The sequence below is a fragment of the Nocardiopsis sp. NPDC006938 genome (assembly GCF_042869555.1).
GTDB lineage: Bacteria > Actinomycetota > Actinomycetes > Streptosporangiales > Streptosporangiaceae > Nocardiopsis.
In genome coordinates this window covers 1-115,343 of the sequence record NZ_JBIAGA010000006.1, presented here as the reverse complement: position 1 = coordinate 115,343, position 115,343 = coordinate 1, and the positions used below count along the sequence as shown (strand labels likewise).

The following is a 115,343-nucleotide window of genomic DNA, read 5'->3' as shown; positions in this document are numbered from 1 at the left end:
CCGCAGGGTGCCGCTGAGCGTGATCGGCATGCTCCAGTTCATCGCGCCGACCATGATGTTCGTGATCGGGTGGTTGGTGCAGGGCGAGGAGATGCCGCCGAGCCGCTGGATCGGCTTCGTGTTCGTCTGGCTGGCGGTGTGCGTGTTCGCGTTCGACCAGGTCCGCAGTTCGCTCGCGCGGTCGGCCCGGGCCCGCGAGGCGGCGGCCCCGGCCGACCCCAGACCCTGACCGGAACCGGGCGTTCCCGGTTTCGGCCATGCGAAACTACCCTCGGTGACATTGTGCTAACGTCGAGTCGTGGGTGTCGGGCTCCGTCCCGCCCCGACCTGGCCACACGTCCCGGAGGGTCCCCTTGATTCCTCGCACCAGCCGTACCGGCACGCTTCGTGCCGCGCCGGCCGCGTGCGCGGCGGTGCCCTCCGCGATCGGCCTCCCGCTCCTGTTGTGCGCCTTCCTGGCCGTGCTGTGGCTGCTGTGCGCCGCACCGGCCCAGGCCGACACCTCCGCGCCGGGCTCCGGCCCCCTGGGCACACCCGTCTCCGAGGCCGCCTCCGCCACCGGCGAGGCGCTCGGGCTGGACCGGGCGCCCTCGCTCGACACGGTCGTGCCCGGGGAGGTCACCGAGCCGGTGACCGCCACCCTCGGCACCGTGCACCAGCGACTGGAGCGGCGCACCACCGAGGCCGCGGAGGCGGCCGTGGCCCTGCCCGAGCCCGCCGTGGCCGAGGTGCGCGGGTTCGTGGCGGAGATCGACCGCACCCGCGAGGAGACGGTGGACGGCGGACTGGTCCGCGCGCTGCCCGTCTCCGAGGACCGGGCGCCCCGCACCGCCGTCACCGACGCCGACGCCCCCGAGGAGACCGGTGAGGACCGGGGCTCCGAGGAGGACCGGGCCGCCGCCGACCCCGAGCGTCCCGCGCAGCCGGACGCCCTCCTGTTCGCCCCGGCCGCCGTCCAGCAGGCCACCCCGGGCGCGGGCGAGGGGCACGGCGGAGCCGAGCCGGACGACGCCGACCGTTTCCCGGAACACCAGCGCGTGCAGCCCGCGACCGGTTCGCCCGCGCCCACCTCCAACGGACCGGCCCCCGTGCCCTCCGTCGCCGGGTACCTCTCGGCCGCGCCGCTGCCCGCGCCCGCCGCCGACGCCGTGCTCCTGGCCGCGCACCGGCTGCACACCGTGCCCGCCGACCCGGCCGACGACCCCACGGTCTCGCCGGACTAGCGAACGGTCCCGCCCCGGGCGCGCCGAGTGCGCGCCCCCCGGACCGTTCCCAGCACGTTCTCCCTGGGAGCTGACCTGAGTCCCGTGCCCTCGTTCACGTGATTCACGTCAGCCGGTGGTCCGCCCCGGCTCCGCACGACCGCCGTCCACGGCGTCGCGGTCGTCCCGTTCATCCAGAGCTTCACCAGGGAAGGAAAACCATGACGCAGACCAAGCGCTTCTCCGCCCGAGCCGTCCTCCTCGCCACGGGCACCGCGGGCTTCGTGGCCCTCGGTGCCGGTGTCGCCGGGGCCGAGACGCTGGCCACCCCGATGCACGAGATCGCGCCCACCGTCGAGCGCGCGCTCGTGGAGGGCGTGGCCCCCACGATGCACAAGCTGGCCCCCGAGGGCGTCACCCCGATCGCCGACCGCGCCCTGAGCGAGCTCCAGGAGACCGCGAACGCCGAGAAGCCCGCCCCGGACCTGGGCGCCGTGCTGCCCCAGTCCCCCCTGTCGGAGGCCGTGACGCAGGCCCAGGACGCCACGGGTCTGGACGGGAACCCGCACGACACGGTCGGCCACACGGTGGGGCGCGGCCTGGAGAGCGCCGCCCAGGACGCCGGGGCCGCTGTGGAGGGCACCGCCCGCGAGGCGGGGACCTCCGCCGAGTCGACCGCCTCCGAGGTGCTGCCGCACACGGTCCAGGCCGCCGCCGACCTGCGCGACGAGATGCTGGTGCTGCCCGAGCTGGACACCACCCGGCTGCCCGACCTCCAGGACCGCCGGCTGCCCGAGCTGAGCGAGGCCCCCACCCTGGAGCAGGTCACCGGGCTCGGCGGCGTCACCGACCTCACCGGCGACAACTCGCTGGTGCTGGACGACCTCAACCCGGTCGGCGCGCTGTCCGAGCCCCGCCCCACGCCGGTGCACACCAGCGCCGCCGTCCCGGCGGAGGGCACCGACCTCACCGCTCCCAACATGTGGGACCTGGCGGCCGCCTTCGGCCTGGAGACCCCCAAGGCGCTCCAGGACGTGGTCGAGTCCACCGAGCTGACCGCCGACAACTACGTGAGCCTGGGCGAGGAGGAGGTCCTGGGCATGGTGGGCAACCGCGCCTGGGAGGGCCGTGACCTCACCACGGTTCCGCAGAGCTCCCCCGGCACCCTGGCGGCCCAGACCCCGGGCGTGGCGGCCCCCGAGTTCGAGACCCCGCGCGTCACGGACCTGACCGACGCCCTGCTGACCGGGGTGTCCGACCTCGGCTCCGCCGACCTGGGTTCGGCCGAGCCGGTCTCCCTCCAGGGCCCGCTGGCCGACGCGCAGATGCCGCGGGTCGCCGAGGGCATCGACACCACCACCGCCGAGGACCTGGTCAACGGCCTGAGCCGGGGCACCGACCTGCTCGGCGACCTGGACACGAGCGACCTCGTCTCGATCGACGGCGGTACCGCCGAGGCCGAGACCCCCGAGGGCATGGTGCAGCACCCCACCTTCACGGACCTGCCGGGTTCCGAGGCGCTCCCGCTCGTGCGCTGACCCCGTACCCTTCTCGCGGCGCCGTCCCACGCACCGGGGCGGCGCCGCCGTCGTGTCCGGCCCCCTCGAACCGTTGCCGTTTCGATCCCATAAGTCGGGTTCCTCCCCCTCTCCACGCACAAGAATCAGGTCATGGTTCTCAGCAAGCTCTTCGGCCGGGGCGACGACCGGCTCATCCGCCGACACGGCCTGACCCTCGGCGACGCCTGGCACGACCCCGAACTCACCGATGCGCTCCCCGGCGTCCTCGACGGCGACCTGGCCGCGGGTCTGGCGCTCCTGGACGTCGACGACCCCCAGCTGCGCTCCTCGCGCCTGGAGGTGCTCGCCAAGGAGGGCACCGGGCTGTTGGACGCCCTGGAGGCGGGGATGGACCAGCCCGACCCCGAACCCGACCTGCTCATGTGGGCCGGCGCCACACGCGTCAGGGCCGCCTGGAAGGCGCGTTCGGGCCGTTGGGCCAAGGACGTCGGCCGTGAGCGCTTCGCGACCTTCCACGAGACCCTGGCTCCCGCCTTCGAGCCGCTCATGTACGCGGCCCAGACGAGCCTCACCCCGACCGCCCTGGACCAGCTCCAGTGGTTCGGGCTGGGGATCGGCATGCCGAGGGAGGAGCTGGACCAGATGTGGGAGCGGATCGTCGAACTGGACCCGCACCACCACGCCTCCCTGGAGTCGCGGCTCCAGGTGCTGTGCCGTAAGTGGTCGGGGTCCGAGGAGCAGATGTTCGCCTTCGCCCGCGAGCGGGTGCGCCGGGCCCCCTCCGGCGACCGTTCGCTGGTTCTGATCGTCCAGGCGCACTACGAGAAGGTCATGTACTGGATCAGGGAGCAGGAGGCCGAGACGATCGGCCAGACGCGCGACCTGCTCACGATCCACTACACGGAGACCGCCGTGACCGAGGAGATCGTCGCGGCGGCCGACCGCTGGTTGGAGGGCGACCCCGACTACCCGCTGGTGGCCAGGGACGCCCACGCGTTCGGTTCCGCGCTGTCGGTGTGTTTCGAGGACGAGCGGGCCGCCGCCGCGCTCGAACGGGCCGGGAGCGCGGTCCCGGTGGGCCAGGGCAACCTGTGGGGGTACCTGGACCCCCACCCCGCCGTCGCGTACGCGCGCGCCAGGAAGCGGCTGGGCGTCCCGCTGCCCGTGGTCTGAGGGCCGCGCCGGGGGCCGCCGGGCGCGCCGCGTCCACCGCCCCCGCCGCCTGGGCCCAACCTCATGGCCCGGGCCCTCCCCCTCCGGACACACACGAGGGCCCCGACGGGAACGGATGCGCGTCGGGGCCCTCGTGGTGTCGGAGCGGCGGGTCAGCCGGAGCGTTCCACCACGTAGTCGCACAGGGCCAGGAAGGCGTCCCTGGCGGGGATGTCGGGCAGCGTGGCCAGCTCGGCGCGGGCCCTGTCGGCCCAGCCGCGCAGGGTGGCGTCGGCCTCGGCCATCGCCGGGTGCGGGCGCAGCAGGCCCAGGGCCTCCTCCGCCTCGGTGTCGTCCAGCGGACGGCCCAGCAGCGACCTCAGCCGTTCGTCGGCCGGGTCCTGCGAGCGCATCGCGTAGAACATCGGCAGCGTCAGCACGCCCTCGCGCAGGTCCGTCCCGGGGACCTTGCCCGAGTCGGCGCTCTCGCTGGCCACGTCCAGGATGTCGTCGGCCAGCTGGAACGCCATGCCCAGCGCGTCGCAGGCACGGGTCAGCGTTCCCACCGTCTCCGGGTCGACCTTGCCGAACATGCCGCCGAACTCCGCCGAGGAGGCGATCAGCGACGCCGTCTTGTCGTCGATGACGTTGAGGTAGTGGTCGAGCGGGTCGATCCCGTCACGCGGGCCGGAGGTCTCCAGGATCTGGCCCTGGACCAGGCGCGCGAAGGTCTCGGCCTGGAGCCGGACCGCCTCGGTGCCGAGGTCGGCGAGCATCGTCGAGGCCTTGGCGAACACGTAGTCGCCGGTGAGGATGGCGATGGTGTTGCCCCAGCGCTGGTTGGCGCTGGGCTCGCCCCGGCGCAGCTCCGCCTCGTCCATGACGTCGTCGTGGTAGAGCGTCGCCACGTGGGTCAGCTCGACCACGGCCGCCGCCGGGATGAGGTCGGGGACCCGGGGGTCGCCGAAGTGGGACGAGAGCAGCACCAGCATGGCGCGGAAGCGCTTGCCTCCGGCGGCCAGCAGGTGGGAGGCGGCCTCGGTCAGCATGGGGTCGCTGGACCGCACCGACTCCCTCAGCAGCTCCTCGACCTTCTCCAGGTCGTCCTGGATCTCCCGGGCGAGGGTCGGGTCGACTCTCGGCAGAGCGAGAAAACCGCTCGGGACAGCACCGCTCACCGTAAGGCTCCACCTGTTGAACGGGCGTGCTGGCGGCCCCCTCGGAAGGGGACCGCCACACGCTCAGCACACGAACATGATCCGACTTGCCACGGTATCCGACCCGGAATGAAGGTCCAAAGCCACACCCGGGTCGGTACTCACTCGTCGGCGGGGACCTCCGTCACCTGGTCGACCATCACCGCGGCGGGTTCCTGACCGGGCTCCCCGGACGGCAGAAGGGTGTCCAGGACGGGTCCCGGGAAGATCCCGAGCACCAGGGTCGCGGCCACGCCCACCGTGATCACGCCGCCGGTGAGCACCCCGGCACGGGCCACGGTGGGGCCCTCGCCCTCCGAATCCCGGAAGAACATCACAACGATGATCCGCACGTAGAAGAAGGCGGTGACGGCACTGCTCAGCACACCGATGACGACCAGCGGGGCCGCCCCGGCCGCCACGGCGGCCTCGAACACGGCGAACTTGCCGATGAACCCGCTGGTGAGCGGGATGCCCGCGAAGGCGAGCAGGAACAGTGTCAGGGCCAGGGCCAGGCCCGGGGCGCGCCGCCCCAGCCCCGCCCAGCGGTCGAGGTCGCCGAGCTCCTGCCCGCCGTCCCTGGTGCGCACCAGGGTGACGACGGCGAACGCGCCCAGCGTGGTGAACCCGTAGGCGGCCAGGTAGAACATGGCGCCCGCGAGGCCCTCGACGCTGCCCGCGACGACCGCGGTGAGGATGAACCCGGCGTGCACCACCGAGGAGTAGGCCAGCAGCCGCTTGACGTCGCGCTGGGTGACCGCCACGATCGCGGCGACGACCATCGTCAGGATGGCCACCGTCCACAGCATGGGCTCCCAGACCGCCGCCGAGGTGCCGAACGGCACGAAGAACACCCGCAGCAGGGCGCCGAAGGCGGCGACCAGCGTGCAGGAGGCCATCAGCGCGGTGATCGGGGTCGGGGCGCCCTGGTAGACGTCCGGCTTCCAGTTGTGGAACGGCACGGCGCCGACCTTGAACAGCAGGCCGATCGCGACCAGGCCCACGCCCATGAGCAGCAGCGGCTCGCCGTTGCCGTCCTGGAAGATCTCGGCTCCGCCGGACTCCACGGCCTGGCGGATCACGCCGAAGTTCACCGAGCCCGCGTAGCCGTAGACCATGGCGATGCCGAACAGGAAGAACGCGGAGGAGAACGCGCCGAGCAGGAAGTACTTGACCGCGGCCTCCTGCGAGAACAGGCGGCGCCTGCGCGCCAGCCCGCACAGCAGGTACAGCGGGAGGCTCATGACCTCCAGAGCGATGAACATGACCAGGAAGTCGTTCGAGGCCGGGAACATCAGCATGCCCAGCACCGCGAACAGCACCAGCGGGTAGACCTCGGTGTGCTGGGAGCCCGCGAGGATGTGCGCGCGCTCCTCCTCGCTGCCCGGAACCGTCGCGGCCTGGGCCGAGAACGCGTCCCGGCCGTCCCGCCGCTCGGCGATCAGCATGAGGCTGACCAGGGCCAGCACGGTGATGGTGCCCTGGAAGAAGAGCACCGTCCGGTCGACCGCCAGCACTCCGCTGCCGATGGTGGTGCCGCCCCCGACCGCCTCCACCTGGAGGAGGATGAGGACGAACGCGACCAGCAGCGCGCCCGCCGCCAGCACGATCTGCACGGTGCGGCGCGAGCCCTTGGGCCAGAAGGCCTCCAGAAGCACGCCCAGCACACCGGCGCCGAAGAGCACCAGGTACGGCGCGAGCAGCCACCAGTCCAGGACCGGTGGAGCCTCGGTGACTCCGTGGAGCGCCGGGGGCGCCCCGTCCGCGAGATTGAGGGGGATCACTCCTCGTCTCCTTCCGCGTCGCCGTCCGCGACCGTCACCTCGGTGTCGGCCGGGGCCTCCACGGTGCGTTCGACGGCGGGGTTGATCACGTTGAGCAGGGGTTGCGGGTAGACGCCGAACGCGATGATCAGGGCGATCAGCGGGGCGACCGCCCAGGTCTCACGGCCGGACAGGTCCGGGAGCGCGGACAGCTTCTCCGGGGTGGGGCCGGTCATCGTGCGCTGGTACATCCACAGGATGTAGAGCGCCGCGAGGACCACGCCGACCGCGGCGATGATCGCCGCGACCGGGCTGAAGGCGTAGACGCCGACCAACACCAGGAACTCGCTGACGAAGGGGGCCAGCCCGGGCAGCGCCAGACCGGCCAGGCCCGCGATCAGGAAGACCGCCGCCAGCCGGGGCGCGACCTTCTGGACGCCTCCGAAGTCTTCGATGCGCGCGCTGCCTCGGCGGGCGATGAGGAAGCCCACGATGAGGAAGAGCGCGCCCGTGGCGAACCCGTGGTTGACCATGTACAGGGCGGCCCCGGCCTGGGCCTGCTGGGTCAGGGCGAAGATGCCCAGGGTGATGAAGCCGAAGTGGGACACCGAGGTGTAGGCCACCAGGCGCATCATGTCGCTCTGGCCGATGGCGAGGATCGCACCGTAGACGATGCTCACCAGGCTCAGCGCCACCACGGGCCACACGAACCACGACACGGCGGCGGGGAACATCTCCAGGCAGTACCGGAGCATCCCGTAGGTGCCCACCTTGTCCAGCACGCCGACCAGCAGGACGGCCGTGCCGGGGCTGGACGACCCGGCCGCGCTGGGCAGCCAGGTGTGCACGGGCCACATCGGGGCCTTGATCGCGAAGGCGATGAAGAACCCGAGGAAGAGCCAGCGCGCGGTGGCCGGGTCGACGGCCGCGAGGGCGCCGCCCGGGTCGGTGAGGTCGGTCCACAGGAAGGTCCCGCCGACGACGTACACACCGATCACCGCGACCAGCATGACGAGGCCGCCCGCGAGGCTGTACAGCAGGAACTTCATGGCGGCCCTGGCGCGTTCGGCGCCCCGCCCGTAGCGCCCGATCATGAAGTAGACCGGGATGAGCATGGCCTCGAAGAACACGTAGAAGAGGAAGACGTCGGTGGCCGCGAAGACACCGATCATCATCGCTTCGAGGGCGAGGACGAGGGCGAAGTAGCCGCGCCCGCCGTCCTCCCGGTCGTCGTGTTCGTTCCAGGCGGCCAGCACCACGAGCGGCACGAGGACCACGGACATCAGGATGAGCAGGAGCGCGATGCCGTCGACGCCGACCGCGAAGTGCACCCCGAAGTAGGGAATCCACGGGTGGACCTGCTCGAACTGGAGTCCGCCCGCCTTCGAGACGTCGAAGTTCAGGGCCATCGCCACGACGAGCAGCAGGGTCGCGACGGAGAAGCCCAGGGCCACGCGCTTGGCGGTTTCGGCCGGGGCCGCGCCGCCGGTGGCCGGACGGGTCCGGGTGGCCGTGGCCGTGGCGGAGCCGGAGCCGGCCCCCGCGTGTGCCGAGGCCTGGGCGCCGTCCGGTGCCGCGGGGGCCTTGACGCGCGGTAGCGCCCAGATGACGACCGCGCCGATCGCGGGGAGCGCGATCGCGAGAGTGAGCCAGGGGATCATTTAGAACCTCACAACCAGCGTCGCGGCGACGATCACGGCGCCGAGGAGCATGGTGAGCGCGTAGGTGCGGGCGAACCCGGTCTGCGTCCTGCCGAGTCCGGTGGAGGAGTCGCCGACCCCGGCACCGATCCCGTTGACCGCGCCGTCGATGACCTTGTCCTCGATGACGACCAGCGCCTTGGTGAGCACCTGGCCGGGTCGCATGAACAGGCCCTCGTTGATCTCGTTGCCGTACAGCTCGTTGGCGGCCGCGACGGTGACGAGGTTGCCCTTGGGAGCGGTGCGCTCCACGGGCTTGCGCAGGTACAGGGCCCAGGCCAGGGCGACGCCCAGGACGAGCACGACCAGGGCGGCGATGCCGTAGGGCGCGGTGAAGGCGTGGCCCACGGTGAAGTGGTGCGGCTCGGCGCCGATGGCCGGGGCGAGGAAGCCCGCGAACCGGTCGCCGAAGACCAGGAAGGCGCCGAGGGCGACCGACCCGACCGACAGCACCACCATGGGGGCGGTCATGCTCACCGGCGACTCGTGCGGGTGCACGCCGTCGTCCCAGCGCTTCTTGCCGAGGAAGGTCATGAAGACCATCCGCGACATGTAGAAGGCGGTGAGCGCGGCGCCGACGATGATCGCGGTGCCGAAGACCGCCCCGGCGGTTCCGCCGATCCCGAAGGCGGCGGAGATGATGCTCTCCTTGGTCCACCAGCCGGACAGGAACGGGACGCCGATGATGGCGAGGTAGCCCAGGCCGAAGGTGGCGAAGGTGATCGGCATCTTCGACGCCAGACCGCCGTACCGGCGCATGTCGACGCCGTCGTTCATGCCGTGCATGACCGATCCGGCGCCCAGGAACAGCCCGGCCTTGAAGAAGCCGTGCGTGATCAGGTGGGCGATGGCGGCGACGTAGCCGACCGGGCCGAGCCCGGCGGCCAGCACCATCATGCCGATCTGGCTCATGGTGGAGCCCGCCAGGGACTTCTTGATGTCGTCCTTGGCGGAGGCGATGACGCCGCCCGCGAGCATGGTGGCGGCACCGACCGTCATGACGACCGTCTGCGCGACCGGCGCGCCCTCGAAGATCGGTCCGGCGCGGACGATCAGGTACACGCCCGCGGTGACCATGGTGGCGGCGTGGATGAGCGCCGACACCGGGGTCGGACCCTCCATGGCGTCCAGCAACCACGCCTGGAGCGGGAGCTGCGCGGACTTGCCGCAGGCGCCCAGGAGCAGCAGGAGGCCGATGGCGAGCAGGACGCCGTCGCTCGCTCCCGGAACGGCCGCGAAGACGTCGCTGAAGCTCACCGCGCCGAGCACGGTGAACATGATCATGATCGCCACGAGCAGGCCCAGGTCGCCGACCCGGTTGATCAGGAAGGCCTTCTTGGCGGCGGTGGCCGCCGTGGGCTTGTACTGCCAGAACCCGATGAGCAGGTAGGACGCGAGGCCCACACCCTCCCAGCCGAGGAAGAGCAGGACGAAGTTGTCCGCGAGGACCAGCACGAGCATGGCCGCGACGAACAGGTTGAGGTAGGCGAAGAACCGCCGTTTGCCCGGGTCCTCGGCCATGTAGCCGAGGGAGTACACGTGGATGAGCGAGCCCACGAAGGTGATCAGCAGGACGAAGCTGATCGAGAGCGGGTCCACCAGGAGGTTGATCCGGGCGGAGAGGTCACCGGCCGCGAACCACTCGTAGACGGGGACGGAGACGGTCCGCTCGGCCGCGCCCCGGCCGAGGAGGTCGAACAGGGCCAGGACCGCCCAGACGAAGGAACCGATCGGCAGGGCGGTGGCCAGCAGCGGCCCCCAGCCGTTGGTGCGCCGCCCGCCCAGCAGCAGGACCGCCGCGCCCACGAGCGGCAGGGCGATCATCAGCCAGGCGTTGGACAGCACCGCGCTGTCGGCCGCGGTCGCCACGGGGTCGGCGGCGAGGTACGCGTGATGTTGTGTCACTGCCACGTCGCCTTCTAGTGCTTGAGCAGGTTCGCGTCATCGAGCGACGCGGACCTGCGGGTTCGGAAGATCTGCATGATGATCGCGAGGCCCACGACCACCTCGGCGGCGGCCACGACCATCACGAAGAAGGCGACGACCTGCCCCTCGATGTCCCCGTGCATCCGGGCGAACGCGACGAACGCCAGGTTGCAGGCGTTGAGCATGAGCTCCACGCACATGAAGACGATGATCGCGTTGCGTCGGACGAGGACGCCGACCGCGCCGATGGTGAACAGAAGCGCCGCGAGGACGATGTAGTTCATCGGGTCCACGAGGACTCGACCTCCTGTCCATTGCCGTTGCCGTTGCCGTTGCCGTTCTCTCCGCCGTCGGCGGCCGGGGCGTCCGCACCGTCGTCGGCGGGGCGCTCCCGCGGGTCGTCGGCGGGCCCGGCCTCCTTGACGGCGGCCGGGTCCGACGCGCCACCGGGCAGCGCGGACCGCCCGGCCCGGACGTCCACCGGGACACCCGACTGGTACTCGGGGTCGCGGGCGACCAGCACCGGGTTGAGCGAGAGCTTCGAGACGGTGCCGTCGGGCAGCAGCGCGGGCATGTCGATCGCGTTGTGCCGGGCGTAGGTACCGGGCCCGGGCAGCGGGGTGGGGTGGTCGCCGCGGATGCGGTCCTCGGAGATCTCCCGCTGGGTGCGGCGCCGACCCGTGCGGGCGGTGTGCGCGAGCACCATGGCGCCGAGCACCGAGGTGACGAGGAGCGCGGCGGTGGCCTCGAAGGCCACCACGTAGCGCAGCAGGAGTTCGCTGGCGATCCACGGGATCGTGCCGCCGACCGGGGTGGCGGCGGCCGCGATCCCGGCCGGGTCGCCCACGACGATCCGGGTGATCCCGGTGGTGAGGGCGCCGACGAAGCAGATCGCGACGATCGCGGTCATGAGCCGCTGGCCGCGCAGGGTCTCCACGAGGGAGTCGGCGGAGCTGACGCCCACGAGCATCAGGACGAACAGGAACAGCATCAGGACGGCGCCGGTGTAGACCACGATCTGGACGACCATGAGGAACGGCGCCTCGTTGATGCCGTAGAAGATCGCCAGGCCGACCATGGCGAGCGCCATGGACATGGCCGAGTGCACGGCCTTGCGGGAGAAGACCACTCCCAGGGCGCCGAGCACGACGATCGTGCCGAGGACCCAGAAGACCGTGGCCTCCCCGGAGCCGATCGGCGCCGCGGCGAGGTGCTGTGCGGGGGAGGCGGGGGTGAGCGGGTTCAACGGACCGCCCCCGTGTTCTCCGGCCGGTCCTGGGTCCCGTGCTCACCGCGCCCGGTGGCGTAGTAGTCGAGGTCGCTGTCGCCGAGACGCATCGGGTGGGGCGGCTGCTCCATGCCCTCGCGCAGCGGGGCCAGCAACTGCTCCTTCGTCCAGATCAGGCTCTGCCTGCTGTCGTCGGCCAGCTCGTACTCGTTGGTCATGGTGAGGGCCCGGGTCGGGCACGCCTCCACGCACAGACCGCACAGGATGCACCGCAGGTAGTTGATCTGGTAGACGCGCCCGTACCGCTCACCGGGCGAGTACCGGTCGTCCTCGGTGTTGTCTCCGGCCTCCACGTAGATGGCGTCGGCCGGGCAGGCCCAGGCGCACAGTTCGCACCCGATGCACTTCTCCAGGCCGTCGGCCCACCGGTTCAGCTGGTGCCGACCGTGGAAGCGCGGCGCCGTGGGGCGCTTGACCTCCGGGTACTCGACGGTGGGCACCTTCTTGAACATCGTGTGGAAGGTGACACCGAAACCCTTGACGGGGTTGAGCCACTCAAGCACCGGTAACCTCCCCCTTCTTCTGGTTGCGTTCGGCGGTGGCGGCCGGGGCCGTCCGCGACGGTTCGGCGAGCACGCTGCTGCCGTAGTGGGCGGCGGTGCTCGGAGGCACCGGGAACCCGCCGAAGGAGGGTTCCTTGTGTGCGCGGCGCGCGTTCTCGGCGCGCTGGCGGGCCTCCTCCGCGCGCTCGCGGCGCACGAAGCGGACCCAGGCGGCGATGGCCGCGATCGTGGCGGCGGAGAAGCCCGCGACCACACCGGCGATCACCAGCGGGTGGGCCTCGTCGAGGACGAGCATGCGGACGACGGCCACGCCGGTGATCCACACGAGCTGGATCGGGATGAGGACCTTCCAGCCGAGCTTCATGAGCTGGTCGTACCGGACGCGCGGGAGGCTGCCCCGGGCCCAGATGAACAGGAACATGACGGCGACGAACTTGAGCAGCCACCACAGGGCGGGCCACCAGCCCTCGTTGGCGCCGGGCAGGACCGCGGTGACCCCGGGCGGGGCGTACCAGCCGCCGAGGAAGAGCGTCACGGACACGGCCGCGACGGTGCACATGTTCACGTACTCCGCGAGGAAGAACATCGTGAACTTCATCGACCCGTACTCGGTCATGAAGCCGCCGACGATCTCGCCCTCACCCTCCGCCAGGTCGAACGGGAGACGGTTGGTCTCGCCGATCATCGTGACGATGTAGATGAGGAAGGAGGGCAGGAGCAGCACCGCGAACCACAGGTTCTCCTGGGCCGCGACAATGCCGGAGGTGGTGAGCGTGCCCGCCATGATGAAGACCGCGACGAAGGACAGGCCCATCGCGATCTCGTAGCTGATCACCTGTGCGGAGGCGCGCAGGCCGCCGAGCAGGGCGTACGGCGACTGGGAGGCCCAGCCGCCGAGCACGAACCCGTAGACGCCGAGCGCGGCTGTGGCCAGGACCAGCAGGGCGGCGATCGGCAGGTCGGTGAGCTGGAGCGGGGTGAGCACCCCGAACATGTTCACCTCGGGCCCGATCGGGATGACCGAGAACGCGAGGAACGCGGGCACCGCCGCGATCATCGGCGCCGCGATGTAGACGAACCGGTCCACCCCGCGCGGGATCAGGTCCTCCTTGAGGGAGAGCTTGATGCCGTCGAACAGGGACTGGAGGAGGCCGAAGGGCCCCATCCGGTTGGGTCCGTGGCGCTGCTGCATCCGGCCCATGACCTTGCGGTCGGCCATGATCATCATGAGCACGCAGATCATCAGGAAGACGAAGATCGCGAGCGCCTTGATGGTGGTGATCCACCACGGGTCGTTCCCGAAGGCGTTCAGGGTGCTCTCCGAGGCCAGGACGGCCGCGCGCGGATCGAGAGCGGCGGGGGTCACTGCTGCCTCCCGTTGGTGGTGGGCGCGGCCAGGATGACCGTCTGCCCGGCGGTGCCGCCCAGGTCACGGCGGATGTCGCAGCCGTGGGCGTTGGCCGGGAGCCAGACGACCCGGTCGGCGATGTCGGTGACGACCACGGGGACGGTGACCGAGCCCCGCTCCCCCGTGACGCGGAGGGCGCCGCCGTCGGGGACGCCGACCTCGTCGGCCGTGGCCTTGGACAGGTAGGCGCGCGGCGGGCGGGCGGTACCGGCGAGGTAGGGCTCGCCGTCCTCCATCCGGCCGGTGCCCAGGAGCTGGCGCCACGTGGAGAGCAGGGCCTGGCCCGCGGCGGGCTCGGGGAGCGCGGCCGGACGGACCGAGGGTCCGGCTGGCCGGTCCCCCACCCACACGCCCAGTTCCAGGAGCTCGTCGTAGGCGCTGGTGGCGTCGGGCAGCCCCAGGTGGACGTCCATCTCGTTGGCGATCGCGGACAGCACCCGCAGGTCGGAGAGGGCGCCGGGCACCTTGAGCGCGTCGCCGAAGGGCCGGTGGCGGCCCTCCCAGTTGACGAAGGTGCCGGACTTCTCCGCCACGGCGGCCACCGGCAGCACCACGTCGGCGCGGTCGGTGACGTCGCTGGCGCGCAGTTCGAGGCTGACGACGAACGGCACCCGGGCCAGGGCCGCGCGGGCGGCGTCCGGGTCGGGCAGGTCGTCCAGCTCGACCCCGGCGATGACCAGGGCGTCCAACTCGCCGGAGGCGGCGGCCGCGATGATCGCGTCCGTGTCGCGTCCGGGGGCGTCCGGCAGCGAACCGACGTTCCAGACGCGGGCCACCTCGGCGCGGGCCGAGGCGTCGGCGACCGGACGGCCCCCGGGCAGCAGGCCCGGCAGCGCCCCGGCGTCGACCGCTCCGCGCTCACCGGCGCGGCGCGGCACCCAGGCCAGCCGGGCCCCGGTGCGTTCGGCCAGGGCGGCGGCCGCGGTGAGGGCTCCCGGGACGGCGGCGAGCCGCTCGCCGACCAGGATCACGGAGCCCTCGTGGCCGATCGCCTCGACCACGTCGGGGTGGTCGGCGTCCAGGGCGTTGAGGACGCGCGCCTCGTCGCCCGGAACGGTCCGGACCAGGGTTCCCGACGTCTTGGTGAGGCCGAGGCTGGCGTGCGAGGCGATCGAGTAGACCTTCAGTCCCCGCTTGCGGGCGCCCTTGCGCAGGCGCAGGAACACGGACGGCGACTCGTCCTCGGGCTCGAACCCGGCCAGCAGGACGGCGGGCGCCTTCTCCAGGGCGGTGAAGTCCACGCCCACCGGGGTCCCCGCCACGTGGGCGGCGAGGAACGCGGCCTCCTCCTCGGAGTGCTCGCGGGCGCGGGCGTCCACGTCGTTGGTGGCCAGGGCCACGCGGGCGAACTTGGCGTAGGCGTAGGCGTCCTCGTAGGTGAGGCGGCCGCCGACCAGGACGCCCACGTTGCCGCGCGCCGCGCCCAGCCCCTGGGCGGCGAGGCTGATCGCCTCCGGCCAGGACGCGAACTCCAGCGCGCCGGAGTCCTCGTCGCGGACCAGGGGGCGGGACAGGCGGTCGGACCGGGTGGCGTAGGTGAACGCCCACCGCCCCTTGTCGCAGTTCCACTCCTCGTTGACCTGCGGGTCGTCCCCGGCCAGTCGGCGGGTGACCTTGCCCCGCCGGTGGTCGGTGCGCTGCGCGCAGCCGCCCGCGCAGTGCTCGCACACGCTGGGGGTGGAGACCAGGTCGAAGGGGCGGGACCGGAACCGGTAGGCCGACCCGGTGAGCGCGCCCACGGGGCAGATCTGCACGGTGTTGCCGGAGAAGTAGGAGTCGAACGCCTCCCCCTCGGCGATGCCGACCTGCTCCTGTGCGCCGCGCTCCATCAGCTCGATCAGCGGGTCTCCCGCGATCTGCGCCGCGAAGCGGGTGCAGCGGGCGCACTGGATGCAGCGCTCACGGTCCAGCAGCACTCCGGTGGAGAGCGCGATCGGCTTGGGGAAGGTCCGCTTGACGTCGACGAACTCGGTCTCCCCCTGCCCCGTGGACATGGCCTGGTTCTGCAGGGGGCACTCGCCGCCCTTGTCACAGACCGGGCAGTCCAGCGGGTGGTTGATCAGGAGGAACTCCATGATCCCGCGCTGGGCCCGCTCCGCCACCTCGGAGGTGAGGTGGGTGTTGACCACCATCCCCTCCATGACGGTGATGGTGCACGACGCCTGCGGCTTGGGCATCCCGCGCCCGTTGCCCATGTCGGGGATCTCCACCAGGCACTGGCGGCAGGCCCCCACCGGGTCGAGCAGCGGGTGGTCGCAGAACCGGGGGATCTGGATGCCGAGCAGCTCGGCGGCCCGGATCAGCAGGGTGCCCTTGGGGACGCTGATCTGGAAGCCGTCGATGGTGACGGTGATCAGGTCCTCCGGGGGCGGGGCGGGCGAGGATCCGCCCGAGGTGTTGGAGGTGACGGTCACCGGTTCCCTCCCTCTTCCGTGGTCGGCCGGTCCGCCCAGAGGGTGGACCTGGAGTGGTCGAAGGGGCAGCCGCCCTTCTCGAAGTGGTCGACGTACTCCTGGCGGAAGTGCTTGATCGACGACATGACGGGGCTGGTGGCACCGTCGCCCAGCGCGCAGAAGGAGCGGCCGAGCAGGTTGTCGCAGATCTGGAGGAGCTTGTCGATGTCGGCCTCGGTGCCCTCGCCCCGCTCCAGGCGGTCCAGGACCTGGACCATCCAGAAGTTGCCCTCGCGGCAGGGCGTGCACTTGCCGCAGGACTCGTGGGCGTAGAAGGCGATCCAGCGGCCGACGGCGCGGACCACGCAGGTGGTCTCGTCGAAGATCTGGAGGGCGCGGGTGCCGAGCATGGACCCGGCGGCGCCCACCGACTCGAAGTCGAGCGGGGTGTCCAGGTGTTCGTCGGTGAAGATCGGTGTGGAGGAGCCGCCCGGGGTCCAGAACTTGAGCCGGTGCCCCTCGCGGATGCCGCCCGCCATGTCCAGGAGCTCGCGCAGGGTGATCCCGAGCGGCGCCTCGTACTGGCCGGGGTTGGTGACGTGCCCGGACAGGGAGAAGAAGCCGAACCCGGCGGACTTCTCGGTACCCATGGACGTGAACCACTCGGCGCCGTTGGCGACGATCCCGGGGACGCTGGCGATGGACTCGACGTTGTTCACCACGGTGGGCGAGGCGTAGAGCCCGGCCACGGCGGGGAAGGGCGGCTTGAGGCGGGGCTGGCCCCGGTAGCCCTCCAGGGAGTCCAGGAGGGCGGTCTCCTCACCGCAGATGTAGGCGCCCGCCCCGGCGTGCACGACGACGTCGAGGTCGAAGCCGCTGCCGAGGATGTTCTTGCCGAGCAGCCCCGCCGCGTAGGCGTCGGCCACCGCCTGGCGCAGGCGGCGGATGACGTGGAGGACCTCACCGCGCACGTAGATGAAGGCCTGGTGGGACCTGATCGCGTACGAGGCGATCGCCACCCCCTCCACCAGCACGTGGGGGTTGGCGAGCATGAGCGGGATGTCCTTGCAGGTCCCCGGCTCGGACTCGTCGGCGTTGACGACGAGGTAGCGCGGGTTGGGGTTGTCCTTGGGCAGGAACCCCCACTTCATCCCCGTGGGGAAGCCCGCCCCGCCGCGACCGCGCAGGCCGGACTGCTTGACCAGGTCCACGATGGAGTCGGGCTCCATGGTGAGCGACCTGCGCAGGGCCTCGTAGCCGCCGGTGGCCCGGTAGCCGTCGATGGTGAAGGAGTCGGGGCGGTCCCAGTCGCGGGACAGGATCGGGGTCAGGGTGGTCACTTGGCGCCCTCCTCACTCTGTTCGGGGCGGGAGGGCAGGTTGTTCGGGTCCGGCGCCGTCCAGCCGTGGCGGTCGGCGACGCGGAGACCGGCCAGCGAGGGTCCGGACGCCTGGACGCCCTCGCCCGCGCGGCCGTCGTCGAACCCGGCCAGCACGCGCGAGGCCTGCTTCCAGGTGCACAGGCTGGCGGGACCGCGCGTGGGGGCGACGTCCTTGCCGAGGCGCAGGTCGTCGACCAGCTGCTTGGCGGTGGCCGGGGTCTGGTTGTCGAAGAACTCCCAGTTGACCATCACGACCGGCGCGAAGTCGCAGGCCGCGTTGCACTCGACGTGCTCCAGGGTGACCCTGCCGTCTCCGGTGGTCTCCCCGTTGGCCAGGTCCAGGTGCTCCTTGAGGGCGGAGAAGATCTCGTCCCCGCCCATCACCGCGCACAGGGTGTTGGTGCACACGCCCACCTGGTAGTCGCCGCCGGGCTGGCGGCGGTACATGGTGTAGAACGTGGCGACCGCCCTGACCTCGGCCAGGGTGATGTCGAGCTGGTCGGCGCAGAACCGCATGCCCTCCGCGCTGACGTGCCCCTCCTCGGCCTGCACCAGGTGCAGCAGGGGGAGCAGCGCCGAACGCGGCTTCGGGTAGCGGCTGATGATCTCCTTGGCGTCCTGTTCCAGGCGCGCCACGACCTCGTCGGTGAAGACCCCGGGGGTCTCCACGGGGGTGTTCTCGTTGGTCTCGCTCACCGGTCCACGCCTCCCATCACCGGGTCGATACTGGCCACGGCCGCGATGACGTCCGCCACCGTCCCGCCCTCGCACATGGCGGCGACGGCCTGGAGGTGGGTGAACGACGGGTCGCGGAAGTGCACGCGGTGGGGGCGGGTGCCCCCGTCGCTGACGGCGTAGCAGCCGAGCTCGCCCTTGGCGCTCTCCACAGCCGCGTAGGCCTGGCCGGAGGGGACCCGGAAGCCCTCGGTGACCAGCTTGAAGTGGTGGATGAGCGCCTCCATCGAGCCGCTCATGATGTGCGCGATGTGGTCCGGGGAGTTGCCCATGCCGTCGGGGCCCAGCGCCAGCTTGGCGGGCCAGCCGATCTTGGCGTCCTCGATCATCACCGGGCCGGGCTGGAGCTTGTCCAGGCACTGCTCGACGATCTTGAGGCTCTCCTCCATCTCGGCGATGCGCACCCGGTAGCGGGCGTACACGTCGCCGCCGTCGGAGACCGGGACGTCGAACTCGTAGTCCTCGTAGCCGCAGTACGGCTTGGCCTTGCGCAGGTCCCAGGCCAGGCCCGAGGCGCGCACGAGCGGACCGGTGACGCCGAGCGCCATGCAGCCGGGCAGGTTCAGGTACGCGACGTCCCTGGTGCGGGCCAGGTAGACGGGGTTCTCGTCGAGGAGCTTGCGCATGGTCTGGATGCGCTTGGGCATCTCCTTGAGCAGCTCGCGCACCTTGCCCACGGCACCGGGCGGCAGGTCCTGCGCCACCCCGCCGGGCCGGACGTAGGCGTGGTTCATCCTCAGGCCCGTGACGAGCTCGAAGATGTCCAGGATCATCTCGCGCTCACGGAAGCCGTTGGTCATGACCGTGGTGGCGCCCAGCTCCATGCCGAACGTCGCCATGGCCACGAAGTGCGAGGCCATCCGGTTGAGCTCCATGAGCATCACGCGGATGACGCTGGCGCGCTCGGGGACCCGGTCGGTGATGTCGAGCAGCTTCTCGACCGCCAGGCAGTACGCCGTCTCGTTGAAGAGCGGCGTGAGGTAGTCCATGCGGGTCACGAACGTGGTGCCCTGCGTCCACGTCCGGTACTCCATGTTCTTCTCGATACCGGTGTGCAGGTAGCCGATGCCCACGCGGGCCTCGGTACAGGTCTCGCCGTCGAGGGTGAGGATCAGACGGAGCACGCCGTGCGTGGACGGGTGCTGCGGACCCATGTTGACGACCAGGCGCTCGGCGCTGGTGCCCTGGGCCTTCTCGATGACGTCGTCCCAGTCCCCACCGGAGGCGTCGATGTAGTCCTCGGTGACGGTCATGCCGTGCCTCCCTTCCGGAGGGGCCTTCGTGTGGCTGGTGTGGTGGCCGCGCGGATCACGTGTAGGACCGCCGCTCGTCCGGCGGGGGCACCGTGGCACCCCGGTACTCGACCGGGACCCCGCCCAGCGGGTAGTCCTTGCGCTGGGGGTGGCCGTGCCAGTCGTCGGGCATCTGGATGCGGGTCAGCGCCGGGTGGCCGTCGAAGACGATCCCGAAGAAGTCCCAGGCCTCGCGCTCGTGCCAGTCGTTGGTCGGGTAGGCCGACACGATCGACGGGATGTGCGGGTCGGCGTCGGGGCAGGTGGTCTCGACCCGGATCTCGCTGTTGTGCGTGATCGACCTGAAGTGGTAGACCGCGTGCAGCTCGCGCCCGATGTCCTCCGGGTAGTGGACCCCGACCACACCCGTGCACAGCTCGTAGCGCAGCGCGGGGTCGTCGCGCAGGAGCCGGACCAGATCCAGCAGCGCCTCACGGCGCACGTGGAAGGTGATCTCGCCCCGGTCGACCTCGACCCGCTCGACGTCGGACTCCCGGCCGACCGCCGTGAGCGCCGCCTCCAGGTCGTCGGCGACCCGGTCGAAGTCGGCGGTGCGGGGGTCGTCGGGGTCGGTGAAGGGGCGCTGGCTCCGGACGGGAGCGCTCCCCCGCACCTGGAGGCCGCCGAACCCGGAGGTGTCACCCGTGGTGGTGGCGCCGAACATGCCGGTGCGCCTGACCGGTGCGGCCAAGCGCTCGCGTCCGAGCTGGTCGGGAAGGTTCTCCGCCGCCTCGTCGCGCTCGTTCTCGTTGCTCATGTCAGTCCTTGGTCACCAGGGGGAGCGATCGGCGGAGCATGCGCTCCTCGGTCTCGGTGATCTCCTGCTCCCGGTGGGCGCCGAGCTTGGTGTTCTGCACCTTGTCGTGGAGCTTGAGCACGGCGTCCAGGAACATCTCCGGCCTGGGCGGGCAGCCCGGCAGGTAGATGTCGACCGGGACGATGTGGTCCACGCCCTGGACGATCGCGTAGTTGTTGAACATGCCGCCGCTGGAGGCGCAGACGCCCATGGCGATGACCCACTTGGGTTCGGGCATCTGGTCGTAGATCTGGCGCAGGACCGGTGCCATCTTCTGGCTGACCCGCCCGGCCACGACCATGAGGTCGGCCTGGCGCGGGGTGGCGCCGAACTTCTCCATGCCGAACCGGGCGAGGTCGTAGTGGGGGCCGCCGACGGCCATCATCTCGATGGCGCAGCAGGCCAGACCGAACGTGGCGGGCCACATCGACGACTTGCGGGCCAGGCCGACGACCTGTTCGACGGTGGTGAGCGCGACTCCGGCCGGCAGTTTCTCTTCGATACCCATCAGCTGAGGACCTCCTCCGGGGTGGGCGGCTGGGTCTGGTCGGGGGTGCGGGGGGTCGGGATCAGTCCCATTCGAGGCCTCCGCGGCGCCATTCGTAGGCGTAGGCGATGGAGACGTTCACCAGGAAGAGGATGATCGCGATGACGCCGAACCAGCCGAGGGCGTCGAAGTGCACAGCCCACGGGATGAGGAAGATGATCTCGATGTCGAAGACGATGAACATCATCGCCGTCATGTAGTACTTGACGGTGAAGCGGCCACCGCCCGCGGGCTGCGGAGTGGGCTCGATTCCGCACTCGTACGCCTGCATCTTGGCCCGGTTGTACCGCTTGGGTCCCATGACCGCACCGGCGACCATCGACAGGACGACGAAAGCGGCGCCGATCCCACCGAGCACGAATATCGGTGTGTACAGCTCCACGGCTCACCCTCCTCCGCTGAATGGCTGGTCGGAGCGCGCGACCGGCTGACTTGTGAACGTTTTCACGTGCTTCTCTCGGCTCTTCCCGACATGTCGTGTGGTGGGGCCGGACCACGGACCACCGCGGTCCGGCCGTACGTGCGTGCGCGCCGTCGACCGCTAGGCGGCGGGCGCCATCTTGGACAGGCCGTTGATGACCCGGTCCATGGCGTCGCCCTTGCTGGGCTCGGTGAGGTTGGCGAGCATCTTCAGTACGAACTTCATGAGCGTGCGCTGACGCAGCCCGTACTTGGTCGCGTACTTCATGAACTCGGGCTGGCCGATGACCTTCACGAAGTAACGGCCCAGCGTGTAGTAGCCGCCGTAGGTGTCGGCGAGGACCTCCGGGTACCGCAGCAACGCGCGCTCGCGCGTCTGCTGGGTGGGGCGTCCGTGCGCCTGCACGATCACGTCGGCGGCGATCTGCCCGGCCTCCATCGCGTAGGCGATGCCCTCCCCGTTGAAGGGGTTGACCATGCCGCCCGCGTCGCCGACGAGCATCAGCCCGCGCGCGTAGTGGGGGACCCGGTTGAAGCCCATGGGCAGCGCCGCGCCGAGGATCTTGCCCTTCTGGTTCTCCTCGGTGAAGCCCCACTCCTCGGGCATCGACTCGGTCCACCGGCGCAGGAGCTTGCGGTAGTCCACGTCCTGGAAGGCGGAGGTGGAGTTGAGGATGCCGAGGCCGACGTTGCTGGTGCCGTCGCCGACGCCGAAGACCCAGCCGTAGCCGGGCAGGAGGACGTCCTTGTCGCCGCTGCGGTCCCACAGCTCCAGCCAGGACTCCAGGTAGTCGTCCTCGTGGCGGGGGCTCTCGAAGTAGGTGCGCACGGCCACACCCAGCGGGCGGTCGTCGCGCTTGCGGACGCCCATGGCGACGGAGAGGCGGGAGGAGTTGCCGTCGGCGGCCACGACCAGCGGCGCCCGGAAGGTCACGGGTTCGCGGTCGGCGTTCTTCGCGTGCACTCCGATGATGCGGTTGCTGCGCTCGTCCATGAGCGGGCCGGTGACGTTGGTGCGCTCCAGGAGCTTGGCTCCGGCCGCCACGGCCCGGTTGACCAGGATCTGGTCGAAGTCGAAGCGGGTGCGCACGAGACCGAAACCGGGGTAGGCGGCCAGGTCGGGCCAGGGCAGTTCGAGGCGCACGCCGGCGCCGACGATGCGGAGCCCGTGGTTCCTGATCCACCCCTCGTCCTCGAAGGTGATCCCCATGGCGGTGAGCTGTTTCACCGCCCTCGGGGTCAGGCCGTCGCCGCAGACCTTCTCCCGGGGGAAGGCGGTCTTCTCCAGGAGGAGGACGTCGAGCCCGGCCTGGGCCAGGTAGTAGGCGGTGGTGGAGCCAGAAGGGCCAGCGCCGACGACGATGACGTCGGCGTCGTACTCGATCCGCTCCCGGCCTCTCGGAGTGGAGGTGGCTGTCTCGCTCACGGATGTGTCCTCGACTACTCGCGCGGTACACCGTGGCGGGTCAGTGCGGGTCCGACCCGCTCACGGGGGGTGCTGTGGGGATGCTTGGGACTTCCGACATGTCTGACATGGGACTTGTGTCTTTAGCCTCGTGGCCTTGTGAAGCACTTCACAAGCCACTTTTCCGCAGTCTAGACCCTCCGGAGCCAGGAGGCGACCCCCGGGGGGCATTCTTCGGGAAATCGGATATTGGGCCCACAAGACTCCACACACCCACCAAAGCAGTCACAAGCCGTCAAAAGTGCAGCTAGCAATACTCGCTTCCCAACAAGGGCCCCTCGAGACACGACACAACCCCAAGGAACAGATCATTCCTTGGGGTTGTGCGGACTTTTTGTGTTATACGAGAAGACTTCGACCCTATGGGCGCTATGTCTGTTTTTACTTCTCTCGGAAACCGCGGTGCAGGGCCACGGTGCCCAGCGTGAGGTTGCGCCACGCGACCCTCGACCACCCCGCGCCCTGGAGGTAGGCGGACAGCTCCGCCTGGTCGGGCCAGGCCATGATCGACTCGGACAGGTAGTCGTAGGCCTCGCTGCGGCCCGAGAACGCCCCGGCGATCTTCGGCAGCGCCGCCATCAGGTACGTCGAGTACAGCCGGTCCACGAACTCCACCGGGATGTGGCTGAACTCGCAGATGACCAGCCGCCCGCCGACCCTGGTCACCCGGTGCAGCTCCCGCAGCGCCTGGTCGACGTCGGCGACGTTGCGCAGCCCGAAGGAGATCGTCACCGCGTCGAAGGTCTCGTCGGCGAAGGGCAGCGAGAGCGCGTCCCCGGCCACGAAGGTGACCCCGCCGCGCGAGGCGCCGCCACGGCGCCGGGCCCCGTTCTGGAGCATGCCCAGCGAGAAGTCGCAGGCGACCACGCGGGCGCCCTTCTTGATGAAGGACTCCGAGGAGGTTCCGGTACCCGCGGCCAGGTCCAGCACCAGCTCGCCGCTGTGGGCGTCCACCGCGTCGACCACCGCGCGTCGCCAGACGCGGTCCTGGCCGAGCGAGATGACGTCGTTGACGAGGTCGTAGTTCTCAGCGATGCCGTCGAACATCGCGGCGACGTCCTGGGGCTTCTTGTCGAGCTTCGCGCGGGTCATGGCACCAGACTAAGGGGGTCCGGCGAGCGGAGCGGACCGGGTGCGGCGGGAGCCGGGGACGACGCGGGACAAGCGGACATTCAGTCACTCCGAGTAATTAAACCTCTACTACGTGCAATGATGAGGGTGCCGAAACCGCCTAACGCGCGCCCGAGGAGTCCCGTGAAACCGGCCCGTTCCTTCGTCGCCCTGACGATGAGCACCCTGCTCTTGTTCCCCCTGGGGGTCGCGACCGCCGCGCCCGCCCTCGCCGCGCCCCACCAGGGCGTGGTCAGCGAACAGCCCGTCCAGTGGACCCCGCACGTGCTGGACGGCGCGATCAAGGACATCCTCCGGATCGGCGACACCGTCGTGGTGGCCGGGGAGTTCGGCCGCGTCTCGGACGCCGACGGCGGCCGCACCCACGACCGGAGCAACCTGTTCGCCTTCCGGCACGGCACCGGCGAGGTCCTGTCCGGCTTCGCCCCGCAGGTGGACGACACCGTCACCTCCCTCGCGGAGGGCCCGGGCGGGTCAGTCATCATCGGAGGCCAGTTCACGAGGGTCAACGGAACCGACCGCCGAGGCGTCGCGCGCGTCGACCTGGCCACCGGCCGGAGCGTCTCCGGGTTCGGCGCCGCGGTCGACGACGGCAGCGTCTACCGGATCGCCAGCGACGGGGACCGCGTCTACCTCGGCGGGAACTTCACCGCCGTGAACGGGGAGGAGCGCACCGGGCTGGCCCGGATCGACGCGTCGACCGGGAAGGCGGACGCGGGCTTCACCCCCACCATCTCCGACCAGCGCCGGGGCAGGCTCCGCGTGCAGGAGCTGGCCCTGAGCCCGGACGGGCGCAGGCTCGCCATCAACGGGACCTTCACCAAGGTGGACGGGCTGGACCGCTACCAGATCGCCATGATCGACACCGGCTCGGGCACGCCCACCGCGTGGTCGACGGCGGCCTACGAGGCGGAGTGCGACTACGCCTCCATCCACACCTACATGCGGCAGATGGACTTCGCCCCGGACGGCTCCTACTTCGCGGTGGTGACGGCGGGCGGCCCGAAGATGAAGCCGGGGCTGTGCAAGTCCACCGCGCGGTTCGAGAACACCGACACCGCGAACGCCGAGCCGACCTGGTCCAACCTGACGGGCGGCGACTCCCTGTACTCGGTCGAGGTCACCTCGTCCGCCGTCTACGTGGGCGGCCACCAGAGGTGGATGGACAACGAGCAGGGGGCCCTGAACCCGGGGCCGGGCTCGGTCGCGCGCGAGGGCATCGCAGCGGTCGACCCCGCCACGGGCCGGGCACTGCCCTGGAACCCGGGCCGCTCCCGGGGCCACGGCGTGGAGGCGCTGCACGCGACCACCGACGGTCTGTACGTCGGCAGCGACACCGAGCGCCTGGCCGACGAGTACCACGCCAGGCTGGGCATGTTCCCGGTCGCCTGAGGAACGGCCGGGACGAACGCGCGGGGTGGTCTCCGAGAACTCGGAGGTCCGCCCCGTCCGTCACTTCTGGGTCTTCTCCGCTTCCTGGGCGCGCAGGATCTCGTCCTGGATCTCGTCCTCACGGGCGGCTCCGCCCTCCAGGCGGTCCCCCACGGCCTTGTCCTGCTCCCGGCGCCTGCGCGACCACGCGTCGACCGAGGCCGACATCTGGTCGCGCCACTTGGACAGGAGGACGTAGGACGCGAAGCCGCTGATCACCCACGCGAGAACCAGGGCGATCCAGGAACGGGCGCCGAAGAGGTAGACGACACCGAAGGCGCCCGCGAACAGCGCCACGCGGGCGGCGGTATAGGTCAGCCAGCTACGCATCAAAAAGCCTCACAACAGACGTTTGCCTTCGCTACATTGGGCATCGCACCCATCCGCGCAGATCACACACGCGGACGGCCGAGTCATGCGACCGAGGCCGAAGGGGTGGTGTCCCGGATCAGGCAGCCCTGCCTCCAGGTTAAGGGCGGGTCTTCACCGGCGTGCACCAGGGCGGGGTGTGTCCCGTCGCAGGCCGCACGCGGTCGGCGCTGGATTCAGATAGTCATGGGATGTTTCCAATCCCGACAGCCGGGTCGGAACATCACGTTCCGATCACATATCCCCTGCTTCTCCCCCGAACGCCGCAATTTCTCCGAAAACTAGGGAGGAAACGGACCAACTCGTGCACACTAGGGGATCAAACGCCCGCCGCCCCCTCAGTCCAGGCGGGCACGATTGGGGGAATGTGAAGGTGGAACGAGCAAGCGAACGCCTGTTGACCCCCGGGGAAGTGGCCTCACTCTTCCGGGTTGATCCCAAGACCGTGACTCGCTGGGCCGCCTCCGGGCGCATCAGCAGCATCCGGACCCCCGGCGGCCACCGCCGCTTCCGGGAGTCCGAGGTACGCGCCCTCCTGCTCGGCGAACCGAGCGAGAGCACCACCTGAGCGACGTTCGAGGCACTCCCCCGACGACCCACGCGGTTCTCCCCGCACCCGGACGGTGTCCCCGACCGGGAGGGGTCGACAGCGCGAGTAGGCTGGAACCATGGTGTGGCTCGGTGGCCTGATCACGCTCGTGTCGATCGTTCTATGGGTGTACGCGTTCTTCGACGCGCTGACCACCCCTGCCCAGGAGGTCCGCAACCTCCCGAAGGTCCTGTGGCTGGTCGTCATCGCGCTGTTCCTACCGGTGGGATCGATCCTGTGGCTCTTCCTCGGCCGACCGCCCAAACCCGTCTCCGTCCTGGGCAACGCGGCCTCCCCGGCGCAGGCCGTCAAGTCCGTGGACGACCTTGACCCGTCAGACTTCGCCCGGCCCTCGGACAGCCCGCACCCCCTCGGACCCGACGACGACCCGGAGTTCCTCAGGAACCTGAACCGTCGGATCGACCCGGAGGACTGAGGCTCCGCGGGACCGGCACCCAGCACCACCGCGCACCGCGCGTCCTCGTCACGAAGGCGGGGCCGTACCCGTCCGGGTACGGCCCCGCCTTCGTCTCGCTCCGGCCCGAATCAGGCGTAGGAGTGGAGCCCGCTGAACATGTAGTTCACGGCGAAGAAGTTGAACATGACGGTGAGGAACCCGATCACGTTGATCCAGGTCGCCTTGGGGCCGCGCCAGCCGCCGGTGGCGCGGGCGTGCAGGTAGGCGGCGTAGATCACCCAGGAGATGAACGACCACACCTCCTTGGGGTCCCACCCCCAGAACCGGCCCCAGGCCTCGTCCGCCCACACCGAACCGGCGATGACGCCGAACGTCCACAGCGGGAACGCGAAGAGGATGAACCGGTGCGAGATCCGGTCCAGCAGCTCGGGGCTGGGCAGGCGACCGGCGATCCCGACCACCTTCTCCCCCAGGGCCCGCTTGGCCTCGGCCCGGTGCGCCACCAGGTAGGTGATGCCCGCCGCGCCGGAGACCATGAACGCGCCGCCCGCGATGATGACCGCGGAGACGTGGATCGGCACCCAGTAGGACTGGAGGGCGGGAATGAGCGGGCCCGGGTCCACGTACAGCCACCGCACCCCGATACCGAGCAGGAGCAGGACGGGGACCAGCACGAACGCGCCGAGGAAGCGGGCCTGGTACCGCCAGGCGGCGTAGAGCAGCGCGCCGACGGCCACCAGGCACATCGCCACGACGAACTCGAACATGTTGCCCCACGGCCAGCGTCCCGCCGCCAGTCCCCGGGTGATGATCTGGGCGAGGCCGAACACGAATCCCAGCGCCGTCACGCCCAGGGCGATCCGGCCGAGCACGCTCTGGGAGGCCGCGGCCTCGCCCTCGTGCGTGCGGACGCTGACCTCGATGTCGTCGTCGGCGCCCTCGACGGAGCCCGCTCCCACGGGCATGAGGCGTCCCGCCCTGAGCTTGGTGCGTCGTCCGTAGGCGGCCTCGATGGCGAAGAGGAACAGCGCGGCAGCGTACGTCACGATCATCGCGATGATCAACGTGTCACTGGCCGACGCCATCGTCTCGTCCACCGGTCCGGCGAGTGTGTACGTCACCGGTCACTCCCTCTTGTCGTCGACTCTGACGGGTCGGATGTCGTGTGGGGGTTGTCGTCGGACTCGCTCCTGAGTCGTCCGGCAAGTCGTTTGGTGATCTCGTGGAACTCGGCGTTGTCCCCGGCGACCTCGGTCTTGCCGAGCCCGGCCAGCTCCACCCGGGTGGTGCCGTCCGCGCCCTTGGTGGCGCGCACCCACACCCGGCGGGGGCGCACGAACAGGGTGAGCAGCAGCCCCGCCACGGCGGCCGTGGCCGCCCCCAGTGCCGGGAGGCGGGCGCCGTCCCGGTTGCTCTGGAGCGTGGCGTACTCCTGGTAACCGGTGAAGGTGATCGACCCCGCCTCGTCCGGCAGTTCCCAGGTGTCGCCGACCCCGAGGACGGGCGACTCGCCCAGGGACTCCATCCCGGCGGTCTGGAGCTGGTAGACCGACTGCGGATCGACCATGCCGAGATCGCCCCGGTACCCCTCCAGGGTCACCATCGGGTTCTCCGCTCCGGGGAACGTGGAGACCAGTTCGCCCTCGGAGTCCTCGGCCGCGGTGGGCAGGAAGACCCCGACGAAACCGAGCTCCTCACCACCGGTGTCGGGCACCTTCACCACACCGTCGGAGGTGTAGGTCATGGTCTCGCGGTGCAGGAAGGGCACCGCCTGGTCGAAGACCAGGTCGCCCTCGGAGTTGCGCACCTCGAACCGCGGCGCGTACCCGTGCCCCAACAGGTACACCTGCACTCCGTCCACACTCAGCGGGTGGTTGACCTCCAGGGTGTGCTGCCGGTCCTCCGACTCCGGGGACTCCCTGTAGGTCAGCTCCGCCACGTAGGACTCGGCCTGTCCCCGCAGGTCGCCCTCGTCGATGAAGGTGGCGTCGAAGCTGTCGAGGTAGATGGTGAAGGGCTCGAAGGCGTCGGTGTCGGTCCAGTGACCCGGGTAGATCGCGTCGTAGGAGGGCAGCGTGTTGGCGAACCCGTCACCCTCGACCAGCAGCATGTTGCCCCGGTAACCGAAGAACGAGCCCGCCGCCAACGCCAACAGCAGGGCCAGCAGCGCGAAGTGGAACAGCACGTTGCCCGCCTCGCGCAGGTAACCGGTCTCGGCCGAGACCGAGTCCCCGTACCGCTCGACCCGGTACCCCTTCAACACCGACCGGGCCTGCTCCAGGGCGGTCTCCGGGGAGGCGCCGGTGTCGAACCGGGCCACGTACGGCATCCGTCCCAGGTGACGCGGGGTGGCCACCGGCCGCGCCCGCACCGCACGGGCGTGCACCAGCGCCCTGGGGATCACACACCCGGCCAAGGACACGAACAGCAACAGGTAGATCGCCGCGTACCAGGGCGAGGAGAACACGTCGAACAGGTAGAGACGGTCGAGCCACACCGACAGCTCGGGGTTCTCCCGCATGTAGGTGGCGACCTCGTCGACGCTCACCACGTTCTGCGGCAGGATCGACCCCGGGATCGCGCCCACCGCCAGCAGGAACAGCAGGATCAGCGCGGTGCGCATCGAGGTGAGCGTGCGCCACACCCAACGGCCCCACCCGGACAGACCCAACCCCTTCGGGGCGGGCTGGTCCGTCCCGCCCTCCGGGGGCCCGGCCCCGTCGGGCCGTTCGGACGCCTCGGAAGTACGTGTACTCACGTCAGATCACCGTCTGGAAGTTGGCGGCCCAGCCCTGCATGGCGATGGTCATCTGGGTCCACAGACCCGTCACCATCGCCAGGCCGACCAGGACGAGCATGACACCGCCCACCACGGTGACGGTTCGGGTGTGGCGCTTGAGCCAGCCGAACGCGTTGAGCGCCCGGCGGTAGAGCAGCGACGCCACGATGAACGGCAGGCCGAGGCCGACGCAGTAGATCAGGGACAGGAGCATGCCGCGGCCGGCCCCGCCCTCGACGAAGGCCAGGGTCTGCACGGCGGCCAGGGTCGGGCCGATGCAGGGGGTCCAGCCGAGGCCGAACAGGACGCCCAGCAGCGGAGCGCCCGCGAGCCCGGCACGGGGCAGGTGGTGGAAGCGGAACTCGCGCCCCATCCCGGGGAGAACGCCCATGAAGGCCAGGCCGAGCACGATCGTGAGCGCGCCGAGCACACGGGTGATCGGGTCGGTGTAGTCCATGAGGATGTCGCCGAGCCACCCGATGAACCCGCCCACGGCGACGAACACCAGGCTGAACCCGGCGATGAACAGGACGCTGCCGGTGACCATCGTCCAACGGCGCCGCGCGAGTTCGGCGTCGACGTCGACGATGGTGGCGGTGGCCCCCTCACCTCCGGACGCGGCGGCCCCGGCCCGACGTTCGCGCACGTGCGAACCGCTCATGCCGGACACGTACGACAGGTAGCCGGGGACCAGCGGGAGCACGCAGGGGGAGAGGAAGGAGACCAGTCCGGCGGCGAGGGCCAGTGGGGCGGCCAGGAGGAGGGAGCCGCTCAGGACGGTGGGGACGATCGCGTCCATCAGGTGCCGTCCCCGTCCGCGTCGGCCTCTTCGGCGCCCTGGTCGGTGTCGGCCGCGGAGTCGTCGTCGGAGGGTTCGGGCTCCCCGGGCTCCTCGGAGGAGTCGGCGCCCTCGCCGTACCCCTCCAGCTCCGAGATCCGCACCCGCTCCTCGGGATCACCCAGGCCGAACTCCACCACCAACGGATTCAACAGCCCCGTCAACTGCCCGTACGTCGTGGGACCGATCACCCGAGCCGCGATGTTCCCGTCCGGATCGATCACCAGCGTGCTCGGGATCGCCCGCGGCGGCACCGTCTCCCGAAAGGCCTGCGGCACCTCACCCGGCTGGTCGAACAGGCTCGGATACTCCACACCCTTGTTCTCGGTGTAGGCCGCGGCCGCCGTCTCGTTGTCCTTGATGTTCACACCCAGGAAGTCCACGCCCAGATCCCCGTACTCGGCGTGCACCTCGTCCAACACCGGCTGCTCCGCCCGACACGGGCCACACCAGCTCGCCCAGACGTTCACCACCAGGATGCGGCCCTCGAACTCCGACAACGACAGCTCGTCGCCCTCGAACGTGGTCCCCGACACCTCCGGCGCCGCCGCGCGGTCACCGGCCTCGAACACCGTCGCGCTACCGTCACCCGAGATGAACCGGTCCTCCTCACCCCCCGCCTCGATCTCCGTTCCCCCGGCACAACCGGACAGGACGAGAACAGCCGACAGCGCTACGGCCGACAGGGACGGCACGGCACGACGGCGTCGCGTACCTGTGCTGGTACTGGGCATCGAGGGGACCTCGCGAACCGGGTGTGAACAGGGCGGACTACAACAACGACAAAGTGTAGTAGATGCCCTGGGGCCCGCTCAGCCGCCCCGACCGGAGTGAGGACACACGTCAGGGGCGATGCTGGGGAAACATCGCCCCTGAGCGGTCTGCGGATCGGGCGCCGGGCCACAGGGCCCCGCACCCGGGTCCGGTCCGGCCTGTCAACCAGCCTCCACGAAAGCCTCGCGGAGGTAGTCGTGCACGGCCCGTTCGGGGACCCGGTAGGAACGCCCCACGCGAATCGCGGGGAGAACTCCCGAATGCACCATTCGGTAAACGGTCATCTTGGACACACGCATGATCGTGGCGACCTCCGCCACGGTCAGGAACCTGACCTCTTCGAGAGGTGGTTTGCTCCCGTTCATCTTCCGCCGCCCTCATTCCCGGACGTGAGCACTTGTCTACCGTTCAGCCCTGGCGTGTCCGACGGTGGTCGGGAGATCCGGCACGTTCGTGCCCGTCCCACCGACACGCCAGCGTGTCATGCTGTCACTACTGACACGTCCGTTTTCAGAGTAGAGCCGAGTTCCCCTCTGCGGAAGGTCGTTCGTGCCCTCTTCGGAGCCACGCGTTGACCGGGGGGCAGTTGAGGTTTAACGGTGGGTATAAATGGCCGACCCCGCTCAAAGCAGACCCGCTCTCGCCAACACGTAGTCGCGCAACGGCGCGTAGTCCTCAGGCAGATATCCGTCGTCGAGGGGCACGGTGACCAGGAGTTTCCCCTCGTGTTCGGCCAGGAACAGCGCGGGGTCGTTGCAGTCGGCGAAGCCCACCGTCGGCACCCCCGCCTCCCCCGCGGCACCCGCGAACCCGTGGTCGGCGATGACCAACTGCGGCCAAGGCTCACCCCGGTCCGCGAGCTCCGTCAGGATCGCCCGCATCGCGAAGGGGTGGTGGCTGTGCCGGGGCAGGTGCCCGTCCGTCACCAGCGCCACGTCGTCCCGCCAGACCACGATCCGGCGGTGGGGCGGACGTTCGGTGGTGACCTCGTAGGAGTAGCCGCCCGCCGCCGAGAGGACCTTGCAGCCGCGTCCGACCAGCGCGTCCTTCCACGCCTGGTAGGTCTCCCGGAGGTTGCGCGGATGCCCGGTCGCGAACAGCACGTTCTCCTGGCGTTCGGCCGCCAGGGCCAGGCGGTCGGCGAGGGCCTCCAGGGCGTCGATCGTCAGGTCTGGGTCGATCGTGTCGATCCCCCACACGTACTCCTCGTCGCCCACCACACCGCAGCGCTTGTTCATCAGGGCCAGGACCTCGGAGTAGGTCCAGTCGTGCGAGAAGGTCAACCCGAACTGGTGGTACGGGTCCTTCTGCACGAGTCTCCGGTAGTGGCGCAGGTTGTTCTGCCGTGGGGTGTCGACGTGCCCCGCGATCCCCGTGCGAACCAGATAGGTGATGAGTTCGGCGCGTGTCGGCGGCGTCACCTGCGTTCCCCTTCCTCGTCTGCGCGGCGAGACGGTGAAACGCCGCGCGACCACCACGGCGTCGGCTCCTGTTCGCCCGGTATTCATCCCCTTCCTACCCGCTGAACGCCAGCCACGCGGCGATCGAGCAGATTTCACCGTGGTGTGACCCGAGGACGCGACGGGGTCGGCGGGGGCCGGGGTTCAGAGGGTGGGATCGATCCCGTGGCTGGGGAAGACGGCGGTACGGGTGGCGTGGATGGCCCGGTCGACCGGGTCACCCGGGTCGTACCCCTGCTCGAAGGGGGCGAAGGAGACCCCCCGGCCGTCCGTCATGTAGAGCGGGGCCAGCTCGCCGGTGCGCTGGCGCACGAAGTCGCGCCACCCCTGCGGTGTCTCGAGGTCCGGGTCGATGGGCGATCCCGCCGCCTCGGCGAGCAGGTGGGTCCAGGCCCTGGGTACGACGTGGACCAGGCCGTAGCCGCCGCCGCCGAAGAGCAGCCAGCGGCCGCCCGCGGTCTTGCGGGCCAGCTTGTGCAGCTCCTCGTAGGCCCGGCGCTGGCCGTCCACACTGAGGGTGAGGTTGGCCAGGGGGTCGAGGGCGTGGGTGTCGCACCCCTGCTGGGTCACCAGGATCTCGGGCTGGAACTCGTGCAGCAGCGGCGGGACCACGGCGTCGAAGGCGCGGTGCCAGCCGGTGTCGCCGGTGCCCGCGGGCAGGGCGACGTTGACCGCGTACCCCTCCGCGTGGGGTCCGCCGACCTCAAAGGCGTGCCCCGTGCCGGGGAACAGGGTCGCGGGGGACTCGTGCAGGCTGATCGTGAGAACCCGGGGGTCGTCGTAGAACGCGTTCTGGACGCCGTCGCCGTGGTGCACGTCCACATCGACGTAGGCCACGCGCTTGGCGCCCTGCTCAAGGAGCCAGGCGATGGCCAGGGCGGGGTCGTTGTAGACGCAGAACCCCCACGCGTTGCCGTGCATGGCGTGGTGGAGGCCGCCCGCGATGTTGGCGGCGTGCGCGCTCTGCCCGGTCCACACGGCCTTGGCGGCGGCCACCGAGGCCCCGGCGATCAGCGCGGAGGCCTCGTGCATGTGCGGGAACACGGGGTTGTCGGTGGTGCCGAGCATGTGGGTGTCGTCGGGTTCCAGGGTCCGGCCCGCCCGTTTGACCGCCTCGACGTAGGCGGGATCGTGCACCAGGGAGAGAAGCTCGTCCGAGGCGGGCTCCACGTCCAGGAGGTCCACCCCGGCTCCGTCGAAGACCCCGAACGCCCGGCTGAGCGCCATGGTCAGCTCGACCCGGATCGGCGCCATCGGGTGCTGCGGCCCGAAGTCGTAGGTGGTGAGTCCCTCGTCCCATGCCACCCGAAGCGAGCAGGACGTGCGCCCTCCCATGTGGTGACCCCCGTTTCAGGTGTGCGTGCTCCGAAGCACACAGTACGCAAGGACCGGCTCGGGCTGAACCCCGGGGCGGCCTCGGCTTCCGGGCCGTGGCAGCGCGAGCGGACGCCGGGAACGTGAACGGCCCCGGAAGGGGTGAGTCCCCTCCGGGGCCGCGGGGCCCATGACGGCGGTTCCGCCGCCGCGCGCTCCTAGTCGTTCTCCATCTTGTAGTAGCAGGACTGGTACGTCTCCCCGGCCTTCAGGTTCTTGGTGCCGTGGAGTGGCTTGCTCAGTCCGCCCTCGGTGGAGGTGATCATGAGCCGGTACTCGCCCGGGTCGAGCTCGATCTTCATGACGTCGCCGTCGTCGAAGCACGAGTTGCCGGTGGGCGGCGACGTGTAGATCTTGCAGTCGTCACAGGCGTCGGTGAACTCCTCGCCGTGGACCCCGTCCGGGCCCACGTACAGGAAGTGCATCTCCTCCGGCGAGTTGTTGGTGAACTCGATGACGACCTTGTCGCCGTTCCCGGTGCTGGTGGGGCTCATGTCCGAGATCGGGGAGTCGCCGAAGAGGGTCTTGACGTCCATCTTCTGTTCGACGCGGCCTGCGCCGATGTGCCTGGTGAGCTTCTCGACGTCGTCGGTCTCGTAGTCGGGGTAGCTGGCCTCCAGGTACTCGACGGTCTCGTCGGCGTCGTCGAGGTCACCGGAGTCGACCTGTGCCCAGCCGCAGTTGAGGGCGGCGTCGGGGCGCTCCTCCTCGATACGTTCGGCGACCGCCGGGGCGGAGTCCCACGAGAGGTCGTCGAACATCCCGATCTGGTCGAAGGCCGAGCACCAGTTCTCCGCCTCGTAGTCGCCGGTGGCCAGGTCGTACAACTCGACGAGGGCGTCGGGCACCTGGGAGGCGGACGGAGTGTCCGCGAAGTCCTCGGCGACGAAGGCGTAGGTCTCCTGCGCCTGCCGGAAGGCCTCGCTGACCTCCTCGGTGACGGTCCCGCCGTACATCTCGTCCGCTTCGGCGGCGAGCTGGGTGGCGTAGTCGAAGTGGATCTCCGCGATGCTGCCGTCCGTGTCCTCCCACTGGGAGCCCGCGTGCGCGAAGTAGTCGGTGTAGGACTCCAGAGCCTGGTCGTAGGCCTCGTTGTTCACGTCGGACTGCGCACGGCGCAGGATCTGGCAGGCCTCACTGCCCTCGCGCGCCCTGTTCATGAGGGACGGCGACATGGACAGCTGGAACCCGCCCTCGACCTGGCCGTAGACGTCGATCGCGGTGTCGCAGTCGCCCTTGGCGTGGGCGGCGTCGGCGACCCGGAGCCGCCACTCACCGGTCTGCCAGACACCCACCAGGGACAGTGCCATGACCACCACGAGGCAGGCTGCCAGGACGACCGGCTTGGACCCGGCCGTGGGCTCTTCGCCCCGGGCCATGAGCCTCCGGTCGTGCTTGCGCCCGGCGAAGAGACCGTGCACGACGGTGACCAGAATCCAGACCAGCAGGCTGGGCGCCCAGGTCAGCAGGTTGTCGGCGGCGCCCATGAGGGCGGCCGTGACCAGCAGGCCGATGGTGACGGCCAGGTTGATCCCGAAGAACACCCAGCTGCGCAGGTAGAAGTAGCCCGCGCCGACACCGGACAGGTTCAGCAGCGCGGCGCGCAGGCCCGCCTTGGACTTGAAGAGGCCCAGCGGGGGCAGGGGCGGCGGGGGCGGTGGAGGTCCGCCGAACTGTCCGCCGGGCGGCATCGCGCCGGGGGGCATCCCGCCGGGCGGCGGTCCTCCCGGGGGCGGACCGAGGGGCGGGTTGCCGCCGGAGGGCGCTCCGGCGGGCGGGGGCCCGCCGAACTGACCGGGCGGGGGCCCGACCGGTCCGCCGGGGCCGCCCGGGCCCGCGGGGGGCTGGGGGCCGCTGGGGGCTCCGGGGCCCGCCGGGCCGCCGGGGGGAGGTCCTCCCGGGCCGGAGCCCAGGGGGCGCTGGCCCCCGGAGGGCGGCCCGGAGGGTGGTCCGCCGGGCGGTTGGCCGCCGGGTGGCGGCTGACCGCCGGACGGGTTCCGGGCCGCGGGGTTACCGCCCCCGGGACCGCCGCCGGGGACCGGGGGCGGGGGGACGGACCCGGGCTGACCCGGGAAGTTGGACGAATCCGAAGGGGGTGGAGGAGTGGTCATGGGGCCCCGAAATCAGTGAGGGGAAGACGTACGCGATCGGAATCGCAGAGGGGCGCGCCCTCTTATCCCGACTTTATTCGTCCGGTAGGACGCAATGTCCGACACCTCATGACCAGAAGAGCCAGCATTTCACGTAGTGATTCGCGTCACGTTCCCTCCCGCTCAGCTCTCCGAGAGGTCCCTGCTGCGGTCCCGTGCCGCCTCGATCGCGTCCGTGAACGCCGTCCGCACCCCGTGTCGTTCCAGCTCGCGCAGGGCGGCGGCGGTGGTGCCACCCGGAGACGTGACGGCCTCGCGCAGGACCACGGGGTGTTCGCCCGACCCGTCGAGCATCGCCGCCGCCCCGGTGATCGTCTGCCCCACGAGGCGCTGGGCCGTGGCCCTGGGCATCCCCATGGCCACTCCGGCCTCGATCATGGTCTCGGCGATGAAGTAGAAGTAGGCCGGTCCGCTGCCGGAGATGGCGGTCACCGTGTCCATGTGCCGCTCCCCCACCCGGAGCACCTCGCCGACCGCGCCGAGCAGCTCCTCGGCCCGGTCCAGGTGCCCGGCCCCGGCGTAGGAACCACCGGAGACGGCCGTCATGCCCCGCCCCATGAGCGCGGGGGTGTTGGGCATCGCGCGCACGACGGGGACCCCCGGGGCCAGGTGGTTCTCCATCACGGCGGTGGTCAGCCCCGCCGCCACCGAGATGACCAGGTGCCCGTCCGACACGTGCGGGGACAGCTCCTCCAGCAGGGCCGACATGTCCTGCGGTTTGAGGGCGAGCAGCAGGGTGTCCGCGCGCTTGGCCGCGTCCACCGCCGGGACCGTCTCGACCCCGTGACGGGCGCGCAGCTCGGCCGCGTGCTCCTCGCGCGGCTCCGTGACGAGCACGTCCGCCGGTGCGTGACCGCGGGCCAGCAGACCCGCGAGCAGCGCCTCGCCCATCTTCCCTGCACCGATGATCGCGATCATTAGGGGTCCTCTCTGCGCGTTCACTCCACGCTAGCCCCTGGGAGGGCTCCGCGAGGACCCGTCGTCCCACAGGGTGGACGGTCACACTCCGAGGGGCGGCCGACCGGCCGGTCTCAGCCCCCTGCCGTGCCCTCGTCGTCGGCCGTGCCGCCCTGGTCCACCGAGAAGCGCCGGGGCGGGGTCTGCGGGCGTCGGCGCAACAGTGCGATGCGCTCACGGCGGCCCAGCGCGGGTTCGGGCTCGGGCGGCCCCTGGGCGAAGTGCAGCCGGGTGAAGGCCAGCGCCTCGGCCAGCTCGCGCAGGCGCGCCTGCCGGTCCACGGCCTTGCGGGTGCTGACCTCCAGCACCAGCTGCCCCTCGTAGCCGCTGCCCGCGAGGTGTTCGAGCAGTTCGGCGACGGGCTGGCTCCCGCGCCCGGGGATCAGGTGCTCGTCCAGGTTCTGGCCGCCGAAACCGTCCGCGACGTGTACGTGGGAGAGCCGGTCGCCCAGCCGTCTGGCCATGTCCATGGCGTCGGAGCCGGACATGGCGGTGTGCGACAGGTCGAGGGTGACGTCCGGGTAGTTCCGGTCCAGCGGGTTCCAGCTCGGCGCGTACGGAACGACCTCGCGGTCGCGCACCCGCACCGGGTACATGTTCTCGACGGCGAAGACCACGTCGGTCTCCTGCTGCATGCGGGCCACGCCATTCTCGAAGTCGCGGGCGTACTCGCGCTGCCAGCGGAAGGCCGGGTGCACCACGATCGCCTTGGCCCCGAGTGCCTCCGCCATCTCCTTGGACCGGACGAGCTTGCCCCAGGGTTCGCGGCCCCACACGCGCTGTGTCAGCACGAGACAGGGCGAGTGGATCGCGGTCACGGGCATCTGGTGGTAGTCCGAGAGGCGCCGGAGGAGTTCGGTGTCCTGGCTGGCCGGGTCGGAGGACACGAGGACCTCCACGCCGTCGTACCCCAGCTTCGCGGCGATCTCGAACGCGGCCGGGGTCTTCTCCGGGTAGACCGACGCCGACGAGAGGACCACGGGCGCGTCTGGGACCTGGATAGGGCTCACGCGTTCCAGGGTATGCGCTTCGCGGCGATCTGGCGCGTGCGGCCTCCCGAATCCGGCGTGGCGAGGACGCCCGCGGGCGGCGGAAGGGGAGGTCGTGCGCGGCGGACGGCCGCCCCCGGGATACCGGGAGCGGCCGTGGCGGATTCAGTGGCGCGCGCGGTGGCGCGGTGGCGCGGCGGTCGGGCTCACAGCCGCACGGCGCCCGCCAGGTTGTAGCGGGTCACGTCCCGCTCGGCGATCTTCCCGCCGGAGCTCGGGGCGTCGATCATGCGATCGCCGCCGAGGTAGATGGCGACGTGGTAGGCGTATCCGCCCCCGTCGGTCCAGTACAGGACGTCGCCGCGCCGGGCCTTGGAGTAGCTCACCCGGGTCCCGGACCGGACCTGGTCGTGGGCCACGCGGGGCAGGCTCACCCCGGCCTGCTTGAAGGAGTGCTGCACGAGCCCGGAGCAGTCGAAGGAGTTCGGGCCGGTCCCGCCCCAGGCGTAGGGCTTGCCCTTCTGCTCCTCCGCCGCGGCGATGGCCTTGTCCACGGCGCTGGCAGACAGGGACTGGTGGACGCGTTCGGGTTCCGGGGCGCTCTCGGCGCTCTGCCGGGGGACCGCGGCCGCGGCTCCGGACGCGGGATGGTCGGCGGGCTGGGCCAGCGCGGGGGCTCCCCCCGCGGCGAGGGCGGCCGCGAGGACGGTGACGACGAGTGCGCGCGGCGTGCGCCGCGCCTGGACGGCTGCGGCCTGGCATCCCGGGTTGGCGGTGGAACGACAGGCCCGCGCTGGCTCGTGGTGTCGGGGTTCTCGCATGACGTGATGCTCCCTGAAGGTGCGCCGGAGGCCGCCCGCACCGCTGTGACGCGGGTCTCGTCGCCAACGACTCACCACCATTGGTCACACAGACCACAGGGAAAATCACCCTCCGTAGCCTAATCAGCATCCAAAGAGGGTAAAGACCACTTGACCTCGGCGGGCAAACCGGTCGTCGTGCGAACAAACGACCGACTGCCGCCGAGGCCAGTCACCACGAGTGACGAACCGCTACGGCTGCGGGACGTTCAGGGCGGAACGGACGAAGTCGGTCGTCGCCGCCATGCCGAGGTTGTTCGGGTGGATCGGCGCGCCGTCCTCGGGGATCAGCCCCTCCACCCAACGGGTGCTGGAGCCCTGGCAGACGTCGTGCCCGCGCTCGAAGGTGTCGACGAAGACCGCGCCCTGCGCCTCGGCCTCCTCCTTGAGCATCGCGTTCAGCGCGGTCTGGGCCTCGTCCAGGAACGGGACGTCTCCCCGGGAGATCGGGGTGCTGGGCCAGCATCCGCCGCTCGCCGGCAGGATCTGGAGGTAGCCGACGCTGAGCACCGTGGCGTTCGGGCTGCGCTCCGCGATGTCCGCGTACACGCCCGAGACCTCGCCCCGAAGCCCCTCGATCCGGTGGTCGAGTTCGTCACCGTAGTAGTCGGAGCACGGGCTGCCCAGCGGGTTGGTCAGACTGCGCTTGGCGCACTCGAGGAGCACCTCGGAGAAACCGAAGTCGTTCCCGGCGATACCCACCGTGACCAGGTCGGTCTCCGGACGGAGCGCCTCCAGCTGCGCCGGGGTGTCGTCGAACTGCGCCTCGTACAGGTGGCGCATGACGGCGCCGGAACAGCTGACGTCGGTGAGGTCGGCGATCCCGAGCTCGTCGGCGAGGCGCTTGGGGTAGTTGACCGAGGACTGCATGCAGCCCAGGAGCGGCATGTTGGCCTGGGCCTGGACCAGCGGCCCGGCGACGAAGGAGTCGCCGATGGCGACGTAGTGCTCGAAGGCGGCCGCCTCGACGGTCTCGGCCGCCTCGGTCTCGGCGGCGACGGGCGCGGTGGCCAGCGACAGGCCCAGCGTGGCCAGGGCCAGCGGGGCGGTGAGCCGGGCGAGGCGTCGCAGCGTACCGGGACGGTGGGCGTCCCGGGCCGCGCGGGGGGCGGCGGGGGTGCGGTTCGTACGGAACACGAGGGGATTCCTCTCTCCAAGGAGCGGGGGCACAGGAGTGTTCGGACCGTGGGGAGAGAGTGACTCTCCCCACACATTCTCTAACATGACTGACGAAACCCTTGACCTAACCGGTAGGTAACTTTCTTGTGTCGCGGCGGCCGCTCCGGTTCCAGGCGGTCCTGTCGCCCCCAGCCGTTAGCGTGTCGACCATGGCGAAAGCAGCGAAGACGACGTTCCGGTGCGCCGAGTGCGGGTGGACCACCCTCAAGTGGGTGGGTCGCTGCGGCGAGTGCCAGGCGTGGGGCACCGTGGAGGAGGCCGGGGCACCCGCCCCCATGGCGGTCGCGGCCGCGCCGGTGACCTCCCGGGCCCGCCCCATCACCGAGATCAGCGTGGAGAGCGCCGAGGCGGTTCCCACCGGGGTCGACGAGCTCGACCGGGTCCTGGGCGGCGGCGCGGTCCCCGGCGGCGTCGTCCTGCTCGCGGGTGAGCCCGGCGTGGGCAAGTCGACCCTCCTCCTGGAGGTCGCGGCCATGCGCGCGGCCAAGGCGCCCGTCCTCTACGTGACCGGCGAGGAGTCGGCGGGGCAGGTGCGCCTGCGCGCCGAACGCCTCGGCGCCCTCTCCGACCAGCTGTTCCTCGCCGCCGAGACCTCGGTCGCCACGCTCGCCAGCCACGTCGACGCGGTGGCCCCCCAGCTGCTGATCGTGGACTCGGTGCAGACCATGGTCTCCCCGGAGGCCGCCGGCGTCCCGGGCGGCGTCACCCAGATCCGACAGGTCACCGGCGCCCTCATCCAGATCGCCAAGGAGCGCGGCATCGCGACCGTGCTGGTCGGCCACGTCACCAAGGACGGTTCCATCGCCGGTCCCCGCCTCCTGGAGCACCTGGTGGACGTCGTCCTGCACTTCGAGGGCGAACGCCACTCCCAGCTGCGCCTGCTGCGCGCGGTCAAGAACCGCTACGGGCCGACCGACGAGATCGGCGTCTTCGAGCTCACCGAGAAGGGCATCCACGGGCTGCCCGACCCCAGCGGCCTCTTCCTCACCGAACGGACCGATCCGGTACCGGGCACCTGTGTGACCGTCACCCTGGAGGGGCGGCGCCCCCTCATCACCGAGGTCCAGGCGCTGGTCGCCCCGACGCCTCTGCCCGCGCCCCGACGCGCCACCTCCGGCCTGGACACCTCACGGGTGAACATGATCCTCGCCGTGTTGGAGAAGCGCACCGGCATGAAGCTGGCGAGCATGGACGTGTACGCCTCCACCGTGGGCGGAGTGAAGCTGGGCGAGCCGTCCGTGGACCTGGCGCTGGCGCTGGCCGCCGCCAGCTCCAACAACGACGTCGCGCTTCCGAGCGGGTTCATCGCGGTCGGGGAGGTGGGGTTGGCCGGTGACGTGCGCAGTGTGAACGGTGTGCGCCGCCGGGTCGCCGAGGCGCAGCGCCTGGGCTTCACGCAGGCGGTGGTACCCAAGAACTTCGGCGACCCGGTGCGGGGCATCCGCGTGCACGAGGTCGAGGAGCTCAGCGAGGCACTGTCCTGGGTGCGGCGGCGCGGCCGCCGCCGGGACTCCCCGTCCGACTCCTCGGACGACTAGAAGTCGAAGATGGCGCCCTTGGCGTTGGCCATCTGGCACGCGTTGCCGAAGGTCTCCTCGTAGTCCTCGGCCCCGGTGACCCGGACGGTGACCGGGCGGTACTCCATCGTGCAGGCGCCGTTGGGGTTGGCCATCACGCTGGCGATGTCACCGTGTTGCGCGATGAGGCCGCAGGCCTCCTCGGCGCGCGGGTGGTCGCCGCCGGCCGGGTCGCACTCTAGGGTGGCCGCGCGGGCCCAGCTCATGGCGGTCTCGCCCCGGTGCTCGACGCCGCCGAGGACCTCCAGGGTGTACCGGGTGCTCCGCTCGTCGGCGGAGGCGGGCGCGGCCGCGACCACGGAGAGGGCGACGGCGGCGGCACAGGTCAGGGCGGTGGCCATACGATTCACTGGAACTCCCGAGACGAGACGAGAAGACGTTTCGACACGAATGGTAGCCACCTAGTGACCAAGAGTGGTGCTTTTTGTGCGAACCGATACCGTCCGGGGCCCGATCGGGCCCCGGCGGCGCGGGTCAGGCCTTGAGCTGAAACACGAGCTGGTCGACGCTTCCGACGTGGTCGCCGCGCAGGTTGGCCTTGTACCAGCCGGGCTGGGCCTTGGTCCCGCCGCTTCGGCAGTCGGTGAAGGAACGCTCCAGGTCCCACGTCAGGGTGTACTCGTGCGGACGCCCCTGGGCGAGCTGGCGCTCCTCCTTGCTGTTGCCCTCCACGCAGTCGGCGGAGGAGTAGATGCGGTCGTCACCGGAGTCCAACCGGAGCTCCATCGCCTCGGGGCCCACGTCCACGGTGCAGGTCTGCTCGGCCACGTTGACCACGGTCACCTTGAACTCGGGCTTGGCGCCGCCTCCGTAGACCTCCCGCTCCTTCTCCGCGAACTCGAAGGTGACGAAGACGTCCTGGGGGCGGCAGTGGTCCTCGGGGCGCTCGGGCGCCGCGGCGTCGGCCGACCCCCCTCCGGAGCCGTCCTCGGAGTCGTCCCCGTCCTCCTCGCCCTCGGACGGCGAGGCGGAGGCGGAGGCCGACGGGGAGGGTGAGGGCGAGGGGTCCGCGTCCTCGTCGCTCGCGGCGTCGGAGGGCTCGTCCTCGGGGGCGCTGGCGGAGGCCTCGGGCTCCTCGACGGCCGCCTGGGAGCCCGTCGTCTCACCGCCGTCGGAGGTGTTGCGGAAGGCGAGCGCCACCAGGGTGAGTACCAGCATCACGCCGGCCAGCACGAAGGCGCGTCGCTTCCAGTAGGTCTCGCGGCTGACAGGTGCTGGTTGTCCGGTACTTGACGCCATGGGCCGTAGTATTGCGGTTCCGCGTGCCAGCCACCTACTCAACCCGCCGATTTCCCGTTAAAGATGAGCGATAACCCTTACAGCACCGCCGTTCTGGCGTGGTACGAGACCAACGCCAGGGATCTGCCCTGGCGCCACCCCGACGCTTCCGCGTGGTCCGTCCTGGTCAGCGAGATCATGCTCCAGCAGACCCCCGTCGTGCGGGTCCTGCCCGCGTGGGAGGCCTGGATGGAGCGCTGGCCCACCCCCGCCCACCTGGCCACGGAGCCGTCGGGCGAAGCCGTGCGCATGTGGAACCGGCTCGGTTACCCGCGCCGGGCGCTGCGCCTGCACGCCTGCGCCGTGGCCATCACCGAGGAGCACGGGGGCGAGGTCCCCGACGACCACGCGACCCTGCTGTCGCTCCCGGGTGTCGGCGCCTACACGGCGGCGGCGGTCGCGAGCTTCGCCTACGGACAGCGGCACGCCATTCTGGACACCAACGTGCGCCGGGTCCTGGCCAGGACCGAAACCGGGATTCAGTACCCCCCGAAAGCCCAGACCAAGGCGGAGACCGCCCTGGCCGAACGGCTCCTTCCCCCGACCCCGTCCGTGGCGGCCCGTTGGGGCGTGGCCGTGATGGAGCTGGGCGCCCTGGTCTGCACGGCCCGCTCACCGCGCTGCGCCGACTGCCCCATCGCCGGACAGTGCGCCTGGAAGGCCGCCGGGAAGCCCGCCCACGACGGCCCTCCCCGGCGGGGACAGACCTACGCGGGCACCGACCGGCAGGTGCGCGGCAAGCTCCTCGCCGTGCTGCGCGCCTCGCGTGAACCGGTGGTCAAGGACGCCCTCGACGCGGTCTGGGACGACGGCGTCCAACGCGAGCGCGCCCTCGACGCCCTGGTCTCCGACGGCCTCGTCGATCCCCTGGACGACGGCCGGTACGCCCTTCCCGGGTAGCCGGGCGCCCTCCCCCGAGGGGCGCCCGGTCCCGCCGTGCTCAGTTCGTCCGGGCGTCGAGCGCCCCGGCCCCCTCGGCGTCGAACTCCGCCTGGGTGCCACCGAAGGCTCCGCTGCACGGCGCGCCCGGCTCGGGCGCGGCGGGGCTCTGCTCGTACTCCAGCAGGAAGTCGGACAGTCGCGGGTCGGCCGGGTCCTCCAGGGCGATCCGGGCTCCCCAGGCCGAGGCCACCACCGGCGCGGGCAGGTCGTCCATCGGGCTGAGCAGCACGTAGGAACCCGGTGAGTGGTGTGCGGCCAGCACGGCCACCTCGTCCGGGGACAGCCCCGGGTCGTGGGTGATCCACACCGCCCCGTGCTCCAGGGAGTGCACGGCCGCCTCGGTGAGGACCGGCTCGTCGTACACCCCGCAGTTCTGCCAGAACTCGTAGTGCTCGCCGCCCACCGGCGGGTGCTGCTCGTAGTCGACGCTCACGCCGGTGTCGACGTGGTTCTTGGACAGGTCGTCGAAGGTCTCGACCCCGCCGGAGGCGGGCTGGCCTCCCCCGAACCCGCCGTACAACCAGACGCCACCGAGCACCGCTCCGCCCACGAGGACCAGCGCCAGGGCGACACCGCCCGCGACCAGCCACGGGGCGGCCGACCCTCCGCCGGACGGCGGCCCCGGAGGGGGTCCGGGCGCACCCGGGTAGCCCTGCGGCGGATATCCGGGAGGGGGCCCCTGGTGGGGCGGGCCCTGGTACGGGGTTCCGGGCGGGGGCGCCTGGTGCGGGTACCCGGCACCGGGGGGCGGACCCTGTCCGTGGGCCCCCGGGTGAGACCACCCCGGTGGCGCGTAGCCGGGCGGCGGCCCCTGAGGGGCCTGGCCCGGGGGCGGCCCCGGCGGCACGTGGCCCGCCGGAGGCCCCTGAGGGGCGTCGTAGGGCCCCGGGGAGCCCTGAGGGGTCGGGGCGCCGGGAGGCACCGGCTGAGGCGGCGGAAAGCCGTCCGGGCGGGGTTCGTTTGGAGTGGCCACGGACGGCACCCTAACGCCCGGGCCCCTCCCCTCGCCTCCGGAGACGACGACGGGGGCACCCCCGAAGGGATGCCCCCGTCCTCAGACCGGCACCGGCAGGCGACCGGTCGGCGTCACTACTCGCCCTTGGCGGCGGACTCCACCTCGGGGGTGTCCGGCACCGCGGAGGGCTTCGGCACACCCTTGAAGGTGAACTTGGCGTCCGTGCCCTCTCCCTCGGCGTCGATCACGACGATCTGGCCCGCCTTGAGGTCGCCGAAGAGGATCTTCTCGGAGAGCTGGTCCTCGATCTCCCGCTGGATCGTGCGACGCAGCGGCCGCGCACCCAGGACCGGGTCGAACCCGCGCTCGGACAGGATCTGCTTCGCCTTGGGGCGGAGCTCGATGCCCATGTCCTTCTCCTTGAGCCGGTTGTCCAGGCTCGTGATCATCAGGTCGACGATCTGGAAGATCTCCTTCTCCGTCAGCTGGTGGAAGACGATGACGTCGTCCACACGGTTGAGGAACTCCGGCCGGAAGTTGGTCTTGAGCTCCTCGCTGACCTTGGCCTTCATCCGCTCGTAGTTGGTGTTGGCGTCGTCCTCCTTGGCGAAGCCCATGGCCTGGCCCTTGGAGATGTCCCGCGTACCCAGGTTGGTCGTCATGATGATGACCGTGTTCTTGAAGTCGACGTTGCGACCCTGGGCGTCGGTGAGACGACCCTCCTCCAGCACCTGGAGCAGGGAGTTGAAGATGTCGTTGTGGGCCTTCTCGATCTCGTCGAACAGGACCACGGAGAACGGCTTGCGGCGCACCTTCTCGGTGAGCTGGCCGCCCTCCTCGTAGCCGACGTAGCCGGGAGGCGAGCCGAACAGCCGCGAGACCGTGTGCTTCTCCATGAACTCGGACATGTCGAGCTGGATCAGCGCGTCCTCGTCCCCGAACAGGAACTCGGCCAGGGTCTTGGACAGCTCGGTCTTACCCACACCGGACGGGCCGGCGAAGATGAACGAACCGCCGGGGCGCTTGGGGTCCTTCAGACCGGCGCGGGTACGGCGGATCGCCTGGGAGAGCGCCTTGATGGCGTCCTCCTGGCCGATGACCCGGCGGTGCAGCTCGTCCTCCATGCGCAGCAGGCGCGAGCTCTCCTCCTCGGTCAGCTTGAAGACCGGGATACCGGTGGAGGCGGCCAGGACCTCGGCGATGAGCTCCTCGTCGACCTCGGCCACGACGTCCATGTCGCCGGCCTTCCACTCCTTCTCCCGCTGCGCCTTCTTGTTGAGCAGTTGCTTCTCGTCGTCGCGCAGGGACGCGGCCTTCTCGAAGTCCTGCTCGTCGATCGCCGACTCCTTGTCGCGGCGCACACCGGCGATCTTCTCGTCGAACTCGCGCAGGTCCGGCGGCGCGGTCATCCGGCGGATGCGCATCCGCGAACCGGCCTCGTCGATGAGGTCGATCGCCTTGTCCGGCAGGAAGCGGTCGCTGATGTAGCGGTCCGCCAGCTGCGCGGCGGCCACCAGGGCGCTGTCGGTGATGGACACGCGGTGGTGCGCCTCGTAACGGTCGCGCAGGCCCTTGAGGATCTCGATGGCGTGCGTGATCGTCGGCTCGTCCACCTGGATCGGCTGGAAGCGGCGCTCCAGCGCGGCGTCCTTCTCCAGGTACTTGCGGTACTCGTCGAGCGTGGTCGCGCCGATGGTCTGGAGCTCACCCCGGGCCAGCATGGGCTTCAGGATGGAGGCGGCGTCTATGGCACCCTCCGCCGCGCCCGCTCCGACCAGCGTGTGCAGCTCGTCGATGAACAGGATGATGTCGCCGCGGGTGCGGATCTCCTTGAGTACCTTCTTCAGGCGCTCCTCGAAGTCACCGCGGTAGCGGCTGCCCGCGACCAGGGCGCCCAGGTCCAGCGTGTACAGCTGCTTGTCCTTGAGCGTCTCGGGGATCTCGCCCTTGACGATCTTCTGGGCCAGGCCCTCGACCACGGCGGTCTTACCGACACCGGGCTCACCGATGAGCACCGGGTTGTTCTTGGTGCGCCGTGAGAGCACCTGCATGACGCGCTCGATTTCCTTGTCCCGGCCGATGACCGGGTCGAGCTTGGACTCGCGCGCGGCCTGCGTCAGGTTGCGGCCGAACTGGTCCAGCACCAGCGAGGTGGAGGGGGTGGACTCGGAGGAGGCGCCGGTGGCCTGCGGCTCCTTGCCCTGGTACCCGTGCAGCAGCTGGATGACCTGCTGGCGGACGCGGTTGAGGTCCGCCCCGAGCTTCACGAGGACCTGGGCGGCGACGCCCTCGCCCTCGCGGATCAGGCCCAGCAGTATGTGCTCGGTACCGATGTAGTTGTGGCCGAGCTGAAGCGCCTCGCGCAGCGACAGCTCAAGGACCTTCTTGGCGCGCGGGGTGAAGGGAATGTGACCCGACGGCGCCTGCTGGCCCTGACCGATGATCTCCTCGACCTGCTGCCGAACCGCTTCGAGGCTGATACCAAGGCTTTCCAGAGCCTTGGCGGCGACACCCTCACCCTCATGGATGAGGCCGAGCAGGATGTGCTCCGTACCGATGTAGTTGTGGTTGAGCATCCTGGCCTCTTCCTGAGCCAGAACCACCACTCGCCGCGCGCGGTCGGTAAACCTCTCGAACATGTCTCGTCGCTCCTCTACAGAGCGGTCAGGCAGGGACGGTGACGACCGACCCGACTCTTCCGCATATAGGCCCCACAGGGATTAACCGCCCCGGGGAGCACTGTCGCACCCGCCCACCCGACGGCGGATGCCGACAGGGTGGACGTCTCCGTACGGCCGACCGCAGCCGTCCGTGCCAGAGACTTTCCCCGACGATAGGGCGTTCACCCAACATCCAACTACCAATTGGGGCGTCAGATTTCCCTGTACGCCGAAGGCGAACGGCCCGGGACTCCCCTCCATCACGAGAGTGCCCGGGCCGCACGTGCGTAAGCCCGATTATCGGCTCTTAGCGAACAAGCGGAAGCCGTGTTGTTCTTCAAGCGGAAATGGACCGGACCATCTCCCGGAGTGACCCGGTCTTCCCCGGTCGGCCCGTGGGCGCCCCACCCCGACGGTTGGGCCGGGGTCGGCTCCTCGCGCTCGCGGGCCCCTCACTCGGCGACGCGGACCGTGCCGCGCGCCGTCGCACCGGCGCGACCGCGAACGTCTCGCGGGACGCGGGTCCCGGGCGTGTCACTCCACCCGCACCGCCCCTCGCCGTCGGCGGCGGGGATCGCGAATCCGGGTCGGACACCTCCCCGGCGTCGGGCCGGGGTCCGCCCCGCAGGGCCTCACGCCCCCGGGGTTGCCCCTTGCCGCCCCGGTGTCACAGGCCCGGAGAACGGGCCTCGGGACGAACGGGATGCGGACGCCGATACGGCGCCGCGCGGGGCGAAATGTCGATCTGGACCCACCCCTATTCCGGCGGGTCGGACGGCGTAAACCTAACCCTTGATGGCCTCGTATTCGGCGACGATGGCAGCGGGGATACGGCCACGCTCATTGACGGGCTTCCCGGCGGCCTTCGCCCAGGCGCGAATCTCGGCGCTGCGCTCGCGGCTGGGAGCATTCCGGGTACCGCGACGAGCGGTACCGCGAGCCTGCTTCGCGGGGGCCTTGCGGGAGGCCTCGACGAACGGAGTAAGGGCCTCGCGGAGCTTGGCGGCATTACCCGCGCTGAGGTCGATTTCGTACGTCGATCCATCGAGACCGAACGTCACCGTCTCCTCGGCCTCGCCGCCGTCGAGGTCATCGACCAGGAAAACCTGGACCTTCTGTGCCATGGAATCAAACCTTTCAGCAGAGCGGTGTCTCCACACCTGAATATAAAGCTATCTCGCGCGAACGCGAAAGACAATTCCCGGCGTGCCAGAAATCACCTCGGCCCGGGGCGGCCGGATTCGGGGTCGCCGGAGCAGCGCGGGGCCTGTGAGTCGGCCCGCACACGCTGGCCCCCCAGCACTGTTGGTACCGGGGACCGGGTTCAGCGGGGCACCGTATCTAACGAACGTCGGATTCGGCGCGTTCCCCACCCTGGGCAATCGGCGTCTCGTTCGCCGCCTTGGTCTGGTCGACCCCGGCCGCGCCGTTGTCGGCCCCGGCCTCCTCATCCTTCGCCTCGTCGCTGACCAGGCTTCCGTCCATCCTGCGCGGCGCCATCTCCTTGCGCAGCAGCTTGATGACGAAGGCACAGAACACGGTCGCGACAACCACGGGCGGGATGAGCGCGGACAATACGTCGATCAGTCCAGGGGGAAGCACCGATGACAAAAAGTCACCCATCGAAGCGGCCTACCCTTCCTGGTTGTTACTTATTGCAGCAAATACCCGACTCAGTGTCGGGACTGCCCTGGGGGATGGCGCTCCGGCACCGCCGGGCAAACGCATACCAGACATCATAGACATCGTTTGCCCTCGGCATGACACCGGATGTACCGAAGACGGCCCCGCAAAGCCGGATGGTGGCCAATGTCCGATCGACTGTTCCGTCGCCGCGCGGAAGGCCTCCGTCACGGAGTCGGCCCATCGCAGACGGCGTCCCACTAATCCGGGGCGCCGAACGTCCCGTCGTCACTTCACCGGGGAACCGGTGATCCCGACGGGCGCAGGTACACATTACCTGCCTTGTTCCACATCCATACCACCCGGTGCGGTTAAGGACCTACGACCATCAGCGACGATGTGGAGATCCGTTACGAAGGCGAGGCCCACCCTAAGCCGCCTCCCAAAAGCTTTAGCCGGGCGCGCCGGCCGGGGCCTCGTCCAGGTGCACAAGCATCCGGGTGTTCCCCAGGGTGTTGGGTTTGACCCGCTCCAGGTCGAGGAATTCGGCCACGCCCTCGTCATAGGAACGCAGGAGTTCCTCGTAGACGCGGAACGGGACCGGGGTGCCCTGGATCGGGGCAAAGCCGTGTTTGGCGAAGAAACCGGTCTCGAATGTCAGACAGAACACACGGCGTACGCCCAACTCGCGGGCGGTGTCCAGCAGTTCGGTCACGATTCGGTGTCCGACGCCGAAACCGCGCAGGGAGGGGTCCACGGCGACGGTGCGCACCTCCGCCAGGTCCTCCCAGAGGACGTGCAGGGCGCCGCAGCCGACCACGCGGGGACCGCCCACCGGAGCGGGGTCGCCCGCCTGCGGGTCGGGGACGTCCTCCGCCTCGGCCACCCGGAACTCCTGGATGTCCTCGTAGAGGTTGACGGTGCTCTTGGAGAGCACGCGGCGGTCGACGGAGTAGGTGTCGACGAGGCGGCGGATGTGGGTCACGTCGCGCGTCCTGGCGCGACGTACCCGGACATGACGAACGGGCATAGCCGGACCAGACTACGCCCATGCGGCCTCCCCCCGAAACGCTCCTCGTCGGGTGGGAGGGCAGGGCCCTGCCGGGCCGGTATGCCCGCGGTGTCTCCCGGTGTCGGCCGGGTGGCGTCAGATCAGATGAGCTGGCGCCGCGCGGCCCACACGACCGCCTCGATGGGTGTGTTCACTCCCAGCACGTCGCAGATGTTGCGGATGCGACGCCGTAGGGTCCGGGCGCTGAGTTCGAGGTGCCGTGCCGCCACCTCGGTGGTGACACCGGTGGCGATCTCGGCGAGCAGCTCGAGTTCCTCGTGGCTCAGCTCGACCGGGGTGTAGGAACCGTTGAACGCGTTCTCCCTCGACCGGGCCTGAAGGGGAACCACGTTCTCCCTGTGCTCCCGCGGCGCGTGGGTGTTCGGGTCCTCAACGGTACGTCGTACGAGTGTGGCCTGTTCCACTCCGTCCTCCCTCATCCATGTGAGTGCGGAACATCAACTCGTCACCGAGGGGTCGAGTGCGTCGACTGGCTGTCGGCGCGGGCGAGTCCCAGACACCCCGACCGTCCCCCGGCGGCCCCTCTGGCACAGGGGTGGGGGTCGGAGGGGAGCACGAGACGCACGGACCCGGGGGCGTCGCGGCCTGGGACGGACAGGCCACGTCATGGGTACGCGTGCGGCGGGTCCGCGGATCGTGTCTCGACCCGGGCCCCGGCTCACCGTCGTTCTCGAACACTTCGGCAAACTCGCGGACCGAAGTCCGCCCTCAGCACGCTAGGCGGAGCGGATGATACCGTCAAGGCCCAATAAATGACCATGTGTGATGAGGCAAAGCCCCAGAGTCACTCCTTCGCGGGTCGGGAAATATCCTCCCCATCCTGACCTGCGTAAACAATCTTCAACAATGGCCGGTCGTCGGTAACTCGACTTCCTCGGGAAAAACTGGTCTCTACCTCGCGGGACATCCCGTCCTGTCGGGCGGTTTGTGTCGTCTGACCGTTAAGTGAGGCGAATCTCGTGGTCTCCGCCACATTTCCGCCCCGGGTGGTCCCATGAGACGGGGCCGCCGCACCTGTGGTGCGACGGCCCCCGAACCGGTCTTCCGGTCATGCCATCGTCAAATTCTGGCCGAAGCCGATACCGCCTCCGCAGAGGCCTCCGGCTACGCGCCGGAGGGCTTCACGATGGGGAAGAGCACCGTTTCCCGAATGTTCTTACCCGTGAAGGCCATCAGGAGGCGGTCGATGCCGATCCCCACACCGCCGGTCGGCGGCATCCCGTACTCCAGGGCCCGCAGGAAGTCCTCGTCGAGCTGCATCGCCTCGGGGTCGCCGTCGGCGGCCATCAGCGACTGCTCGGTCAGGCGACGGCGCTGCTCGACCGGGTCCACCAGCTCGGAGAAGCCCGTGCCGAGCTCCATCCCGAATCCGATCAGGTCCCACTTCTCGGTGAGCAGCGGGTCCTCGCGATGCTGACGGGTGAGCGGGCTGGTCTCCAGCGGGAAGTCGCACACGAACGTGGGCTGGACGAGCGTGTGCTCCACCAGCTCCTCGAAGACGTGCTCGACCAGCTTGCCCGGGCCCCACTCGTGGCTGTACTCGACCCCCTTGGCCTCGGCCAGGAGACGGACCTCCTCGACCGGCGTCCTCGGGGTCACCTCGGCCCCAAGGGCCTCGGAGACCGCGCCGTACAGGGTGATCCGCGGCCACTCGCCACCGAGGTCGAAGGTCTCCCCGTCGCGCTCGATCGTGGTGGAGCCGAAGACCGCGCGGGCGGCCTCCTGGATGAGCTCGCGGGTCACCTGGGCCACGTCGTCGTAGTCGGCGTAGGCCTGGTAGAACTCCAGCATCGTGAACTCGGGGTTGTGCGTGGAGTCCGCGCCCTCGTTCCGGAAGTTCCGGTTGACCTCGAAGACCTTCTCCAGGCCGCCCACGACCAGGCGCTTCAGCGACAGCTCGGGCGCGATGCGCAGGTACAGGTCCATGTCGTAGGCGTTGATGTGCGTGACGAACGGGCGCGCGGTGGCGCCGCCGTGCACGCGCATGAGCATCGGGGTCTCGACCTCGATGTAGTCGCGGGCGCTCAGCCCCTCCCGGATCGCCCGGATGGCGGCCGAACGGCTGCGCACCATCTGCTGCGACTCGGGGTTGACGATGAGGTCCACGTAGCGCTGGCGCACCCGGGCCTCGGGGTCGGTGAGGCCCTTGTGCTTCTCCGGGAGCGGACGCAGGCACTTGGCCGTCAGCGTCCAGTCGCTCACCAGGATGGACAGCTCGCCCCGGCGGGAGGTGATGACCTCGCCCTCCACGCCCACGTGGTCGCCGAGGTCGACGTCGGCCTTCCAGGCGTCCAGGCTCTCCTTGCCCACCTGGTCCAGGGACAGCATGACCTGCACGTCACCGGTCTCGTCGCGCAGGGTCGCGAAGCACAGCTTGCCGCCGGAGCGGTAGAGCATGACGCGGCCCGCGATGGCGACCCGCGCCCCCGTGTGGGTGTCGGGTTCGAGTCCCTGGTGTTTCTCACGCACGGGACCGATCGACGTCGTCCGCGGGTAGTTCGCGGGGAAGGGGTCGGTGCCCTCCTCCCGGAGACGGTCCAGCTTCTGCCGCCGGACCCGCATCTGTTCGGGCAGGTCGTCATAGTCGTCGTGCGTGTCATTCACGGCCCCGATCCTACCGGCGCCGGGGCGCCCGGAAGCACCGCGAGCGGGCGCCCCCGCGACGTACGGACTCCGCTCGGCGGGGTGGGCGCGGGGGCCGCCCACCCCGGGGGTCAGCCCGCGTTGCGCTCGAAGACCAGGCGCAGCCCGGTGAGGGTGAGCCAGGGTTCGTGGACGTCGACCGTCTCGCACTCGCCGACCACCGTCGGGGCCAGGCCGCCGGTGGCCACCACCGTCACGTCGTCGGGGCGGTCCGTGAGCTCCGTGACCATGCGGTCCACGATCCCGTCGACCTGTCCGGCGAACCCGAAGACGATGCCCGAGCGCAGCGCCTCGGTGGTGTTCTTGGCGATGGCCGAGCGCGGCCGCACGATCTCGACCATGTGCAGCTGTGCCCCGCGCCGGGAGAGGGCGTCCACCGAGATGTCGATGCCCGGTGCGATCGCCCCGCCCACGTACTCGCCCTTGACGCTGACCGCGTCGAAGGTGGTCGCGGTACCGAAGTCCACCACCACACTGGGACCCCCGTAGAGGTGGCTGGCGGCCAGCGTGTTGATGATCCGGTCGCTGCCGACCTCCTTGGGGTTGTCCGTGCGGATGGGGACGCCCGTCTTCACCCCGGGCTCGACGATCACGGCGGGCAGGTCGCCGAAGTGGCGCCGGAACATGTCCCGCATCTCGTGCTGGACGGACGGCACCGTGCAGCACATCGCGATGCCGTCGACCTCGCCCGGGTCTCTCAGGGAGCTGCCGTCGATGAGCCCGCGCAGGACCACCGCCCACTCGTCGGCCGTGCGCCGGGTGTCGGTGCCCACCCTCCAGTGTTCGACGAGGTCCTCGGAGTCGAACAGACCGAAGACCGTCTCGGAGTTGCCGACGTCGATCGCGAGCAGCATTCTGGGGGCCTCACTGGTCGAATTGGTGTGTACCCAAGGAATCTTCCACCAAGCGCGCCCCTCACGACAGGTCGAGCGCGATATCCAGTGCGGGGCTGGAGTGGGTGAGCGCGCCCACCGCCAGGTAGTCGACCCCGGTGGCGGCGACGTCGGCCGCCGTGTCGAGGGTGAGGCCGCCGCTGGACTCCAGGCGGGCCCGGCCGTCCACGAGGGCCACGGCCTCGGTCAGCCGCTCCACGGAAAAGTTGTCCAGCAGGATCTCCTCCGCACCCGCGGCCAGCGCGTCCTCGATCTGGTCGACCCGGTCGACCTCGACCTCCAGGGGCAGGTCCGGGAAGCGCGAGCGGATGGCGCGGACCGCCTCGCCCACACCCCCGGCGGCGACCACGTGGTTGTCCTTGACCAGTCCGGCGTCGCTGAGGCAGTAGCGGTGGTTCACCCCGCCCCCGCAGCGGACCGCGTACTTGTCGAGCGCGCGCAGCCCCGGTGTGGTCTTGCGGCTGTCCCTGATCCGCGCCCCGGTACCGGCGACGGCGTCCACCCAGGCGCGGGTGGCGGTCGCGATACCGGACATGTGGGTGAGCAGGTTGAGCGCGGTGCGCTCGGCGGTGAGCAGGTCGCGGGTGCGGGCGGTGACGGTCATGAGCACGTCGCCGCGCTTGACGGAGTCCCCGTCCTCGGCCTGCCGGCTGACCTCCACAGCGCCCTCGGCCACCGTCCAGAACACGAGTTCGGCGAGCGCGAGCCCGCTGACCGTGCCGTCCGCGCGGGCCACGACGTGGGCGGTGCGGACCTGGTCGGCGGGGATGGTGGCCACGGTGGTGACGTCGATCCGGGGACCGGCGGTGAGGTCCTCGGCGAGGGCTCGGCGGACGGTGTCGACGTGGGACTGGTGGGGGGCGGTCCACGGGAGCGCGAACTCGGCGCGCGCCTCCGGAGAGGGGTCGGGCTGGGCGAGCGGGAAGACGATGGCGTCGAGCTCGGACACGAGGGCGGGCGGCAGGGAGGGCTCCCGGATCTCGTCGGTGGTCACGATCGTGTCCCCTTCCAGTCGGACGACCACGGGCCGCACACGCAGCTCGGGTCGGGGTTCGGGTGTGTCGGCGCGCTGGTGCGCGCCGCGGCTCTCGGTACGGCGCAGCGCCGCCGCGGCCACGAGGCGGGCCACGGTGAGCAGGTTGGTGGCCTCCCAGGCGGCGACACCGGGGGCGACCGGTTCGGCGGGCACCGCCAGGGCGTCGAGCCGGTCGACGAGCGCGGCCAGGCCCTCGCCGGTGCGCAGGACCCCGGCGTCGCGGGACATCAGGGCGCGGACGGTGGCGGTGGTGTCCGGGTCGGCCAGGGGCGCGGTGGCACCCGTGGTCATGGCCCCCGCGACGGACCGTCCGGCCCGCGTCTGTTCGCCGGCCCGCGTCTGTTCGCGGTCCCGGGTCTGGTCGGCCAGGCGGGCGGCGATCCGGTCGGCGTAGACCAGCCCCTCCAGGAGGGAGTTGGAGGCCAGGCGGTTGGCGCCGTGCACGCCGGTGCGGGCGACCTCACCCACCGCCCACAGGCCGGGGACCCCGGTGCGCCCGTCGATGTCGGTCTCGACCCCGCCGGAGGCGTAGTGCGCGGCCGGGGCCACCGGGATGACCTCGGAGAGCGGGTCGATGCCGTGGTCGCGGCAGGAGGCCAGGATGGTCGGGAAGCGGCGTTCCCAGGTGCTACGGCCGAAGTGGCGGGTCTCCAGGTACACGTGGTCGGTGCCCTGTTCGGCCATGGTCCGGGCGATGGTGCGTGCGACGACGTCGCGGGGGGCGAGGTCGCCGAGCTCGTGGACGCCCTCCATGATCCGTCGGCCCTCGGCGTCCACGAGGTAGGCGCCCTCGCCCCTGAGGGCCTCGGAGACCAGGGGCTGGCGGCCGCGCGCGTGCGGGCCGAGCCAGAGGACGGTCGGGTGGAACTGGATGAACTCCAGGTCGCGCAGGCGGGCCCCGGCCCGGGCGGCCAGCGCGAGCCCGTCACCGGTGGACACCGTCGGGTTGGTGGTGGCCGCGAACACCTGGCCCATGCCGCCGGTGGCCAGCACGAGGGCGGGGGCCAGGACCGCGCCGACCCCGTCGCGCTCCCCCTCGCCCATGACGTGGAGGGTGGCACCGCACACCGCGCCGCCGACCGGATCGCGCAGCGCGTCCAGTGCCACGGCGTGTTCGACGACCTCGATCCGCTCCTCCGACAGCACCGCCTGGACCAGCGCCCGCTGGATCTCGGCTCCGGTGGCGTCGCCGCCCGCGTGGGCCACCCGGTCGGCCCGGTGGCCGCCCTCACGGGTGAGGGACAGAGCGCCGTCGTCCTCCCGGTCGAACTCGGCTCCGAGGGAGATGAGCCAGCGCAGCGCGTCGGGCCCCTCGGTGGCCAGGACGTGCACCGCGTGCGGGTCGCACATCCCCGCCCCGGCCAGGAGGGTGTCGACCATGTGGGCGACCGGCCCGTCCTCGGGTGCCATGGCCGCGGCGATGCCGCCCTGGGCGTAGGCCGTGGAACCGGTGGAGAGCCGGTCCTTGGTGACCAGGACGACCCGGCCCGCCGAGGTCGCGCGCACGTAGCGCAGGGCGGTGCTCAGTCCGGCGATACCCGAGCCCACCACGGCCACGTCGGCGTGCACGGTCCACCCCGGTTCGGGGGCCTCGATCCGGGTCTGTCTGGCAGGAGTCATCGGGTTTCTCTTCCGAGGGCGGCGGACGGCCGGGAGGACCGTGGCGGGGAGGGGGCGGTCACGGCCGGAGGGTGACCGTCACGTTGTCGATGAGCCGGGTCGGGCCCACCCGGGCGGCGACGGCCAGGACCGCCTCGCCCCGGTGGTCGTCGGCGGCGTCGGCGAAGGTCGCCGGGTCGACCAGGGCGAGGTAGTCGAGCTCGACCGGCGGGACGGCCCCGGCGGCCTCGTCCAGGACGGCTTGGGCGGCCGCGCGGACCGCTTCGGCTCCCTCGGGAGCCGCGTCGGCTCCCGCCGCGAGCGCGCGCGACAGGGAGAGGGCGCTGACGCGGTCCCGCTCCGAGAGGTAGACGTTGCGGCTGGAGGAGGCCAGACCGTCGGGGTCGCGCAGGGTGGGGGCTCCGACGATCTCCACGGGGAGGTCGAGATCGGCGACCATGCGCCGGACCAGGGCGATCTGCTGGGCGTCCTTGGCCCCGAAGACCGCGAGGTCCGGGCGGACCAGCTGGAAGAGCTTGGTGACCACGGTGAGGACGCCGGTGAAGTGGCCGGGGCGGGAGGCGCCCTCCAGGCGGTCGCCCATGGCCCCGGCGTCCACGGTGACCATCTGCGGGCGCGGGTACATGGTGGCGGTCTCGGGGGCGAAGACCACGTCCACGCCCTCCTCGCCGCACAGGCGGGTGTCGCCGGGCAGGTCGCGCGGGTACCGGTCCAGGTCCTCGTCCGGACCGAACTGGAGCGGGTTGACGAAGACGCTGACCACGAGGGTGTCGACGCGTTCGCGGGCCAGGCGCATGAGGCTGCGGTGGCCGCCGTGGAGGGCCCCCATGGTGGGGACCAGCCCCACCCGGCCCGCGTCGGCCAGGGCGCGGCGGAGCTCTTCGGGGGTGCGAACGACGAGCGGGCCGCCGACGCGTGCGCGCGGAGCGGGGTCGGTCATGCTTCTCCTTCGTGGTGTGCCGGTGCCGCGACGGGTCAGCGGCGCAGGACGTCCAGCAGTCGGACGGCGTCCTCGGGCCTGAGCATCCCGGCGTTGATGGCGCGGTCGGCGGTGAGGCGGGCCAGCTCGACGTAGCTGGCCACGCTCTCGGGGGCGTGCTCGCGCAGCTGCTCGACGTGACCGGCCACGGTCCCCGCGTCGCCGCGCAGGACCGGCCCGCTGAGACCGTGGATTCCCAGGCGCAGGGCGTTGTCCAGGGCCGCGCTCAGCATGGGGGCGAGCATCCGTCCGGGTTCGGGGACCCCGGCGGCGCTGAGCAGGGACGCGCTGTCGGCGACCAGCGTGACCAGGTGGTTCGCCCCGCCGGCCAGGGCCGCGTGGTAGAGGGTGCGCTTGTCCTCGGCGATCCACACCGGTTCGGCGCCCATCTCGACCACCAGGGCCTCGGCGATGGGGCGGAGCTGCTCGGGCGCGGTCACCCCGAACGCGCAGTTCACGAGGCGTTCGACGTCCTCGTCGCGGCCGGTGAAGGTCATGGCCGGGTGCAGGGCCAGGGGGAGCGCGCCGACGACCGTGGCGGGGGTCAGGACGCCGTACCCGTGGGCGCCGCTGGCGTGGGCGAGGATCGTGCCACGCAGGTCCGTGCCGGTCGAGGCCAGGCCTTCGACGAGGTCGGGCAGGGCGTCGTCGGGGACGGTCAGCAGGACGAGGTCGCTGGCCTCCGCCACCTGGGCGGGTTCGAGGATACGGGCGCCGGGGAGCCGTTGCTCGACCCTGGCTCGTGAGGCGTCGGAGACCGCGGAGGCCGCCACGACCCTGTGGCCGGCCCGTGCCAGGGCGGCTCCCAGGACGGAGCCGACCCGGCCCGCCCCGATGACGCCGACGCGCAGGCGGGCGGGACGCCCCTCCGTCGTCTCCATGAACCGTGTCCCCTCGTGGTCCGGTGCGTCCGCTTCACTCCGCACCGCGCTCTGAGCACACGATAGCCCTCCCCGGGCGCTGACCAGCCGCCCCGCCCCCGGTGAGGGGGAGGGGCGGCCGGGTGTCCCGGGAGCGGCGGGCGAGGGGGCCCGCCGCCGGGGGTCACTTCTGGATGATGATCCCGGAGTTGAAGCAGGAGCCGAGGGACTGGCCGAGGACGGCGTTGGAGTTGCCGCAGCCCTCGTTCTCCGCCTCCAGGTCGTTGATGTAGGCGATGTTGCCGCTGGCGTTGGAGCCGTGGTTCGAGGTCCAGGCACCCGCGTGTGCCGAGGCGGGGGCGGCGGAGAGGAGGACCCCGGCGGAGGCGAGGAGCACGGCACCGGTGGCGAGCGTCTTCTTCAGCACTACTGGTCTCCTTCAGTGTCCGGGCGGGGGACCGACCGGACTCGTAGTGACTCTGGAGCGGCGTCCGGGGGGACGCCGAGAGAGACGCTACCGACGAAGGAGCGGCGTGAACATGCGCTGAGCTGCATTCATCACGGAACATCGGCGTCCCGTCACTCAGAGCGAGGGAACGTCCCGGGTTCGATCGGGGCAAAGTTGGGGACTTCGGCCCCCTCGGCGTGCGCACAGCGTCACCGACCTCGGGGATTGCAGTCCGCCTCCAACCCTGGTTCCGGGCGGTCACCGTGCCGGGGCGGGCCGTGTGCCCGGGGCACGAGAAAGGGCGCCACTCCATCGTCACGGAGTGGCGCCCCTGCGCGGAAAGCTCGCTGGCCCTGGACCGGGTCGGATCAGCCGGGACGTCTCCGGCCGGACACCCCCGCCCGGGCGGGCCGGGAAGTCAGACCTGCTACCAGTTCTTCACGGTGGCGCCGGAGTTGGTGCAGTTCGCCCCGGAGATGCCCAGGATGGAGATGGAGTTGCCGCAGACGTTGATCGGCGCGTCGACGTCCACCACGGCCTGGTTGCCGCTCAGGATGCCGCCGTTGCCGGAGGTGAAGACGTTGCTGTTGGCCATGGCAGGAGTGCCGGCGAACAGGACGCTACCAGCGGCAGCGGCGATGGCCGTGGCGGCGAAGGCCTTCTTCAGCATGTGTTTTCTCCCGTCAGACCGGCCAGCGGGGGCGCCAACCGGTCGATAACGTTGACGATGTGTATGACAGTGAACACTCAACGTGTTCACCACTATTTAGCCATACTCCGTCGCCGCACGTAGCCAGAACGCGAAAGTTTTTTGCTCTCCTGAACTGGAGGTATCACCAGGAGTGAGAAGACATGTCGGACTTGCGACCACGAACCGGAGCCCCAACACCCCCTCAATGTGACACACGCCACTCTCACGCCTCGGGGGTGTCGCCGCTCGTCCCCGCCGATGCACCACCCTCGTCCCGCCTGGTCACCGACCCTCCGTGCATGGTGGCCCGTGTCGCCCACCGTTCCGTTCCCGCGGACGGCACCCGCGCCCGTCTTCCGTACTGCGTCAGAGCGTCCAGGAGACGGCGCCCCTCGACCGCCTCCCGGTCCACCGCGCGCGCCGCGACCGGCCCCGGGGGCGTGTCCACGTCCACGGTGACCCTGCCCCTCAGCTGCGCGATCGGCCCGGCGGACAGCCGCAGCCCCTGCATCCGCTCCACCGGGACGACCTCCGTCACCCGGCACAGCGCCCCGCGCACGCTCACGAACAACCGCTCGTCCGCCCCCACCGCGTGCGGCAGCGGGGAGTGGTTCTCCACCAGCGGCACCCGCGCCGCCTCGCTGTCCGGGAACACCTCGTTCACCAGGGTGAAGGCCCTCCCCCGTGGCGCCACCGGCAACAGCACCGACGAGTCGCCCTGGCGCGCGCCCGCGTATCCGGCCACCGTCGCCTCGACACGGGCCACCCCCAGCGCCCGCCAGAGCAGTGGCTCCACCACCCGTACGGCCTGCACCCGACCGGGCGGCACCGTCTGCATCCGGCGCTGGAACATCCCGTACCGCAGCCGCAGCCCGTCGGAGGACGACGACGCGTAGAAGTCCGTGTAACGCGCCAACGGGCCCCAGTAGTAGCGCGACAGACCGAGGACCAGCGGAACCGCCCCGGCCAGCGCCCCCGGCTCGCCGAAGGCCGCGTACGCGGTGAGGAGCAGGAACAGCAGGACGAACGACAGCAGCACCGGGACACGGAAGGTCAGCGCCCCGAGGAGCAGGGGGAAGGGCAGCCGGTAGAAGGGCCACTCCGGCGCCTCGGGGGCACGCCCCGGCAGACCGGCGGCGTGCGCCAGCACCGCGGCACGCAGCCGCTCGGCCACCTCGCGGCGCAGGAAGCGCAACCGGATGGCGCTCCCGTCGCCACCGGCCAGCTCCACCCGCAGCTCGGCCAGACCGAACACCTGCATCAGGAGCGGGCGCACCACGTCCACCGCCTGGAGGCGACTCAGCGGGATCTCGCGGGAACTGCGCAGGAGCAGCCCGCTGTGCACCACCAGGTGGTCCTCGCGCAGCCCGAAGGAGCCGTACCACCAGGCGGGCAGCGTGTACGCGAGCGAACCGAACACCACGGCCACGGCCAGGACGAACACCCACGCGATGCCGAACTGGGTGAGGATCGGGCCGATCAGCGCCACGAACACCAGGGTGACCCCGATGACCTGGAACGGGACGAGGAGCCAGTGCGACCGGAACACGCCCCGGGTGACGTCGTCCGCCGGGTCGTACCGCCGGGGCGGCGGCGGAGGCCCCCAGCCGCGCCGTGGCCACGCCCCCGGGCCCCGGACGGTCGGTGGCGTCGGCGGCACGGACGGGTACGCGCCGTGCGGCCCGTGCGGTCCTGGTCCCTGCTGCGGTGGTCCGTGCACTTACAGCCCCGTGGAGAAGGTCTCGCTGCGCGCCGCGAGCCGGTCGCGCAACCGCACCGCGTCGGCCAGCGGAAGTCCCACCACCCGTGTGTCCGCCGTGCTCGCGGCGGTGCGCACCCGCACGGTCGCGATGCCCAGCGCCTGTTCCAACAGGTCGGTCGTGACGTCCACGACCTGCATCCGGCCGTAGGGGACGACCACCAGCTGCCGCACCAGCACCCCGAAGGTCAGGTACAGCTCGGCGGGCCCCTCCGCGTAGCCCCAGGAACGCTGGAACCGCCCGGCGAGCGACCACAGCACGGCGGCGGCCCCCACCGACAGAGCCCCCCAGACGGCGGCCGACACGGTCTGTCCCCACAACAACAGGAGCAGCGCGCCGGCCGCGCCGACGGCCAGGCAGCCCGCGGCCGTCACCAGACGGCGGTACCAGGCCAGGGCGACCGGAACCCGGGTCCAGGAGGTGTCCCCCGGGGCGGCGAAGGCGGCGTCCACGGGGCGGGGCGGCGGCTGGGCCCCCTCCGGCGGCGGTGTCGGTTCACTGGTGTCCACGGACTCAGTCAACCATCAGCGGACCGGACCCGCCCGAAACGGCTCGGCCGGAACCCGGACCGGTGCGTGACGTCCCCCTGCCGGTCGCGCCCCGCCAGCTCGGCTCCTACGCGTGGCCGGGAGTGTCGTCGCGGTCCGGGTCGTCGTCCTCCGGCACCCGGCAGGCGTGCTCCAGGTAGAGGGCGGCGGCCAACAGCAGACCGGCGGCCAGCGCCGTACCGAGCGCCGTCAGGAACACCTCGCGGTGGCTGGGCAGCTCCAACCGGTCGGAGACGGCCAGGGCCGTACCGGCGAAGTACCCCGCCGCCAGCGAGGCGAACAGCGCGCTCGACTTGGCCAGGGCCAGCAGGCGGGCCGCGCTGAGCGGCTCCATCGGTTCGGTCCCCGGCGCGCGGCGGATGCGGCGCGCGGTCCGGCCCGCGGTGAACCCCTCCGCGAGGGCGAGCAGCAGCAGGGTCGGGACGGCCGACCACGGCATGAGCGGCAACCCGCTCACCGTGTTGGCGACCACCAGCCCCAGCAGGGCCCCCAGGAGTGCCAGCAGTGAGGGGACACGCCACCCCGTCGGCGCGAGCGTGCCCCCGCCCTCACCGGACACCTACGGCCTCCCCCGGCAGCCGCAACCGCAGGTCGTCCCGGACGGTCAGCGCCTGTTCCCCCTCGGGGTCCGCTTCCTCCACCGAGGCCAGCAGGACCGCGACCGGCGCCCGGCCGGGCACGACCGCTCCGGGGTCCGTGTCCAGCCACGGGCGCAGCACGAACGCGCGCTCGTGGGCGCGCGGATGCGGCAGGGTCAGCTCCGGGTCGTCGTCGGTCAGGTCGCCGAAGGCGATCACGTCCACGTCCAGGGTGCGCGGCCCCCACCGGACCTCGCGCACCCGCTCGAAGGCGCGTTCGGCCGACCGGGCCGCCTCCAGCAGGTCGGCGGGCGTGCCCGTGGTGTCCACCACCAGGACGGCGTTGAGGAAGGCGCCCTGGTCCGGACCGCCGACCGGCGCGGTCTCGTAGACCGGCGAGACCGCCACCGGGGTGACGCCCTCCCCCGCCGCCAGCAGGTCCACGGCGCCCTGGAGCGCCGCCCGCCGGTCCCCCAGGTTGGAGCCCAGCGAGAGCACCGCACGCGTCGCCGGCGCCCTCACCACGCGCCCCGCCTCCCCCGGGTGACGGTGACCGCGACGTCCGCGAACTCGTGCTCGATGGGCGCCGACGGCTTGTGCACCGTCAGTTCCACGCCCTCCACCAGGGGCTCGGCCAGGCACACACCGGCCAGCCGCTCGGCCAGGGTCTCGATCAGGTTCACCGGGTCTCCGGTGACCACGGCGACCAGCCGGTCGGCCAACTCCCCGTAGTGCACGGTGTCGCCGACGTCGTCACTGGCCGCCGCGGGGGCGGTGTCCAGGTACAGCACGGCGTCCACGAGGAAGTCCTGCCCCTCGCGGCGCTCGAAGTCGTACACCCCGTGGTGGCCGCGGGCCCGCAGGCCGCGCAGCTCGACGCGGTCCCGCATCACTCCTCGTCCTCCGCCTCGTCGTCGTCCTCCATGAGCACCGGGGAGGCGTGGTGCGACCACAGCCGCCACCCCTGGTCGGTGTCGACGAACAGGTTGGTGGTGACCACCTGCCCGCCAGCCACGAACCCCGGGCTGCCGTCCTCCGCCGTGAGCACGTTCTCCTCACAGGTGACCATGGCGATGTCGCCCCCCACACCGATGTGCGTCTCCGTGAGCACGTACTGGATGTAGGTGACGTTGGCCATGATCAGCGACCAGGCGCGCATGATCTCGGTGCGGCCGCGCAACAGCGGCCAGCCGGGGTTGACGCACACCAGGTCGGGGGCCTCGTGCTCCTCCGCCCACACGGTGCGCATCAGGTCGATGTCGCCGTTCTCGATGGCGCTGTAGAACTGCGCGTTGGCCTCGGCGACGCGCTCCATGACCTCCTGGCGGGACTTCACGCGTCCCCCCGGCCCACGGTGTGGTCCCGGCCCTCGACGAGAGCGGCCCCGCCGTCCGACCAGGCCGCCGCCACACGTACCGCGTCGGCGTTCGGACGGACGTCGTGCACCCGCACCGCCCAGGCGCCGCGGTCGGCTGACAGGGTGGTCACGGCCGCGGTGGCGGCATCGCACTCGACGAAGGGGCGGTCCTCGCCCTTGGCGTCTCCGAGGAGACGGCTGAGGAAGCGTTTGCGTGATCCCGCCACCAGGACGGGACGGCCCAGTTCGTGGAACCGGTCGAGGTTCCGCAGCAGCGCCCAGTTGTGCGCCTGTTCCGGGCGCTTGGAGAATCCCAGTCCCGGATCAAGGACGATCTGACCGGGGTCGACACCTGCGCTGATCATGGCCTCCATACGGTCGCGGAGCTCATCGAGGACCTCCTGGACGACATCCGTGTACACGGCACGGCTCTGCATGTCATGACTATGCCCACGCCAGTGCATCAACACGTAGGCGACACCGGAAGATGCGACGAGTCGAGCCATCTCGGGATCGGCCAGGCCGCCGCTGACGTCGTTGACGAGCACGGCACCGGCCTCGACGGCGCTGGCCGCGACCTCGGCCCGCATCGTGTCGACGCTGACCGGGACCCCGCGCGCGGAGAGCTCGCGCACCACCGGTTCGATCCGGCGCAGCTCCTCCGGGGCCGAGACCCGTTGGGCGCCCGGGCGGGTCGACTCACCGCCCACGTCGACGATGTCCGCGCCCTCCTCGACGAGGCGCAGCCCGTGTTCGATCGCACGCTCGGGATCGAACCACGACCCGCCGTCGGAGAAGGAGTCGGGGGTGACGTTCACGACCCCCATGACCAGGCACCGCCCTCGGTCGGGCAGCCCCGGAAGTGTGTGTTTCGGCGCCATGCGCATCACCCTACGCGCACGCCGAGGGGCCGGGGGCACACGGCCCCCGGCCCCTCGGGTGGTGTGGGCGTCGACGCCCGACGCGCCCCCGGAGCGCGGTCAGCGCTGGTCGAGGATGAGGCTCATGACCTCGGAGCGGGTGCGGTCGCTGCTACGGAAGATGCCCCGCACGGCGGAGGTGACCGTCTTCGCGCCGGGCTTGCGCACCCCGCGCATGGTCATGCACAGGTGCTCGGCCTCCACGACCACGATCACGCCGCGCGGGTCGAGGTACTCCATGATGGCGTCGGCGACCTGCCCGGTCAGGCGCTCCTGCACCTGCGGCCGGCGCGCGTACACGTCCACGAGGCGGGCGAACTTGCTCAGCCCCGTGATCCTGCCGTGCGCACCCGGGATGTACCCCACGTGCGCGACCCCGAAGAACGGCACCAGGTGGTGCTCGCAGGTCGAGTACAGCTCGATGTCCTTGACCAGGACCATTTCCTCGTGGTCGGCCTCGAAGACCGTGGTGAGGACGTCACCGGGCTTCTGACCCAGACCGGAGAACTGCTCCTCGTAGGCCCGGGCGACCCGCTCGGGGGTCTTGGTGAGGCCGTCGCGGTCGGGGTCCTCCCCGATCGCGATGAGGATCTCCCGAACCGCGTGCTCGATGCGTTCGCGGTCCACGGGTCTGGCAGGCAGGTCCGAGCTCACGCCTGGTCTCCTTCTGTGTGGGTGGTCGGCTCCGGGTGCCGACCGTTGCTGGAGGGGCTCGGCACGTCGGAGCCGTTCAGCTCCGCCAGCTCCTTCTTGGAGCGGACCGGGGGCCGGTCGGAGGGCAGCCGCTTGCCGTAGCCGGTGTAGGAACCGCGCGCGGGGCGCTTGCGGACCGGCTCGAAGATCTCCAGCACCTGCGTCTTGGTGAGCGTCTCCTTCTCCAGGAGCTGCACCACGAGTTCGTCGAGGACGTCCCGGTACTCGACCAGGACCTCGTAGGCCTCGTCGTGCGCGGACTCGATGAGGCGGCGCACCTCCTCGTCGATGAGGGAGGCGATCTCCTCGGAGTACTCGCGGGCGTGGGACATCTCCCGGCCCAGGAACGGCTCGGTGTTGCCCGAGCCGAACTTGCGGGCGCCCAGGCGCTCGCTCATGCCGTACTCGGTGACCATGTTGCGGGCCAGGTTGGTGGCCTTGTCGATGTCGTTCCCGGCCCCGGTGGTGGGCTCGTGGAAGACCAGCTCCTCGGCCGCGCGACCGCCCAGCATCATGGCCAGCTGGTCCATCATCTGCGAGCGCGAGGTGAGGAACTTGTCCTCGGTCGGCACGGACATCGTGTAGCCGAGGGCGCGGCCGCGCGGCAGGATCGTGATCTTGTGGACCGGGTCGGCGTTGGGCAGCGCGTGGCCGACCAGGGCGTGACCGCCCTCGTGGTAGGCGATGACCTTCTTCTCGCGGTCCGACATCACCCGGGTCTTGCGCTCGGGGCCGGCCATCACGCGCTCGATCGCCTCCTCCAGGACGGCGTGGGTGATGACCTTGCTGTCCGCGCGGGCCGAGAGCAGCGCGCCCTCGTTGATGACGTTGGCCAGGTCGGCACCGGTCATCCCGGAGGTCTGGCGGGCGATGACGGCGAAGTCGACGTCATCGGCCATGGGCTTGCCCTTGGCGTGCACGGCGAGGATGTCCTTGCGGCCGTCCATGTCCGGGCGGTCCACGACGACCTGGCGGTCGAAGCGGCCGGGGCGCAGCAGCGCCGGGTCCAGGATGTCGGGGCGGTTGGTGGCGGCGATCAGGATGACGCCGCCCTTGACGTCGAAGCCGTCCATCTCGACCAGCATCTGGTTGAGGGTCTGCTCGCGCTCGTCGTGTCCGCCGCCCATGCCCGCACCGCGGTGGCGGCCCACGGCGTCGATCTCGTCGATGAAGATGATCGCGGGGGCGTTGGCCTTGGCCTGCTCGAACAGGTCGCGTACGCGCGAGGCGCCCACACCCACGAACATCTCGACGAAGTCCGAACCGGAGATCGAGTAGAACGGCACTCCGGCCTCGCCCGCGACGGCGCGGGCCAGGAGGGTCTTACCGGTTCCGGGCGGGCCCATGAGCAGGACGCCCTTGGGGATCTTGGCCCCCATGGACTTGAACTTCTCCGCGTTCTGGAGGAACTCCTTGATCTCGTGGAGTTCCTCGATGGCCTCGTCGGCACCGGCCACGTCCTCGAAGGTGTTCTTCGGGGTGTCCTTGGTGATGAGCTTGGCCTTGGACTTGCCGAACTGCATCACCCGGGAGCCGCCGCCCTGCATCTGGCTGAAGATGAACCAGAAGATGACGATGATGATGATCAGCGGCAGGAGGCTGAACAGGGCCGTGGTCCAGATGGGCGTGGTCGCCACCGAGACCTCGTAGGACTTGAGGTTGGTGTCGGGCTTCTCGCTGGACTCCAGGAGCATGTCGGCCAGCTGCAGGCCCTGCCCCTCGACCCAGTAGGCCTCGTAGATGTCCTCGTCGACCGTGGTCAGCCGGATGCGCTGGTCGCGGTCGACGATCTCGGCGTTGTCCACCTGGTCCTGCTCGATGAGCTGGTAGACCGTCGAGATGTCCGCTTCCTCGGGCTGGGGCCCGGCGCCCACGTCGAACACGCGGAAACCGATGACGAGCATGAGGCCGACAGCCAGTAGCCAAATCCACGGGCCGCGGAAAAAACGCTTCAGATTCATGTGAGCGGAACCCTGTCGGGTCCGTCCCTCCTGACCAGGCCGCCCGCCCCAGAGGACTTTCCGAAGCAGGACCTATCGGACACGTGCTCCCTGCGAAAACGCCGGGATATTCGACGGTACACCTCGCCGTGCGGAGCGGGCACACCGCTCGGGCCGGTGACGGGGCCGTCATGAACGCAACGACGGCGACCCGTTCCGTTGTTCCCGCTGCCGCCGTGCGGGGCCCGCACGGCGGCCCGGACGCTACTTCTCGTAGACGTGCGGCGCGAGGGTGCCGATGAACGGCAGGTTGCGGTACTTCTCGGCGTAGTCGAGCCCGTAGCCGATGATGAACTCGTTGGGCAGGTCGAAGCCGATGTACTTGACGTCGAGGTCGACGTCGAAGGCGAGGGGCTTGCGCACCATGGTGCAGATCTCCACCGACCGCGGGCCGCGCGACCTCAGGTTGCCGACCAGCCAGGACAGGGTCAGGCCCGAGTCGATGACGTCCTCGACGATCAGGACGTCGCGGTCCTTGATGTCGGTCTCCAGGTCCTTGAGGATGCGCACGACACCCGAGGAGGTGGTCCCGGCACCGTAGGAGGACACCGCCATCCAGTCCATGGAGACGGGGGTGTGCAGTGCCCGCGCCAGGTCGGCCATGACCATGACGGCGCCCTTGAGCACACCGACGATCAGCAGGTCGCGGCCCGCGTAGTCGGCGTCGATCCGCTCTCCCAGCTCGGCCAGGCGCGTCCTGATCTCTTCCTCGGTGACCAGGACCTTCTCCAGGTCCTCGCCCATGTCCTTAGCGTCCACGCTCACGTCCTCGCTGCTGGGTTCCCCGTTTGCGGCAACCAGGATAAACGTGCCGAACGAGGCCACGGCGCCCGACCGGCTGTCCGGAGCCCGCCGCCTCAGCCCCCGAAGACGATCCGACCAGCGTCGCGACGCCCCCGAACCCCGCCGGGCAGGTCGATGTGGGCCTGTCCCCGCCACGCGGTGACGAGGCGATCCAGCTCACGTACGTGACGTGCGTTGAGGGCGCTGGCCGGGCACCCCGACTCCAGCGCCGCCCGGCGCAGCACCCGGGTGCGCAGCGCGGGTCCGGCCCCCTCCAGCACGCCCACGGCCAGGCCCGGGCCGCCCTCGCGGGCTCGTCCGTGCAGGTCGGCCGCGAGCGCGTCGAGGGTGTCGGCGTCCGCGCGCAGCAGGGTCGCGGTTCGGGCGAGGGCGGCCGCGATCCCCGGGCCCAGCGCGGCCTCCAGGGCGGGCAGCGCCTCGTGGCGCACCCGGGACCGGGCGAAGCGGGGGTCGTGGTTGTGCGGGTCCTCCCACGGGCTCAGCCCCATGAGGGAGCAGGCCTCGCGGACGGTGGCGCGGTCCAGGTCGAGCAGGGGGCGCAGGTAGGCACCCGTGCGGGGGGCCATACCCGCCAGGGAACGGGCCCCCGACCCCCGGGCCAGACCGAGCAGCACGGTCTCGGCCTGGTCGTCGAGGGTGTGGCCGAGCAGGACCACCGCGGGCCGCAGCTCGGCCACGACGGCGTCGAGGGCGTCGTAGCGGGCCCGCCGGGCGGCGGCCTCGGGCCCGCCCCGCCCGCCCACACGCACGGCGACCGCGCGTACGGGGTCCAGGCCGAGGCCGCCCAGGACCTTGGCGACGGTCCCGGCGCGTTCGTCGGAGCCCTCCTGGAGACCGTGGTCGACGGTGACACCGCCCGCCGGCACCCCCAGTCGGGGGGCCTCGAAGGCCAGTGCCCCGGCCAGGGCCAGCGAGTCGGCCCCGCCGCTGCACGCGACCAGCGCCGTGGTGCCCTCGGGCAGCCCGGACAGCGCCCGCCGGACCGCCGAGCGGACGGCGGCCACGGCGGGGGGCGGCCCGCTCACTCGGTGATGGCTGCGGGGCGCACGACCCGTTCGATCCACTGGGAGGGGCTGCGGATCTCCTCCAGGGTGGGCAGGGTCTCGGGCGAGGTCCACACCCGGTTGAAGTCGGCCATGCCGACCTGGGCGACGACCTGCCGCACGAAGGCAGCGCCCTCCTCGTACTGCTTCATCTTCAGGTCCATGCCCAGGAGCTGGCGCATGATCCGGTCGAGCGGGTTGACGGTCTCGCGCCGCCGCTGGAAGCGGCTGCGGATGGTCTCCACCGAGGGGACGACGTCGGGCCCCACGGCGTCCATCACGTAGTCGCCGTGGCCCTCGGCCAGGCTCATGACGGCGGTGACCCGGTCCATCAGGGCGCTCTGCTCCGGGGTCTGGAAGGCGGTGAGGAGGTTGCCCTCGCCGCCGCGCACGGCGTCCGCCACCGCCTCGCCCGCCTGGCGCAGCCGGTCGATGAGGTCGGAGGCGTCCATCTCCGTGGACAACAGGAGTTCCCGCATGAGGTCCTGGACGTGCCCGCGCAGCCACGGCGTGGCCGTGAACTGCATGCGGTGCGTCTCCTCGTGCAGGCACACCCACAGACGGAAGTCGCGCGGGTCGACGCCCAGCTCGCGTTCGGTGTTGACGATGTTGGGCGCCACGAGGGTCAGGCGCCCGGTCGGCGCGTGGCCGTCCGGGTCCGGCGGCAGGAAGAGCTCGTACTGGCCGAGGACCCGCCCGGCCAGGTAGGCCAGGACCGCCCCGAGCTGCACCCCGGTGATCCGCGAACCGACCGCGCTGGTCAGGTTCCCTGCCGGGCCGTTGTTCAGCCGGTCGGCGCCCATCTGTTCCAGGACGGGTTCGAGTACCACCCGAAACCCGTCGACGTTGGCTCGAATCCACCCCGGACGGTCGACGATGACCGCGGGCCCCGAGGGTTCGAGGGGGTTCATTCCGGTGAAGTCGCGCACGTGCCCGGCGGCCACGGTGGAGAGCTCGCGCAACTGCACCACGGCCTGCCTCGCGTCGGACAGGTCCACCTGCGGCCCAGGGCGCACGAGGCGGACACCGGTGTTGACGGCTACGTCCCAGTCGATCACAGTCACACGGTCAGCCTACCCACGCGGCGCCCGGGGGCACGGGGATCAGGGCGGTATTTCAGGGCAGACCCCGGGATACCCCTGAGACCGCCCGATTCACCCTCCCCAGCCACGGGTCAGCCGCACCCGCACTGGCTGAGGGCGGCCGCCAGCGTGTCCAGCTGCGGGCCGGTGGCTCCGGGGCTGTTGGCCATCAGGGCGAACACGAACACGTTGCCCTCCTGGTCGTGGATGGTCCCGGCCAGGGTGCTGACCCCGTCGAGCGTCCCGGTCTTGCCGCGCACCAGCCCCGCGGCCGCGTGGGAGCTGGAGTACTCCGAGTAGCGCCCGGCCAACGTGCCCGTGGAGTGGGCGGTGGGCAGACCGGTGACGGTGGCGTTGAGGCGCGGGTCGTCGGCGGCGGCCTTGACCAGCTGGACCAGGGCGCGCGGGGTGATGCGGTTCTCGGTGCTCAGGCCGCTGTTGTCGGAGAGCCGGACCCCCTCGATCCCCAACCCGTCCAGGACCCGCTCCGTGGCTGCGGCGGCCCCGGCGTGGTCGGGCTCCTCCCCGGTCTCCAGGGCGGTGATCCGGCCGAGGGACTCGGCCATGTTGTTGTCGCTGGCGAGCATCATGAACTCGACCAGGTTGCTCATGGGGGCCGAGTCAACGGAGGCGATCGGCTCTCCGGCGGCGCTGGCCTCCTCGGGGGAGTCCCGCACGCTCACGCCCGCCTTCTGCAACTGGTCGGCGAAGGCCTCGGCGGCCGCCAGCGGCGGGTTCGGGGAGCGCGTGGACACGTCGGGGTCGACCCTGCCGCTGTCGATCATCAGGGCGTGGATGGTGGCCGTGCTGCCCTCGGTGACGTAGTTGGGCTTCCACCCGGGAGCGGTGTCCGGACCGGTGAAGAACGAGTCGTCGTAGCCGACGGAGACGGTCTCCGCGCCGGTGGCGGCCAGGGCCGCGGCGGTGTCCCCGGCCAGCTCCTCCAGTGTGGCTACCTGCGGGTAGGCTGCGGAGTCGGCGGTCGCCGTCAGCATCACGTCGCCCCCTCCGCGCAGCACCACCCGGTCCTCCTCCGCGTCGAGGTACACCTCGGTGCGCAGCCTGTGGTCGGGGCCGACGGCGTCCAGGACGGCGACGGCCGTGGCGATCTTCGTCGTCGACGCCGGGGTCACCGGTGTGTCCGCGTCGCGCTCGAAGAGCGTCTGTCCGGTCACACCGTCCACGACGTAACCCGACAGGCCCTCCTCGAGCCCGGACGATGACATGGGATCATCAAGAATGTCCGCGATCCGACCCGGGTCCGCCGGGGTCGGGGACGTGGACGCAACCGCCGCCACGCCGTCGGCGCGCGTGACGGGGTTGGGCACCGCCGACAGCGGTCGTGCCTCGATCACGTCCAGGGCGACCAACCCGGTGATCAGCACGAATATGTTGAGCAGGGCCAGCGCGAGGAACACCTCGCCTCGTACCCGTCGCACCCGGGGACCTGCCTTCCGTCGGTGTCGCGGCCTGACGTTGTTAGTTATACGGCGACATTAGTCGCATTGGGAGCCGAGATCAGCATGGAATTCGACGTTACGATCGAGATCCCCAAGGGGGAGCGCAACAAGTACGAGGTGGACCACGAGACCGGTCGTATCCGTCTCGACCGCATGCTGTTCACCTCCACCACCTACCCCGCCGACTACGGTTTCGTCGAGGGGACACTCGGCGAGGACGGCGACCCCCTGGACGCCCTTGTCCTGCTCAAGGCCCCGACCTTCCCGGGCTGCCTGATCCGGGCGCGCGCCATCGGCATGTTCCGCATGCGCGACGAGGCGGGCGGTGACGACAAGCTGCTGTGCGTCCCGGCGACGGACCCGCGCCAGGAGCACCTGCGTGACATTCACCACGTGAACGAGTTCGAGCGCCTGGAGATCGAGCACTTCTTCACGGTGTACAAGGACCTGGAGCCCGGCAAGTCCGTCGAGGGCGCCAGCTGGGTCGGCCGCCACGAGGCCGAGCAGGAGATCATCGCGTCGGTGAAGCGCGCCGAGGAGGCCGGTGCGCACGGCGACTCCTCGCACATCACCAACGAGGACCAGTAGCAGGCGGTCCCGGTGCCGAAGGCCCGGACGGGTTCCTCCCGCCGGGCCTTCGCCGTGTCCGGGATCAGGAGGCCCCGGCGATCTGCGGCGCGTCCGTGCCCAGCTCGCGTCCCGGGTCCCGGGTCAGCGCGTACCCGGCCAGGGCCAGCACCAGCAGCGCGCACAGTACGGCGATGACGAAGGACAGTGGTGACACCGGCCCGTCGGCGAGGTTCCCGGAGACGGGGAGCCGGGGGAACCCGTCACGACCGAACCGGGCGGCGCGGGCCGCCACGTGGGTGCGGTACCCGGCCAAACCGGGCCCGCTCACCCCGTTGAGCACCCGCTCCCGGACCAGGTCGGTGCGCTCCGGCAGCAGCAGCGGCCGGGCGTCGCCGTGGACCCGGTGGTGCGCCAGGTGGCGGGCGCACTCGGCCTCGGCGAGGGCGTGCAGCCACTCCCTCAGCCGGTCGGTGTCGCGCAGGCGCCCGATGTGCGCGCGGGCGACGATCAGGGTGTCACGCAGGACGACGTGGGCGGCGTCCCGGTCGCGCAGGACCAGGATGCACCGCCGGTACAGCTCGTCCCCGTAGGCGTCGAGGAGCTTCGCGTAGGTGTCCGAGGTGTCGGCCCGGTCGAAGCGCAGGGCGTGCAGGAGGTCCCGGTCCGTCATAGACCTAGAATCTACGCCGCGCGCGGCCCCGCGCCCCACGGCTCGCCGCGAAGGACACCTTCCGTGCCCGGCGCCACCGGCTCCGACCTGCGCGGAGGAGGCCCGGCGCGGGCCGGTGTGACCTCAGTCCGATGTTTCCCGGGGCGGTCCCCCGGGGTCGTCCCGCCCTGCCGGGGGTTCGTCCCCGGCGTCCGTGAAGAGGAACCCCGCGTAGCGGGTGCGGGCCCACAGCAGCACGTGGGTGAGGGCGGTCAGGAAGGCGACCAGCAGCGCGGCCCCGGGGCCCAGGAATCCGAGCGCCATCACACCGGCGGCGACCACCACGAGGGCGCGCACCAGGACACGCGCCCACCGGCCCTGAGCCTCGGGGGTCAAGGCTGCCCTCTGGGGACGGACGGCTGCACTGCCACTCCTGTCGCTACGGCTGTTCTGGGGGATGGACTCCGGATCGGCGGACGCGCCGTGTTCTCGGGCTCCACATGTCACCACCACGGGACGCCGCCCGCAACACGTTCCGGGCGGACCGGTACGTGGTCCGACACGCACGATTCCCGGCGTTCGCTTGACGCGCCACCGACTTTGCTGGTCTCCTTACGTTCATGTATCCGCGCACCCGCACCGACGCCACGGCTCGTACGACCCCCTGGGTCTCCTGCCACCTGGCCCGTGCGGCGTGTCCGTGTTGTCGTCGCTGAGTCGTTTCCGAGGGGTCTGTCCCGACCGACCCCGACCGACCAGTCCGTGAGCGGCCTCCACCCTTCGGTGTGACCGGTCCGCGAGCGAACACCACCAGGGTGATTGTGCTCTCCGAACGTGCGTTCGGTGTGGCCGCCCCTGCCGCCCCGGTATCTCCGGGGCCCGTTGACGACACCCCCGCCGTCCCGGTCGCCGGACCGGGCAGCGTACACGTGAAGGATCTTCCCACGATGCCCCAGCAGGTCCTGGCCTCGACCTCCGTTCGTCCCGGAACCTCCCCGTCCGCGCCCGGCCCGCGCACCGCGTCGGTCTCCCTCGACGGGATCGGGGACGTGGTCGACGCCGGGCGCACCTCCGGCTACGCCCACCTGGTGGAACGCCGTCTGCCGACGGTGGGGCAGTTGGTCACCGCGGCGCGCGGCGCCGCCGCCTCGCTGCGCCGGCCGACCCTGTGGCCGACCCGCCGGGGCCGTTGGCAGCCCGCCCCGCGCAGCGCCCGCCGACACGTGGGCGGCCGCTTCCGGGTGACCACGGTGGCCCTCGAACCCAACAGCTTCGTTCCCGGTCCGGCCCGCCACTCCGACCACGCGCACGGCATGGAGGTGCTGCACCTGGTCAGCGGGAGGGCCCACCTGATCACCTCCGGTGCCGCCGGCCAGATGCGCGCCGCCGCCGAGTTGTCCGTCGGCCGTACCCGCGTGGTGGGGGGCGCCTCCCGGCAGGGCCACCACCACCTGGTGAACACGGGCGACGAGGTGGCCGTGGTGGTCCGGGTGAGCGTCTGAGCGTCTTCGTCTCCCGGAGCGGGGCGGGGGTTCACTCATCGTGCCCCCGACGCGGCTCGGCGGCGCGCAGTGCCCCGTCCACGGCCTCGACCGCGCGCAGGACCTCGGCCGTGCGCCGCCCCTCGGCGAGATAGGCGTTCATCACCTGGTCGAGGGCGTGCGGCGGAAGCCGGTCGCGTAGGTCCACGCGGGCCGTGCGGTACCCCTCCCGGGCCGCGTCCAGTGTCGCGGCGACGTACTGGCGCGCCAGCCGGGAGAGCGCCAAGGGATGGCGGCGCAGGACCCCGTGCAGCCGGTAGTCGGCGGGCACGTGATCGAACAGCCACTCCAGGGCCGTCTGCTCGAAGGAGTCCGACCCGGGTGGGTGCACACTCGCGGGCCAGTCCGATGTCAGGGACTGATCGGGCATGCCCCCCAGCATACCCGCTGTTCGAAAACGTGTTCGATATCCACAGCCCGGGAATCGTGTGGCCCTCCGGTCATTCGGGGGTGTCGGCCTGTTCCTTCTCCTCCGCCGTACGCCTCTCCAGCTCCACGCGGATGGCCTGTTCGGCCGCGTCCACGGCGGCCCGCGCGGTGATCGCGTTGGTGTGCGCCCGGTCCAGTTCCTCCAGCAGGATGCAGTCGAACGCGACCCGCGCGTCGTGGATGGTGGCTTCCAGCTGACGTGACGCCTCTTCCAGACTCATGCCCCTTCACCTCCCCCGAAAAGGGCATCCGCACACACCCGTCCCCTGTGTCCCGCCCCCCATCCACCCCGGGACGCCACCCTCCGCGCCTACGATGGACTCGAATCGCCGCTGCTCACAGCGGTGGAGAGGTAGGAACCGGGGCCCGCCCGGTCGGGGGAGGAACCCATGCGCAACCGCTACGCCGGTACCTGTGTCACCTGTTCGGTCCGGGTCGTGGCCGGGGAGGGGTTCGTCGTGAAGGGCGCGGCGCGCTGGCTCACCCACTGTGCCGAGCACGAGCCCCGCCCGGTTCCGCCCGCGCGCGGCGACCATCCCGGCTGGCACACCTCCGACCTGCTCGGGTTCGACACCGAGACCTCCTCCCCCGACCCCGCCACGGCCTTCCTGGTGTCGGCCGCCGTCACGGACGCCAGGGGCGGTCGACGCACCTGGCTGATCGACCCCGGTGAGAAGGAGATCCCCGCCGGGGCGGTGGCCGTGCACGGCGTCAGCACCGAGCGGGCGCGCGCCGAGGGGCGCCCCGCGGCGGAGTGTCTGGAGGAGCTCACGAAGGTGCTGGCCGAACACCTGGGGCGGGGGCTCGGACTGGTCGTGTTCAACGCGCCGTTCGACCTCGCCGTACTCGACGCCGAACGGCGCCGCCACGGCCTGAGCCCGCTCGCCGAGGCCCTCGGACGTCCGCCGGAGCCGATCGTGGACCCGCTGGTGATCGACCGGGCCGTGGAACCCTATCGACGCGGCAGGCGCACACTCAGTGCCCTGTGCGAGTACTACGGGGTGCCCCTGGAGCACGCGCACACCGCGGAGGGCGACGCCCGGGCCGCGTTGGCGCTGGCCGGGGAGATCGGTGCCCGCCACCCCGGGACCGCCTCCCTGGCCCTTCCGGAACTGCACGACCGGCAGGCGGAGTGGGCCCTGGAACACGCCCGGGGACGGCAGGAGTGGCTCGACCGGGAGAGGCCCGACCACGGGACCGTGATCGACGGCACCTGGCCCTGAACGGGGCCGACGGCTTCGGGGAGCGGGTGTCGGGGTAGGTCTTCCGGCGACGCCGACACCTGGGAGTCCTCATGCTCTACCTCGTCCTGATCCTGCTCGCCGTCTGGCTGCTCCTCGCCATCATCGGGATCGTGGTCAAGGGGTTGTTCTGGCTCGCGGTGATCGGCGGCCTCCTGTTCGCCGCGACCGCCGTCTGGGGCTGGGTCCAGAACCGCCAGCGGCTCTGAGCCGCGGTCAGGGCTCCAGAGCGGGCCGTTCCTCGCCGCCCAGACCGCGCACGAGCCCGCGCGCCCGGCGCTCGTCCCCGCCGAGGCGCTCCCGCACCATCCGCACCGCGTCGTCGGTGCGGTCCAGCGCGACGAGGTCGCGCACCCGCGCGCGCAGGTCTCCGGGGAGCGCGTCGGACGGCGGCCCGTTGCCGGGCCGGTCGTCGGGACCGGTGTCCGGCGCCCCGGCGGACGGTGCCGGGCGTGCGTCGGCTCCGCCTCGGACCGGCACGTATCCGCCCACGTGCGGGTCGGGCACGGCCCTCGGGGGCGGTTTGGGCTCCGGGACCTCCGCGCGTGCCTCCATGTGGGCCAGGACACCGCGCAGGGCGTAGGAACCCCCGCCGAGCACGACCACGGCCCCCAACAGGGCGAACAGCATGAACATCAGGCTCATACCGCCCACCTACCCACACATCAGACACAACAGGCACAACACTCCGTCACGCGGAGTCATCATTGCGCCAAGTCGGGACCCCCGTCCAGGAGGTCCTCCGGCAACAGGGTCTGGAGTTCCACCACGTCCGGACTGTCCCCCGACAGCGCCGCCGCCTCGATCCGCCGCGCCTGCACACGCAGACTGGCCTCGAACAGCGCCCGCACCCGGTGGCCGTTGCCCTCGGCGAAACCGTCGGCGTCCACCCCCAACGCCGCCGCGAAGGCCCGCCGTGTCCGCTCCGGGACCCGCAGGTCGGCCCGCTCGGCCATCGCCACGAAGAGGTCCGTCAGCTCCTCCCTGCCGTAGGGGGAGAACTCCACCGTCCGCGAGAACCGCACGGCCAGCCCCGGATGGTCGGCGAGGAACCCGGCCACCCCCCGCGCGCGGCCGGACACGACCACCACGACCTCGTCCCGGTGCTCCTCCATGAGCCGCGACAGGGTGTCGGCCACGTCCTGCCCGACCCCGCTCCCGCCGCCCGGGTCCCGGATCAGCAGGTCGGCGTCGGACAGCAGCAGCAGGCCCCCGCGCGCCCGCTCGAACAGGGAGCGCGTGCGCCGCGCCACCCTCCCCGGCCCCCGCTGCCCCGGCGGCCCCGCCAGACGCGCCGGAGAGGCCTCCACCACGTGCCCCCGGGCGAGGACGCCCAGTGCGGCCAGCAGTTCGCCGTAGAGGCGCGCCACCGTGCTCTTGCCCGTTCCCGGCGGCCCCTGGAACAGCAGGTGCCGTGCCGCCGGGGGCCGTCCCCGCGCCGCACCGGCCCGGCGCAGGAGCTCGGCCATCCCCCGCACCTGGCGCTTGGCCTCGTCGAGCCCCACCATGGCGTCCAGACCGGCCAACAGGGCGTTCACCCGGGCGCCGTCCACCGTCCGGTCCGCCCCCTCGGCGGGCCCGGCCACCGCGCCGGACAGGTCGTCGGGGCGGAGCAGGGTGAGGTCCGCGACGGTCTGGTAGCCACCCGCCGTGATGCGCTCGGACTGGGCCCGGAGCGCCTCCTCGAACACGGCGCGCACCTCCCGGCCGTGGCCGAACGACTCCTCCGCGGACCTCTTGCGGAAGTGGCGGAGCAGGAGCTCGCGCGTCCCCTCCCCCAGGGTGAGGCCGTGCGCCCCGGCCATGGCCTCGAAGATCCCGCCGAGCTGCTCCGGGGAGTAGCCGTCGAACTCGACCGTACGGGCCACCCGGGACCGCAGCTCCGGACAGGCGTCGAGCAGGGACCGCATCCCGCCCGGCGTTCCGGACAGGACCACGACCACCTCGCCACGGAGCTCCGCCATGAGCCCGGCCAGGGCGTCGGCCGCCTCCCGCCCCGGCCCGTCACCACTCCGCCCCAGCACGGACGCGTCCGCCACGAACAGCACACCGCCCCGGGCACGCTCCACCACGGCCTCCGTCCCGCGCGCGGTGCCGCCGTGGTCGGCCGCCAGGTCGTCCCCGGTCACCGTCACGAAATGCCCCTGGCCGAGCAATCCCAGGGAGCGCAGGATCTCGCCGTACAGCCGGGCCACGGTCGCCCGCCCGGACCCCGGGGGCCCGGCCAGCACCAGGTGGCGGCTGACGTTGAGCGGCGGGAGCCCCGCCTCCACCCGTTTGGCGCTGACCATCTGGATGTTGACGAGCGCGCGGACCTCCTTCTTCACCCGCGCCAACCCCACCAGCCCCTCCAGTTCGGCGAGCAGCGCCTCCAGCGGGCGGGCCCGGTCCCGCACCACCGCGTCACCGGGCTCCTGCGCGGCCGTCCCACCCTCGTCGGAGCGGCCCCCCGTCCCCGCGACCCGGGCCGCGGCGCGGTCCCCGCTCCCGCCCTGGTCGAGGTCGCCGCCCCGGTTGCCGCTGAAGGTGCTCTCCTCCAGGTACACCGAAGCGCTGTCCGCGGCCCACAGGCCCTCCTCGTCGTTACCGGTCACGGTGCAGCGCACCAGCCGCACGCGACCGCCCTCCTCCACCATCACCCCGTCGCCGCGACCGTCCCGGATCGCGGTGTCCTCCAGAGCGGCCACTCCGCCCTCCCCCACCCGGATACCGCGCTCCCCGCTCCCCGACAGGGTCGAGGAGTGCACCGAGACATGGCCGCCCTGGACGTAGACGGCGTCCTCACCGCAGTCGGACAGGTCGGCCTGCTGGAGCTGGACCTCGGTGCCGTCGAGGATGTTCAGGCCGTCCTCGCGGGCGTCCCGCAACACCATGCCGCGCACCGTGAGCGTGGCGTCCTCCCGGCTGTGGATGCCCGAACCCACCTCGTGACCCACGATGTCCTCGAAGTGCCCCCGACCGCCCACCACGATGGCCATCGGGCCGTGCCACCGGCTCACCCGGAGGTCGCTCACCTCGAACCGGGAGCGGACCGAGGCGATGGCGCCGCGCTCCTCCACGCCGCTCTCCGACACCGACATCCCCGCGACGGTGACCCTGGCCCCGTCCGCGATGAGCAGCGCGGCCTTCCCGATCCGGCTGCACCGCAGGTCGGTGACGTCGGCCTGTCCGCCGTCCACGAGCACGGCGTCCGTGACGGTCCCGGTCACCGTCAGCCCCCGGACGGTGAGCCGCCCGCCCTCGACCGCCACACCGGTGCGCGTGGCTCCGGTGATCTCGCAGTCGTTCAGGGTGCCCTCGGAGTCCCCGTGCACGAAGAACGCGTCGGTGTCCTCCTTGCGGGCGTCCTCCACCACCATCCGGGTGAAGGTGGCCTTCGAGCGCTCGTAGACCCGCACCGGCCAGTCGTAGGAGCCGGTGACCCTCAGGTCCGTGAACTCGGCGCGCGCCCCGTCGCGCACGTACACGCCGCCGCCGTCCACCAGGGCGCAGTCGGTGAACTCGGGGGACGCGTCCGCCACGTACAGGGTGTGCCAGTCGTCGTGCGTCCCGGTGAAGAGCGTCCCGCTGACCTTGGGGCTGCACCGCCCCTGGACGGCGATCACCGCCCCGGCGAAGTAGCACTCCCGGACGCTGCCCTCGCTGCCGTCCCACAGCAGCCCGCTCTCCTCGAACCGGCAGCCGACGATCTCCGCCCGGGCGCCCACGACGTTGACCCGCCGGGGCGCGGTGAAGACGCAGTCCGCCGCCCGGAGCCGGGCCCCGCGCTGTACGTACAGCGGCGGATACTCCTCGGAGGAGCTACGCACCGAGATCCCCTCGAGTTCCAGACTGCCGCCCTCGTGCACGTTGAACACGTTGGTCTCGCCGCTCGCGACCACCGTCACGGTCCCGGCGCCCTCGTCGGGGGTCACGACCACCCGCCCGCGCACGCCGATGACCAGCGGCTCCACGTACTCGCCCGGGGCGACGCGCAGGTGCAGGTCGGCACCGGCGTGACGGTGGTCCCGGACCGCCTTCCCGAGCGAGGGGGTGGCGGCGGGATCTGTCTTCGAGACGCGGACCGTGATCATGCATCGACTCCCATGGGGGTATCGCCCCGGCGCCGCGCCGGAGGGTCTGCGATAGGTACCGTATCCACCTGGGAGGCCGGGAACCCGGGACGACGCACAGTCCTGTGGCCAGGGTCGGTCAGAAACCTTCGGACAGCAGGCCCAAGGGCCCCTTCACCGACGCGTCCGCGGGCGAACGGGGAGGAGGGAGCACGTCCCGATCGGGGCGCCCACCCGGGCGGGTCACCGCACCGCCCGGCCGCGCCCGCTCGGTGCCGGGGACGCTCGGGCCGCGCCACCGCCCACGGTGTTCCGAGGGGTGGCCACAACGCGAAACGCCACCCCGGACCGGGGTGGCGTTCTGGCTGGAGCCGCCTATCGGAATCGAACCGATGACCTATTCATTACGAGTGAATCGCTCTGCCGACTGAGCTAAGGCGGCACACCGCCAAGCGGTACGCGTGGCGAGGCAGGAACCAGTCTAGCGCCTCCGGCGAGTGGCGCGAACCGGGTTTTCGCTACCCCGCCTCCTCCACCAGGTGGCTGGCGCAGGCCATACCGTCGTCGGGCACGGTCAGTTCGAGCAGGTACTCGTCCACGACCGCGTCCACGCAGGCGTCGCCCATCCGGTAGCCGGTGTGGCCGTCGCCGTCGCGGGTGACCAGGAAGCCCGAGTCCAGCTGGTCGGCGAGCGCCTCGGACCAGGCGTAGGGGGTGGCGGAGTCACGCGTGGTGCCCACCACCATGATCGGATCGGCGCCGACGGCGTTGAGCTCCCCCAGCGGAGCCACCGCCTCCTCCGGCCAGAACGCGCAGGTCAGCGCACCCCAGGCCAGCATCGGTCCGAACATCGGGGACTCCTCGGCCGCCTCGGCCGCCGCGTCCGCGTAGGCCTCCACGTCCCGGGGGGCCACCGAGTCCGAGCAGTTCACCGCGGTGAGCGCGGCGGTGGAGTTCTCGTACTCGTCCGGGTCGGCGCGCCCGTACAGGTCGTCGCCGAGCAGGAGCAGGCCGGTACCGTCGCCGTCCTCCTTCGCGTCGGTGAGCGCCTCGCGCACGCGCGGCCACCAGTTCTCCGTGTACAGGGCGGCGAGCACGCCGAGTTCGGCGCGGGCCCGGTTGACCTCCCGGCCGTCACCGGTGGAGTTGGCCAGGGGCTCCTCGGCAGCGCCCGCCAGCAGTTCGTCCAGGGCGGCCACGCCCTCGTCCACGGTGCTCCCCCGGGCGCCCAGCGGGCAGTCGGGTCTGGTGAGGCAGTCCTCCACGAAGGAGCGCAGCGCCGTCTCGAAGCCGGTGGCCTGTTGCACGCTCACGGTGAGCTGGTCCTGGCTCGGGTCGACGGCGCCGTCGAGCACCAGGGCCCGCACCCGTTCCGGGAACTGCTCGGCGTACTGCGCGCCGATGTGGGTGCCGTAGGAGGCGCCCAGGTAGGTGAGCCGCTCGTCCCCGAGCAGACCGCGCAGCACGTCCATGTCGCGGGCGACGTCGGCGGTGCCGATGTTGCGCATGAGGTCCGGGTCGTTCTCCTCGCAGGCCTCGACGAACGCCCGGCTGTTGGCCTCGATCTCGGCCAGCCCCTCGGGACCGAGGTCGGCGAGGTCGTCCGCTCCCTCGCCACCGCCGTAGTCCGTGCCCAGGAACTCGTCGATCCCCTCGGCGTCCAGGCAGGTCAGCGGGGTGCTGCGGCCCACCCCGCGCGGGTCGAACCCGACCACGTCGAAGCGCTCCCGCACCGCCTCGCTCACGGTGTAGGGCGCGTGGTCCACGAAGTCGTGGCCGGAACCGCCGGGGCCGCCGGGGTTGACCAGGAGCGAGCCGGTGGCGTCCCCGCCCGTGGCGGGCAGGCGCTTGACGGCGATCTCGATCCGCTCGCCGTCGGGGTCGTCGTAGTCCAGCGGCACCTCGAAGACGGCGCACTCGCTGTCGGGCAGACCGGTCTCGCACTCGTCCCAGGCCAGCACCTGCTCGGCGATCTCCACCGGGGCGCCGTCCCCGCCGTCGCCGGTCGCGTCGTCGTCACCGCCGACCGTACAGCCGGAGACCACCACCGTCCCGGCGAGCAGTGCCGCCCACGGACCCCGATACCTCGTGCCCACCCGTAACCGCCTTCACTCGAATCCCGTGACCGCCGAACACCCGTGCCGGGAGGCGGACCCGCTCCCGGACCGCCGTACCGGTCGGGTCGCGCCGCACCCGTGTGCCCCCGACCGTGGTCGCGCGGGGGCACCACGGCCGCCAAGGGTCACGCTGGGGTGCGCGACCCGACCATTCTCCCGGTGACCGCGCGGGCCCCGGGCTCCAGGGCCCTATCCGGCCAGGAGCGCGGAGGTCATGGCCTCCATGGCGATCTGCGGGTGCACGTTCGCGGCGATCCGCCCGCGACAGGCCATGATCGCGTCGATCCTACGCAGTGTGGACTCCGGGGTCGCGGAGTCGGCGACGCGTCTCAGGTCGCCCGAGCGCTCGGCCGTGGACAGCTCCACCGTCGCGCCCAGCTGGAGGGCGAGCACGTCCCGGTAGAAGGCGGCCAGGTCGAGCAGGGCCCGGTCGTAGGAGTCGCGCTTGATCCGTGTGGCCCTGCGCTTTTGCCGCTCGTCCAGGTCCTTGAGCGCGCCCGCCGCGCCGCGCACCGCCTTGGCCACACCCTTGCCGGTGGACCCCTCCCCGAAGGCCGCCTTGAGCTCGTCCCGCTCCTTCTCGTTGAGCGCCGTGGTGAGCGCCTTGGACTCCTCCTCGGCGATCTCGAACAGCCGAGCGGCCGCGGTGACGCAGGCTCCGAGCCCGTCGAGCCCGGCCGGGATGGACAGGACCTCCTCGCGTCTGCGCCGTGCCTGCGGGTCGGTGGCCAGTTGGCGGGCCCGGTCGACCCGGCCCGCGGCGGCGCGGGCGGCCGCCTCGGCGGTGGTCCTGTCGACGCCGTCCCGTTGGACGAGGGCGTCGACGATCCGACCGGTGCCGGGAGTGGCCAGGGTGACCAGTCGGCACCGGGAGCGGATGGTGATGAGGAGGTCCTCCGGGGTGGGCGTGCACAGCAGCCACACCGTGCGCGGCGAGGGCTCCTCCACGGCCTTGAGGAGCGCGTTGGAGGCGGCCTCGGTGGCGCGGTCGGCGTCCTCGAAGAGCACGATCCGGAAGTTGCCGCCGGAGGGCTTGGAGCCGGCGCGGAGCACGAGGTCACGGGTGGCGGCCACACCGAAGCTCAGCCCGCTGGGCTGGACGTACAGGACGTCGGGGTGGGTCCCGGTCAGCACCTGGTGGCAGGAGTCGCAGTGCCCGCACCCTCCCTGCCGGCACTGGAGGGCGGCGGCGAAGGCGCGTGCCGCCTCCTCCCGGCCGGACCCGGGCGGGCCGGTGAACAGCCAGGCGTGGGTCATGCCGGTTCCGCGCCCGCCCGCGAGGAGGTCGGCCGCTCCCGCCACGGCGCGTTCCAGCTGCGCGCTCGCCGCCTCCTGGCCGACGAGGTCGTCGAAGACCGTCAAGCTTGCCCCCCGGAGCACATGGATTGTCTGGTTCCAGAATAGGAGTCCCGACCGACACCGGAACCGTTTTCCACAGCCCCCGCTCCGACCGTCCCCCACCCGGGACCGACGCGCCGGCGCGCGCACGGCCGGGACCGCGCGCGCCACCGCCCCGGCGGGGCTTCGCGACGAGTTCCGCCGCCTCGGCGAGTCTGTCCGGGAGAGAAAGGTGGTCTTCATGAGCGAACCGACACCCGTCACCGAGGTCTGCCCCGAGTTCGGCAGCCCGGACGCGCCGCCCACGCCCTGGGAACGGGCCCGCGCCGTCCTGGCCGGGGCACCCCTGTACTGGGTCATGACGGTGCGTCCCGACGGGCGCCCCCACGCGACCCCGCTGCTGGGCGTGTGGACGGACGGCGCCCTGTACTTCTGCACCGGGCGTGAGGAGCGCAAGGCCCTCAACCTGGCCGCGAATCCGCACTGCGCGGTGAACACGGGGGACAACGCGTTGGAGGGCGGTCCGGACGTCGTCGTCGAGGGGCGGGGCGTCGCCGTGGACGACCCGGTGGAGCTGGACCGGGTCGCGGGCACCTACGAGGACAAGTACGGGACCGACGTCACCGCCGAGACCGGCACCTGGTTCGGGCTCCCGGACGCGGTGCGCCGGGGCCGGGTCCTGACGGTCCGGGTCGCCCCGGTGAAGGCCTTCGCCTTCGGCAAGGCACCGGTGTTCAGCCAGACCCGCTACGTGTTCCCCTGAACGGGTCCCGCCGGGCGGGAAGCGTCCGGTCCCCGCCCGGGGTCCGCGACTCCCCCGGACGACGCGAGGGCCCCTCCCCGACGGGAAGGAGCCCTCGCGTACGCACCGCTCCTACTCGGGGCGGATCACCGGGATCATGCCGGTGACCGCCTCGGAGCTGGAGTCGATCGGGTCGGGCAGCAGCGGACGCACCCGGCGCTGGATCTCCCGGGTGATCTTCTCCCGCGGCTCCCGGGCGTCGAGCACCAGGTAACGGTCGGGGGCCTGTTCGGCGAGGTCGCGGAAGCCCCTGCGGACCCGCTCGTGGAAGTCCACCGACTCCGACTCGATGCGGTCGGCCGGTCCGCCCAGCCGTGACAGCCCGTCCTCCGGACGCACGTCCAGCAGCACCGTGAGGTCCGGAACCAGGCCCTGGGTGGCCCACCCGCTGATCTGGCCGACGTCGTCGGCCTCCAGGTCGCGCCCGGCGCCCTGGTAGGCGAGCAGGGAGTCCACGTAGCGGTCGCTGATGACCACGGCGCCCCGGCGCAGCGCGGGCAGGATCTCCTGTTCGACGTGGTCTGCCTTGTCCGCCGCGTAGAGCAGCACCTCGGCGCGGTTGGTGATGTGCGAGTTCTCCCGGTCGAGCAGGATGCCCCGCAGGCGCATACCGAGCTTGGTGGCGCCCGGCTGGCGGGTTCCCACCACCTCGAATCCCTGGTCGCGCAGCCACACCGTGAGCTCGCGCACCTGGGTGGACTTGCCCGCGCCCTCGCCGCCCTCCAGGACGATGAAGGCACCGGTGATCCGGTCGTCCTCCTCCTCTTCGGCGGTGGGGGCGACGCCGCGCAGCGCGGCGAAGAGCTCGGGGAGCAGGCCGGGCCCCGCCTCGGGGTCGTCCCGGTTGGCCTGCTGGTAGGCGACGGCCGCGCCGATGACGGCGAGGAGTCCGCCGACCATCAGGACCAGGCCGCTGCCGTGCAGGTCGTAGCTGAGCGGACCGCCGAGGGGGACCACGTGGTCGCCCGCCAGACCCGCCGCCAGCGGGGCCAGGACCGCGGCGGTGAGCAGGGCGAGCCTGCCGGTGCCGAGCAGGAGCGCGAACGCCGCCTCGCGCCGCTCCTCCTCGACCTCCACGGCGACCAGGGACGTCCCGGTCACCCAGGCCAGACCGGCGCCCGTTCCCAGGACGAGGGCCAGGACGGCGGAGAGCACCATGTCGCCGATGGCCCCGGTGAACAGCAGCGCCAGGGCGGCCAACAGCACGGACAGCCCGAGCAGGCGGCGCCGGCTGAACTGCTTCAGAACGCGCGGGCCGGAGACCAGGCCGAGCCCCAGGCCCAGGAAGAGCGCGGCGACCATGACGCCGAACCCGGCGTTGCCCGCGCCGAGGTTCTCCACGTGTGCCCGGCCCACGCCGATCACCAGGCCGCCCGCGGCCGCCGTGGCGGCCAGGCCGACGACCGTGCCGCGCACGAGCGAGCCGCCGCCGACCGCCGCGCGGCCGGACAGGACGGCGTGCAGCACGTTGGCGTCGCGGTTGGGGCTCAGGGACCCCTTGGGAACGGTGTGCTTGGGCAGCGGCAGTCCGGCGACGACGATCGCGGCGACGAAGAAGGTGAGGGCGTTCAGGTAGAGGGAGACGTCCGCCTCGGGGCTGGCCAGGGACGGCACGAGCGCGCCCAGCAGGTTGCTGACCGAGGCCAGCACCGCGAACAGCAGTGCCGCGACCGGGGCCGCGCCGTAGGTCGCCAGCAGGGTGAGCCGGTTGGCCTGACCGAGCATCCGCTTGGGGACGAGGGTCGGGATGGTGGCGTCCCGGGCCGGAGTCCACAGCAGGGCGATGATCTCCGCGAGCAGGCTCGCGACGAACAGCCACTGGAGCGTGAAACCGGAGGACAGCAGGCCGACCACGGGGATGGACGCGTAGAGGAGGCCGCGCAGGACGTCGCCGCCGACCATGGTCCACCGCCGGTCCAGACGGTCCGCGACGGCTCCGGCCAGGGGGCTAAGCAGGATCGCGGGGGCCAGCTTGACGGCGACGACCCCGGCGACGGCGAGGTACTGGGTGAGGGGGGAGCCGTCCGCGGTGAAGATGGCCGCGAGGGACACCAACGCCAGCAGGCTCAGCCAGTCGCCGAGGCTGGACAGGGAAAGCGAGATCCACAGCCTTCTGAAGGGTGTGATCGCGAGGACGTTCTGCGCCTCGGCCGGCGCTCCCAGGGGTGCAGATCTGCTCATAGCGCTCAAGATTATCGATGAGGGGGATAGGAAATGACAGGCGTGCTCGCCTGTCCAGGTCATTCGGGGGAAACGTTCGGGATTCGCGCACGTTTCCGTGGGCCCGCCCGTGCCACACAGCGTAGTACGGAAGATCATCCCCGAACAGGGTCCCGGGTCGCGTATCCGTCACATGTCCGTGGGGATCGCTCCCGCCCGGGAGAACCGAGCGCCCGGACACCCCCGAAGGGGGCGCCCGGGCGTGGGCGGCCGGTCCGGCCGGAGCCGGTCAGGACTCGTCGGTGCTCTTCTTCGCCGTGGTCCTCGGCTCACCGGTCTTCTTGGCGGCGGGCTTCTTCGCCGCCGTCTTCTTCACCGTGGTGGTCGCCGCCTTCTTCGCCGCGGGCTTCTTGGCCGGGGCCTTCTTGGCGGCGGGCTTCTTGGCCGGGGCCTTCTTGGCGGCGGGCTTCTTGGCCGGGGCCTTCTTCTTGGCGGGGGCCTTGGCCCGGCGCTCGGCCAGCAGTTCGGCGGCGCGCTCGTCGGTGATCGACTCGACCTCGTCGCCCTTGCGCAGGGAGGCGTTGACCTCCCCGTCGGTGACGTAGGGGCCGAAGCGGCCGTCCTTGATCACCATCTTGGCACCCGACGCCGGGTCCTCTCCGAGTTCGCGCAGGGGCGGCGCCGCCGCACGGCGCCCGCGCTGCTTGGGCTGGGCGAAGATCGCCTGGGCCTCCTCCAGGGTGACCGTGAACATCTGCGCCTCGGTCTCCAGGGAGCGGCTGTCGGTGCCCTTCTTCAGGTACGGGCCGTAGCGGCCGTTCTGGGCGGTGACGTCCTCGCCGTCGATCTGGCCCACCACGCGCGGCAGCGACAGCAGGCGCAGCGCGTCCTCCAGGGTGACCGTGTCCAGGTCCATGTCCTTGAGCAGCGAGCTGGTGCGCGGCTTGACCTTCGCGGCCTTCTTCGCCTTGGTCTTGGTCTCGCCCTCGGGCTCCTCCGGCTCCGGGATGATCTCGGTGACGTAGGGGCCGTACCGTCCGGACTTGGCCACGATCATCCGGCCGGTCTCCGGGTCGGTGCCGAGCTCGCGGTCGCCGCTGGGCTGGGCGAAGAGCTCCTCGGCCTTGTCCGGGGTGAGCTCGTCGGGGGCCAGGTCCTCCGGCACGTTCACCCGGACGCCCTCGCGGTCCAGGTAGGGGCCGTAGCGCCCCACCCGCAGCACGATGTCGGTTCCGGGCAGCGGCAGGGAGCTGACCTCCTTCGGGTCGATCTCGGAGAGGTGGTCGCCCACCAGTTCCTTGAGCCCCGTCTCCTGGTTGCCCTCGGCGTCCTCGCCGCCGAAGTAGAAGCGCCGCAGCCACGGCAGGCTCTCGGCCTCGCCCCGGGCGATGTCGTCGAGGCTGTCCTCCAGGCGGGCGGTGAACTCGTAGTCCACCAGGTTGCCGAAGTGCCGCTCCAGCAGCTGCACCACGGCGAAGGCCAGGAAGGACGGCACGAGCGCCGTGCCCTTCTTGAACACGTACCCGCGGTCCAGGATGGTGCCGATGATCGACGCGTAGGTGGAGGGGCGGCCGATCTCCCGCTCCTCCAGCTCCTTGACCAGGGTCGCCTCGGTGTAGCGCGCGGGGGGCCGGGTGCTGTGCCCCTCGGCCTCCAGGCTCTGAGCCTTGACCTGGTCGTCCTCGGACATCGCGGGGAGTCGGCGCTCGCGGTCGTCCAGGTCGGCGGCGGGGTCGTCGGAACCCTCCACGTAGGCTTTGAGGAAGCCGTGGAAGGTGATGACCTTGCCGCTGGCGCCGAACTCGACGACCTCGCCGCCGGTGGAGGTGCCCTCGATCCGGACGGACACGGACTCGCCGACCGCGTCCTTCATCTGGGAGGCGACGGTGCGCTTCCAGATGAGGTCGTACAGGCGCAGCTCGGGACCGCTCAGCCGGGTCTCGCTGGGGGTACGGAAGGCCTCACCCGCGGGGCGGATGGCCTCGTGGGCCTCCTGCGCGTTCTTGACCTTCTTGGCGTACACGCGCGGCTTGTCCGGCAGGTAGTCGCCGCCGTACAGGCGCCGCACCTGGTTGCGGGCGGCGTTGACCGCGCTGTCCGACAGCGTGGTGCTGTCGGTACGCATGTAGGTGATGAACCCGTTCTCGTACAGCCGCTGGGCGACCTGCATGGTCTGCTTCGCGGACAGGTTGAGCTTGCGGGAGGCCTCCTGCTGGAGGGTGGTGGTGCGGAAGGGCGCGTAGGGCGAGCGGCGGTAGGGCTTGCGCTCCACCGACTTCACGGAGAACCCGGCCCCGGCCAGGCGCTCGGCCAGACCCCGGGCTGTGGCCTCGTCCAGCTGGCGCACGTCGCGGTCGGAGCGCACGGTGCCCTGGGGGGTGAAGTCGCGCCCGGACGCGACGCGCTTGCCGTCCACGGAGAAGAGCGTGGCGGGGAAGGCGGCGGGGCCGTCGGGGGCCCCGGTCCCGGTGGCGTCGAAGACGGCCTTGATGTCCCAGTACTCGGCGGAGGTGAACGCCATGCGCTCGCGCTCGCGCTCGACCACCAGGCGGGTGGCCACGGACTGCACGCGGCCCGCCGAGAGCTTCGGCATGACCTTCTTCCACAGCACGGGGGAGACCTCGTAGCCGTAGAGGCGGTCCAGGATGCGCCGTGTCTCCTGCGCGCTGACCAGACGGGTGTTCAGGTCGCGCGTGTTGTTCGCGGCGTGCTGGATGGCGTCCTTGGTGATCTCGTTGAAGACCATCCGGCGTACGGGAATCCTGGGGTTGAGCTCTTCGCGCAGGTGCCAGGCGATGGCCTCGCCCTCGCGGTCCTCATCAGTGGCCAGGAGGAGTTCGTCGGCGTCCGCCATGAGCTCCTTGAGCTTCTTGACGTGTGCCTTCTTGTCGGAGTTGACGACGTAGAGCGGCTCGAAGTCGCTGTCCACGTCGACGCCGAGGCGCGCCCAGGGCTCTTTCCGGTACTTGGTGGGGATCTCGGCGGCCTTGGTGGGCAGGTCACGGATGTGACCGATGCTGGACTCCACGACGTAGCCGCGCCCCAGGTACCCGGCGATGGTCTTCGCCTTGGCTGGTGACTCGACGATGACGAGAGCGGTACCCGCCCCCTGGCTTGCGTTGTCCTTCGAGCCGTTCTTGCCGGCGCTGCCCTTCGTGGGTGGCACGCTGTTTCCCCTACGTCTAGCCTTACGTGTTCTGTCGGCCGCGGTCCTTCGGTTCCCGTGGGAACCGACAGTAACCGAACTACCGGCTCTCCCCCGTCGGTGAGCGGGCCCGGCCCCTCGCTCGGGTCTCGCCCTCAGCGTTCCTCGGGCCGCCTCCCACCGGCACCCGCAGAATAAGCGCATCCCGACCCGGTACCGGCCCGTAACCAGGACCAGCGGCCGTGGCGCCGCTCTCCCCCGGACCGTTTCCTCCTCCGGCGAGCACCCGGAACACCCAGATAATGTGACTTGCCTCACACTTCGAGGCTCCAGGGTGTCTCGTCTCCAGAATGCGGCGAGTCCTCCCGGATATTCCCGGGAGGACTCGGCTCACGTCCTGAGCTCGACGGTCGTCACCTCCACCCTCCCGCAGTCCACCGCGTTCCATAACGGAACGGGAGCGCGGAGGCGACACACCACCACTTCACTCAGAACGCCCACGGCACCTCGTGGGGTACCGGTCGCGGGGACGCCGGCCCGTGCCACCGCCGCCGGGACCGGGGGTCCGGCTTCCCGCAGTCCACCGCGTTCCATAACGGAACGGGAGGCCGCACACCCCTGGTCCGGCGGGTGGCCACGAACGGACACACCCCCCGCTCAGGCCCCGCGGACCGTACCGGAGCGCCCGAAGGCGGCACCGCGCACGTCCCGGAACCTGCTCTGGTTGCTACAGGCCGATGCCGGCGGCGCCCAGGAGGTCACCGACCGGGTCGACGGACGGGATCTCGGAGGCCTCGGGCAGCTCGGCGGCGCGCTCCGGGGCGTGCTCCTGGACGGACTGCGCGGCGGTCTCGCTCAGGTCGTAGCTGACGGGCAGCATCTCGGAGACGGGCACCTCGGGCAGCTCGCTGACCACGGGGACGCTGTTCAGAGCCGAGGACTGCGCCTCGGTCTCCGCGCTCTGGTGCACGACCTTGGAGTCGGCGTCGGTGGCGCTGGCGCCCGCGACACCCGCGACGGCGGCCACGGCGTTGCCCGCGACGTTCACCGGGACGTCGGCGTCGGCGACCAGCTGGTTGCCGCCCAGGACGGAGCCGTTGCCGGAGGTCGCGATGTCGCGCTGGGCCTCCTTGACGACGGCGTCGCTGTCGGTGGCGGCCGCACCCGCGACCCCGCCGACCGCGCCGACCGCGTTGCCGGCCACGTTCACGGGCACGTCCAGGTCCACGACGGCCTGGTTGCCGCCCAGCAGCGAGCCGTTGCCGGAGGTGGCGATCGACTGGTGCTCGCGGACCGGGGCGGACTGGCGCAGCACGCCCGCGTCCACGCCGGAGGTGTCGGGCAGGATCGACGCGTTGCTGACGGCCTCGTTGACCAGGTCGGTCGCGGTCAGCGGGCCGGACTGGTGCTCGACGCCGGGAGCCGCGTGGCTCTGGCGGACGATCGCGTCCGCGTCGGTGGCGGCCGCGCCCGCGACGCCGCCGACCGCGCCGATGGCGTTGCCGGAGATGTTCACGGGGACGTCCAGGTCGCCGACGATCTGGTTGCCGCCGATGAGGGAGCCGTTGCCGGAGGTGGCGACGTCGGGCTCGCCGTGCTTGTGGCCGTGCCCGTTCTGGAGGACCTTGGAGTCGCTGCCGGTGCTGGAGGCACCCGCGACGCCGCCGACCGCGCCGATGGCGTTGCCGGTGACGTTGACGGGGACGTCGCCGTCGACGACCAGCTGGTTGCCGCCCAGGATCGAACCGTTGCCCGAGGTGTGGACCTCGTTGTGGTGGTGGTCGATCACCTTGGCGTCCGAGCCGGTGCTGGAGGCACCGGCGATACCGGCGACGGCGCCGACGGCGTTGCCGGTGACGTTGACGGGGACGTCCGCGTTCAGGACGGCCTGGTTGCCGCCGAGAACGGAGCCGTTGCCGCTGGTGGCGACATCGCTGTCGGCGAAGGCCACGCCCGCGCCCAGGGCGACGAATCCGGCCGCCAGGAGCACGGACTTCGCGGAGGTGCTGGCCCACTTACGCATGTGGGAAGTCCTTTCAAGAGAACGAGTTGATGAGAAGGTTCGTGTGCGGGCCACAGGCCGTTCCACACCCCTGGGTGGGGTGCGGGCCTTCGGCCGAGGCCGGGGATCATCCGGTCGGCTCCGCACCTGGTCGGTGCGTGGTCTGCCGGTCTGGTGGGTGCGGGCGGAGTCCGTCTGCGCTGGCTGCGCGAGGACGTCCACACCCCGTCGATCAGCTCCGCCCTGGTGGGACGGCGGCTGACGTGAACCCCGAGCACTTGGCCTCGGCCGGTGCTGCGGGACTCGCGTCAACCCCCGGGCCCGAAGGCCCGGGAGGCTGATCAGGCCCGGGCGCCGCGGCGCTTACCGAAGAGCAGGAGCCCGGCACCGGCGGCGATCACGAGGACCGCCCCCGCGAGGAGTCCGGCGAGGCCGCTCTGGTCGGCGCCGGTCACCGCGAGGCGCTGCTCGTCGGTGGTCGGGGCACTGGGCGAGGCGGGGTCGGAGGGCTCGGGCGTCTTCGAGGAGGGGTGCGAGGGCTCCTCGGAAGGGGAGGGGGACGGGGACGGAGAGGGGGACGGCTCCTCCGCCTCCTCCTCGCGGTCCGGAACCTTCGGAGTCTCCTCGCCCGGGGTCTCCCCGCCGGGCGTCTCCTCGCCGGGCTCACCGGGGGTGCCGGGCTCACCGGGCTCTCCCGGCTCGCCGGGCTGGCCCGGCTCCTCGGGGTCGTAGCCGTCATAGCCGGGGTGCGGGTTCTTCGGGGTGCCGCCCTCGGTCACCTTGGCGTCGCCGCCCGTGCAGTCGGCTCCGGCGATGCCCAGGACGGCGATGGCGTTCCCGCAGAGGTTGACCGGGACGTCGCCGTCGACGACCAGCTGGTTGCCCCCGCCGATCGACCCGTTACCGCTGGTCGTGGTATCGGCGTGGGCGATGCCGCTGGCGGCGACGAAGAATCCGGTGGCCACGAGGGCCGCGAGGCGGAGGTGGGTTGACTGGGTCATCGGCTGTCCTTTGGTCGACGAGGAGATCTGCTGACTGCTCGTGTGACCGCGGACTGGTCTCCCGGCTGTGGAGCCTGGGAAGAGGGCACGCCCGCCGGGAGTCGGCAGGGCGGCGGTGCGCAGGGCGCACGGACCGGCCGCGGTCGGAGAGCGCGGCTAGTCGGGAGAGTAGGAGGGGTCGTCCGCGGCGTCGCGAACGACCAGGGTGGGGTCGCCGGGAAGGGCGACCCGCTGGGCCCGAAGCACCATGTGACCGGAGCGGGCCATGAGGAATCCGGCGGCGCCGGGGGCCGGGAAGGACGGGGCGGAGGCACCGGTGGTGTCCGGCCCGACCTGGTACTGGGAGCCGCCTCCGATGAGGCGGACGCGCTCGGCGGAGTCGTCGCCGGAGGCCGTGTCACCGGCGTTCTCCGCGACCTCGTTGGCGACGCGCCACGAGGTCTGGGCGACGTGGGCGGCGACCTCGTCCTTGACGCGGGCCGCCCGCTCCTCCTTCTCGCGCCTTTCGGCGTCGGCGCGCTCGACGGCGGAGGCCACGGCGGGCTCGTCGTCGGCACCCAGGATCGGCAGCCCCAGGGGGCCGCCGGGTTCGGTCACGGCGTCGATCCCGCCGCGTCCGACCGTGTCGTTCAGGCTCGTGGCCACGCTGTCGACCAGCGCGGACTCGCGCAGTGACTCGTCAGTGGAGTCGACGACCCCCTGACCGGTGCGGGCCACACCCGCGACCAGTCCGGTGGCACCGCGCGCGGTGTCGTCGACCGCCTGCCCGGTGTCGTGGACGACGGTGGCCACGGAGCTGTCCTCCAGCGCCGCCCCGACCCCGGTGTCCCGGAGGGCGTTCGCGGGAAGCGCGGACGCCTGCGGGACGACGGCGCCGGCGAGGGCCTCCGTGGAGGAGGCGGCCCGGCTGGCGGTGTCGGAGAGACGGGTGTCGCGCAGGTCGTCGGCGGCCTGCCCGGTGCGCTCGGCGAGTTCGCCGACGCCCAGGACGTCTCCGCCGAGGCCGCCGGAGTCGGAGCCGGTCTCGCTGTGCGCGACCCCCACCCCTCCGGCCAGCCAGGCGACGGCGACGATGCCGGACAGGAGCAGCAACCGAGCGTAGGCACCACGGGCGTTGCGAGCAGCGCGACTGGAGGAAACCAGCCACCCTCGGCTCGCGAGCACCATGGATGCCCCTTCGTTTCGTTACTGCTGGACGGTCCCGTGCGGCGGCGCCGCTGACGGTCGCACAGCGAGACCCCGGAGAACCGGAGACCTCGCCGAACTGAAAGCAACACTAGCATCACCGTGAGTGACCATGGGTGGAAAAAACGAACCGCGCCGAGATCTTCCCGACGCGGTCCGCCCGTCCCGTCCCCTATGGGAGGAATGCGGGTCAGCTCATGCCGACGAAACGGTCCAGCACCCGCACACCGAACTGGAGGCCGTCCACCGGGACGCGCTCGTCCACCCCGTGGAACATGCCCGCGAAGTCCAGCTCCGGGGGGAGCCGCAACGGCGCGAAACCGTAGTTGCGCACGCCCAGGCGGGAGAAGCTCTTGGCGTCCGTACCGCCCGACAGGCAGTAGGGGACGGCCTTGGCGCCCGGGTCCTCCGCCAGCAGGGACTCCGACATGGCGTTGACCAGGCCCCCGTCGAAGGAGGTCTCCACCGCGGGCAGGTGGTGGATGAAGTCGCGGCTGACCTTCGGGCCCAGCAACTCGTCGATCTTCGCGAAGTACGCGTCCTCGGTGCCGGGCAGGAAGCGCCCGTCCACCTGGGCGGTGGCCTCGCCCGGGATGACGTTGGCCTTGTACCCGCCGCCGAGCACGGTGGGGTTGAGGGTGTTGCGCAGGGTGGCGCCGATCATCTTGGCGATCGGCCCCAGCCGCGCCACCGTGGCGTCCACGTCCCTCTCGTCGAAGGGAATGCCGAACTCCTCGCAGATCTCCTCAAGGAAGGTCCGCACGGTGGGGGTGAGCTGCACGGGGAACTCGTGCTGCCCCAGCCGGGCCACGGCCGCCGCGAGCTCGGTGACGGCGTTGTCCCGGTTGGTCATCGAGCCGTGACCGGCGGTGCCGCGCGCGGTCAGCTTCATCCACGCGATGCCCTTCTCCGCCGTCTCCACGAGGTACAGGCGCCGGTTCTCGTTCACCGTGAAGGAGAAACCGCCGACCTCGCTGATCGCGGAGTCGCAGTCGGCGAACAGCTCGGGGTGCTCGTCCACCAGGTACTGCGCGCCCCAGGTCCCGCCCGCCTCCTCGTCGGCGAGGAAGGCCAGGACGATGTCGCGCGGGGGGCGGCGCCCCTCGCGCAGCCGCTGGCGGAGCATGGCCAGCACCATCGCGTTCATGTTCTTCATGTCGACCGCGCCCCGGCCCCACACACAGCCGTCGGCGACCTCGCCCGCGAACGGGTGGTGGGTCCAGTCCTCGGGTGCGGCGGGGACCACGTCGAGGTGGCCGTGGATGAGCAGCGGCGGGCGGGAGGAGTCCTCGCCCGAGATCCGCGCCACGACGTTGCTGCGCCCGGGGTGCTTCTCGTAGATCCGCGACTCCACCCCGACCTCGTCGAGCTTGGCGGCCACGTACTCCGCCGCCTTGCGCTCGCCCGGCCCGGAGTGGTCACCGTAGTTGGAGGTGTCGAACTCGATGAGCTCCCGGCACAGGTCGACGACCTCGACCTCGCCCGCGCTCGGTTGCCCGCCTGGTTCCACCATCTGGTTCTCCCATCTCAGGACGCACCTTTTGGCCTAGAGCCTGTCACGATGACCCCCCGCCGGAAAACTGGTTCGGACTCCCCCAGACCTTTGCTATGGTTAAACCTGTTCGGAGCGACAGACGCCGAACAGCCCGGTCCGGGTGGCGGAATAGGTAGACGCGCTAGCTTGAGGTGCTAGTGGCCGTTAAGGCTGTGGGGGTTCAAGTCCCCCCTCGGACACTCTTGACTTTCCTCTGAGGTGCGGATCGAAGGTGACTTCGGCCCGCACCTTCTTGCTGTCCGGCTCGTAGGTCGGCCGCAGGCCCCACGCCTCGTACAGGTGCGCCTCATCCTCGGGGCCCTCTCCAGAACCCCCACGATCTCGCCGAGTTCACGCACCATCTGCTCGTCGGCCTCTTCGCCCAGTCGCGCCGACCCCTTCAGACGAAGCGGTCCGGGGTGAGCGTGAGGGCGCGCACCCGGACCGCTGACACCGTCAAAGCCTCGCGGGGCGGCCCCGGTCGGCCCGAGTGGTACGCCACGAGCCGACCGGGAGCCACCGCGGACAGGGTGGGAGGGCCGGTTCCGCTACCGGGCGGAGTCGTCCGGTCCGGCTATCCAGCGGCGGTGAATCCACTCGCTCACCCAGAAGACCAGCGGCAGGCTCAGCAACACGGTCAGAATCCGCACCACCTGCACACCGACCACCTGGGCGCTGTCGAGGTCGAGGGCGATCGCCGCGGCCACCATCTCCCCCACACCACCGGGCACCAGCGCCAGCATCGACTCAGCGGGGTCCATGAGCCCCGTAGCGGCGAACAGCCATCCGAAGAGAAGCCCAGCGCCCAACACGACCGTCACCGCGAGCGTTCCGGGGCCGAGGATGCGTAGGAACCGCCGGAACACCTCCGGTCCGATGGTGGAACCGATGGCCGTGCCGATCAGCAACTGTCCGGTCAGGGAGATGACGACGGGCACCTCCGCGGCGAGGCCGAAGCCGAGGTTCACCGCGGCCGCTCCCACCAGACCTCCCGTGAGGGGCCACAGCGGCATACGGACCCATCGGAAGACGAGGGCGGCGCCCAGGGAACCCGCCATGACCGCGAGCAGGGGTAGCGGTGTCATGAACCCACCACCGCCAACACCACGGGCAGGAACACGAACACGATGGTCAACAGCCGGACCGCGTGCACGGTCATCACCACGTCCATCTGGGCTCCTTTGTCGATGGCCAGTGAAGTGACCTCGGCCAGGCCGCCCGGGGTGACGGCCAGGACAGCGGTGGCCGGGTCGACGTCGTAGCGGGCCATCAGCAGGGAGATGACCAGGAGGTTCACCAGGACGAGCCCGAGATAGGCGGCGATCACCGGGACGGCGACGGAAGCCGTGCTCGCCAGGGAGTCCATGGTGAGCACAACACCGCTGACCAGGCCGACCAGGAGCAGCCCGACATACCGCAGCGGTCGAGGGAAGGAGGTCGACCGCAGCCGCGGTGACCACTCGTGGTTGGCCAGGGCGGCACCGACGGCGCTCCCCAACAGCATTCCCGCGGGCACCCCCATCAGTTCGAGGAGCGAACCCACCACCACTGCCCCGGCCAGCGATCGCAGTACACCTAAGACCCGTCCCCAGCCGGGTTTGTCCGCTTGTGCCGTCACTTGACCTCAATCATTCATCGCTTCGAAACCTCGGCGTACCAGGCACGAAACCCTTGACAGGCGTTTTACCCTTGGAATACCTTTCATTCACTTGGTATACCAAAGGGGAGTGAATGTCCACCAGCAAGACTGATGTTCTCGTCGTGGGCGCCGGCAACGCCGCCATGTGCGCGGCTCACGCGGCCCGGGAACTCGGCAGGCGAGTCCTGGTCCTGGAAGCCGCACCCAAGGACCAGGCCGGCGGCAACAGCTACTTCACGGCGGGCGCCACGCGCATCACCCATGACGGCCTGGAGAGTCTCCTGGACCTCATCGAGCCCGATGAGCGACACGGCGACACGGAGGTACCGCCCTACTCCCGGGAGGAATACGCCGCGGACCTGAAGCGGGTGACCGACGGGCGCAACGACCCCGAGATGACCGCGACCCTGGTCTCGAACATCGCCGATGACATACGGTGGCTCGGTTCCAAGGGCCTTCGGTACCGCCTGATGTACGAGCGTCAGGCCTATGAGCGTCCCGACGGCGGCTACCTGTTCTGGGGCGGTCTGCACGTCGGAAACGTCGACGGCGGCGAAGGGCTGGTCCGCGATCACCACCGCGCGGCCGAGGAATCCGGCATCGAGATCCTCTTCAGTGCCCGTGCCCTCCGCCTGACCGAAACCGACGGCGTGGTCACCGGGGTGGTCTACGAACACGACGGCGAAGAGCACACCGTCCAGGCCGAGGCGACCATCCTGGGAAGCGGCGGCTTCGAAGCGAGCAAGGAGATGCGGGCCGAGCACATGGGTCCGCAGTGGCACCACGCCATCACCCGCGGAACCCCGTTCAACACCGGCACGATGCTGGCCGAGGCACTCAGGCTCGGTGCTGCCAAGGGCGGGGACTGGAGCTCCTGCCACGCCACTCAGTGGGACGCGGGTTTCACGGACAACGAGTCCAACTACGAAGTCACCAACCGACTGACCCGCCAGAGCTACCCACTGGGCATCATCGTCAATCGCGACGGCAAGCGCTTCCTCGACGAAGGCGCCGACTTCCGCAACCTCACCTACGCCAAGTACGGCAAGGAAGTACTCATGCAGCCGGGCGCCGTCGCCTGGCAGATCTTCGACGCACCGCTGCGTCCCATGCTCCGTCCGCAGGAGTACGAGGTCCCCGGCGTCGGCGAGCACATCGCCGACACACTGGAGGAGCTCGCCCGGCTCTCGGGGATCGACGAGGACGGACTCGTCGAGACCGTCCGGTCCTTCAACGACTCGATCCGCACCTCGGTGGCGTTCGATCCCAACGTCAAGGACGGCCGTTCGGCCGACACCACACCGCCCAAGTCCAACTGGGCCAACCCCATCTCCGAGGGTCCCTTCTACGCCTACCCCGTCACCTGCGGCATCACCTTCACCTTCGGCGGGCTCAAGGGCGACTCACAGGCGCGAGTGGTCCGTGAGGACGGATCGGTCATCCCGGGGCTCTACGCCTGCGGGGAGGCCCTGGGCGGCCTGTTCAGCGAGAACTACCCGGGCGGTTCCGGGCTGGCCGCGGGCATCGTCTTCGGCCGGATCGCGGGTCGGTCGGCGGCGTCATGACGGGCAGCACCCAGGTCGAAAGCGTCTACCAGCAGCTCCGCGCCCGCATCCTCGACGGGTCTCTCGACCAGGGATACGATCTCAACGAACGCGCCGTGGCCGACCTCGTCGGCACCTCGCGAACCCCGGTCCGGGAGGCCGTGGCGCGGCTGCTCGTGGACGGGTTGGCCGAACGGTTGGGCCGCCGGACCCGGGTGACCGTGTGGGACGGCGAGAAGATGGGCCAGCTCTACGAGATGCGCAAGATCCTGGAGTCGGAGGCCTGTCGACTCGCCGCGATGCGCAGGAGCGAGAACACGGTGAACCAGCTGGAGGCCAGCCTCGCCGAGCAGTCCGAGTTGACGGACCCTTCCGCCACCCTGCGCCGGGAGCTGAACTACAGGTTCCACCTGATCATCTGGCAGGCCAGCGGCAACCCGTTCCTCATCGAGGCGAACCAGAAGCACGGAGTGCAGTCGATGTCCATCCCCCCCACGACGCTGCGCACGGACCAGCGCTGGAGCGCGTCGCTCGACGAACACACGCGGATGGTCGACCACATCAGGGCGCACCGGGCCGAGGAGGCCGCCGACACCATGCGCGACCACATCGAGGCCGCGTTCCGGCAGCGGTGAACCCGCGCCGGCCGGCGATCCACGGTGATCGCCCCATCGGGGCCCCTCCGACCCGGCCGCCCCTGACACAACTCGAAGCGATCGAGTCCCCGGCTTGAGAACACCCCGAAGGCCGGGGCACACGGGGGGGTTCGGCGGAATACCGGTCTCACGTCCGGAAAGGACGATTGACACCCGACCGCTCCGCTGGGCCGTCCCCGAATCCTCCCGTGCTGAAGCTCGACCACGCCCGCGTCTTCCCCGTCGGACGACGTGGTGAAAACGATGGAAGAGGGTGAACATCGGAGGGGTCCGGCGCCTGGCACCCGACAGCCGATCCCCGCCCGTTCACGCGCCTCACCGCCCGGCCCGACAACGTTCCATCCGTCGCACACATCGAAATCGAATGGTTACACAGAAGTCCTCGGGTGCGGCACTCATAAGAGCTCGGCCCGTCCGGGCTAATTTTACCGGACAAGTGGTGCCAAACCCGGTCATTACATGATAACGTGACGCAGATCTCATGTTGCTTAGCGCTTCCCGAACATGGGTCGACCCTCCATCACGGAACTCCGCCTCCACGGAACTCCGCCTTATCACCATGCCCCCATATCCCGAAAGGGAGAACCATGCACACCCCCTCATCGCGCCCCGCAATCAATCGAGTAAGCAAGCGGAATCACCGCGTGCTGGTGGCCGCCGCGGCGATCGCCCCTCTCATTCTGGCGGGCTGTAGCGACAACGGCGGCGAATACCCCTCGAACTCCATCGAATACATCGTTCCCTACAACCCGGGTGGTGGAGCCGACCCCGTCGGCCGCCAGTTCGTCCAGATGCTGGAGTCGGAACTCAACGCCAGTGGAAACGTCATCAACGTGCCCGGCGGAGACGAGGCGGTCGGCATCACCCGACTGGCCGGCGCCGACGCCGACGGCTACACCCTGGGGCTCGGTACCTCCGGAGGATTCGTCGCCCAGCCCCTGGTCACCGGTGAGGCCCAGTACGAGACACCCTCGGACTTCACACCCCTGGCCAAGATGTCCGGCACACCCTACGGGCTGTTCGTCTCCCCGGATTCCGACTACGAGACGTTGGACGACCTGGTCGAGGCCGCCAAACGGAACCCGGGGGAGATCCAGATCAGCACGCCCGCCGGCATGGGCAACCCGGCTTTCGTCATCTACTACCTCGAAGAGCTGGCAGACATCGAGGTATCACTGGTCACCACCGCCGGCGGTACCGGGGAAGCGGCTCTGGAAGTCATGAGCGGACGCCTGGACGCCGTGGTCGGAAACGCCTCCGGGCAGTTGGGGCTGGTCGAGTCGGGTGACCTGCGGGCGATCGCCTACAGCGGCCCGGAGGACTACAGCGACTTCCTCCCCGACGCGGTCCAGTTCAACGAGGCCGGATACGACATCCCCTTCACTTCGGACTACATGACCATGGCCCCGGCCGGTCTGGAGGAGGACGTCGAGTCGGCCCTGCGTGAGGCCTCCGACGCCATCATCATGAGCGACGAGTGGGCCGATTGGGCCCGCGAGCAGGGCGTACTTCCCCACGTGGCCACGGGTGACGAGCTGGACGCCTACCTGGAGGAAATCCAGGCCAACATCGAGCACGGCATCGAACTCGGAAACGACCGCGATAACTGATGGCTGAGACCGAGAACGCCGGCCAAGCGTCGGAAAGATCATCGCAAGGGTTGCGGAACGATCCGAAACGATTGGGTCGCATTCTCTTCGGAGCCCTTTTCCTGGCCATTTTCGTCGGATACTACCTGGCGGGAAGAGAGCTCGACAACGGAACGTTGTCCCAACCGGGCCCGGGGATGATCCCCGGATGGGTCGGCATCGCCGGGGCGGTCATCTCCCTCATAGTGATCATCGAATCACTACTGGGACGCTCGGAATCGGGTCAGATCGATTTCCCTCGCGGGCGTGATCTCAAAGACGTCCTCATATTCACAGCCATGGTGGTCGTCTTTTACGCCGCGCTGATTCCGATCCTTGGTCAGTACATCGCATCGGCACTCTTCGCCACAGCATGCATTCGCGTGGTCGGCCGTGACTCATGGTTGAAATCCATTACTATCGGCGTTGCCATGGGAATCATCTTGACCCTCTTCTTCTCTGAGGCCCTGGGGATTCGACTGCCCAGCGGCATGATCATTCCGTAAGAGGCATAAACCATGGGAACTATTGAAGGCTTTCTTTACGGCCTCAACCTCGCGCTCTCTCCCGAGCTGCTGTTGGCGGCGTTCGTCGGTGCGCTGGCCGGCACGCTGATCGGTATCCTTCCCGGTCTCGGGCCGGTCGCCGGTGCCGCGCTGCTGCTACCGCTGACCTTCGCCTACGAGCCCGTGGTCGGCATGATCATGATCGCCGGCATCTACATCGGCACCCAGTTCGCGGGGTCGATGACGTCGATCCTGCTGAACATGCCCGGTGACGCGCAGTCCGTCGTCGCGACCTTCGACGGCCACCCGATGATGAAGAACGGCCGCGGTGGAGCGGCCCTGACCATCATGACCCTCGGGTCGTTCATATCCGGTCTGATCGGGTTGGCCATCGTGCTGCTGGTCCTGCCCGCGGTCACCGGCGTGGCCATGCGGTTCGGCCCGGCGGAGTTCTTCGCTCTGACCGCGGGCGGCCTGCTCGTCCTCGCCAGGATCTCCGGGGGATCGCTGGGGTCGGGGCTCCTACCGATGATCATCGGTGTGGCGCTGGCGACGATCGGGCTGGACGTCAACACCTCGACGAACCGCTTCACCTTCGGTCAGATCGACCTGACCCTGGGGGTCGCGCTGGCCAGTGTCGCGGTCGGTCTCTACGGTCTCTCCGAGCTGATGTTCATGCTCACCGGGGACTCCAAACGACCCAAACCCCGACGCCTCCGTCTGCGTGAACTGATTCCGACCAAGAAGGAGCTCGGCCGGTCGATCACACCCTGGGGACGCGGTTCCCTGATCGGCTTCGGGTTCGGGCTGATTCCTGGTCCGGCGGCCGCGCTCTCCACCTTCGCTTCGTACAAGGTCGAACAGACGGTCTCCAAGCACCGGAAGGAGTTGGGCACCGGAGCCGTGGAGGGCGTGGCCGGCCCGGAGGCGGCCAACTCCTCGGCCACCATCGGCAGTATCGTTCCGGTACTGATGCTGGGCATCCCGTTCTCCGCCACCCTGGCCCTGATGATCTCGGCCATGACCGTCCAGGGTGTCCAACCCGGTCCCCTGTTGGCGACCCAGCGGCCCGACCTCTTCTGGTCGGTGATCGCGTCCATCCTGGTCGCCAACGTCATGTTGCTTCTGCTGAACCTGCCCCTGATCGGGGTGTGGATCAAGCTCATCATGACCCCGATGCGCTACATGGTTCCGTTCATCGTCATCATCGCCTCCATCGGGGCCTACAGCATCAACAGCAACTTCATCGACCTGCACATCGTGCTGATCGCCGGACTCTTCGGATACTTCCTGAGGCTGCTCGACTTCTCTCCGGCCTCGCTGCTGGTGGGCCTGGTCCTGGGGTCGATGATCGAGCGCTACTTCGTCCAGGGAATGGTCACCTACCGAGGTGACTTCTGGGCGATGGTCGGTGCCTCCGGCATTTCGATCACCATCTGGGCCCTTGTGGTGGTCGTTCTGTTCGCCGGGCTCCTCAAGCCCGTCTGGACCGGTCTCAAACGCAGGGTGCGCGAGCCCGTCGCCTAGCGACGACAGGATGCCGCCGATCCCACGGCCGTGGCGGCTCCCCCGAGCACTCTGCCGGAACCGGCGCCAGGGGGATCGGACCACGCTCCAGGCGTGCTCCGGTCCCCCTTTCGAGCATCCCGGCGGGCGGCCGGACATCGTCTGTGGACACCGTGCTCGCGAAAGGCGTCCCGAAGGCGGACCAGAGGACCCTGCGCTCAGGTGAGGTGCTGCTTACCTTGGAGCCACAGGAGAGTCGGGCGTCTCTTCCCGGGACACCAACGAAGGCCCTGTTCACCAGGGCCTTCTTTGTCGCCCGGAACCGGCCCGCCGCGTTCCCGGCCGGCACCGTCCGAGAGTTCTCTCAGGGGTGATCCGTGGAACCGCTCGCTGACGACGATCCGCCGAGCATCGGCCGGTACCGGCTGCTGGGCCGGCTCGGCGCGGGCGGCATGGGCCGCGTGTACCTGGGACGGACCGAGGCGCGAAGCGTCGCGGTGAAGGTCATGCACGGCGCGGTGGTCGGTGAGCCGGGTTTCCGCAGGCGCTTCGCCCGTGAGGTGGAACTGGCGCGTCGAGTCTCGGGCCCGCACACCGCCTCGGTCCTCGACGCCGACCTGGGCACCGCGGCGCCCTGGCTGGTCACCGAGTACGTACCCGGGCCGACACTGTCCAGGACGGTTCAGCGGCACGGACCGCTCACCGTGGAGGCCACGCTCGCCCTCGCCGCTGGCCTGGCCGAGGCGCTGAGGTCGATCCACCTGGTCGGGGTCGTCCACCGCGACCTCAAGCCGGGCAACATCATCCTGTCCGAGGAGGGCCCCCGGGTCATCGACTTCGGGATCGCCAAGGCGCTGCGCGGGTCCTCCGAGATCTCACTCACCCCGCTCACGCCGCTGGGCGGCCGCTTCGGCACGCCGCCGTACATGTCCCCCGAACAGATGCTCGGGGAGGAGCTGGGACCGGCGTCGGACGTGTTCTCCCTGGGCAGCGTCCTGTACTACGCGGCGACCGGGGCGCCTCCGTTCGGCCGCAAGGGGCTGGCGGTCATCCAGCGCGTGTTGGAGGCCGCACCCGACCTGTCCGCGCTCCCCGAGGACCTGCGCGACCTCGTCGGCTCCTGTCTGGCGCGGGAGCCCGCGAACCGCCCCGATCCGGACCGGTTGCTCGCCGAGCTGGGCGCGCGCCCGGGCGGCGAGGAGGACACCCCTCCCGTGATTCCCCCCGCGCCTCTCCCTCCCACGTCCGGACCCCCGACGCCCGGACCCCCGACGTCCGGACCCCCGTCGCCGCCGCCGACCGCGCTCTCCGTACCCGAGCGGGGGCGTCGGCGTCGGCTGGGAGCGGCTCTGGTCGGTGCGCTGGTGCTGTTGTCGGCCGGGGTCTACGTACTCGGCACGGATCGGGGCGACGCTCCGCCCACCGCCGAGGCCGGCCCCGACGAGGAGGAGACCGTCCCACCGGCCGCCTCCTCCGGGGACGCGGTTCCCGTCGAGGAGGACGACGGTCCCGATGTCGAGGACCTTCCCGCACCCGAGGCACCGGAGGACCCCTGCCGCCCCGAGGACGTCCTCGTCACCCTCGACTTCTCGGAGAGGGACCGCGAGGTGTACAGCGGGGGCTCACACCCCGGGTTCCGGGTGGTGGTGGTCAACACGGCCGCCCAGACCTGCACCGTGGACACGGGCCCCGGGGCGATCGAGCTCCTGGTGCACTCCGGCGACGACCGGGTCTACTCCTCGGCCGACTGCGTCGGGGGCACCGGCGAGGAGGAGCGCCAGCTCCTTCGGGGCGTTCCGCACGAGTACACCCTGACCTGGGACCTGGGGCGCTCCTCCGTCGACTGCGCGGACGTCGGCGCGCCCGCCGGGCCCGGTTGGTACAGGGCCAACCTGGTCGGCGACTACGCCAGCGGCGCCGACCAGCTCGTGTTCCAGCTCACGGGGTGAACCGCTCGGGGCGCTGCCGAGGGTCCGCGCCGCCTCCTCACGGAGACGGCGCGAACGCCGATCATCCCGCCGCGCGCCGGGGTGTGACGGCTTCGGCGAGTCTGCGCCAGAACCCCAGTGCCCTGACGTCGCCGACGGGCGGAGCCTCGGCGGGCGGCTGCGGGGCGGCGCTCCGCGCGGCGAAGCGCACGGGCAGCGACCGCAGGCCGCGCAGGTTGACGTTGGGCAGCCACCGGTGGCTCTCGGGCGGTGTGGCCAGGCGCAGGAGCGGGAGCCGCTCGAACACGGCGCCGATCGCGGTCTCGGCCATGTCCTGGGACAGGTCCCGACCGTAGTGGGGGCAGCGGTGCGCCCCCACCCCCCATGTCAGGTGAGCCCGGTTCGACGCGATCTCGTCCAGTGTCGAACCGGCGTACAGGTCCTCCGACGCCGCCGCGAACCCTGCCACGACGCAGTCCCCGGCGCGTACCTGGTAGCGGCCCAGGCTCAGGTCCTGGAGCGGAAAGCGGGCCACCATGGTCTCCAGCGGTGTGTGGCGGACCAGGACCAGGTTCACGGAGTCGGAGATCCGCATGACGGACCGCGCACGGGACACGTCGGTGTCGGTGAGCAGCTCGCGCAGGGCGGCGCCGATGGTGTGCGTGACCGGGTCCACCCCCGCCGAGAGCAGCAGGCCCAGTTGTGCCGCGGTCTCGGCCTCGGTCAGGCCCTGCTCCAGCAACAGGGTCGGCAGGGTGGTCTCGTCGGGCTCCTCACGGGCGGCCACCGCGACCTCGAACAGCAGCCGCCCCATGGCCTGCGCCGCCTCGGGGTCGCCCTGCCAGGTGCGGGTGGTCTGGTCGATGATCCGGGCGATCTGGTCCTGGGAGAGTCCGAACAGCGTCCCCATCACCATCAGGGGCAGCGGGACGCAGAAGTCGGCCACCAGGTCCGCGTGGCCCCGGGCGGCGAACCGGTCGATGAGGCCGTGCGAGACCTCGCTGATGTTGGCGGAGGTGCGACGCTCGTTCAGCCGATCGAAGGCGCGTAACAGGGAGCGGGAGAGGCGACGGTGTTCGTCACCGTCGGAGAACAGCGCGGTCGGCCGGTACTGCCATGCGGCGCGGATTCCGGAGTCGGCCGCGATGGTGCCGTCCTCCAGGTCGCGCCAGGTCCTCGGGTCCCGGGAGAACAGGTCGTCCCGGCCGAGGACGCGCCGGTTGAGGTCGTAGGACAGCAGCAGCCACCCGTGCACCCCCGGTTCCAGCTCCACGGGGGCGACGTCCCCGTAGGTGGCTCGCAGACTCCGCCAGAATTCGGCGCGGTCGCCCCGGACCGGCTCGTACAGCCGCACCCTCGGTGGTGTGGTCCGGCTCATCAGGACGCCACCGGGTCGGCGGGCTCACCGGGGGCGTTGGCCACCATGGTGTCCATGACCTGGTGGAGGAAGGTCGGCGGGGTGGGCGGCGTCCAACCGCCGCGCGCGGTCACACGCTCCGAGACCCGCTCGTGGGCCGCCTCCAACAGCATGGCCGCGGCCACGGGGTCGCGGTGGGTGAGGCGGCCGCCGTGCTTGACGATGTCACCGCCCACCATGACCGTGTCCAGGTCGGCGGGGCCGCAGTGCAGCACCAGCGTGTGGAGGGGGTTCACGATCGGGCGCTGGCCCAGCCCGCCCACACGCACCAGGAGCAGGTCCGCGTGCTTGCCGACGTCCAGGGAGCCGGTGACGTCGCCCAGGCCCAGGGCCCGGGCGCTGCCCAGAGTGGCGTGGTACAGGACCTGCCGGGGGGTGGCCGGCGCCCCGGTCAGGCCGACCAGACCGTCGGTCCCGAGCACGGGCAGGGAGGCCCGCAGGTTCTCCGCCTGGAGAGCGAGCCGCATCTGGGCCCAGGGGTCGCTGGAGTTGTTGGACTGGATGTCGGCTCCGAGGCCGACGTGCACGCCGGCGGCGGCGGCCCGCGCCCAGACGGGGCTTCCCATACCCATCTGGAGTTCGGTGTCCGGGGTGCTGCTGGTGGTGGCGCCCGCGTCCGCGAGCAGGCGCAGCTCGTGGTCGGTGCTGGTGTTGGCGTGGGAGTGCAGCTGCCCCGGCCCGAGGAGGCCGTGCCGGTGGTAGGTCTCGATCTCGGAGGTGCCGTGGCCGGGGCCCCACACGACGTTGGTGTGCGCGGTCAGCGACACGTCGAGGTCGGCGGCGAGGCGGAACTCGCCCTCGGTCTCCTTCCAGGGGCGCAGGCCCAGCTCGGTCAGGGCCACACCCATGGTGACGCGGTCCGTGCGCGCGTCGTTGCCGCTGAAGTGGGTGGAGCGGACGCGGCGGGCGTCGGCCCACCGCTGCTCGGCGTCGGTGAACACGGGGTTCGCGGTCGGCGGGTCGTACAGCCCGTAGAACCACCGGGCGCGGAGCCCGGCGTCGGTGACCGCTCGTACGGCCTCGTCCGCGTGGTCCGGGCTGAGCAGGGCGTGACTGTAGTCGCTGGTGGTGGTCACGCCGTTGTCCAGCGACGCCAGGGCGCCGACGTAGGTGCCGGCGTAGACGTCCTCTGCCCCGTGCTGGGCCGTGTGGTTCATGCGGATGCGCCAGAAGTAGTCCTTGAGGTCCCAGTCCGCGGTGAGGCCGCGCATGGTGGTCTGCCACAGGTGCTGGTGGGAGTCGACGAAGCCGGGCACCACCAGTCGGCCTCGGGCGTCGACGCGCTCGGCGTCGGCCCGATCCCACCCGGTGCCGATGGCGGTGATCACCCCGTCCTCGACCAGGACGTCCGTCCGCTCGCATTTCCCGTTCAGCGGGTCTCCGACCAGTACCAGTCCACCGGTGATGAGGGTCCGTTGTCGCGCCATGGGGGGCTGCCTCCGCCGCTTAGGGGGTGAGTGTGTGGCACGAGTATGGCCCCGGACACCGGCAGTGATCAACACTGTGTCGAGTGTAAATCGACAGTTTGTCGATCAGGCGGGGTCGGTGATGCCGATGGCCCGCAGCACGATCCCGGTGAGCGTGTCCAAATGCCGGTCGATCTCGGCGCCGGTCGGCGTCCCCGCACGGAACCTGCGGTAGTTGTTGCGCTCCACCATCCACGTGAGCGCGGCCGCCAGGTCGGCCGGGTCGTCGCCGGTGTCCACGGCCGTGCCCTGGGCCCGGTGCCGCTCGATCCACCCCTCCAGGAAGTGGGCGTAGGCCTCCATGGCCTGACGCCACACCGCGTCCGCGGCCGGGTCGTCGGCCGCCTCCACCACGGCCCTGAGGACGGCGCCGTGGTCCTGCCAGGAGCGCAGGACGTGGCGCAGCAGGGCGGCGATCTCCGCCCGGGGCGTCAGTTCCGGGGCCGCGTCCACCAGATCCTGCGGCGGCGTGCTCAGCTCGGCCAGCGTGCGGCGCAGCAGCGCGACGAAGACCTCCGACCGCGACCGGTAGTAGAAGTACAGGGTGGGCCGCGAGATCCCGGCGCCCTTCGCGATGTGGTCCACACTGATCCCGGTCAGCGGGGTCGTGCGCAGCAGCTCGTCCAGGCTGTCCAGGATCTGGGCCTCACGCTGGTCACCCCGCTCGTAGGGGGCCCGGGTGCCGCGGGCGGCCCGGCGCGGGGGCGGTGGGGTGGGAGTGCTCATGCCCCGATGCTAGGGCGTGCCCTCGGTGCGGCCTCTCCTCAGGACGGAGCGGGACGGCGCCCGGTTCCCGCGATGATCGGGCCGGGCGCCGTCCGCCCCGTGTCAGGCGTCGCCGGGGCGCCCCAGGGCGCGCCTGAGCACCTCGGCCAGGTGCAGCGGCTCGGCGTCGGTCTCCTGCCTGACCTGGGTGCGGCACGAGAATCCGTCCGCGAGCACGATGTCCCCCTCTCCGCGTGCGCGGATCGCCGGGAACAGCTCGCGCTCGCCCAGGTCACGCGAGAGGTCCGCGTGCCCCGGCTCGAAGCCCCAGTTGCCCGCGAGTCCGCAGCAGCCGGTCCGCACGGCACGCTCGTCGACCCCCACCGCGGACAGCAGGGCGGACGACGGCGCGGAGTCCCCCATGGAGCGCTCGTGGCAGTGCACCTGCGAGACGGCGCCGACGCGCAGCTCGCCGAACGGCCAGTCGCCCGGGTCTGCGTCCACCCCGGGCAGGTGTCGGGAGACCACCTCGGAGAAGGAGACGACGGACCGCTGGAGGCGCTCCGCGCGAGGGTCGCCGGGCAGCAGCTCGGTCAGTTCGTGCGCGAGCATCTCCCGGCATGAGGGTTCCAGGCCCACCACCGGGACGCCCGCCTCCACGTAGGGCTCCATCACCTCCACGCTGCGTCGCAACACCCGCTTGACCATGGCCAGCTGTCCCGTGGAGTGCCAGGTCAGACCACAGCACACGAACTCCCGGGGCATCAGGACCTCGTAGCCCAGCGCCTCCAGGACCTCCACCGCTGCGAGCCCGGGCCCGGAGTCCAGGTGGTTGGAGAAGGAGTCCGGCCACAGCACCAGGCGGGGCCGCGCCCCGCCGTCCGGGCCGTCCCCGGTCTCCCGAGGGGCCGCGGACGCGGCGGGCGCCGCACCGGCGCGGCCGCTGCGGCGGAACTCGGTCTGCAACGAGCGGGGCGCGAAGCGGATCATGCTCCGGGAGCGGTCGACCCCGGCGGCCGCCTTGACCATCCGTTCCAGGGCGGGGACCCGCATCAGGGCGTTGAGCGCCCGGGCCGCCCCCGGGACGCGGTGCATCAGCGCCGTCAGCGCGGGGAGCCACCCCATCGAGTAGTGCGTCATCGGCCGGAGCCGCCCCGAGTAGTGCTGGTTCAGGAACTCCGACTTGTACGTGGCCATGTCGACGTTCACCGGGCACTCGGACGCGCAGGCCTTGCAGGACAGGCACAGGTCCAGGGCCTCCCGCACCTCCTCGGAGCGGTGGCCGCCGGTGATCCGTTCGCCCCGGAGCATCTCGGACAGCAGGCGGGCCCGTCCCCGGGTGGAGTGCACCTCGTCCCCGGTGACCTGGAAGGAGGGGCACATCGCGCCTTCGTCGGAACGGCACGACCCGACTCCGACGCAGCGGTTGACGGCGTTGACCAAGGAGCCCTCGTCCCGGGAGAGCGCGTGCACCGGGGTGAGCTCGAAGCGGCGCTGTTCGGGTCCGGGGCGCAACCCCCGGTCGACGGGGTCGGGGTCGACGAGGACGCCCGGGTTGAAGAGCCCGTCGGGGTCGAAGACCTCCTTGAAACTCCGGAAGGCCGCCAGCATCTCGGGGCTGTACATGCGCGCCAGGAACTCGGAGCGCGCCCGCCCGTCACCGTGTTCGCCGGAGAGCGACCCGCCGTGGGAGGCCACCAGCGCGGCGGCGCTCTCCATGAAGGCGCGGAAGACGCGGTCGCCGCCCTCGTCCCTCAACGGGTAGGACACGCGGATGTGGACGCAGCCCTCGCCGAAGTGGCCGAAGGGGATGCCCCGGAGTCCGTGGGAGTCCAGCAGTTCGTAGAGGTCGCGCAGGTAGTCGGCGAGGTTCTCGGCGGGGACGGCGGAGTCCTCCCAACCGGGCCAGGCCTCGCCGCCGTCGGGCAGCCGAGTGACGATGCCCGCCCCCGCCTCGCGGATGCGCCAGAGCGCACGGGTCTGGGCCCGGTCGGTGACCACGGTGGAGGCCACCAGCGGACCGGACCCGGCGACCAGGCCCCGTGCCCGTTCCTCGGCCTCCGCGAGGGTCGCGCCGGTGGTCTCGCAGTAGAGCCACCCCCCGGCGGTGACGTCGCCCGGGGCGCCGCCGGGCAGCCCGGAACCGGCCCGTTCCTTGCCCGGCTGCGAACGCAGGGCGGCCAGGAGGTCGCCGCCCATGCCCTCGATGGTCGCCACGCCCTCCTGGCGCAGGCGCGGTGCCGCCGCCGCGGCGTCGAAGACGGTGGGGAAGGCCAGTACCGCCAGGGCCGTGGCCTTGGGGAGTTCCACGAGGGAGACGGTGAGCTCGGTGATCACACCGAGGGTGCCCTCCGATCCCGCCACGGCCTTGGCCACGTCGAAGCCGTTCTCCGGCAGCAGGTAGTGCAGACCGTAGCCGGAGACCTGTCGGGGGAAGCGGCCGAGTTCGAGGCGCAGCATCGCCAGGTGGCGGTCGCGCAGCCCGCGCAGCGCGGCGTCGATTCCCTCGTCGTCGGCGCCGCCGTGGTCGGAGCGCACCTCGCGGCCGTCCGCGAGCAGGGTGGTGATCGACACCAGGTTCGACGCGGAGGTCCCCCACGCCACCGAGTGGGAGCCGCAGGCGTTGTTGGCGACCATGCCGCCGATGGTGCACCGGGAGTGGGTGGAGGGGTCGGGGCCGTAGGTGAGACCGTGGGCGGCCGCGGCCTCCTTGAGCTGGTCGCAGACCACCCCCGGCTGGACGCGGGCGGTGCGCGCGACCGGGTCGATCTCCAGGACGCGGTTCATGCGCCGCGACGTGTCGATCACGAGCCCCTCGCCGATCGCGTTCCCGGCCACGGACGTCCCCCCGCCCCGGCCGACCACCGACCAGCCGCGCAGCCGGGCGAGCTCAACACCGGCGCGTACGTCGTCGGTGTCCCTCGGTTCCAGGACCGCCGCGGGGAACCGCCGGTAGAGCGACGCGTCGGAGGTGTAGGCGCCGCGCGTGGTCGTGTCGAGCCGCAGGCGGGGGCCCAGGAAGCGCTCGATCTCGGCGGCGCGGTCCCCGCCGGTGTCCGGCGCCCCGGGGAGGTCGGGAGCGGAGTCCAGGGTGCTGGTCACCGGTCACCCCTTCCGCCGGAGGTGGGTCCCTGTCCGGAACCGCCGTCGTCCTCGGACGGCTCGCCGTCTTCGGGGGGCGTGGCGTCGGGGTCCTCGGGGCGCTGGGCGCGCACCCTGGACGTGTACTGGAGCACGAACGCGCAGCAGGCGCAGAGCGCCGACCCGGTGAAGGCGACCGACGACGCGCTTCCGGAGAGCGCGGTGATCCAGCCGGGCTGGACCAGGAGCACACCGGCGAGCTGGCCGAACACCACGACGGCGCCGCTGAGCAGGAACACGGCCAGGCTGGCCCAGAACAGGAACCACACCGGGCGGAGTACGACTGATTTCATGATCTCTTCCTTCACGGTCACGCCGGGATCGGCAGCCAGCCCATACCGACGAGCCAGGCGATGGCGGCCATCGGAACCACGAACCAGACGGTGAGCGGGACGAACATCTTCACGGGTTTGGCCTTGGCGAACCCGGCCGCCATGAACAGGGGGGCTCCGATGGGCGGGGAGGCGCCCTCGGTGGAGGCGCACAGGAGCAGGGTGACGATGGCGATGGTCGGGTCGACACCGATGGAGGTCAGCGCGTAGATCGACGGCGCGCCGATCGCCGCCGCCGTCGCCGTCGCCGACAGGGGGGTGGCGACGATGACGACGATGACGCACACGAGGAGCACCATCAGGGCCGGGGAGACGTCGAGCGAGGTCATGAACCCGGCGAGCTGCTCACCGAGGCCGAGCGCCTCCATGACGTGCGCGGCCGCCAGCGCGGCGAACAGGGAGATGCCGACCGTGGCGAACTGGGGGATCTCGCCGATGATCCGGGAGCCCAGTTCGCGGGCGGAGGGCAGGTTGCGCCGCCCCTCGACGAGCGCGAAGGCGGTCACCAGGAGGGGGACCCAGACGATGATCGAGATGTTGCTCGTGCTCTCGCCCAGGATTCCGGGCTGGGAGAGCCAGGTGCTGAGCGGGCCGAAGGTGATCACCACGGGGAGCACGACGCCCAGGAAGATGAGGGTGGACTGCCATCCCCGGGCCAGTGACTCCCGTAGCGGGACGCGCTCGGACTTCGGCAGCGGGCGGCTGTCCGACCCCCGGGACCAGAGCCACACGACGGCCATGCGGTAGAGCACGCAGTAGCTGCCGGCCACCAGCAGCGCGACGTACACCGATCCGCCGGTGGCTCCGGCCGCCGCGGGCATGGCGAGCAGGATGAACATCGTGGAGTTGGGCGGGAGCGCCACGCCCAGGCCCGAGTTCCCGGCGACCAGGGTGGCCGACTTCTCCGGCGACCATCCGTTGCGCTTCATCCAGGGGATGGTGATCGACCCGACCGTGGCGGTGTTTCCGGCGGTGGAGCCCGCCACCATACCGACCATCGCGGAGCCGAGGGTCGAGACGTACCCGGGTCCGCCGCGGACACCGCCGAACGTGGAGTTGAGGATGTCGATCAACCGCCGGATCAGACCGGTCGAGGAGATCACCAGGCTCATGAAGACGAACGCCATCCCGGCGAAGGTGACCTCCGACTGGGAGGCGCCGAGCATGCCGTTCACTATCAGCTCGGGTGCCTGTAGTCCTCCGACGAGAGCGCAGGCGACGAAGGCCGCCACCAGCGCCTCGGAGATGGGTCGCCTCATCGGCACGTTCACGATGATCGTGACCACGATGAACACGATGAGGCTGACGATCCCTGCCCCCATGCTTTCTCCTCACTCGCAACACGCAGTGACTCCCGCCACATGCATGTAACATGTTACATACATCCAGATACCGCCAAATCCGGACATCTCCCTGTGGCAGGATGGGCAACCATGGACCGACTTCCCCACCGCGCGCCGTCGCTGACCGAACAGGTGATGGATCGGGTCCGGCAGGCGGTGGTCTCCCAGACCATGCGGCCGGGGGAGCTCTACAGCGTCCAGCGCCTGGCCGAGGAGATGGGCATCTCCCGCTCACCGGTCCGCGACGCCCTGGTGCGCCTGGAGGAGGCCGGACTCCTGGCCTTCGAGCGCAACCGGGGTTTCCGGGTGCTCCCCACCAAGCCGGAGGACGTGGCGGAGATCTTCTCGATACGGCTGGCCCTGGAGGTTCCGGCGGCCGCCCGGGCCGCGCGCGACGCGGACGCCGAGGACCTGGCCCGGATCGCCGCCGTCGAGGACGACATGCACGCCGCCGCCGCGAAGGGCGACGAGACCCTGTTCTTCGACCACGACGAACGCCTGCACGACACGATCATGCGGACCGGCCGGGCCGACCGCAGCGCGCGGATCGTCGCACGGCTGCGCATCCACACCCGCCTGCTCGGCGCGTCGACCGCCGGTGACGCCCGCACCCTGGACGACATCGACGCCGAGCACGCCCCGGTGCTGGCCGCCATCCGCAACCGCGATCCCGTCGCCGCCCGCGAGGCCATGGAACACCACCTGCGGGCCACCGGACGCCTGCTCGTGGAGCAGGCCTGCCGACGCCAGGGGCTGTCCCCGCAGGACGCGGAGCGCATCCTGGCCGGGTTCGAGGTCGGCGTGCCCGCCGCCCGGGACCACGCTGAGGGCCTCCCCGCCCCGACACCGGCGGACCGCTGACGCCCGCGACCCGCTTCGGAGAAAAACTCCGCCCCCGGAGAACTCCTCCGCCCCCGACGCCATCAGAACGCACAGAAAGAAACCACGGCACGAGCGGAGCTTCGGCAGGAACACCCCGGAACACCAGCCCATGGCCTGAAACCCGTCACGGGTGACCGGAAAACGGAACTCGATCACTCCGCACGGCGGCCCCGGAGCGCGCACGGGACCGACAGCGAGCACGAGTATCCGCAGGCCACAGCCGCTCCTGGGGCGCCCGGGCCCGCGCGGGGGAAACGCGCGAGAAGTACGCACACGGGCTGTTCGAGCCTTCACGAAAACCCCATGGTGAGCGCCTTCGGCATGCCCGGAAACCGCTACCAACCACTCGTTTCCACACCAAGGACACCTCCTCTCCGGGGAGAAAGGGATCGCATGAAGCGCAGTTTCCGTACCACCGTCCTGGCCGTCGCGACCTCCGGTCTGACGGTCGTCGGCTCTTCGGCGTGCTCCCCCGAGGACGTGGTCGACGCGGTGTCGGCGGACGACTCCGACTGGAGGGGCGAGGACGCGCTCATGGGACAGCTGGAGTACCTCGCCCCCGGTGAGTTCGTCATCGACGGCCAGGCCTTCTTCGTCAGCGAGGAGACCCGGTACGCGGGCGGCCTCAACGTCTGCCCCGCCGAGGACGGCCTCGACGACGTCGGCTTCGGCCTCGTCGAGTGCGATCTGGAGTCGTTCGAGGCGGCGGCCCGGGGAGACGTTCCGGTCCATGTCAAGGCCGAGGCGGAGCTGGGGGACGACGACGAGCTCGTCGCGGTGTCGGTCACCGAGTACGACAGCGCGACCCCGTACGACTCCGGAGCGACGGGCGCCCCCGAGGCGGCGCCGGGGGAGGGCACCGGGGGCGGGGCCGACGTGCGCGTGGCGGGCGAACTGGAGTACGTCTCCCCCGGCGAGTACTCCGTCAACGGCACGGCGTTCCACGTCGCCGAGGACACGGTGATCCACGCCGGGATCTACGCCTGCGCCGACGGCGTCCAGGACCCCGACACCGGTGTGGTGGCGTGCGACTTCGACGAGTTCGACGCCACCCTCTCGAACGGCGCCACCATCCTGGCCGAGGTCGAGGTGGTCGACGGGATCGCCACGTCGATCACCGAGTACGAGGTCGAGATGTACTGATCTGGGAGCTTCCCCCGCCGGTTCCGCGACGCGCGAGCCCGGCGGGGGCCGCCCCGTCCGTCCGCCGTTTCCGCGGACGCGGGTACCACCGGCCGGGGGGGGGCCGGGGCGCGGCCCCCCCCCCCCCCCCCCCCCCCCCCCCCCCGGCCCCCCCCCCCCCCCCCCCCCCCCGCGCGGCCCCCCGCCCCCCCCCCCCCCCCGGCCCCCCCCGCCGGCCCCCCCCCCGCCCGGGCC

At 71.2% G+C, this 115,343-nt stretch carries 102 protein-coding genes and 2 tRNA genes (1 of these 104 running past the window's edge); 23 read left to right on the top strand and 81 right to left on the bottom strand.

Annotation, left to right across the window (positions count from 1 at the left end):
- From rarD to ACFYL4_RS11770, 4 genes are all read left to right on the top strand, one after another.
- On the top strand, window positions 1–229 hold the 3' portion of the coding sequence (gene rarD / locus ACFYL4_RS11785) for an EamA family transporter RarD (RefSeq protein ID WP_357763705.1). The gene continues 698 nt to the left of window position 1, outside the view; only the last 229 of its 927 coding nucleotides appear in the window; its start codon lies beyond the left edge, outside the window; its stop codon occupies window positions 227–229.
- A gap of 124 nt (window positions 230–353) precedes the next feature.
- On the top strand, window positions 354–1,223 hold the full coding sequence (locus ACFYL4_RS11780; protein ID WP_357763702.1) for a hypothetical protein: 870 nt from the start codon (window positions 354–356) through the stop codon (window positions 1,221–1,223).
- A gap of 200 nt (window positions 1,224–1,423) precedes the next feature.
- A complete protein-coding gene (locus ACFYL4_RS11775; protein ID WP_387518260.1) occupies window positions 1,424–2,740 on the top strand; it encodes a hypothetical protein in 1,317 nt (438 codons plus the stop codon).
- Window positions 2,741–2,872: 132 nt separating this feature from the next.
- Window positions 2,873–3,895 (top strand): hypothetical protein, encoded by a 1,023-nt coding sequence (locus ACFYL4_RS11770; protein WP_357763697.1) that lies wholly within the window; start codon window positions 2,873–2,875, stop codon window positions 3,893–3,895.
- Between the two features lie 152 nt (window positions 3,896–4,047).
- On the opposite strand, the gene ACFYL4_RS11765 is transcribed toward ACFYL4_RS11770, so the two are convergent.
- From ACFYL4_RS11765 to ACFYL4_RS11685, 17 genes are all read right to left on the bottom strand, one after another.
- Complete coding sequence (locus ACFYL4_RS11765) at window positions 4,048–5,052, bottom strand: polyprenyl synthetase family protein (RefSeq protein WP_357763694.1); 1,005 nt, start codon at window positions 5,050–5,052, stop codon at window positions 4,048–4,050.
- A 140-nt stretch (window positions 5,053–5,192) separates the two neighbouring features.
- Complete coding sequence (nuoN, locus tag ACFYL4_RS11760) at window positions 5,193–6,854, bottom strand: NADH-quinone oxidoreductase subunit NuoN (protein ID WP_387518259.1); 1,662 nt, start codon at window positions 6,852–6,854, stop codon at window positions 5,193–5,195.
- Window positions 6,851–8,494, bottom strand: coding sequence for an NADH-quinone oxidoreductase subunit M (locus ACFYL4_RS11755; RefSeq protein WP_357763689.1), 1,644 nt, complete (start codon window positions 8,492–8,494; stop codon window positions 6,851–6,853). Before ACFYL4_RS11755 ends, nuoN begins: the two co-directional genes overlap by 4 nt.
- On the bottom strand, window positions 8,495–10,438 hold the full coding sequence (nuoL, locus tag ACFYL4_RS11750) for an NADH-quinone oxidoreductase subunit L (RefSeq protein ID WP_357763739.1): 1,944 nt from the start codon (window positions 10,436–10,438) through the stop codon (window positions 8,495–8,497).
- Window positions 10,439–10,452: 14 nt separating this feature from the next.
- Window positions 10,453–10,752, bottom strand: coding sequence for an NADH-quinone oxidoreductase subunit NuoK (gene nuoK / locus ACFYL4_RS11745; RefSeq protein ID WP_017543069.1), 300 nt, complete (start codon window positions 10,750–10,752; stop codon window positions 10,453–10,455).
- Entirely contained in the window at window positions 10,740–11,705 is a 966-nt protein-coding gene (locus ACFYL4_RS11740) for an NADH-quinone oxidoreductase subunit J (protein ID WP_387518258.1), read from the bottom strand. The genes nuoK and ACFYL4_RS11740 overlap by 13 nt, the downstream gene beginning before the upstream one ends.
- Window positions 11,702–12,250 carry an NADH-quinone oxidoreductase subunit NuoI gene (gene nuoI / locus ACFYL4_RS11735; RefSeq protein ID WP_357763683.1) on the bottom strand — a complete coding sequence of 183 codons (549 nt, stop codon included), beginning with the start codon at window positions 12,248–12,250 and terminating at the stop codon, window positions 11,702–11,704. Before nuoI ends, ACFYL4_RS11740 begins: the two co-directional genes overlap by 4 nt.
- Window positions 12,243–13,616, bottom strand: coding sequence for an NADH-quinone oxidoreductase subunit NuoH (gene nuoH, locus ACFYL4_RS11730; protein WP_357763680.1), 1,374 nt, complete (start codon window positions 13,614–13,616; stop codon window positions 12,243–12,245). Before nuoH ends, nuoI begins: the two co-directional genes overlap by 8 nt.
- The gene (locus ACFYL4_RS11725) at window positions 13,613–16,072 is read right to left on the bottom strand and encodes an NADH-quinone oxidoreductase subunit G (protein ID WP_357763678.1); all 2,460 of its coding nucleotides are present in this window, start codon (window positions 16,070–16,072) and stop codon (window positions 13,613–13,615) included. Before ACFYL4_RS11725 ends, nuoH begins: the two co-directional genes overlap by 4 nt.
- Window positions 16,069–17,391: an NADH-quinone oxidoreductase subunit NuoF gene (gene nuoF, locus ACFYL4_RS11720; RefSeq protein ID WP_357763675.1), complete on the bottom strand. Its 1,323-nt coding sequence runs from the start codon at window positions 17,389–17,391 to the stop codon at window positions 16,069–16,071. Before nuoF ends, ACFYL4_RS11725 begins: the two co-directional genes overlap by 4 nt.
- A complete protein-coding gene (gene nuoE / locus ACFYL4_RS11715) occupies window positions 17,388–18,128 on the bottom strand; it encodes an NADH-quinone oxidoreductase subunit NuoE (protein WP_357763673.1) in 741 nt (246 codons plus the stop codon). The genes nuoF and nuoE overlap by 4 nt, the downstream gene beginning before the upstream one ends.
- The gene (locus ACFYL4_RS11710; protein WP_357763670.1) at window positions 18,125–19,420 is read right to left on the bottom strand and encodes an NADH-quinone oxidoreductase subunit D; all 1,296 of its coding nucleotides are present in this window, start codon (window positions 19,418–19,420) and stop codon (window positions 18,125–18,127) included. Before ACFYL4_RS11710 ends, nuoE begins: the two co-directional genes overlap by 4 nt.
- A gap of 55 nt (window positions 19,421–19,475) precedes the next feature.
- A complete protein-coding gene (locus ACFYL4_RS11705) occupies window positions 19,476–20,216 on the bottom strand; it encodes an NADH-quinone oxidoreductase subunit C (protein WP_387518257.1) in 741 nt (246 codons plus the stop codon).
- A gap of 1 nt (window position 20,217) precedes the next feature.
- Window positions 20,218–20,763, bottom strand: coding sequence for an NADH-quinone oxidoreductase subunit B family protein (locus ACFYL4_RS11700; RefSeq protein ID WP_357763664.1), 546 nt, complete (start codon window positions 20,761–20,763; stop codon window positions 20,218–20,220).
- Window positions 20,764–20,824: 61 nt separating this feature from the next.
- Window positions 20,825–21,184, bottom strand: coding sequence for an NADH-quinone oxidoreductase subunit A (locus tag ACFYL4_RS11695; RefSeq protein ID WP_017543079.1), 360 nt, complete (start codon window positions 21,182–21,184; stop codon window positions 20,825–20,827).
- Between the two features lie 159 nt (window positions 21,185–21,343).
- Window positions 21,344–22,648 (bottom strand): geranylgeranyl reductase family protein, encoded by a 1,305-nt coding sequence (locus tag ACFYL4_RS11690; RefSeq protein ID WP_357763660.1) that lies wholly within the window; start codon window positions 22,646–22,648, stop codon window positions 21,344–21,346.
- 420 nt (window positions 22,649–23,068) lie between these two features.
- Entirely contained in the window at window positions 23,069–23,779 is a 711-nt protein-coding gene (locus ACFYL4_RS11685; protein ID WP_357763657.1) for a demethylmenaquinone methyltransferase, read from the bottom strand.
- Between the two features lie 162 nt (window positions 23,780–23,941).
- Between ACFYL4_RS11685 and ACFYL4_RS11680 the strand changes: the two genes are divergently transcribed.
- Window positions 23,942–25,210: a hypothetical protein gene (locus ACFYL4_RS11680; RefSeq protein WP_387518256.1), complete on the top strand. Its 1,269-nt coding sequence runs from the start codon at window positions 23,942–23,944 to the stop codon at window positions 25,208–25,210.
- A gap of 60 nt (window positions 25,211–25,270) precedes the next feature.
- On the opposite strand, the gene ACFYL4_RS11675 is transcribed toward ACFYL4_RS11680, so the two are convergent.
- Window positions 25,271–25,579, bottom strand: a complete 309-nt coding sequence (locus tag ACFYL4_RS11675; protein WP_357763652.1) for a DUF4229 domain-containing protein — start codon at window positions 25,577–25,579, stop codon at window positions 25,271–25,273.
- Window positions 25,580–25,985: 406 nt separating this feature from the next.
- Here ACFYL4_RS11675 and ACFYL4_RS11670 point away from each other — a divergent pair, with 406 nt between their 5' ends.
- Entirely contained in the window at window positions 25,986–26,186 is a 201-nt protein-coding gene (locus tag ACFYL4_RS11670) for a BldC family transcriptional regulator (RefSeq protein ID WP_026116196.1), read from the top strand.
- Window positions 26,187–26,286: 100 nt separating this feature from the next.
- On the top strand, window positions 26,287–26,643 hold the full coding sequence (locus tag ACFYL4_RS11665; protein ID WP_357763648.1) for a PLD nuclease N-terminal domain-containing protein: 357 nt from the start codon (window positions 26,287–26,289) through the stop codon (window positions 26,641–26,643).
- 110 nt (window positions 26,644–26,753) lie between these two features.
- Here ACFYL4_RS11665 and ccsB read toward each other — a convergent pair whose 3' ends face one another.
- The 12 genes from ccsB to ACFYL4_RS11605 form a co-directional block, all read right to left on the bottom strand.
- The gene (ccsB, locus tag ACFYL4_RS11660) at window positions 26,754–27,746 is read right to left on the bottom strand and encodes a c-type cytochrome biogenesis protein CcsB (protein WP_387518255.1); all 993 of its coding nucleotides are present in this window, start codon (window positions 27,744–27,746) and stop codon (window positions 26,754–26,756) included.
- On the bottom strand, window positions 27,743–29,383 hold the full coding sequence (locus ACFYL4_RS11655; RefSeq protein ID WP_387518254.1) for a cytochrome c biogenesis protein ResB: 1,641 nt from the start codon (window positions 29,381–29,383) through the stop codon (window positions 27,743–27,745). Before ACFYL4_RS11655 ends, ccsB begins: the two co-directional genes overlap by 4 nt.
- A gap of 1 nt (window position 29,384) precedes the next feature.
- Window positions 29,385–30,203 carry a cytochrome c biogenesis protein CcdA gene (locus tag ACFYL4_RS11650; protein WP_357763643.1) on the bottom strand — a complete coding sequence of 273 codons (819 nt, stop codon included), beginning with the start codon at window positions 30,201–30,203 and terminating at the stop codon, window positions 29,385–29,387.
- Window positions 30,203–30,937, bottom strand: coding sequence for a TlpA family protein disulfide reductase (locus ACFYL4_RS11645; protein ID WP_387518253.1), 735 nt, complete (start codon window positions 30,935–30,937; stop codon window positions 30,203–30,205). Before ACFYL4_RS11645 ends, ACFYL4_RS11650 begins: the two co-directional genes overlap by 1 nt.
- A 240-nt stretch (window positions 30,938–31,177) precedes the next feature.
- Window positions 31,178–31,381 (bottom strand): helix-turn-helix domain-containing protein, encoded by a 204-nt coding sequence (locus ACFYL4_RS11640; RefSeq protein WP_013155995.1) that lies wholly within the window; start codon window positions 31,379–31,381, stop codon window positions 31,178–31,180.
- Between the two features lie 258 nt (window positions 31,382–31,639).
- Entirely contained in the window at window positions 31,640–32,437 is a 798-nt protein-coding gene (locus ACFYL4_RS11635) for a phosphatase (protein WP_357763638.1), read from the bottom strand.
- A gap of 183 nt (window positions 32,438–32,620) precedes the next feature.
- Window positions 32,621–33,781 (bottom strand): acetoin utilization protein AcuC, encoded by a 1,161-nt coding sequence (locus ACFYL4_RS11630; protein ID WP_387518252.1) that lies wholly within the window; start codon window positions 33,779–33,781, stop codon window positions 32,621–32,623.
- 227 nt (window positions 33,782–34,008) lie between these two features.
- Window positions 34,009–35,556 carry a DUF1109 domain-containing protein gene (locus ACFYL4_RS11625; protein ID WP_357763632.1) on the bottom strand — a complete coding sequence of 516 codons (1,548 nt, stop codon included), beginning with the start codon at window positions 35,554–35,556 and terminating at the stop codon, window positions 34,009–34,011.
- 567 nt (window positions 35,557–36,123) lie between these two features.
- Window positions 36,124–36,942, bottom strand: coding sequence for a pyrroline-5-carboxylate reductase (gene proC / locus ACFYL4_RS11620; RefSeq protein WP_357763629.1), 819 nt, complete (start codon window positions 36,940–36,942; stop codon window positions 36,124–36,126).
- Window positions 36,943–37,031: 89 nt separating this feature from the next.
- Window positions 37,032–37,967 (bottom strand): sugar phosphate isomerase/epimerase family protein, encoded by a 936-nt coding sequence (locus ACFYL4_RS11615; protein WP_387518251.1) that lies wholly within the window; start codon window positions 37,965–37,967, stop codon window positions 37,032–37,034.
- 185 nt (window positions 37,968–38,152) lie between these two features.
- Window positions 38,153–38,767, bottom strand: a complete 615-nt coding sequence (locus ACFYL4_RS11610; protein ID WP_357763623.1) for a C40 family peptidase — start codon at window positions 38,765–38,767, stop codon at window positions 38,153–38,155.
- 231 nt (window positions 38,768–38,998) lie between these two features.
- Window positions 38,999–39,943, bottom strand: coding sequence for an SGNH/GDSL hydrolase family protein (locus tag ACFYL4_RS11605; RefSeq protein WP_357763620.1), 945 nt, complete (start codon window positions 39,941–39,943; stop codon window positions 38,999–39,001).
- A 191-nt stretch (window positions 39,944–40,134) separates the two neighbouring features.
- On the opposite strand from ACFYL4_RS11605, the gene radA reads away from it, so the two are divergent.
- Complete coding sequence (gene radA / locus ACFYL4_RS11600; protein WP_357763618.1) at window positions 40,135–41,523, top strand: DNA repair protein RadA; 1,389 nt, start codon at window positions 40,135–40,137, stop codon at window positions 41,521–41,523.
- Here radA and ACFYL4_RS11595 read toward each other — a convergent pair.
- Both ACFYL4_RS11595 and ACFYL4_RS11590 read right to left on the bottom strand, forming a co-directional pair.
- The gene (locus ACFYL4_RS11595) at window positions 41,520–41,903 is read right to left on the bottom strand and encodes an SSI family serine proteinase inhibitor (protein WP_357763616.1); all 384 of its coding nucleotides are present in this window, start codon (window positions 41,901–41,903) and stop codon (window positions 41,520–41,522) included. The two genes, radA and ACFYL4_RS11595, sit on opposite strands and share 4 nt — an antisense overlap.
- A 133-nt stretch (window positions 41,904–42,036) precedes the next feature.
- The gene (locus ACFYL4_RS11590) at window positions 42,037–42,720 is read right to left on the bottom strand and encodes a hypothetical protein (protein ID WP_357763734.1); all 684 of its coding nucleotides are present in this window, start codon (window positions 42,718–42,720) and stop codon (window positions 42,037–42,039) included.
- Window positions 42,721–42,864: 144 nt separating this feature from the next.
- Between ACFYL4_RS11590 and ACFYL4_RS11585 the strand changes: the two genes are divergently transcribed.
- Window positions 42,865–43,740: an A/G-specific adenine glycosylase gene (locus ACFYL4_RS11585; RefSeq protein WP_387518250.1), complete on the top strand. Its 876-nt coding sequence runs from the start codon at window positions 42,865–42,867 to the stop codon at window positions 43,738–43,740.
- Between the two features lie 40 nt (window positions 43,741–43,780).
- Here ACFYL4_RS11585 and ACFYL4_RS11580 read toward each other — a convergent pair whose 3' ends face one another.
- The 26 genes from ACFYL4_RS11580 to dacB form a co-directional block, all read right to left on the bottom strand.
- Entirely contained in the window at window positions 43,781–44,320 is a 540-nt protein-coding gene (locus ACFYL4_RS11580; protein ID WP_357763610.1) for a DUF3105 domain-containing protein, read from the bottom strand.
- A 551-nt stretch (window positions 44,321–44,871) separates the two neighbouring features.
- On the bottom strand, window positions 44,872–47,376 hold the full coding sequence (locus ACFYL4_RS11575) for an ATP-dependent Clp protease ATP-binding subunit (RefSeq protein ID WP_357763607.1): 2,505 nt from the start codon (window positions 47,374–47,376) through the stop codon (window positions 44,872–44,874).
- 806 nt (window positions 47,377–48,182) lie between these two features.
- Complete coding sequence (locus tag ACFYL4_RS11570; protein ID WP_357763604.1) at window positions 48,183–48,521, bottom strand: Lsr2 family protein; 339 nt, start codon at window positions 48,519–48,521, stop codon at window positions 48,183–48,185.
- A 217-nt stretch (window positions 48,522–48,738) separates the two neighbouring features.
- Window positions 48,739–49,020, bottom strand: a complete 282-nt coding sequence (locus ACFYL4_RS11565) for a hypothetical protein (RefSeq protein WP_357763601.1) — start codon at window positions 49,018–49,020, stop codon at window positions 48,739–48,741.
- A 451-nt stretch (window positions 49,021–49,471) separates the two neighbouring features.
- Window positions 49,472–50,050 (bottom strand): amino-acid N-acetyltransferase, encoded by a 579-nt coding sequence (locus ACFYL4_RS11560; protein WP_357763598.1) that lies wholly within the window; start codon window positions 50,048–50,050, stop codon window positions 49,472–49,474.
- Window positions 50,051–50,172: 122 nt separating this feature from the next.
- The gene (locus ACFYL4_RS11555; protein WP_357763595.1) at window positions 50,173–50,496 is read right to left on the bottom strand and encodes a LuxR C-terminal-related transcriptional regulator; all 324 of its coding nucleotides are present in this window, start codon (window positions 50,494–50,496) and stop codon (window positions 50,173–50,175) included.
- Window positions 50,497–51,196: 700 nt separating this feature from the next.
- Entirely contained in the window at window positions 51,197–52,696 is a 1,500-nt protein-coding gene (gene lysX, locus ACFYL4_RS11550) for a bifunctional lysylphosphatidylglycerol synthetase/lysine--tRNA ligase LysX (protein ID WP_357763593.1), read from the bottom strand.
- Window positions 52,697–52,806: 110 nt separating this feature from the next.
- On the bottom strand, window positions 52,807–53,589 hold the full coding sequence (locus tag ACFYL4_RS11545) for a type III pantothenate kinase (protein ID WP_357763590.1): 783 nt from the start codon (window positions 53,587–53,589) through the stop codon (window positions 52,807–52,809).
- Window positions 53,590–53,650: 61 nt separating this feature from the next.
- On the bottom strand, window positions 53,651–56,284 hold the full coding sequence (locus ACFYL4_RS11540; protein ID WP_387518249.1) for an L-aspartate oxidase: 2,634 nt from the start codon (window positions 56,282–56,284) through the stop codon (window positions 53,651–53,653).
- A 58-nt stretch (window positions 56,285–56,342) separates the two neighbouring features.
- Window positions 56,343–57,224 carry a pantoate--beta-alanine ligase gene (gene panC, locus ACFYL4_RS11535; RefSeq protein ID WP_387518248.1) on the bottom strand — a complete coding sequence of 294 codons (882 nt, stop codon included), beginning with the start codon at window positions 57,222–57,224 and terminating at the stop codon, window positions 56,343–56,345.
- Between the two features lie 35 nt (window positions 57,225–57,259).
- The gene (locus ACFYL4_RS11530; protein ID WP_357763581.1) at window positions 57,260–58,144 is read right to left on the bottom strand and encodes a DUF2520 domain-containing protein; all 885 of its coding nucleotides are present in this window, start codon (window positions 58,142–58,144) and stop codon (window positions 57,260–57,262) included.
- 163 nt (window positions 58,145–58,307) lie between these two features.
- Window positions 58,308–58,550 (bottom strand): hypothetical protein, encoded by a 243-nt coding sequence (locus ACFYL4_RS11525; RefSeq protein WP_357763578.1) that lies wholly within the window; start codon window positions 58,548–58,550, stop codon window positions 58,308–58,310.
- Window positions 58,551–58,998: 448 nt separating this feature from the next.
- A complete protein-coding gene (locus tag ACFYL4_RS11520) occupies window positions 58,999–59,241 on the bottom strand; it encodes a chaplin family protein (protein WP_357763575.1) in 243 nt (80 codons plus the stop codon).
- 244 nt (window positions 59,242–59,485) lie between these two features.
- Window positions 59,486–60,922, bottom strand: coding sequence for a PH domain-containing protein (locus tag ACFYL4_RS11515; RefSeq protein WP_387518247.1), 1,437 nt, complete (start codon window positions 60,920–60,922; stop codon window positions 59,486–59,488).
- 60 nt (window positions 60,923–60,982) lie between these two features.
- The gene (locus tag ACFYL4_RS11510; protein ID WP_387518415.1) at window positions 60,983–61,474 is read right to left on the bottom strand and encodes a PH domain-containing protein; all 492 of its coding nucleotides are present in this window, start codon (window positions 61,472–61,474) and stop codon (window positions 60,983–60,985) included.
- A gap of 163 nt (window positions 61,475–61,637) precedes the next feature.
- Window positions 61,638–62,129, bottom strand: coding sequence for a DUF3180 domain-containing protein (locus ACFYL4_RS11505; protein ID WP_387518246.1), 492 nt, complete (start codon window positions 62,127–62,129; stop codon window positions 61,638–61,640).
- On the bottom strand, window positions 62,119–62,670 hold the full coding sequence (gene folK, locus ACFYL4_RS11500; RefSeq protein WP_357763728.1) for a 2-amino-4-hydroxy-6-hydroxymethyldihydropteridine diphosphokinase: 552 nt from the start codon (window positions 62,668–62,670) through the stop codon (window positions 62,119–62,121). The genes ACFYL4_RS11505 and folK overlap by 11 nt, the downstream gene beginning before the upstream one ends.
- The gene (gene folB / locus ACFYL4_RS11495) at window positions 62,667–63,038 is read right to left on the bottom strand and encodes a dihydroneopterin aldolase (protein WP_357763567.1); all 372 of its coding nucleotides are present in this window, start codon (window positions 63,036–63,038) and stop codon (window positions 62,667–62,669) included. The genes folK and folB overlap by 4 nt, the downstream gene beginning before the upstream one ends.
- Complete coding sequence (locus ACFYL4_RS11490; protein ID WP_387518245.1) at window positions 63,038–63,484, bottom strand: nuclear transport factor 2 family protein; 447 nt, start codon at window positions 63,482–63,484, stop codon at window positions 63,038–63,040. The genes folB and ACFYL4_RS11490 overlap by 1 nt, the downstream gene beginning before the upstream one ends.
- A complete protein-coding gene (gene folP / locus ACFYL4_RS11485; protein ID WP_357763561.1) occupies window positions 63,481–64,386 on the bottom strand; it encodes a dihydropteroate synthase in 906 nt (301 codons plus the stop codon). Before folP ends, ACFYL4_RS11490 begins: the two co-directional genes overlap by 4 nt.
- A 99-nt stretch (window positions 64,387–64,485) precedes the next feature.
- Window positions 64,486–65,079 (bottom strand): GTP cyclohydrolase I FolE, encoded by a 594-nt coding sequence (gene folE, locus ACFYL4_RS11480; protein WP_357763558.1) that lies wholly within the window; start codon window positions 65,077–65,079, stop codon window positions 64,486–64,488.
- A complete protein-coding gene (ftsH, locus tag ACFYL4_RS11475; RefSeq protein ID WP_357763555.1) occupies window positions 65,076–67,079 on the bottom strand; it encodes an ATP-dependent zinc metalloprotease FtsH in 2,004 nt (667 codons plus the stop codon). The genes folE and ftsH overlap by 4 nt, the downstream gene beginning before the upstream one ends.
- Before the next feature lie 243 nt (window positions 67,080–67,322).
- Window positions 67,323–67,877, bottom strand: coding sequence for a hypoxanthine phosphoribosyltransferase (gene hpt, locus ACFYL4_RS11470; RefSeq protein WP_357763552.1), 555 nt, complete (start codon window positions 67,875–67,877; stop codon window positions 67,323–67,325).
- A gap of 98 nt (window positions 67,878–67,975) precedes the next feature.
- Window positions 67,976–68,947, bottom strand: a complete 972-nt coding sequence (tilS, locus tag ACFYL4_RS11465) for a tRNA lysidine(34) synthetase TilS (RefSeq protein WP_387518244.1) — start codon at window positions 68,945–68,947, stop codon at window positions 67,976–67,978.
- Complete coding sequence (locus tag ACFYL4_RS11460; RefSeq protein WP_387518412.1) at window positions 68,944–70,023, bottom strand: zinc-dependent metalloprotease; 1,080 nt, start codon at window positions 70,021–70,023, stop codon at window positions 68,944–68,946. The genes tilS and ACFYL4_RS11460 overlap by 4 nt, the downstream gene beginning before the upstream one ends.
- A 116-nt stretch (window positions 70,024–70,139) precedes the next feature.
- A complete protein-coding gene (gene dacB, locus ACFYL4_RS11455) occupies window positions 70,140–71,486 on the bottom strand; it encodes a D-alanyl-D-alanine carboxypeptidase/D-alanyl-D-alanine-endopeptidase (protein ID WP_357763546.1) in 1,347 nt (448 codons plus the stop codon).
- A gap of 84 nt (window positions 71,487–71,570) precedes the next feature.
- Between dacB and ACFYL4_RS11450 the strand changes: the two genes are divergently transcribed.
- Window positions 71,571–72,095, top strand: coding sequence for an inorganic diphosphatase (locus tag ACFYL4_RS11450; protein ID WP_017542894.1), 525 nt, complete (start codon window positions 71,571–71,573; stop codon window positions 72,093–72,095).
- 64 nt (window positions 72,096–72,159) lie between these two features.
- On the opposite strand, the gene ACFYL4_RS11445 is transcribed toward ACFYL4_RS11450, so the two are convergent.
- Window positions 72,160–72,747, bottom strand: coding sequence for a sigma-70 family RNA polymerase sigma factor (locus tag ACFYL4_RS11445; RefSeq protein ID WP_357763543.1), 588 nt, complete (start codon window positions 72,745–72,747; stop codon window positions 72,160–72,162).
- 123 nt (window positions 72,748–72,870) lie between these two features.
- Complete coding sequence (locus ACFYL4_RS11440; protein ID WP_357763540.1) at window positions 72,871–73,122, bottom strand: hypothetical protein; 252 nt, start codon at window positions 73,120–73,122, stop codon at window positions 72,871–72,873.
- Window positions 73,123–73,673: 551 nt separating this feature from the next.
- Here ACFYL4_RS11440 and ACFYL4_RS11435 point away from each other — a divergent pair.
- Window positions 73,674–74,228, top strand: coding sequence for a hypothetical protein (locus tag ACFYL4_RS11435; protein ID WP_387518243.1), 555 nt, complete (start codon window positions 73,674–73,676; stop codon window positions 74,226–74,228).
- Window positions 74,229–74,259: 31 nt separating this feature from the next.
- On the opposite strand, the gene ACFYL4_RS11430 is transcribed toward ACFYL4_RS11435, so the two are convergent.
- Both ACFYL4_RS11430 and ACFYL4_RS11425 read right to left on the bottom strand, forming a co-directional pair.
- Complete coding sequence (locus ACFYL4_RS11430) at window positions 74,260–74,649, bottom strand: hypothetical protein (RefSeq protein ID WP_357763534.1); 390 nt, start codon at window positions 74,647–74,649, stop codon at window positions 74,260–74,262.
- A 58-nt stretch (window positions 74,650–74,707) separates the two neighbouring features.
- The gene (locus tag ACFYL4_RS11425) at window positions 74,708–74,917 is read right to left on the bottom strand and encodes a hypothetical protein (protein ID WP_357763533.1); all 210 of its coding nucleotides are present in this window, start codon (window positions 74,915–74,917) and stop codon (window positions 74,708–74,710) included.
- Window positions 74,918–75,085: 168 nt separating this feature from the next.
- Between ACFYL4_RS11425 and ACFYL4_RS11420 the strand changes: the two genes are divergently transcribed.
- Together ACFYL4_RS11420 and ACFYL4_RS11415 are read left to right on the top strand one after the other, a co-directional pair.
- Window positions 75,086–75,919: an exonuclease domain-containing protein gene (locus ACFYL4_RS11420; protein ID WP_387518242.1), complete on the top strand. Its 834-nt coding sequence runs from the start codon at window positions 75,086–75,088 to the stop codon at window positions 75,917–75,919.
- A gap of 71 nt (window positions 75,920–75,990) precedes the next feature.
- Entirely contained in the window at window positions 75,991–76,146 is a 156-nt protein-coding gene (locus ACFYL4_RS11415) for a hypothetical protein (RefSeq protein WP_357763529.1), read from the top strand.
- 7 nt (window positions 76,147–76,153) lie between these two features.
- Here ACFYL4_RS11415 and ACFYL4_RS11410 read toward each other — a convergent pair whose 3' ends face one another.
- The 5 genes from ACFYL4_RS11410 to ACFYL4_RS11390 all read right to left on the bottom strand — a co-directional run bounded on the left by ACFYL4_RS11410 (window position 76,154) and on the right by ACFYL4_RS11390 (window position 83,468).
- The gene (locus tag ACFYL4_RS11410) at window positions 76,154–76,582 is read right to left on the bottom strand and encodes a hypothetical protein (RefSeq protein WP_387518241.1); all 429 of its coding nucleotides are present in this window, start codon (window positions 76,580–76,582) and stop codon (window positions 76,154–76,156) included.
- 59 nt (window positions 76,583–76,641) lie between these two features.
- A complete protein-coding gene (locus ACFYL4_RS11405; protein WP_387518240.1) occupies window positions 76,642–80,010 on the bottom strand; it encodes a right-handed parallel beta-helix repeat-containing protein in 3,369 nt (1,122 codons plus the stop codon).
- 345 nt (window positions 80,011–80,355) lie between these two features.
- A tRNA-Thr gene (locus tag ACFYL4_RS11400) sits at window positions 80,356–80,431 on the bottom strand.
- Between the two features lie 76 nt (window positions 80,432–80,507).
- Complete coding sequence (locus tag ACFYL4_RS11395) at window positions 80,508–82,085, bottom strand: alpha/beta hydrolase (protein WP_387518239.1); 1,578 nt, start codon at window positions 82,083–82,085, stop codon at window positions 80,508–80,510.
- A 210-nt stretch (window positions 82,086–82,295) separates the two neighbouring features.
- Window positions 82,296–83,468 (bottom strand): DNA polymerase III subunit delta', encoded by a 1,173-nt coding sequence (locus ACFYL4_RS11390; RefSeq protein ID WP_357763517.1) that lies wholly within the window; start codon window positions 83,466–83,468, stop codon window positions 82,296–82,298.
- A gap of 217 nt (window positions 83,469–83,685) precedes the next feature.
- On the opposite strand from ACFYL4_RS11390, the gene ACFYL4_RS11385 reads away from it, so the two are divergent.
- A complete protein-coding gene (locus ACFYL4_RS11385; protein ID WP_357763515.1) occupies window positions 83,686–84,207 on the top strand; it encodes a pyridoxamine 5'-phosphate oxidase family protein in 522 nt (173 codons plus the stop codon).
- A 111-nt stretch (window positions 84,208–84,318) separates the two neighbouring features.
- Here ACFYL4_RS11385 and tmk read toward each other — a convergent pair whose 3' ends face one another.
- The 6 genes from tmk to ACFYL4_RS11355 form a co-directional block, all read right to left on the bottom strand.
- Window positions 84,319–86,427, bottom strand: coding sequence for a dTMP kinase (gene tmk, locus ACFYL4_RS11380; protein ID WP_387518238.1), 2,109 nt, complete (start codon window positions 86,425–86,427; stop codon window positions 84,319–84,321).
- A 268-nt stretch (window positions 86,428–86,695) separates the two neighbouring features.
- On the bottom strand, window positions 86,696–89,572 hold the full coding sequence (gene topA / locus ACFYL4_RS11375; RefSeq protein WP_387518237.1) for a type I DNA topoisomerase: 2,877 nt from the start codon (window positions 89,570–89,572) through the stop codon (window positions 86,696–86,698).
- A gap of 706 nt (window positions 89,573–90,278) precedes the next feature.
- Window positions 90,279–91,574, bottom strand: coding sequence for a hypothetical protein (locus ACFYL4_RS11370; protein ID WP_357763511.1), 1,296 nt, complete (start codon window positions 91,572–91,574; stop codon window positions 90,279–90,281).
- A 320-nt stretch (window positions 91,575–91,894) separates the two neighbouring features.
- On the bottom strand, window positions 91,895–92,554 hold the full coding sequence (locus ACFYL4_RS11365; RefSeq protein WP_357763510.1) for a chaplin family protein: 660 nt from the start codon (window positions 92,552–92,554) through the stop codon (window positions 91,895–91,897).
- A gap of 156 nt (window positions 92,555–92,710) precedes the next feature.
- Window positions 92,711–93,721, bottom strand: coding sequence for a hypothetical protein (locus ACFYL4_RS11360; RefSeq protein WP_357763508.1), 1,011 nt, complete (start codon window positions 93,719–93,721; stop codon window positions 92,711–92,713).
- A gap of 208 nt (window positions 93,722–93,929) precedes the next feature.
- Window positions 93,930–95,252: a M20/M25/M40 family metallo-hydrolase gene (locus ACFYL4_RS11355; RefSeq protein ID WP_357763506.1), complete on the bottom strand. Its 1,323-nt coding sequence runs from the start codon at window positions 95,250–95,252 to the stop codon at window positions 93,930–93,932.
- Window positions 95,253–95,388: 136 nt separating this feature from the next.
- On the opposite strand from ACFYL4_RS11355, the gene ACFYL4_RS11350 reads away from it, so the two are divergent.
- A tRNA-Leu gene (locus ACFYL4_RS11350) sits at window positions 95,389–95,473 on the top strand.
- Window positions 95,474–95,821: 348 nt separating this feature from the next.
- On the opposite strand, the gene ACFYL4_RS11345 is transcribed toward ACFYL4_RS11350, so the two are convergent.
- A complete protein-coding gene (locus ACFYL4_RS11345) occupies window positions 95,822–96,358 on the bottom strand; it encodes an AbrB family transcriptional regulator (RefSeq protein WP_210840941.1) in 537 nt (178 codons plus the stop codon).
- The gene (locus ACFYL4_RS11340; RefSeq protein ID WP_357763503.1) at window positions 96,355–96,891 is read right to left on the bottom strand and encodes an AbrB family transcriptional regulator; all 537 of its coding nucleotides are present in this window, start codon (window positions 96,889–96,891) and stop codon (window positions 96,355–96,357) included. The genes ACFYL4_RS11345 and ACFYL4_RS11340 overlap by 4 nt, the downstream gene beginning before the upstream one ends.
- A 113-nt stretch (window positions 96,892–97,004) precedes the next feature.
- Between ACFYL4_RS11340 and tcuA the strand changes: the two genes are divergently transcribed.
- From tcuA to ACFYL4_RS11310, 6 genes are all read left to right on the top strand, one after another.
- Window positions 97,005–98,477 (top strand): FAD-dependent tricarballylate dehydrogenase TcuA, encoded by a 1,473-nt coding sequence (gene tcuA / locus ACFYL4_RS11335; RefSeq protein ID WP_387518236.1) that lies wholly within the window; start codon window positions 97,005–97,007, stop codon window positions 98,475–98,477.
- Window positions 98,474–99,091 (top strand): GntR family transcriptional regulator, encoded by a 618-nt coding sequence (locus tag ACFYL4_RS11330; protein ID WP_357763497.1) that lies wholly within the window; start codon window positions 98,474–98,476, stop codon window positions 99,089–99,091. Before tcuA ends, ACFYL4_RS11330 begins: the two co-directional genes overlap by 4 nt.
- Window positions 99,092–99,756: 665 nt before the next feature.
- Window positions 99,757–100,722: a tripartite tricarboxylate transporter substrate binding protein gene (locus ACFYL4_RS11325; protein ID WP_357763494.1), complete on the top strand. Its 966-nt coding sequence runs from the start codon at window positions 99,757–99,759 to the stop codon at window positions 100,720–100,722.
- On the top strand, window positions 100,722–101,246 hold the full coding sequence (locus tag ACFYL4_RS11320; RefSeq protein WP_387518235.1) for a tripartite tricarboxylate transporter TctB family protein: 525 nt from the start codon (window positions 100,722–100,724) through the stop codon (window positions 101,244–101,246). The genes ACFYL4_RS11325 and ACFYL4_RS11320 overlap by 1 nt, the downstream gene beginning before the upstream one ends.
- A 12-nt stretch (window positions 101,247–101,258) precedes the next feature.
- Window positions 101,259–102,773 carry a tripartite tricarboxylate transporter permease gene (locus ACFYL4_RS11315; protein ID WP_357763488.1) on the top strand — a complete coding sequence of 505 codons (1,515 nt, stop codon included), beginning with the start codon at window positions 101,259–101,261 and terminating at the stop codon, window positions 102,771–102,773.
- Window positions 102,774–103,129: 356 nt separating this feature from the next.
- On the top strand, window positions 103,130–104,701 hold the full coding sequence (locus tag ACFYL4_RS11310) for a serine/threonine-protein kinase (protein WP_387518234.1): 1,572 nt from the start codon (window positions 103,130–103,132) through the stop codon (window positions 104,699–104,701).
- Between the two features lie 61 nt (window positions 104,702–104,762).
- On the opposite strand, the gene ACFYL4_RS11305 is transcribed toward ACFYL4_RS11310, so the two are convergent.
- From ACFYL4_RS11305 to ACFYL4_RS11280, 6 genes are all read right to left on the bottom strand, one after another.
- Complete coding sequence (locus ACFYL4_RS11305) at window positions 104,763–106,058, bottom strand: cytochrome P450 (protein ID WP_357763483.1); 1,296 nt, start codon at window positions 106,056–106,058, stop codon at window positions 104,763–104,765.
- A complete protein-coding gene (locus tag ACFYL4_RS11300; RefSeq protein ID WP_357763480.1) occupies window positions 106,058–107,524 on the bottom strand; it encodes an amidohydrolase family protein in 1,467 nt (488 codons plus the stop codon). The genes ACFYL4_RS11305 and ACFYL4_RS11300 overlap by 1 nt, the downstream gene beginning before the upstream one ends.
- 105 nt (window positions 107,525–107,629) lie before the next feature.
- Window positions 107,630–108,289 carry a TetR/AcrR family transcriptional regulator gene (locus tag ACFYL4_RS11295; RefSeq protein ID WP_357763477.1) on the bottom strand — a complete coding sequence of 220 codons (660 nt, stop codon included), beginning with the start codon at window positions 108,287–108,289 and terminating at the stop codon, window positions 107,630–107,632.
- A 102-nt stretch (window positions 108,290–108,391) separates the two neighbouring features.
- On the bottom strand, window positions 108,392–111,370 hold the full coding sequence (locus tag ACFYL4_RS11290; RefSeq protein ID WP_387518233.1) for an FAD-binding and (Fe-S)-binding domain-containing protein: 2,979 nt from the start codon (window positions 111,368–111,370) through the stop codon (window positions 108,392–108,394).
- Window positions 111,367–111,702 carry a hypothetical protein gene (locus ACFYL4_RS11285; protein WP_387518232.1) on the bottom strand — a complete coding sequence of 112 codons (336 nt, stop codon included), beginning with the start codon at window positions 111,700–111,702 and terminating at the stop codon, window positions 111,367–111,369. Before ACFYL4_RS11285 ends, ACFYL4_RS11290 begins: the two co-directional genes overlap by 4 nt.
- A 17-nt stretch (window positions 111,703–111,719) precedes the next feature.
- A complete protein-coding gene (locus tag ACFYL4_RS11280; RefSeq protein ID WP_387518231.1) occupies window positions 111,720–113,063 on the bottom strand; it encodes a TRAP transporter large permease subunit in 1,344 nt (447 codons plus the stop codon).
- 111 nt (window positions 113,064–113,174) lie between these two features.
- Between ACFYL4_RS11280 and ACFYL4_RS11275 the strand changes: the two genes are divergently transcribed.
- Window positions 113,175–113,945, top strand: coding sequence for a GntR family transcriptional regulator (locus ACFYL4_RS11275; RefSeq protein ID WP_357763466.1), 771 nt, complete (start codon window positions 113,175–113,177; stop codon window positions 113,943–113,945).
- A gap of 414 nt (window positions 113,946–114,359) precedes the next feature.
- Window positions 114,360–115,109 carry a hypothetical protein gene (locus ACFYL4_RS11270; RefSeq protein WP_387518230.1) on the top strand — a complete coding sequence of 250 codons (750 nt, stop codon included), beginning with the start codon at window positions 114,360–114,362 and terminating at the stop codon, window positions 115,107–115,109.
- The last annotated feature ends 234 nt before the right edge of the window (window positions 115,110–115,343 follow it).

Excerpts from the sequence above, each read along its gene's own strand:
- ACFYL4_RS11775 (WP_387518260.1), top strand. The coding sequence starts at position 1,424 with ATGACGCAGACCAAGCGCTTCTCCGCCCGAGCCGTCCTCCTCGCCACG.
- ACFYL4_RS11770 (WP_357763697.1), top strand. The coding sequence starts at position 2,873 with ATGGTTCTCAGCAAGCTCTTCGGCCGGGGCGACGACCGGCTCATCCGC.
- ACFYL4_RS11755 (WP_357763689.1), bottom strand. The coding sequence starts at position 8,494 with ATGATCCCCTGGCTCACTCTCGCGATCGCGCTCCCCGCGATCGGCGCG.
- ACFYL4_RS11710 (WP_357763670.1), bottom strand. The coding sequence starts at position 19,420 with ATGACCGTCACCGAGGACTACATCGACGCCTCCGGTGGGGACTGGGAC.
- ACFYL4_RS11705 (WP_387518257.1), bottom strand. The coding sequence starts at position 20,216 with ATGAGCAACGAGAACGAGCGCGACGAGGCGGCGGAGAACCTTCCCGAC.
- ACFYL4_RS11700 (WP_357763664.1), bottom strand. The coding sequence starts at position 20,763 with ATGGGTATCGAAGAGAAACTGCCGGCCGGAGTCGCGCTCACCACCGTC.
- ACFYL4_RS11685 (WP_357763657.1), bottom strand. The coding sequence starts at position 23,779 with ATGACCCGCGCGAAGCTCGACAAGAAGCCCCAGGACGTCGCCGCGATG.
- ACFYL4_RS11675 (WP_357763652.1), bottom strand. The coding sequence starts at position 25,579 with ATGCGTAGCTGGCTGACCTATACCGCCGCCCGCGTGGCGCTGTTCGCG.
- ACFYL4_RS11665 (WP_357763648.1), top strand. The coding sequence starts at position 26,287 with ATGGTGTGGCTCGGTGGCCTGATCACGCTCGTGTCGATCGTTCTATGG.
- ACFYL4_RS11650 (WP_357763643.1), bottom strand. The coding sequence starts at position 30,203 with ATGGACGCGATCGTCCCCACCGTCCTGAGCGGCTCCCTCCTCCTGGCC.
- ACFYL4_RS11640 (WP_013155995.1), bottom strand. The coding sequence starts at position 31,381 with ATGAACGGGAGCAAACCACCTCTCGAAGAGGTCAGGTTCCTGACCGTG.
- ACFYL4_RS11625 (WP_357763632.1), bottom strand. The coding sequence starts at position 35,556 with ATGCCCCCCGGCGCGATGCCGCCCGGCGGACAGTTCGGCGGACCTCCA.
- ACFYL4_RS11610 (WP_357763623.1), bottom strand. The coding sequence starts at position 38,767 with ATGCGAGAACCCCGACACCACGAGCCAGCGCGGGCCTGTCGTTCCACC.
- radA (WP_357763618.1), top strand. The coding sequence starts at position 40,135 with ATGGCGAAAGCAGCGAAGACGACGTTCCGGTGCGCCGAGTGCGGGTGG.
- ACFYL4_RS11595 (WP_357763616.1), bottom strand. The coding sequence starts at position 41,903 with ATGGCCACCGCCCTGACCTGTGCCGCCGCCGTCGCCCTCTCCGTGGTC.
- ACFYL4_RS11590 (WP_357763734.1), bottom strand. The coding sequence starts at position 42,720 with ATGCTGGTACTCACCCTGGTGGCGCTCGCCTTCCGCAACACCTCCGAC.
- ACFYL4_RS11585 (WP_387518250.1), top strand. The coding sequence starts at position 42,865 with ATGAGCGATAACCCTTACAGCACCGCCGTTCTGGCGTGGTACGAGACC.
- ACFYL4_RS11575 (WP_357763607.1), bottom strand. The coding sequence starts at position 47,376 with ATGTTCGAGAGGTTTACCGACCGCGCGCGGCGAGTGGTGGTTCTGGCT.
- ACFYL4_RS11570 (WP_357763604.1), bottom strand. The coding sequence starts at position 48,521 with ATGGCACAGAAGGTCCAGGTTTTCCTGGTCGATGACCTCGACGGCGGC.
- ACFYL4_RS11565 (WP_357763601.1), bottom strand. The coding sequence starts at position 49,020 with ATGGGTGACTTTTTGTCATCGGTGCTTCCCCCTGGACTGATCGACGTA.
- ACFYL4_RS11560 (WP_357763598.1), bottom strand. The coding sequence starts at position 50,050 with ATGCCCGTTCGTCATGTCCGGGTACGTCGCGCCAGGACGCGCGACGTG.
- ACFYL4_RS11545 (WP_357763590.1), bottom strand. The coding sequence starts at position 53,589 with ATGCTGCTCGCGATCGACGTCGGCAACTCCGAGACGGTCTTCGGTCTG.
- ACFYL4_RS11540 (WP_387518249.1), bottom strand. The coding sequence starts at position 56,284 with ATGACTCCTGCCAGACAGACCCGGATCGAGGCCCCCGAACCGGGGTGG.
- panC (WP_387518248.1), bottom strand. The coding sequence starts at position 57,224 with ATGACCGACCCCGCTCCGCGCGCACGCGTCGGCGGCCCGCTCGTCGTT.
- ACFYL4_RS11530 (WP_357763581.1), bottom strand. The coding sequence starts at position 58,144 with ATGGAGACGACGGAGGGGCGTCCCGCCCGCCTGCGCGTCGGCGTCATC.
- ACFYL4_RS11520 (WP_357763575.1), bottom strand. The coding sequence starts at position 59,241 with ATGCTGAAGAAGGCCTTCGCCGCCACGGCCATCGCCGCTGCCGCTGGT.
- folB (WP_357763567.1), bottom strand. The coding sequence starts at position 63,038 with ATGCGGGACCGCGTCGAGCTGCGCGGCCTGCGGGCCCGCGGCCACCAC.
- folP (WP_357763561.1), bottom strand. The coding sequence starts at position 64,386 with ATGGCGCCGAAACACACACTTCCGGGGCTGCCCGACCGAGGGCGGTGC.
- ftsH (WP_357763555.1), bottom strand. The coding sequence starts at position 67,079 with ATGAATCTGAAGCGTTTTTTCCGCGGCCCGTGGATTTGGCTACTGGCT.
- ACFYL4_RS11450 (WP_017542894.1), top strand. The coding sequence starts at position 71,571 with ATGGAATTCGACGTTACGATCGAGATCCCCAAGGGGGAGCGCAACAAG.
- ACFYL4_RS11445 (WP_357763543.1), bottom strand. The coding sequence starts at position 72,747 with ATGACGGACCGGGACCTCCTGCACGCCCTGCGCTTCGACCGGGCCGAC.
- ACFYL4_RS11435 (WP_387518243.1), top strand. The coding sequence starts at position 73,674 with ATGCCCCAGCAGGTCCTGGCCTCGACCTCCGTTCGTCCCGGAACCTCC.
- ACFYL4_RS11430 (WP_357763534.1), bottom strand. The coding sequence starts at position 74,649 with ATGCTGGGGGGCATGCCCGATCAGTCCCTGACATCGGACTGGCCCGCG.
- ACFYL4_RS11425 (WP_357763533.1), bottom strand. The coding sequence starts at position 74,917 with ATGAGTCTGGAAGAGGCGTCACGTCAGCTGGAAGCCACCATCCACGAC.
- ACFYL4_RS11420 (WP_387518242.1), top strand. The coding sequence starts at position 75,086 with ATGCGCAACCGCTACGCCGGTACCTGTGTCACCTGTTCGGTCCGGGTC.
- ACFYL4_RS11415 (WP_357763529.1), top strand. The coding sequence starts at position 75,991 with ATGCTCTACCTCGTCCTGATCCTGCTCGCCGTCTGGCTGCTCCTCGCC.
- ACFYL4_RS11410 (WP_387518241.1), bottom strand. The coding sequence starts at position 76,582 with ATGAGCCTGATGTTCATGCTGTTCGCCCTGTTGGGGGCCGTGGTCGTG.
- ACFYL4_RS11405 (WP_387518240.1), bottom strand. The coding sequence starts at position 80,010 with ATGATCACGGTCCGCGTCTCGAAGACAGATCCCGCCGCCACCCCCTCG.
- ACFYL4_RS11385 (WP_357763515.1), top strand. The coding sequence starts at position 83,686 with ATGAGCGAACCGACACCCGTCACCGAGGTCTGCCCCGAGTTCGGCAGC.
- tmk (WP_387518238.1), bottom strand. The coding sequence starts at position 86,427 with ATGAGCAGATCTGCACCCCTGGGAGCGCCGGCCGAGGCGCAGAACGTC.
- ACFYL4_RS11370 (WP_357763511.1), bottom strand. The coding sequence starts at position 91,574 with ATGCGTAAGTGGGCCAGCACCTCCGCGAAGTCCGTGCTCCTGGCGGCC.
- ACFYL4_RS11365 (WP_357763510.1), bottom strand. The coding sequence starts at position 92,554 with ATGACCCAGTCAACCCACCTCCGCCTCGCGGCCCTCGTGGCCACCGGA.
- ACFYL4_RS11360 (WP_357763508.1), bottom strand. The coding sequence starts at position 93,721 with ATGGTGCTCGCGAGCCGAGGGTGGCTGGTTTCCTCCAGTCGCGCTGCT.
- ACFYL4_RS11355 (WP_357763506.1), bottom strand. The coding sequence starts at position 95,252 with ATGGTGGAACCAGGCGGGCAACCGAGCGCGGGCGAGGTCGAGGTCGTC.
- ACFYL4_RS11345 (WP_210840941.1), bottom strand. The coding sequence starts at position 96,358 with ATGACACCGCTACCCCTGCTCGCGGTCATGGCGGGTTCCCTGGGCGCC.
- tcuA (WP_387518236.1), top strand. The coding sequence starts at position 97,005 with ATGTCCACCAGCAAGACTGATGTTCTCGTCGTGGGCGCCGGCAACGCC.
- ACFYL4_RS11330 (WP_357763497.1), top strand. The coding sequence starts at position 98,474 with ATGACGGGCAGCACCCAGGTCGAAAGCGTCTACCAGCAGCTCCGCGCC.
- ACFYL4_RS11320 (WP_387518235.1), top strand. The coding sequence starts at position 100,722 with ATGGCTGAGACCGAGAACGCCGGCCAAGCGTCGGAAAGATCATCGCAA.
- ACFYL4_RS11315 (WP_357763488.1), top strand. The coding sequence starts at position 101,259 with ATGGGAACTATTGAAGGCTTTCTTTACGGCCTCAACCTCGCGCTCTCT.
- ACFYL4_RS11305 (WP_357763483.1), bottom strand. The coding sequence starts at position 106,058 with ATGAGCCGGACCACACCACCGAGGGTGCGGCTGTACGAGCCGGTCCGG.
- ACFYL4_RS11300 (WP_357763480.1), bottom strand. The coding sequence starts at position 107,524 with ATGGCGCGACAACGGACCCTCATCACCGGTGGACTGGTACTGGTCGGA.
- ACFYL4_RS11295 (WP_357763477.1), bottom strand. The coding sequence starts at position 108,289 with ATGAGCACTCCCACCCCACCGCCCCCGCGCCGGGCCGCCCGCGGCACC.
- ACFYL4_RS11285 (WP_387518232.1), bottom strand. The coding sequence starts at position 111,702 with ATGAAATCAGTCGTACTCCGCCCGGTGTGGTTCCTGTTCTGGGCCAGC.
- ACFYL4_RS11280 (WP_387518231.1), bottom strand. The coding sequence starts at position 113,063 with ATGGGGGCAGGGATCGTCAGCCTCATCGTGTTCATCGTGGTCACGATC.
- ACFYL4_RS11275 (WP_357763466.1), top strand. The coding sequence starts at position 113,175 with ATGGACCGACTTCCCCACCGCGCGCCGTCGCTGACCGAACAGGTGATG.
- ACFYL4_RS11270 (WP_387518230.1), top strand. The coding sequence starts at position 114,360 with ATGAAGCGCAGTTTCCGTACCACCGTCCTGGCCGTCGCGACCTCCGGT.